This is a genomic window from Ectopseudomonas composti (assembly GCF_001567565.1).
GTDB classification, from domain to species: Bacteria; Pseudomonadota; Gammaproteobacteria; order Pseudomonadales; family Pseudomonadaceae; genus Aquipseudomonas; species Aquipseudomonas composti_A.
The window spans coordinates 112,858-226,735 of the sequence record NZ_LSSW01000028.1; the positions used below are offsets into that span (position 1 = coordinate 112,858).

Genomic DNA, 113,878 nt, shown 5'->3' on the forward strand with positions numbered 1-113,878 from the left:
CCTCGACCAGTTGCCACAGTCGCTGCCAGTTGGTCTGGTAGACCCCAAGTACCACCATGCGGCTTACGCCGAGCGCGCGGCTGCGCGCGAGCACTGCGTCGCGATCAGCATCGAATTCGGGGAAATCGAGGTGGGTGTGGGTGTCGATCAGGCGCATCGGTCGGCTCACGGATGGGGGTTCAGGTTCGGCTATTTTCGTCTTTCCCGCCAGCATGAGGGAGCGTTGGCCGATCTTTTCAGTCGTATGGCTATGGAGGCGTTTCACTCGGGTAGTGAAATAAGGAGGTCGCTGGGTGCGCCATGTACGCAAGCTGTTGAGCCTGTTGTTCGCCGTGTTTCTGCTGATGGTGGCCGCGTCGCTGCTGTTTCTGCAGTTGTTCGACTGGAACCGCGCGCGGCCGTTGATCAACGAGCAGGTTTCTGCCGCCCTGAATCGGCCGTTCGCCATCGAGGGCGATCTGCGTGTGGTCTGGCAGCGAGAGGCCGGCGAGGAGGGCTTGAGCGCCTGGTTGCCTTGGCCGCATTTCGCCGCCGAGCACTTGCGCTTGGGGAATCCCGATTGGGCGCAGGGCGAGACCTTCGTCAGCCTCGAAAGCGTGCGCTTTCACCTGTCTCCGCTGCCACTGCTGTGGAAGACGGTGAGCATCCCCGCTATCGAACTCGGCGCACCGGTCGCTGATCTGCAGCGGCTGGCCGATGGTCGCGCCAACTGGGTGTTCGATCTGGGCGAGGAACAGTCGGCCGATACGGCTGAGCCCAGCCCCTGGACGCTGGATATCGGCACCATCGCTTTCGACAAGGGGCAGGTGAAGCTCGATGACGCGCTCAGCGACACCCGCCTGCAGGCGCTTATCGAGCCACTGGGCAAGCCGATTGCTTTTGCCGATATCGTCGGCAAAAGCACGGCCGAGCGCCTGGCGCAGAGCAATGCCAGCGCCCAGGATTATGCGTTCGCCTGGCAAGCCAAGGGCCGCTTGCGTGGTCAAGCACTGACCGGCAGCGGCAAGGTCGGTGGCCTGCTCGCGTTGCACGATGCCGCGCAACCCTTCCCCTTACAGGCCGATCTGCGCATTGGCGCGACCCGTATCGTGCTGGCCGGCAGTCTGACCGATCCACAGAACCTGGGCGCTCTGGATCTGCGCTTGCGCCTGTCCGGTGCCAGCCTCGGGCACTTGTATCCGCTGACCGGTGTAACGCTGCCGGAGACGCCGCCCTACAGCACCGATGGCCGTTTGCAGGCCGACTTGCACAATGCCGACGGGGCGATCTTTCGCTACCTCGGCTTCAACGGCCAGATCGGCGCCAGCGATATCCATGGCGACCTGACATTCGTGGCGCGTCAGCCGCGACCGAAGCTGTCTGGCCAACTGACCTCCAACCAGCTGCTGTTCAGTGATCTGGCGCCGCTGATCGGCGCCGACTCCGGCGAGGACAAGCGCGAGCGTGGTGAGCAGGACGTGCAGCCGGCGAACAAGGCGTTGCCCGTTGCGCAGTTTCGTACCGACCGCTGGCGTGCGATGGACGCCGATGTGCGCTTTGTCGGCAAGCGCATCGTGCATGGCGAGCAGTTACCGATCACCGACCTCGATACCCATGTGCTGCTCAACGACGGCGCGTTGAGCCTGGAGCCGCTGCGCTTCGGCATGGCCGGTGGTGTGCTCGATGCGCAGATCCGCCTCAATGGCGCGACCACGCCGTTGCAGGGGCAGATGCATGCGCGCGCGCGTGAACTCAAGCTCAAGCAACTGTTTCCCACCTTCGCCCCGATGCAGACCAGCTTCGGTGAGCTCAACGGCGATGCGCGTGTCAGTGGGCGTGGCAACTCGGTGGCCGCGTTACTCGGCAGCGCCGATGGCGAGCTGAAGATGTTGATCAACGATGGTGCGGTCAGTCGCGGGCTGATGGAAATCGCCGGGCTGAACGTCGGCAACTATCTGGTGGGCAAGCTGTTCGGCGACGAGGACGTGAAGATTCACTGCGCGGCAGCGGACCTCGGTATCAAGCAGGGGCTGATGAGCACGCGACTGTTCGTCATCGATACCGACAATGCGGTGATCAAGGTCGACGGCAGCGCCAACTTCGCCAGCGAGCAACTGGACTTCACCGTCACGCCGTCGACCAAGGGCTTTCGTATCTTTTCCCTGCGCTCGCCGCTGTATGTGCGCGGCACGTTCAAGCAGCCGTCGCCGGGGGTACAGGCCTCGCCGCTGGTGCTGCGTGGTGTCGGCCTGGTGGCGCTGGGCGTCGCGGTGGCTCCGGCGGCCGGCTTGCTGGCGCTGGTGGCGCCCAGTGCTGGCGACGAGCCGAGCCAGTGCGCGCCATTGCTGCAGAAAATCCAGGGCGGCTAGGGAGGTTCAGGTACGAGCCTTGAAGCTGCGGTCTATGGCCTCGATGCCGGGTTGATAGTCGTTGAGTTCTACTGCGCGCAGTGCCCAGGCCAATACGCGCTCAGCGATGCGTTCGTGCTGCTGGCTCATGGCATTGACTCGCAGCGGCAGATAATCCAGCAGCTGGGTATCGCCGAAGGTGGCCAGGCGCACTGCCGGCCATTGCTCACGATCCTGTTCACGCAGGGCGTCGAGCACCCCTTCGAGCAGCACGTAGGCGGTGGTCAACAAGGCATCGGGCGGGCCGGCCTGCTCCAGCAGCGCTTGCATCTGCCGATAGCCGCAGGCGCGGCTGAACAGCTCGCCGTGGTAAACGCTGATGCGCCCGTCGAAGCCAGCCAGCGCGGCATGGAAGCCTCGCTCGCGCGCCTGGCTGATGACCAGCTCCGCACGCGCGCCGAGCAGGGCGATATGCCGAGGCTTGGGCGTCAGCAGGCTTTCGGTCAGGGTGCGCCCGGCCTGTTCGTCGTCGCTGACCACCGAGCGGATGTGTACGGGTGAAAGCGCCCGGTCCACGGCTATCACCGGCAGACCGGCAGCGACGATGGCGGGGTACAGCGGGTCATCGGCCGGCAGGCAACTGGCGACGATCAGCGCCTCGCAGCGGCGTGAGCGGAACAGTTCGAGCAACTGGCGCTCGGTGCCCGGATCATCATCGGAGCTGGCGATCAGCAACTGGTAGCCGGCGGCGCGGGCCTTCTGTTCGAGCAGTTTGGCCAGGCGCGCATAACTCGGGTTTTCCAGGTCTGGCAGGATGAAACCCAGGCAGCGACTTTGCCCGCGGCGCAGGCTGGCGGCCTGCTGGTCAGGGAGATAGCCATGCTCCTCGACCACTGCCAGCACTCTGGCCACGGTCGCAGGGCTGATACGCCGCCGTTCGGCCTGACCGTTGATCACGTAGCTGGCGGTGGTCACCGAGACCTGAGCCAGGCGGGCGATGTCACTGAGTTTCACGGGCGCAGCACCATGCAGGGAAAAGGGTTCGAGCGGGCGAACGCGGCGAGTCTACACCGACTCGACGACGACCGGGCTTCAAGGATTACCCATTATCGGATAAGGTGCCAACACTTGGTGAAACGTTTCAGCATTCCATTTCATCAGCTAGTCTAGAACCTGTATCAAGCCCTGCGAGGCAGAGCCGGGCAAGGCGAAAACGCGCCGTCTACCCGTGGTAAATGCCTGCTGCGTGACTCGCGTTGTTCGCCCTTCGAGCCGCCTGTCAACGCAGCATCAGCGAAGCGCAGCGGGGCATTGATCATGCTCTGAGCCAAAAACAATAAGTCGGAGATATTCATATGCTCGAACTTGATGCCAGCCAAATTCAGATGGGCCAGGCGGCGGCGACCAAGGGCGAAGCCCTGGCCATGCTCGGCGATGCACTGGCGCGTAGCGGTCTGGCTACTCCGGCTTACCTCGAAGGCCTGCAGGCACGCGAGGCGCAGGGCTCGACTTTTCTCGGCCAGGGCATCGCCATTCCCCATGGCACGCCGCAGACCCGCGACCAGGTGCTGCGCACCGGTGTCAGTCTCATCCAGTTCCCCGCGGGCGTGGACTGGGGCAACGGTCAGCAGGTCTACCTGGCCATCGCTATCGCCGCCCAGTCCGACGAACACCTGCACCTGTTGCAGCTGCTGACCCGCGCCCTGGGCGAGGGGGATCTGAGCCAGGCGCTGCGTGAGGCCCGCGAGCCGGCGCAGATACTCGAGTTGCTGCAGGGCGCTCCGCAGGCGCTGGCGCTGGACGGCCAACTGGTGGCGCTGGCGCAGCCTGCCGAAGACTTCGACGAATTGCTCTGGCAGGGCGCACGGCTGCTGCGTCAGGCCGGTTGCGCGCGTAGCGGTTTCGCCCTCGGGCTGGCGCGTGGCGAGCCGCTGCCGTTGGGCGATGGCCTGTGGTGGCTGCACAGCGAGGCCAGCGTCGAGCGACCCGGCCTGGCTTTCGTCACGCCGGCGCAGCCGCTGACTTTTCGCGGTGAGGCGCTGCGTGGTCTGTTCTGTCTGGCCAGCCAGGGCGAGGCGCATCGCCAGGCCCTGGAGCGTCTGTGCGATGTGCTGATCGGCGGTCGCGCGGCGGCATTCAGTGAAGCCAGCGATAGCCGCCAGGTGATCGAGGCGTTGGGCGGCGAGGTAGCGCCGGACTGGCCCAGCCTCAGCGTGCCGCTGCTCAATGCCCATGGTCTGCATGCACGTCCGGCCAAGGCGCTGAGCGAGCTGGCGCAGGGTTTCGCGGGTGACATTCGCGTGCGCTTGCTGGGCGATACGGGCGCAGGGGTGTCGGCCAAGAGCCTCAGCCGCCTGCTGGCGCTGGGTGCACGACGTGGCCAGATGCTTGAGTTCAGTGCCGAAGCGGCGATTGCCGACAGCGCCCTGCCGGCCATTCGCGCGGCTATGGAAAGTGGCCTGGGTGAGGCGGTCGAGCCGCTGAGCGATGCCCTGCCTGAAGTCGCTGCGCAGCTTGAACCTTTAGAGGCGGTTGCCCCGGTCGCCGGCAGTCGCTTGCTGGCGGTCGGCGCCTCGCCCGGCATTGCCATCGGTCCGGTGCTGGTGCGCACGCCGCCGACCTTTGATTTCACCGAGCAGGGGCAGGGCGTCGAGCAGGAGCGCGCGCGCCTGGATTCCGCCCTGGCGGTCGTCGCTGCACAGATCCAGCGCCTGGTGGATGGCGCCGGTGTGGCGAGCATTCGCGAAATCTTCAGCGCCCACCTGGCCATGCTCGATGATCCGGCGCTGCGCGAAGACGTCGACGCCCGTCTGCACAAGGGCGCGAGCGCCGAAGCGGCCTGGCAGGTCGAAGTCGAGGCGGCGGCCAAGCGCCAGGAAGCCTTGCATGACCCGCTGCTGGCAGAGCGCGCGGCCGACCTGCGTGATATCGGCAACCGCGTGCTGGCGCACCTCTGTGGCGTAGAGCTACCCAGCGAGCCGAACGAACCTTACATCCTGGTCATGGCCGAGGTCGTGCCGTCGGACGTCGCCAGCCTCGACCGTCAGCGCGTCGCCGGCATTCTGACCGCCCGCGGTGGCGCCACCGCGCACAGTGCGATCATCGCCCGGGCCCTGGGCATTCCCGCTGTGGTCGGTGCCGGCGATGCTGTGCTGGCGCTGGCTCAGGGCACGCCGCTGCTGCTCGATGGCGACAGCGGCCTGTTGCGCATCGCACCGGATGCAGAGGAACGTGATCGGGCGTTGCAAGAGCGCGAGGCTGCGCAGCAACGCCGGGAGCGGGCTCATGTAGCACGTTTTGACAGCGCGCAGACCCGGGACGGTGTGCGCGTCGAAGTCGCTGCCAATATCGGCGCCAGCGGCGAAACTGCTTATGCGGTGGAGCTGGGCGCGGAGGCGGTAGGCCTGCTGCGCACCGAGCTGGTGTTCATGGAGCATGCCCAGGCGCCGGATCACGCTGCGCAGGAACGCGAGTACCGGCGCGTGCTCGATGCGCTGGCCGGGCGGCCGCTGGTGGTGCGCACGCTGGATGTCGGGGGGGACAAACCCCTGCCGTACTGGCCAATGCCGGCCGAGGAGAATCCTTTCCTCGGCGTGCGTGGCATTCGCCTGAGCCTGCAGCGCCCGGAGATTCTGGAAACCCAGCTGCGCGCCTTGCTTGCCTCGGCCGATGGTCGTCCGCTGCGGATCATGTTCCCCATGGTCGGCTCTGTGGAGGAATGGCGCGCGGCGCGTGACATGGTGCAGCGCCTGCGTGAAGAGATCGAGGTGCGCGATCTGCAGATCGGCATCATGATCGAAGTGCCCTCGGCCGCGCTGCTGGCGCCGGTGCTGGCGCGCGAGGTGGACTTCTTCAGCATCGGCACCAATGACCTGACTCAGTACTGCCTGGCCATCGACCGTGGCCATCCGCAGCTGTCGGCGCAGGCCGATGGCCTGCACCCGGCGGTGCTGCGCCTGATCGAGATGACCGTGACCGCTGCCCATGCGCAGGGCAAGTGGGTCGGTGTCTGCGGCGAGCTGGCCAGCGATCGTCTGGCCGTGCCGCTGCTGGTTGGCCTGGGTGTGGACGAGTTGAGCGTGACGCCGCGTTCGATTGCCCTGGTCAAGGCCTGCGTGCGCGAGCTGGACAGCCGCCAGGCGCGAGCCCTGGCCGACCGCGCCCTGACCCTGGACAGTGCCAGCGCCGTGCGCGCGCTGGTGGCGGAGATGCACTGATGGCCCGAATCCTGACCCTGACCCTGAATCCGGCGCTGGACCTGACCCTGCGTCTCGACCGCCTGCAGCCCGGCGCGATCAACCGCTGTCATGAGCTGCGCAGCCACGCCGCCGGCAAGGGCCTGAACGTCGCTCAGGTGCTGGCCGACCTTGGCCACAGCCTGAGCGTCGGTGGCTTTCTCGGGCGCGACAATGCCGCGCCGTTCGAGAGCCTGATGCACAGGCGCGGTTTTCACGACCTGTTCGTTCGCGTACCGGGCGAGACGCGCAGCAACGTCAAGCTGGCCGAGGCCGATGGCTGCGTCACCGATCTCAACGGCCCCGGCCCGCAGGTCGAAGCCGAGCACCTGCAGCGTCTGGAGGAGACGTTGCAGCCGCTGCTCGCCGGGCATGATCTGGTGGTGGTCGCTGGCAGCCTGCCGCGCGGCGTCACCCCGCAGTGGTTCGCCGCTCTGTTGCGCCGCATCAAGGCCAGTGGCGTGCCGCTGGCGGTCGACAGCAGTGGGGCGGCCCTGCAGGCGGCGCTAGGCGTCGCGCCCTGGCTGATCAAACCCAACGAGCAAGAGCTGGCCGAGGTCTGCGGCAGAGACTTGGCCGCTGCCGTACAGACGTTGCGCACCCAGGGGATCGAGCACGTGCTGCTGTCGCGCGGTGCGGAGGGCGTCGACTGGCATGGCCCGGACATCGCCCTGCGCGCCGTACCGCCGCGTGTCGAGGTCGCCAGCACGGTCGGTGCCGGTGACTCGCTGCTGGCGGCCAGCCTGCATGGCCTGCTCGAAGGCTGGCCGGCCGAGCGCACGCTGCGCCTGGCCACGGCGGTGGCGGCGCAGGCGGTCACCCAGATCGGTTTCGGTATCCATGATCGCGAGCAGTTGGCCCGTCTTGAGGCGGCCGTGCAACTGCAGCGTCTAGAACAATAAGAGGCACCCACCATGAAGTTGCTGATCGTCACTGCCTGCCCCAATGGTCAGGTCACCAGCGTGCTGTGTTCGCGCCTGCTACAGGCTGCCGCCGAGCGTCTGGGCTGGCAAACCCGTGTCGAGGTGCATGATGCCCGCGCGATTGGCTCGCCGCTGAGCGAAGCCGAAATCGCCGCTGCCGATTGGGTGCTGGTGGTCAAGACCGGTGAGCTGCCGCTAGGCCGCTTTGCCGGCAAGCGCCTGCTGCAGGCCTCGCCTGCCGAGGCGCTGGCTGACCCGCAGCGTTTCTTGCGCGACGCCGCCGAGCGTGCTCAGCCTTATGGCGAAGGCAGTGAGGCTGCGCCTGGCGGCCGCCGCCGGCTGGTCGCGGTCACCGCTTGCCCGACTGGCGTAGCGCATACCTTCATGGCCGCCGAGGCGTTGCAGCAGGCGGCGCAGCGGGTGGGCATCGAGCTGCAGGTGGAAACCCGCGGTTCGGTCGGTGCGCGCAATCTGCTCGACGATGCCGCCATCGCCGCTGCCGATGCCGTGCTGCTGGCCACCGATATCGAGGTCGATACCAGCCGCTTCGCCGGCAAGAAGATCTACCGCTGCGGTACCGGTGTGGCGCTCAAACAGCCGCAGCAGGCGCTCGAACGGGCGTTGAGCGAGGCACGCCCTCTGAGCGAAGCAGCGCCCGCCGAAGGCAAGTCCGCCGCCAGCAGCGGCGAGAAGACCGGCCCCTACAAGCACCTGCTCACTGGTGTTTCCTACATGCTGCCGATGGTGGTGGCGGGCGGTCTGCTGATCGCGTTGTCCTTCGTGTTCGGTATCGAGGCGTTCAAGCAGGAGGGCACCTTCGCCGCCGCGCTGATGCAGATCGGTGGTGACGCCGCGTTCAAGCTGATGGTGCCGGTGCTGGCCGGTTATATCGCCTATTCCATCGCGGATCGCCCGGGCCTGGCGCCGGGGATGATCGGCGGGATGCTCGCCAGCTCGCTGGGGGCCGGTTTCATCGGTGGCATCGTCGCCGGTTTCATCGCCGGCTATTCGGCCAAGGCCATTGCCCGCTGGGTGCGCTTGCCGGAGAGCCTGGAGGCGCTCAAGCCGATTCTGATCATCCCGCTGCTGGCCAGCCTGATCACCGGCCTGGCGATGATCTATATCGTCGGCAGTCCCGTGGCTGATGTGTTGCAGTCGCTCACCCAGTTTCTCGACAGCATAGGCAGCACCAACGCCATTCTGCTCGGTGCGTTGCTCGGCGGCATGATGTGTGTGGATCTCGGCGGGCCGATCAACAAGGCGGCCTATGCCTTTTCGGTCGGCCTGCTGGCCTCGAGCAGTTACGCGCCGATGGCCGCGACCATGGCCGGCGGCATGGTGCCGCCGATCGCCATGGCCATCGCCACCGTGCTGGCGCGGCGCAAGTTCGCCCAGAGCGAGCGCCAGGCCGGCAAGGCTGCCGGGGTGCTGGGGTTGTGCTTCATTTCCGAAGGTGCGATTCCCTTCGCCGCGAAAGACCCGCTGCGGGTGATCCCGGCCAGCATCGCCGGTGGCGCGTTGACCGGTGCGCTATCGATGTACTTCGGCTGCAAGCTGATGGCGCCGCACGGCGGTCTGTTCGTGCTGCTGATCCCCAACGCCATCAATCACGCGCTCCTGTACCTGCTGGCCATCGTTGCCGGTAGCCTGCTTACTGGCGTGCTCTATGCGCTGATCAAGCAGCCCGAGGCGCAGCCGATGACGGTCGAGGCGCGATAGGCGCACGGCGCTGCGCCTCGGTTACACTGAGGCGAACAGCGCCTGGGTAGTAGGAGTCTGTTGGCTGATCCACGTGCCGATGTGCAGGGCGGGATCATCGCCGGCTTCGTGGCGCAGTCGCCCTCACAAAGAAAGGATCTTTTGTAGATGACTCAAGCTCTTGCCCATCGCTGGCGCTTCTTCCGTGCCGGCGGCTTCGATCAGGTGCAACTGGAAACGCCTGCCGATCTCGCCGCCCTGCGCGGCCTGGACCAGAAGCTCTGGGCCAGCCTGGCCTGCCCGGTGAACAACCTGGAACTGGATCGGCGCATGCTGCAATACATCGATCTGAACAAGGATGGTCGTATCCGTGCCCCGGAAATTCTCGACGTGGTGGACTGGACGCTGGCGCGCCTGCGCGATCCCGCCGTGCTGTTCCAGGCCGGGCCGCTGCAATTGTCGTCGCTCACCGACGATGCCGTCGGCGCGCACCTGCGGCTGGCTGCACAGCGCCTGCTGGGCGTGATCGGACGGCCCGATGGCGACAGCCTGACGCCCAGCGACACCGCCGAGCTGGCCAAGCTGTTCCCACCAAACCAGGCCAATGGTGACGGCCTGGTGCCGGCGACCCTGACCGAGGATGCCGAGCTCAAGTCCGCTATCGCCGACATCATTGCCTGCCTGGGCGCGCAGACCGACCGAAGCGGCGAGCCGGCCATCGGCGTCGAGCAGATCGGCGCCTTCTTCGATCAGGCGCGCCAGCTGCATGCCTGGCATGCACGGGCTGCCGAGCAGGGGCTCGATGTCTTCGGTGAGGGGACCGTGGCAGCGGTCGAGGCGCTGAGCGCGGTGCGCGCCAAGATCGACGATTACTTCACGCGCGTGGCCATGGCTGAATTCGACTCGCGCGCCGCAGCCCTGATGAACGCCAAGGAAGAGGAACTGGTGCGCCTGGCAGCGCTCTCGCTGGCCGATGCCAGCGAGGTGGCCGACCTGCCGCTGGCGGTGGTGCAGCATGGCGATGAGTTGCCGCTGCACAAGGGCCTCAACCCGGCCTGGCAACACGCCATCGGCGAGTTCCGTCAGCGTGTGGTGATGCCGGTCTACGGGGAGCTGGACTGCCTGTCGCATGAGCAGTGGCAGCACCTGGTGGCGCTGTGCAGTAACTACCTGGCCTGGCGCGCCGAGACGCCCAACGTGGCGATTGCCGACGTGCTGCAGCGCGGGCGTATCCTCGAACTGGTGGAGCAGGGCGCCGAGGCGCGCCTGCTGGCGTTGGTCGAAGAGGACAAGACCGTCGCCGAAGCGGCGGACGGGCTGGTCGAGCTGGACAAGCTGATTCGTCTGCGTCACGGCCTGGTCACGCTGCTGCGCAACTTCGTGTCCTTTCAGTCCTTCTATTCGCGTCACGAGAAGGCCGTGTTCCAGGCTGGCGTGTTGTATATCGATGGCAAGAGCTGCGAGCTGGTGGTGGAGGTCGACAACGTCGAGGCCCACGCCAAGGTGGCGGCGGCCAGCGATTGCTTCCTGCTCTACTGCGCCTGTACCCGCCGTGGCGAGCCGGTACGCGGCAAGGAAACCCTGAACATCGTGGTGGCCGTGACCGCTGGCAACGAGGGCGACCTGCAGGCCGGTCGCCATGGCCTGTTCTATGACCGCGACGGCAACGACTGGGATGCCACCGTGGTCAAGGTGGTACAGAACGCGGTCAGCATCCGCGAGGCGTTCTGGTCGCCGTATCGGCGCATTTCCAAGCTGGTGTCCGACCAGGTGCAGAAGCTTGCGGCCAGCCGTGACGCCGACATGGTCAGCAAGACCGCGGCCAAGGTCGGTGAAACCGGCGCGGCGCCTGCGGCTACCCCGACACCTGCATTCGACATCGCCAAGTTCGCCGGTATTTTCGCGGCCATCGGTCTGGCGGTCGGTGCCCTGGGTACGGCGTTGGCGGCGGTGATTACCGGGATTCTCTCGCTGGCCTGGTGGCAGGTTCCGCTGCTGCTGCTCGGCGTGCTGCTGGCCATCTCCGGGCCGGCCATGCTGCTGGCCTGGTTCAAGCTGCGGCGCCGCAGCCTGGGACCGATCCTCGACGGTAACGGCTGGGCGGTGAATGCCCAGGCGCGCATCAGCATTCCCTTCGGCACCGCGCTCACGCAGATGGCGGAATTGCCCGAGGGCAGCGACCGCGCGCTGCGTGATCCCTATGCCAACAAGCCGGTGCTGTGGCCTTGGCTGCTGGCGTTGCTGCTGGCCCTGGGGCTGGGCTACTACGCCTGGAGCAATGGTGTGTTCAACCCGCAGCCAGAAGTGCCGGCCGAGGCGGCGGCGCCTGTTCAGGACGCTGCCGGTTAGGGGGTATGGCCGGGCGTTGGGCCCTTGTAGGAGTGGTTGGGCGGCATTGCGCTTCAGCCACGAGCAGCTTTCGCGGCTGAAGCCGCTCCTACGGGTTGGAAGCCATTTGCGTATTGGCGGGTTTCACCCGCCCTACGGTCTCTCTCAGCCAGCCAATAGCTCCGCGACCCAGCGGGGCAACTGTTCGGTGGCCAGGCCATAGCGTTTCTCGGCGAACAGCGAGTGGCCCTGGCTCGGCTCCAGATTGATCTCCAGCGTATGCGCCCCGGCCCTGCGCGCCTGCTCGACGAACCCCGCTGCCGGGTAGACATGGCCCGAGGTACCGATGCTGACGAACAGCTCGCACTGCTCCAGCGCGTCATAAATACGCTCCATGTAATAGGGCATCTCGCCGAACCAGACGATATCCGGACGCAGGGTACCGACCAGCCCGCAGCAGGCGCACGCCTGGCTGACTGGCATGTCCTCAAGCAGCGAAAAGCGCTGCTGGCTGTTGCTGCACAGCATCGATTGCAGCTCGCCGTGCATATGCAGCAGGCGCCTGGAACCAGCACGCTCGTGCAGATTGTCGACGTTCTGCGTGACCAGCAGGAACTCCCCCTGCCAGCTAGCCTCCAGCTCGGCCAGGGCTCGGTGCCCGGCATTCGGCGTGATGGCCGGATCGCGCAACTGAGCGCGGCGCATATCGTAGAAACGCTGCACCAGCGCCGGGTCGCGCGCGAAGCCTTCGGGCGTGGCGACTTCCTCGATGCGGTGGTCTTCCCAGAGCCCATCAGCGGCACGAAAGGTACGGATGCCGCTTTCGGCGGAGATGCCTGCGCCGGTAAGAATGACGATATTGGGGTGGGGCATCATGGTTCCGAGGCAGGTCGCCATTCAGTGCAGAGGTTCAGCAGGGTTTGCCGTTGGTACGGGTGTCGGTCGGCTGCACGCACACCTGCTCGACAATAGACTGCAGCTGAGGGCTCTTGTCACGAATGCTGCTGGTGAAACTGCCGATGAAACGTTCGGCTGAAGCAGCATCGTCAAAACGACGCGCCCCATTGAGGCTGCCCGTATAAGAGCCGTTACTGGACGCGTAGCAATGCCGGTAGCCTTCGCATTGCAGTGCAACGACCCATACCGTCGAGTTGACCAGTACTCCAGCCTGAGCGATGCCTGCGCTGAAAAGCAGGCAGAAAAGAGCGGTACGCATATCGAGAACTCCTGTAGTCGAGAGTGCGAGATTAGCCGTTGGCGGGTATTTCGGCTATCGGGCACTGACTCCGGAGTTCGTTTTCTCTGCTACCTGAGGCGGGAGTACCTGTCGACTCGATAATTGCTGGCTGCATCTGTCCGGTGTAGTGCGCTATGCCCGTTCGCTCATCGCCGCCAGGGCCACCGAGGCGGCCGCGGTGCGGGTTTCCACGCCGAGCTTCACGTACACATGTTCCAGGTGCTTGTTTACCGTGCGTGGACTGAGGCCGAGAATGTCGCCGATATCGCGGTTGGTCTTGCCGCAGGCCACCCAGCGCAGTACCTGCACTTCGCGCTCGGTGAGCTGGAAGCGTGCTGACAGCCTGGCATGCGCCGGGGCATCGTCGAGGCTCAGGCTGATCGGCTTCGAGGCCGCGCGTGCAGACTGGAGCGTGCGCGCGGTACGCAGGTGCGAGGCGACCCTGGCGAGCACTTCGTCGGGATTGATCGGTTTGGTCACATAGTCGATACCACCGGCCGCGAAGCCCTGCACCACGTGCTCACTGTCGGTCAGGGCGGTCATGAACAGCACCGGGATGTCGGTGCTGCTCGGCTCGGCCTTGATCCGCCGGCAGGTCTCGAAACCATCCAGCCCGGGCATCATCGCGTCGAGCAGGATCAGGTCGGGCCTCCGCCGCTGGATACGTCCCAGCGCGCTGCTGCCGTCCAGCGCCACCAGCACCATGTAGCCGGCATCGTCGAGGGCGTCGGAGAGCAGGGCGAGGTTGTCCGGCGTGTCGTCGACGATGAGGATGATGCCGCGTTCGCTCGGCAGGCCGCTTGGCCTGCCCGACTCAGTCTTGTGGAGCGGCGCATTCATGTTCGGCCTCCTTCAGTTGGCGGTTGAGTTCGTCGAGCTGGAAGTTCTTTACCAACAGGCGCAGGGCGGCGGTGAAGCCGGCGCAGGCTGGATCGCGCTGGTCGATGTCATCCAGGCGTTGCTGAAGACCGCGCATGTAGCCGAGCGCGCCCAACTCGCGCAGCGCCTGCAGGTCGTCGTTGCCCGGCAAGGTCATGGCCATCGGCGGTGGCGACTGCTCCTGAGTACGGCGCAGCCAGGTCAGGTCGAGCTGGTGCTGGATGCGTTCGAGTAGCTGCGGGGTGTACACCGGTTTGGCCAGGTAGTCGTCGCAGTCGGCGGCGACGCTGCGTTCGCGGTCGTCGGTAAAGGCGTTGGCGGAGATCACGATGATCGGTGCCTGGCACTGTGTGTTGCGGCGAATCAGGCGGCTGGTTTCCCAGCCGTCCATCTGCGGCATGGACAGGTCCATCAGGATCAATGCCGGGTTGTGCAGCGCTACCTGGCGAATCGCCTCCTGGCCGCTGGCCGCCTGGATCACCTCGAAACCCAGCGGTTCGAGCATGCCGGTCAGCACGCGGCGATGTTCGAGGTGATCGTCCACCACCAGGATCAGGCGGCGCTCACCCTGGTAACCGATGATGTCGTGTTCGACGTGCACCACCGCCTGCGGCACGCGCACTTCGGAGAGGAACAGACGCACCTGGAAACAGGTGCCCTGGCCGGGGTCGCTGTGCACCGAGAGCTCGCCGCCCATCAGCGCAGTGAGCATGCGGGTGATGGTCAGGCCGAGGCCGACACCGTTGTCCTGACGCATCAGGTCGCCGCGTTCGAAGGGCTGGAAGATGCGCTCGATCTGCTCCGGGGCGATGCCGATGCCGGTATCGATGATCTCGAAGGTGGCGGTTTCGCGCATGTAGCCGACGCGCAAACGCACCTCGCCACGCTCGGTGAAGCGCACCGCGTTGCCCAGCAGGTTGATCAGGATCTGCCTGACGCGTTTCTCGTCGCCACGCACCACTGCCGGCATGCGGCCGATGCATTCGAGACGAAAGCGCAGGCCTTTCTCGGCCGCCTGCGGGGTGAACATGCGTTCGAGCTGGTCGATGAACTCCGGGAAGGGAATTTCCGCCAGTTCCAGATGCAGCTTGCCGGCTTCGATCTTGGCCACGTCGAGCAGACCATCGATCAGCGACAGTAGGTGCGAACCGCTACGCAGGATGGTGGCCAGGGCATCTTTGTGCTGACTCGGCATGGCGGCGTCACGCTGCAGGATCTGGGTGTAGCCGAGGATGCTGTTGAGCGGTGTGCGCAGCTCGTGGGACAGGCCGGTGACGTAGCGGCTCTTCGCTGCATTGGCCGCTTCGGCGGCCTCCTTGGCTTGCTGCAACGCTTCGTCGGTCTTGCGGTGGGCTTCGATCTCTTGCATCAGCAGCAGGGTCTGTCGATCCGATTCTTCTTGCGCCACGCGCCGGCTTTCGCGGGTCAGCACCAGCCACCAGGCGAGCATGGCGGCAAACAGCGAGAGGGTCAGGAAGGCCTTGAGAAAAGCCTGATAGAGCGTCTGGCGGACTTCCGGCTCCTGCGTCAGCAGGCTTAGCGATACCTGGCTGTAGATCAGCGCCAGGGCGCCGAACAGCATCAGCACCAGCAGGCTCAGCAGGCCCAGGTACTGCGCCAGACGGCTGTGCAGGCGCGGGATGGAGACCCGCGGGAACAGCCAGCCGATGAAGTCGTCGAGCTGATCGCTCAGGCGTGCACGCGGCTTGCAACGATCCTCACAGCGCGCGTCGAGCGAGCAACACAGCGAGCAGATCGGTGCGCCGTAGGCCGGGCAGTGCGCGGTGTCCGGCTCCTCGAAACGGTTGTTGCACAGGCAGCACTGCACTTGCCCGGCCTCGGTGTGCGGGTAGAGCAGGTGTGGCTGGCGTTCGCGAGCGATGTAGTAGCGCCCGCCGGTCAGCCAGGCCAGCAGCGGTGCCAGCAGGAAGGCCGAGATCAGCGCCACGGCCGGGGAGGCCGCTTGTGCCAGGTCGCCGAACAGGCCGCCATGGGCGAGCACCGAAAGCAGCGAGGCGATCAGCATGGCGCCGACGCCCACCGGGTTGATGTCGTAGAGGTGCGCGCGCTTGAACTCGATGTACTTCGGCGACAGGCCCAGCGGCTTGTTGATGACCAGGTCGGCCACCAGTGCGCCGATCCAGGCGATGGCGATATTGGCGTAAAGACCGAGCACTTCCTCGATCGCCTCGAACACCCCCAGCTCCATCAGCATCAGGGCGATGGCCACGTTGAACACCAGCCACACCACGCGCCCCGGATGGCTGTGGGTGATGCGGGCGAAGAAATTCGACCAGGCCAGCGAGCCGGCGTAGGCGTTGGTGACGTTGATCTTCACCTGACTGACGATGACGAACAGCACCATGGCTGCCAGCGCCCACTGCGGCGAGGCGAACACGTAGTTGAAGGCCACCAGGTACATCTGCGTCGGCTCGGCGGCGCGCTCAATGGGAATTTCGTGTTGCAGGGCAAGGAACGCGAGGAAGGCGCCGGCGAGCATCTTCAGCGCGCCGGGAATGATCCAGCCGGGCCCGGCAAGCAGCAGCGCCGTCCACCAACGCACGCGGTTGGCGCGGTTCTTTTCCGGCAGGAAGCGCAGGTAGTCGACCTGCTCGCCGATCTGCGTGATCAGGGCCAGGGCCACGGTGCAGGCGGCGCCGAAGTGCAGCAGGTTGAAACTGCCTGGCTCGCCCTCGCGGCCGGCGAAGCTGGTCCAGTCCGACAGCGCCTCGGGGTTCTTGGCGATGACGAAGACGTAGGGCAGCACCAGCAGGAACAGCCACACGGGTTGTGTCCACATCTGCAGACGGTTGATCAGGGTGATGCCGTAGGCCACCAGCGGAATGATGATGATCGAGCAGATCACATAGGCCAGGGCCAGCGGGATGTTGAAATAGAGCTCCAGGGCCAGCGCCATGATCGCCGCTTCGAGGGCGAAGAACAGGAAGGTGAAACTGGCGTAGATCAGCGAGGTGATGGTCGAGCCGATGTAGCCGAAGCCGGCGCCACGGGTCAGCAGGTCCATGTCCAGGCCAGAGCGGGCCGCGTAGTAGCTGATCGGCAGCCCGGTGAGGAAGATCACCAGGCTGACCGCGAGGATCGCCCACAGGGTGTTGGTGAAACCATAGGATAGCGCCAGAGCGCCGCCGATGGCTTCCAGGGCGAGGAACGACACAGCGCCGAGCGCGGTGTTGGCGATACGCAGCTCCGACCATTTGCGGAACGACCTGGGCGTGAAGCGCAGGGCGTAATCCTCCATGGTCTCGTCGGCGACCCAGGCGTTGTAGTCGCGGCGGATCTTGATGATGCGCTGGGGGCCGGTTGGCTGCACGGGCGGATCCTGGTCGGGGGCGAGTTGTCGGGGCGGCTTCGGCGCGAAGCATTTTCGCGGCTGCTGCCGCTCCTACGGCAGATATCAGCAACTTCCATGCCCTGACTCAGCGAGGCCTCTGGCGCGCGCGTGAGCTTCTGTCTGCCTGGTTTTTCTGCGCCCAGCTTGCACCAGGCTGGCGCAGGCTGCTGTACGTCAGATGACGTATGCCGTTACGTCATGCTGCGTATACCCCGCTTGCCGGGGCGAACGCATCCTTGCTGCGAAGCCGGCGTGGTTCGGCACGAATAACCAGCACAGGAGCACGACCATGGACTCTCAACCGATTCGACTTCTTCCTCGCCGGCTGGCGGTAGGGGCGGCAGCGCTCTCGCTGCTGGCCGCCAGCCTGTTCAGCCACGTGGCCAGCGCCGAGGTCAACAGCACCGGCCTGGCGGTGACCGACACTGAGGTGACGGTCGGTATCCTGCATTCGGCCACCGGCACCATGGCGATTTCCGAAACCGGGTCGATCCAGGCCGAGCGTCTGGCCATCGAGCAGATCAACGCCAGTGGCGGCGTGCTCGGCCGGCAGATCAAGGTCATTCAGGAAGATGGGGCTTCCGACTGGCCGACCTTCGCCGAGAAGGCACGCAAGCTGCTGGTCGGCGACAAGGTCGCGACCGTGTTCGGCTGCTGGACTTCGGCCTCGCGCAAGGCGGTGCTGCCGGTGTTCGAGAAGGAAAACGGCCTGCTCTACTACCCGACCTTCTACGAAGGCCTGGAGCAGTCGAAGAACGTCATCTACACCGGCCAGGAGGCCACTCAGCAGATCCTTGCCGGTCTGGACTGGGTGGCCAAGGAGAAGGGCGCCAAGACCTTCTACCTGCTGGGCTCGGACTACATCTGGCCGCGTACCTCGATGAAGATCGCGCGCAAGCACATCGAGAACGTGCTCGGCGGCAAGGTGGTCGGCGAAGAGTACTACCCGCTGGGCAACACCCAGTTCGGCTCGCTGATCAACAAGATCAAGTTGCGCAAGCCTGACGTGGTGTTCGCTGCCGTGGTCGGTGGCTCCAACGTCGCCTTCTACAAGCAGATGAAGGCCGCCGGTGTCACTGCCGACAAGCAGACCCTGCTGACCCTGTCGGTCACCGAAGACGAGCTGCTGGGTATCGGTGGCGAGAACATGGCCGGCTTCTACGCCTCGATGAAGTACTTCCAGAGCCTGGACAACCCGAACAACGCCGCCTTCGTCGAAGCCTTCAAGGCCAAGTACGGCAAGGACGCGGTGATCGGTGACGTGACCCAGGCCGCCTACCTCGGCCCGTGGCTGTGGAAGGCCGCCGTGGAGAAAGCCGGCAGCTTCGACATCGACAAGGTGGTTGCCGCTTCCCCGGGCATCGAGCTGGACACCGCGCCGGAAGGCTACGTCAAGGTGCACGACAACCATCACCTGTGGAGCAAGACTCGCATCGGTGAAGTGCAGAAGGACGGCCAGTTCAAGGTGGTCTACGAGTCCGACCTGATCGAGCCGAATCCCTTCCCGGAAGGCTACCAGTAACACCTGTGCATGGCTTGCCGGCGATCGCTGGATCGTCGGCAAGCCGGCTCCTACAAGGCCTTCTCTTCTCTATTGGAGACCATCAACATGGAATGGCTATCGGAATTCGGCGCCATCGCGGCCATGCAGGGGTTCAACGGCTTGTCCGTGTTCTGTGTTCTCCTGCTGATGGCGCTGGGGCTGGCGATCATCTTCGGGCAGATGGGCGTGATCAACATGGCCCATGGCGAGTTTCTCACCATCGGTGCCTACACCACCTTCGTGGTGTCCTCGCTGACCTCCAGCTATGCACCGGCCTTCGGGCCTTACTACTTCTTCCTCGCGATCATCCTCTCGTTCTTCATCGCCGGCGCCATCGGCTGGCTGGTGGAGTGGGCGATGATCAGCAAGCTCTACCAGCGTCCGCTGGACACCCTGCTGGCGACATGGGGCCTGTCTCTGGTGATGCAGCAGGGCTTTCGCTCGATCTTCGGTGCGCGCGAAGTCAGCGCCACGCTGCCGGAGTGGCTGATGGGCTCCTGGAACCCGACCGAGGCCATCGACATTCCGCGTAACGGCCTGTTCGTCATGGGCCTGACCCTGCTGCTCACCGTGCTGCTGTTTATCATGCTCTACCGCTCGCGCTGGGGCCTGCAGGTGCGCGCCACCATGCAGAACCGGGTGATGGCGCGTTCCGTGGGCATCAACACCAAGCGCGTCGACCGTATGACCTTCGCCCTCGGCTGCGGTGTCGCCGGCGTCGCTGGCGCGGCTTTCACCACCATCGGCTCGACCGGGCCGACCGCAGGTTCGCTGTACATCGTCGACACCTTCCTGGTGGTGGTCTTCGGCGGTGCGTCCAGCCTGCTCGGCACCATCGCTTCGGCGTTCAGCATCGCCCAGGCGCAATCGCTGCTGGAGTTCTTCACCAGCGGTTCGATGGCCAAGGTGCTGACCCTGTCCGCCGTGGTGCTGATCCTGATGCTGCGCCCGCAGGGGTTGTTCTCCATCAAGGTGCGCAAATGAACAGTCACTTTCAACCTACTGCGCGCTCCATCTGCGGCGGCGCGCGGTGCTCATTTGCTCGACGTACTGTGTGTACGCCTTCGTCGCTGCGCTCCGGGCTTCTTGCAGCTGGAGCTGCTCACTACGGTTCGAAGCGACTTTTTGTCTGCACGGAGGGCTTCTGATGAATCCGACACTCGACAAACTGCTCGGCGGCAAGCAGGGCGCCATCGGCCTGGCCTTGCTCGCCACGCTGATCCTGGTGGTGTTTCCGCTGGCGCTTGATGCCTTTCGCCTGAATATGGTGGGCAAGTACCTGACGTACGCCTTCGTCGCCGTTGGTCTGGTGCTGTGCTGGGGTTACGGCGGCATCCTCAGCCTTGGCCAGGGCATCTTCTTCGGCCTCGGTGGCTACTGCATGGCGATGTTCTTAAAGCTCGAGGCATCCGACCCGGAAAGCACCAAGATCCAGTCCACCCCTGGTATTCCGGATTTCATGGACTGGAACCAGATCACCGAACTGCCGCTGCTCTGGGAGCCCTTCCACAGCCTGAGCTTCACCCTGATCGCCGTGGTGGCGGTGCCGGTGCTGCTGGCGCTGGTGATCGGCCTGGCGATGTTCAAGCGGCGCGTGGGCGACGTGTACTTTTCCATCGTCACCCAGGCCATCGCGCTGATTCTCACCGTGCTGATCATCGGCCAGCAGGGCTTGACCGGTGGGGTCAACGGCATCACCGACCTGCGTACGCTCAAGGGTTGGGACATCCGCAGCGACGAGGCTCGGCTGATCCTCTATTTCGTCAGCGCGGCATTGCTCATCGGCTGCATTCTCATCGCCCGTTTCATCATCGCCTCCAAGCTTGGCCGCCTGCTGCTGGCGATGCGCGACAAGGAAGAGCGGGTGCGTTTCTCCGGCTACGACGTGGCCAGCTTCAAGATCTTCGTGTTCTGCGTGGGCGCGGCATTCGCCGGTATCGGCGGGGCGATGTTCACCCTGCAGGTGGGCTTCATGTCGCCAAGCTTCGTCGGCATCGTGCCGTCGATCGAAATGGTCATCTTCGCCGCCGTCGGTGGGCGTCTGTCACTGCTCGGTGCGGTGTACGGCGCGCTGCTGGTCAATTTCGGCAAGACCTACTTCTCCGAGAGTTTCCCCGAACTGTGGCTGTACCTGATGGGCGGGTTGTTCATCGTCGTGGTGATGTACTTCCCCAATGGCCTTGCCGGCCTGTGGGACAGCCACGGCAAGCGCTGGCTGGCGCGCGTGCAGCGCAAGCCGCAGGCGTCGATTGCCGCTGCGCCGCCTGTGCCCCTTGCGAGCACGCCAAGCAAACGTCCTGCCCCTGAACTGGAGACTACGCGATGAACAGCCCAGCAGGCTTTCAGGCCGCCAAGCCGGTACTGGCCATCGAAGGGCTTACCGTGTCCTTCGACGGCTTCAAGGCGGTCAACGATCTCAACCTCTACGTCGACCGCAACGAAGTGCATGTGGTGATCGGCCCCAATGGGGCCGGCAAGACCACGGTGCTCGACCTGATCTGCGGCAAGACCCGCGCCACCGCCGGCAGCATCGATTTCGACGGCCGTGAGCTGACCAAGATGCGCGAGTACGACATCGTCCGCGCCGGCGTCGGGCGCAAGTTCCAGAACCCGTCGATCTACGAAAACCTGACGGTCTTCGAGAACCTGGAGATGTCCTACCCGGCCGGACGCAAGGTGTTCGGCGCGCTGTTCTTCAAGCGCACGCAAGAGGTGATCGAACGGGTCGAGCAGGTGGCGCAGGAGATCATGCTCGGCGATCACCTGCACCGGCAGGCGGATCTGCTCTCGCACGGGCAGAAGCAGTGGCTGGAGATCGGCATGCTGCTGATGCAGGACCCGCAGTTGCTGATGCTCGACGAGCCGGTGGCCGGCATGAGCGTCAGCGAGCGGGTGGCCACCGCCGAACTGCTCAATCGCATCAGCCAGGGCCGTTCGGTGCTGGTCATCGAGCACGACATGGAGTTCGTCAAGAGCATCGCCCACCGCGTCACCGTGCTGCACCAGGGTAAGGTGCTGGCCGAAGGCAGCATGGAGGCGGTGCAGAGCAATCCCAAGGTCATCGAAGTGTACCTGGGGCATTGATCCGGGTCGGTCGTTTCTGTAGCCCGGGTGAAATCCGGGACTCGCTCAGCAAGGAGCCATCTATGTTCCAGATCAGCAACCTCGCCTCCGGCTACGGCCAGAGCCAGATACTTCACGAGCTCAACCTCGACGTGGCGAAGAAGGAAATCGTCGCAGTGATGGGCCGCAATGGCATGGGCAAGACCACCCTGTTCAAGAGTCTGATGGGCGTCCTGCCGCAATGGGGCGGGCAGATCCGCATCGATGGCAAGGACGTGTCGCAGCTGGAAACCCATCAGCGAGTGGAGAGCGGCATCGCCTATGTGCCCCAGGGGCGGATGATCTTTTCGCACATGACCGTGCTGGAAAATATCCAGACCGGCCTGCCGGCCTCCGCTGGTGGCAAGGTGCCGGATGACCTCTATGCGCTGTTCCCGGTGCTGCACGAGATGCGCCACCGCAAGGGCGGCAATCTTTCCGGTGGCCAGCAGCAACAGTTGGCCATCGCCCGCGCGCTGGCCACCAACCCCAAGGTGCTGCTGCTCGACGAGCCGACCGAGGGCATCCAGCCGTCGATCATCAAGGACATCGCCCGCAGCCTGAAGGAGATCCGCAACATGCGCGACCTGACCATCGTCGTCTCCGAGCAGGTGCTGTCGTTCACCATGGAAATCGCTGACCGCTTTCTGGTCATCGAGAAGGGCAAGTTCGTGGTCGAGGAAACTCGCGACAAGGTCGACGAGGCGAGCATCAGTCGTTATCTGTCGGTGTAGGTTTCTGCGTAGTCGACGTAGGAGCGGCTTCAGCCGCGAATCCCTCGCCATTCGCGGCTGAAGCGGAATGCCGCCCAGCCGCTCCTACGAAGATGCAAGCGCTTGGTTTTACGCTTTACGGTCGGTGTGTTCTCCATGCACCGGCCGCTTTTTCGCGTCCGCGAAAAATGCCTGCAGGCCGCATGAATCCTGCAATGCGGGCATACGTCATCCAACGTATTGGCCGATTTCTCTGCGCATTCGAGACTGGCTCCGTACCCCGGCACAGGCCGGCATTCCTCACAGGTCTTATGGAGCTCAGTCATGACCGATACCCTGATCAAGGTCGACCTCAACCAGGCTGCTACCGATAACGAACAGGTGCACAACCGCTGGCACCCGGACATTCCCATGGCCTGCTGGGTCAACCCGGGCGATGACTTCATTCTCGAGACCTACGACTGGACCGGCGGTGCGATCAAGAACGACGACGACGCCAGCGACGTGCGCGACGTCGACCTGTCCACCGTGCATTACCTGTCCGGCCCGGTGGGCGTGAAAGGCGCTCAGCCGGGCGACCTGCTGATCGTCGAGCTGCTCGATATCGGCGCCAAGCAGGACATGCTCTGGGGCTTCAACGGCTTCTTCTCGAAAAACAACGGCGGCGGTTTTCTCACCGACCATTTCCCTTCGGCGCAGAAGTCGATCTGGGACTTCGAAGGCATGTTCACCAAGAGCCGGCACATTCCCGGCGTGCGCTTCGCCGGTCTGATCCACCCCGGCCTGATCGGCTGCCTGCCGGATCACAAGATGCTCGCCGAGTGGAACAAGCGCGAGCAGGCGCTGATCGACACCAACCCGACCCGCGTACCGCCGCTGGCCAACCCGCCGTTCGCCAGCACCGCGCACATGGGCAAGATGCAGGGCGAGGCGCGCGACCTGGCGGCTGCCACCGGCGCGCGTACCGTGCCGCCGCGTGAGCATGGCGGCAACTGCGACATCAAGGATCTGTCGCGCGGTTCGAAGATCTTCTTCCCGGTCTACGTCGATGGCGCCGGCCTGTCGGTCGGCGACCTGCACTTCAGCCAGGGCGACGGCGAGATCACCTTCTGCGGCGCCATCGAGATGGCCGGCTGGGTGCACATGAAGGTCGAGCTGATCAAGGGCGGCATGGCCAAGTACGGCATCAAGAACCCGATCTTCAAGCCCAGCCCGATCGTGCCCACCTACAACAACTACCTGATCTTCGAAGGCATCTCGGTCGACGACGACGGCAAGCAGCACTACCTGGACGTCAACCTGGCCTACAAGCAGGCGTGCCTCAACGCCATCAACTACCTGACCAAGTTCGGCTACTCGCCGGCCCAGGGCTACTCGCTGCTCGGCTCGGCGCCGGTGCAGGGGCATATCAGCGGCGTGGTCGATATCCCCAACGCCTGCGCCACGCTGTGGCTGCCGACCGACATCTTCGAGTTCGACATCAACCCCAGCGCCAGCGGCCCGACCAAGTTCCTCGACGGCAGCATCGACCTGCCCATCGCCTACGACAAGTGAGCTACCCGCCTGTGGGAGGGGCTTCAGCCGCGACAATCGCCGCTAAAGCGCCTCCCACAATGCGCCGTCGTCCTATCTTTTGCGAGGAACCAGTCATGCCCATCTACGAATACGACTGCCCGAGTTGCGGCGACTTCAGCGTGTTGCGGCCAATGGCCGAGCGCGACGTGGCCTGCGCCTGCCCGCACTGCGACAGCCTCAGTGAACGAGTGATCCTCAGCGCGCCGGGGCTGACCAGTATGGCCGGCAGCCAGCGCCGCGCCCATGAAACCAACGAACGCAGCGCCCACGCGCCGCAGAGCCTCGAAGAGTACAAGGCCAACCGCAAGCACCCGGCCGGTTGCAGTTGCTGCGGCCCGAGCAAACCGGTGGCGCGCACCAAGGCCAACCCCCACGGCCTCAAGGCCAGCCCATCGACACGGCCGTGGATGATCAGCCACTGAGGCTGTTTCTTGGGGCCCCGCCTGCGCGGGGGGACGCGGGTTGTCACCGTCATTCCCGCGCAGGCGGGAACCCAGTTCGCAGAACGTTCCGTAGGAGCGGCTGGGCGGCATTCCGCTTCAGCCGCGATAACCAGCGACACATAGAGCATTTCGCGGCTGAAGCCGCTCCCACAAACAAGCAGTCAACCGGAGGGTTTTCAGCCATGCGCCACGGCGATATTTCCAGCAGCCCTGATACCGTTGGTGTTGCTGTCGTCAACTACAAGATGCCGCGCCTGCACAGCAAGGCCGAAGTGCTCGACAACGCGCGCAAGATCGCCGAGATGATCAAGGGCATGAAGCTCGGCCTGCCCGGTATGGACCTGGTGGTGTTCCCCGAGTACAGCACCATGGGCATCATGTACGACAAGGACGAGATGATGGCCACCGCCGCCACCATCCCTGGCGAGGAAACCGCGATCTTCTCCGCCGCCTGCCGCGAGGCCAAGACCTGGGGCATCTTCTCGCTCACCGGCGAGCGTCACGAGGAACACCCGCACAAGGCACCGTACAACACCCTCATCCTGATCAACGACCAGGGCGAGATCGTCCAGCGCTACCGCAAGTGCATCCCCTGGTGTCCCATCGAGGGCTGGTATCCGGGTGACCGCACCTACGTGTCCGAAGGCCCCAAGGGCATGAAGATCAGCCTGATCATCTGCGACGACGGCAACTACCCGGAAATCTGGCGTGACTGCGCGATGAAGGGCGCCGAGCTGATCGTGCGCTGTCAGGGCTACATGTACCCGGCCAAGGATCAGCAGGTGCTGATGGCCAAGACCATGGCCTGGGCCAACAACTGCTACGTGGCGGTGGCCAATGCCACCGGTTTCGACGGCGTATACAGCTACTTCGGCCACTCGGCGCTGATCGGTTTCGACGGCCGCACCCTGGGCGAATGTGGCGAGGAAGAAATGGGCATCCAGTACGCCCAGCTGTCGGTGTCGCAGATTCGTGATGCACGGGCCAACGACCAGTCGCAAAACCACCTGTTCAAGCTGCTCCATCGCGGCTACACCGGCGTCTACAACTCCGGTGATGGCGACAAGGGCGTGGCTGATTGCCCGTTCGAGTTCTACCGCACCTGGGTGCTGGATGCGCAGAAGGCCCAGGAAGACGTGGAGAAACTCACCCGCTCGACCATCGGCGTGGCTGACTGTCCAGTCGGTGAGTTGCCGCATCCTGGCAAGGAACGCACCGCCGGATGAATACGGTGGGAGGGGCTTTAGCCGCGACTGTCTCTTTCGCGGCTAAAGCCCCTCCCACGTAATTTCAGCAACCCCGTCATCAAATCGAGGCGGTCTATGCCCTTCGCCAACGACCTGATCGACAGCAACCGCGAGCGCCTTGAGCAGCAGGGCGTTGCCCGGCTGCAATCACGCTTCCTCTTCGAGCCCGTTACCGTGATGGCCTTGCTGCGTTCGCGCATCGTCGGCCAGGACGTGGTGCTGGCGCAGGTCGAGGCCATGCTCAAGGTGGTCAAGGCCGATATCGGCGAGCGCGAGCGGCCATTGGCGGTCAACCTGTTCATGGGCCCGACCGGTGTCGGCAAGACCGAGATCGTGCGCCTGCTGGCGCAGGCCATTCATGGCCGCGCCGACGCCCTGTGCCGCATCGACATGCACACCCTGGCCCAGGAGCACTACGCCGCGGCCCTGACCGGTGCGCCGCCTGGTTACGTTGGCAGCAAGGAGGGCACCACGCTGTTCGATGCCGAGGCCATCGCCGGCAGTTTCGGGCGGCCCGGTATCGTCTTGTTCGACGAACTGGAAAAAGCCAGCCCCGAAGTGCTGCGCAGCCTGCTCGGAATTCTCGAGCATGGCCGTCTGACCTTGACGGCTGGCAGCCGCACCCTGGATTTCCGCAATAGCCTGATCTTCATGACCAGCAATGTTGGCGCGCAGCAGGCGCAGCGCTATCGCCAGCGTTTCGCCCATGGCTGGCGACGTTGGCTGGGGCTGGCGCCGAAGGGCGAGGCAGCGCTGTTGGAGCAGGTGCTGCACGAGCGTTTCGAGCCGGAATGGCTCAACCGTATCGACCGCATCCTGGTGTTCGAGCGTGTCGACGAACAATGGCTCGAAGCGCTGCTGGACATCGAACTGGATAAGCTCAACCAGCGCCTGGGGCTCCAGGGCCGCTCGCTACATGTGGAGCAGAGTGCCCGCACCTGGCTGTGTCGCGAGCACGATGTCCGCTTCGGTGCGCGCGCCCTGACACGTCGCATCCGCACCGAGCTGGAGCCGGCCATTGCCGAACGGCTGTTGGCGCAACCGGCTCTGGTTCGGTTGTCCTGCACGGTGAAAGAGGCTCGCCTGTTGATCAATTAGCCACCGGTCAGCCTGCGTGCTTCAGAAGAGTCCGCTAGCGACCGCCAGTATGCGAGCCTGCAATTTCCGCCTTGTGCGCAGCGTCGCTGAACTCTCTGCTTAACTTTGCATCCACAGATCATGGCCCTGTTCTGGACGGGGCATTGGATCGGGGAGCGAGCAATGAGCGAGAACAACAAGGCGCAGCCCCTGCGTATCACACTGACGGCCTGGGTGGCTGCCGCTCTGGGCGCGCTGCTGGCGGTTGGCGGGGCATACCTGCTGTGGCTGGGCGGGTCCTGGTACTACCTGCTGGCTGGGTTGGGTTTGCTGCTGGTGGGCGTACTGATTCATCGTCGTCTGCGTGCGGCATTGTGGCTATATGCCCTGGTATTGATGGCCAGTCTGGCCTGGACGATCTACGAGGTGCGCTTCGACTGGTGGCAGATAGCGCCGCGCATCGACCTGTGGTGTGTGTTCGGCCTGTGGCTGTTGCTGCCTTTCGTCAATCGGCATATCGGCACGCGTGGTCAGTGGCGCGATGGTGCCAGCGGGCTGCTGGCGCTAGGTTTGCTGCTCGGCGCGGCGATGGCTGGTTATTCGCTGACGCAGGACTATCACCGCCTACCCGGTAGTTTCGATGCCGAGCGCAGGGCGGCAAGCGAGGCGAAAGCGGCCGATGAGTGGCCCGCCTATGGTGGCGCACGGCGCGGCGAGCGTTACGCCGCCGCGCAGCAGATCGACGCGCAGAACGTGGGGCGTTTGAAAAAGGCCTGGGAATTTCATACCGGCGACTTGCCGGGCGCAGGCGACCCCGGCGAGCTGACCAATCAGGTAACGCCACTGAAGATTGGCGACAACCTGTTCATCTGCACCCCGCACAGCATCGCCATCGCCGTGGATGCCGACACCGGCCAGGAACGCTGGCGCTTCGATCCGAAGATCAATCGCGACGCCGAGTATTACCAGCACATGACCTGCCGGGGCCTGGCCTATCACGACGCCACGGCCTACACCCGGCCGTCGTCGCCGGGCGATGTGGCGGCGCTAGCTGCCGAGGGCGAGCCACGCTGTACCCGGCGCCTGTTCCTGCCAACCGCCGACGCCACCCTGTATGCCCTGGATCTGTACGACGGCAAGCCCTGCGAGGATTTCGGCGCGGGCGGCAAGGTCGACCTCAAGGTCGGCCTGGGCGACGGCGCGCTGGGCGTGTACCTGCCCACTTCGCCGCCGGTGGTCACCGAGCATCTGCTGATCATCGGCGGCGCGGTGACTGACAACGGCTCGGTGGATTCACCTGGCGGCGTGATCCGCGCCTACGACGTCAACAGCGGCAAGCTGGTGTGGAACTTCGACCCCGGCCGCCCGGATGCCACCGAACCGCTGCCGGCCGGTGAAACCTACGTGCGCAGTACGCCGAACTCCTGGACCATCGCCACGGCGGACGAAGCGCTGGGCCTGGTCTACATCCCCATGGGCAACCAGACGCCCGACCAGTGGGCGGTGCAGCGCAGCCCCGAAGCCGAACGCTTCACTGCAGCGCTGGTGGCGCTCGACCTGGCCACCGGCAAGGTGCGCTGGGAGTTGCGCACGGTCAATCATGATCTCTGGGATCGCGACCTGCCGTCGCAGCCGACGCTGGTGGAGATCGACGGCCCCGACGGGCCGGTGCCGGCGCTTATCCAGCCGACCAAGCGTGGCGATCTCTACGTGCTCGACCGGCGTACCGGCAAACCCATCGTGCCAGTCACTGAACATCCCGTGCCGCAGGGCACGGTGGAGGGTGATTTCACCGCGCCGACCCAGCCGGCATCAGCACTCAGCTACGCCCCGCAGGAACCGCTGCGCGAGCGCGACATGTGGGGCGGCACGCCATTCGATCAACTGGCCTGCCGCATCCAGTTCCACCGCCTGCGTTACGAGGGCGACTTCACGCCACCATCGGAGCAGGGCTCGCTGATCTATCCGGGCAACGTCGGGGTGTTCAACTGGCCGTCGGTGGCGGTCGACCCGCAGCGGCAGATCCTCTTTGGCGCACCCAACTACCTGGCGTTCGTCTCGCGCCTGGTCAAGCGTGAGGACGGGCAGGACGTTCGCCATGGTGGCGGCGAAACCGGTCTGCAACCCAATCGCGGTGCGCCTTACATGGTCAGCCTGAAGCCGTTCCTGTCACTCCTCGGCCTGCCATGCCAGGCGCCGCCATGGGGCTACGTGACCGCGGTGGATCTGCGCAGCATGGAGAAGGTCTGGCAGCACAAGAACGGCACCAGCCGTGACAGCGCGCCGCTGGGCATCCCCCTGAGCGTCGGCGTGCCGAACCTTGGCGGCCCATTGGTCACTGCCAGCGGCCTGGGCTTTCTCAGCGGCACCCTGGATTACTACCTGCGCGCCTACGATCTGCGCACCGGCGAAGAGCTGTGGAAAGACCGCCTGCCAGCCGGTGGCCAGGCCACGCCGATCAGCTACGTGTCGGGCAAGACCGGCAAGCAGTACGTGGTGGTGATGGCCGGCGGCCACGGCTCGTTCGGCACGCGCATGGGCGACTCGCTGGTGGCCTGGACGCTGGAGGACGATGCGCCCGAGTGAGTCTCGCGGCGCATCGAGCGAGTTTCCCCTGGCCCGCCTCGCCTGTGGCGGGCCTACTTCTTTAGTACTGGATATGGCTCCTCGACCCGGCGCTGAGTAATACTGCGCTCGCATGCTCAGGTGGGTGCAACGCCTGCCGATAATCTGTGCAGTTCGAATCTCCGGAGAGTGAACGTGAACGTCAGTATTACGCGTTTGATGTGGGGTAGTGCGCTTTTCATTCTGGTGACGATGCTGGGTCTGGCGACCTGGATATCGCTGGAAATCGATCAGGTGGAATTGGGGGAGGGGCGTGCTGCGCAGCTGAGCGAGGCGCGTGAAGCAACCCAGGAGCTGCGCTACCACCTGGCCCAGGTGCAGCAGTTCTACACCGATGCCAGCCTCACCCAGGAGAACGAGCCTGCCGCCGAGGCGGCGCAGCATTACCGTGAGGCGAAGGCGCTGGTCGAAGATTTGCGTGCACTGTTGCCGGCCTATGCCGACCAGCTTGTCGCACTCAACGAACCGGTGGATCGCCTCGACGAAACCGGCCGCCGGATGTTTCAGGCCTACAGCCAGCAGGGCAAGCAGGCAGGGGACGTGGTGATGGAGGCCTTCGACGCACAATCGGCTGCGGTGATTGCTCGCTTCAACGAACTGCAGCAGCCACTTAGCAAGGAGTTCGCCGAGGTTCGTACCCGCAATGCCTCCCTGCTGGATGAGCTACACCTGGTGACCCTGGTCGCACTGGTGGCCATTGGGCTGGTGGTCTTCGCCGCTCTGCTGCTGATCAATCGTCGCGTGCTGCCGCCGATCCGCCGGCTCAATCATTCGATGCAGGATCTGGCGTCCGGCTCCGGTGATCTGACGCGTGAGATCAATCGCGAGGCCCAGGACGAGATTGGCGCGGTGGTCGACGCCTTCAATCTGTTCAGTCGTAACCTGCGTCAGCAGATCGCCAGCGTCGGTGAGGTGGCCGGTACCCTGGAGCATTCTTCCGGGCAGTTGATCAGCGACGCCCAGGCCTCCGAGCGCAGTGCTGGCGTACTGCGTGAAGAGATCGATCAGGTGGTCACCGCTGTGCACCAGATGTCAGTGACCGTGCAGGGCGTGGCCGAGCACGCGCGTGGCAGCTCGGAGCAGACCGCCGAGGCCGACCGCGAAGTGCGTTCGGCGCTCAAGGTGATCGACAGCACCATCAATGACATCCGCCAACTGGCCGGTGAGGTGGGCAGTGCGGCGCGGGTGATCAGCGAACTGGAGACCCATACCCAGGAAATCGGCGGCGTGCTGGAGGTGATTCGCACCATCGCCGAACAGACCAACCTGCTGGCGCTCAATGCCGCCATCGAGGCCGCACGGGCGGGCGAGCAGGGGCGTGGATTCGCCGTGGTAGCTGACGAGGTACGGACCCTGGCCAGCCGCACGCAGGCGTCCACCGCCGAGATCGACAGCATGATCCAGCGCTTGCAGGGCGCCTCGCGTCAGGCCGTGGATGTCATGCATGCCAGTCAGCAGCATGCCGAGAAGGGTGTGGCGCAGGCCGAAACGGCCGGCAAGACACTGGGCAGCATCGGTGGGTTGGTCGAGGCCGTTTCCCGTAGCAGCCAGCAGATTGCCGAAGCCGCGCGTGAGCAGTCGCAGGTCAGCGACGAGATCAATCAGCGCGTGGCCAACCTGGGTGAGGAGGCCGCGCGCAGCGTGAGCCTGGCGGAAAACACCCTGCAGCGTGGGCGCCATGCCGGTGAGAACTCGCAACGTCTGCACGGTATCGTCGGGCGCTTCCGTTACTAGTCGCGCAGGCGAACTTGCGGCGAAATGAACAACGGCCCGCGAAGCGGGCCGTTTTCTTGATCAGTGGTGTTCGCGGGTGGCGCGGAATTTCACGTCCGGCCAGCGCTCTTCCATCAGACTCAGGTTGACGCGGGTCGGGGCCAGGTAGGTGAGGTGACCGCCGCCGTCCACGGCGAGGTTCTCATAGGCCTTGTCCTTGAACTCCTTGAGCTTCTTCTCGTCGCTGCACTCGATCCAGCGCGCCGACCAGACGTTGATCGCCTCATAGGCGCACTCGACCTTGTATTCCTCTTTCAGGCGGCTGGCGACCACGTCGAACTGCAGCACACCGACCGCGCCCAAGATGATGTCGTTGTTGCGCTCGGGGAAGAACACCTGGGTAGCGCCTTCCTCGGCCAGCTCCTGCAGGCCCTGGCGCAGCTGCTTGGATTTCAGCGGGTCTTTCAGGCGCACGCGGCGGAACAGTTCCGGGGCGAAGTGCGGAATACCGGTGAAGCCGAGGTTCTCGCCTTCGGTGAAGGTGTCGCCGATCTGGATGGTGCCGTGGTTGTGCAGGCCGATGATGTCGCCGGCGTAGGCTTCTTCCAGATGCTCACGCTCGCTGGAGAAGAAGGTCAGCGCATCGCCGACGCGCACGTCCTTGCCTAGGCGCGCGTGGCGCATTTTCATGCCCTGGGTGTACTTGCCCGAGCAGATGCGCATGAAGGCGATGCGGTCGCGGTGTTTCGGGTCCATGTTCGCCTGGATCTTGAACACGAAGCCGGAGAACTTTTCCTCGGTCGGCTCCACGCTGCGCTCGTTGGCCGCGCGCGGCAGCGGGCGCGGTGCCCAGTCGACCACGGCGTCGAGTACGTGGTCGACGCCGAAGTTGCCCAGTGCGGTGCCGAAGAATACCGGGGTCATCTCGCCCTTGAGGAAGGCGTCGGGCTCGAACTCGTGGCAGGCGCCCTGCACCAGCTCCAGCTCCTCGACGAAGCGCTCGTACATGTCGCCCAGGTGGTTGCGCGCCTCGTCGGAGTCCAGCTTCTGGATGATCTTGGCTTCGGTGCGCTCGTGGCCGTGGCCCGGGGTGTAGACGATGATGTAGTCGCCGGTCAGGTGGTAGACACCCTTGAAGTCGCGGTAGCAGCCGATCGGCCAGGTGATCGGCGCGGCCTTGATCCTCAGCACCGCCTCGATCTCGTCGAGCAGCTCGATGGGGTCGCGGATGTCGCGGTCGAGCTTGTTGATGAAGCTGACGATGGGCGTGTCGCGCAGGCGGCACACGTCCATCAGGGCGATGGTACGCGGCTCGACGCCCTTACCGCCGTCGAGCACCATCAGCGCGCTGTCCACGGCGGTGAGGGTGCGGTAGGTATCTTCGGAGAAGTCTTCGTGGCCGGGGGTGTCGAGCAGGTTGACGATGTGCTCGCGGTAGGGGAACTGCATCACCGAGGTGGTGATGGAGATGCCGCGCTGCTTTTCCATCTCCATCCAGTCGGAGGTGGCATGGCGGTCGGACTTGCGCGACTTCACGGTGCCGGCCACTTCGATGGCCTTGCCCATCAGCAGCAGCTTCTCGGTGATGGTGGTCTTACCGGCGTCCGGGTGAGAAATGATGGCGAACGTGCGGCGCTTGGCGACTTCGGCGGCCTGGGTGGTCATGGTGGAGAGGTCCTGTCGACGATGAGTCGAGCTGTCGAAAAAAGCCGCGATTATACCGGCAAAACGCGGCGCAGCGGTGGCCGCCTGGCACTCGCCTCAGGGCATTGCGGCAGCCAGTGCCGTTCGGTCATCGTCATCACCAAGTTCGGCCGCACGCTGGTGATAGGCGAAGCCCAGAGCGTCAAAGCCTGGCAGTGCCAGTACGCGGGCGCGCGCGGCGCGCAGGAAGTTCAGGTTGCCGCCGGCCAGCGCCTGTTGCAGCCAGTGCCGCGCTTCCTCTGCTTTACCCAGTTCAAGCAGGCGTAAGGCGTAGCTGAACTGGCCGCGAAAGTCCCCGGCCTGCGCCGAGCGCTGGAACCAGGTCAGTGCCGCTTCGCGATCCGGCGCGGTGAGCACGCCTTCGTCGAGGTAGCGGCCGAGCAGGTTCATCGATTTGGCGTGTCCCTGTTGTGCTGCGCGCTGGTACAGGGTGAAGGCGGCGCTGTGGTTCTGCGTGATGCCACGCCCGGTGGCGAGCAGGTTGGCCAGGTTATACATGCCCCAGTCCAGCCCCAGCCCGGCGGCACGTTGGTAGTAGCCGAGGGCGGCGGACAGATCGGCGTTGCAGCCCCAGCCGTGTTCCAGGCAGCGGCCGAGCATGTTCAGCGCCATGGCGTGGCCCTGCCGCGCGGCTATACCGAACCAGGTGACGGCCAGTTTGGCATCGCGGGCGATGCCGTGACCTTCCAGCAGGATCTGCCCGAGCATCGTTTGCGCTTCCGCCTCGCCACGGGCGGCAGCGGCGAGCAGCAGGCCGGCGGTGGCACGCGGGTTGTCCGCGCTCACACGTCCACCCAGCGACGCAGCAGGTTGTGGTAGGTGCCGGTGAGCTGGATCAGCGAGGGGTGATCGGGCACGTCGCGTGTCAGGGTCTGGATCGCCACGTCCATCTCGAACAGCAGTGCGCGCTGGCTGTCTTCGCGCACCAGGCTCTGCGTCCAGAAGAACGACGCCAGGCGCATGCCGCGCGTTACTGGCTGCACGCGGTGCAGGCTGGTGGCCGGGTAGAGCAGGAGGTCGCCAGCCGGCAGCTTGATTTCGCGGGTGCCGTAGGTGTCCTGGATCACCAGCTCGCCGCCGTCGTAGTCCTCCGGTTCGTTGAAGAACAGGGTGGAGGACAGGTCAGTGCGTACCCGCTCGCCGGTTTCACGCACGGCGCGCACGGCATTGTCGATGTGATAACCGAAGGTATCGCCGGTGCGGTAGCAGTTGAACAGCGGCGGGAAGATCTTGCGCGGCAGGGCCGCTGACATGAACAGGGCGTTTTGCTGCAGGCGCTGCACGATGGCTTCGCGCAGTTCTACCGCCAGCGGATTGTCATCGGCCAGTTGCAGGTTGTGTTTGGCCTTGGCCGATTGGTAGCCGGCGGTGGCCTTGCCGTCCATCCATTCGGTGCCTTCAAGGGCCTGGCGGATGTTGAGGACTTCGTCGCGGGTGAAAATCTGGGGAATATGCAAAATCATGAGGTGATCCAGGCGGTATCAGGGGGGCATTTTCGCTTTATGAGTCGTTTTTCTCGGCGCTGGAACGAAGGCTTCTGATGTGTTTGCGAAATTGTTTGCTAATTATTCGCATTTGTATTGAAAAATACAATTTGTTGCAAATAAGATTCGCCCGCCTTTTCACGTGAGCACACGTCAATGCATAAAAACGAGTCAACACTGCCCGCTGCACAGCCACAAAAATCGCTACTGGTTTCCGCTATCGGACTCGCCATCGTCTCTCATGGCAGTGCCGTGGTCGCTGCCGAAGCGGACACGAAGAAGACCTCGCAAATCGAATTGGAGAGTGTGTCGGTCACGGGGACTGTCGAAGCCGACGACTACCAGCCCGATGCCCCGGCGTCGCCGAAGTACACCGAGCCGCTGCGCGACATCCCGCAGACCATCACGGTGGTGCCGAAGCAGGTCATGGAGGATCAGAACCTGCTGACCATGCGCGACATTCTCAGCACCGTACCGGGCATCACCTTCGGCGCGGGTGAGGGCGGTGGCGGTTATGGTGACAGCATCAACCTGCGCGGCTTCTCGGCCAGCAACGACATCCAGGTCGATGGTGTGCGTGACAGTGCTCAGTACAGCCGTACCGACCCGTTCAACCTGGAGCAGGTGGAAGTGGTCAATGGCGCCAGCTCGGTGTATTCCGGCGGCGGTTCGGTGGGCGGCACCATCAACCTGGTGACCAAGAGCCCGCAATTGCGTGACTTCAACACCGTCAGTGCCGGTGTCGGCACCGACAGCTACAAGCGCATCACCCTCGACAGCAATCACACGCTCAACGACACCACGGCGTTTCGTCTCAACCTGATGGCCCACGGTAACGATGCGCCGGGCCGCGATCATGAAGACTACGAACGCTGGGGCATCGCCCCTTCGATCGCCTTCGGTCTGGGCACGGCGACCCGTGTGACCGCTGCGTTCGAGCACCAGGAAGACGACAACCTGCCGCAATTCGGCGTGCCGATCTACGATGGCAAGATCATGCAGGGCGCGGATTGGGACAACTACTACGGCTATCGCAACGTCAACAAGCAGGAAATCACCACCGATGCCTTCAGCCTCAAGCTGGAGCATGACTTCAACGACGCGCTGTCACTGCGCAACTTCAGCCGCGTGGCGCGCGTGCGTCAGGAAACCTGGGTGTCCGGTCCGGAAGGGGCGTCGACTGCCTGTCTGGCCAGTGGCACACGCCCGGACGGCAGCGCCTGTACGGGGGGGCTGACCCCTGGCTTCTTTCAGCCCAGCGGCGGTTCGCTGGGTAATGCTCGCGATACCGAGAACCGAATCTTCACCAACCAGACCGACCTGACCAGCCGCTTTGCCACAGGCTTCATCGATCACACGCTGGTCACCGGTTTGGCCTTCAGTCGCGAAGAATACGAGGCCGATACCGGTAACTGGCGCTATGACGCCAGCGGCACGCTGGTCACGCCGCCGCCGGTGAGCATCAGCAATCCGGATTCGCATTGGAATGGCCCGGTCAACCTCCGCAAGACCGCACAGATCGATGGCGAGCTGAACAACCGTGCCGTGTACGCCTTCGACACCCTCAAGTTCAACGAGCAATGGGAACTCAACGGCGGTGTGCGCTATGAGCGCAACGAGGGCAGCTCGGCGACCGACACCATCGATGCTGCTACCGGCGCTGTGACTCGCGGTGGTCGATATCACAACAGTGACGACCTGGTGTCGTATCGTCTTGGCCTGGTATACAAACCTGCCGAGAACGGCAGCATCTATGTGGCCTACGGCAACAGCCAGACCGCCTCACAGGCTACGGTCAACGGCAGTTGCTTCAGCGCTGGGCGCCGCGGTGGCGCGAGCAGTAACAACTGCGATGCCGACCCGGAAAAATCCGTCAGCTACGAGGTCGGCACCAAATGGGATCTGCTCGATGAGCGCCTGTCGCTGACCGCGGCAGTGTTTCGCAATGATCGCACCAACTACAAGGTGGCCAGTAACGACCCGAGCAACCTCTCCGGCGAGCAGGCGCTCGATGGTCAGGCCCGTGTCGATGGCGTAGCGCTGGGAGCGATGGGGGCGATCACCGACCGCTGGAAGGTATTCGCCAACTACACCTATCTGCATACTGAAGTGCTGCAGGGCGTGAGCGACTACACCCGCCAGACCACCGGCGTCGATGCGCAGAAGGGCAAGCCGTTGACCTTCACGCCCAAGCATGCGGCAAGCATCTGGACCACTTATGACCTGCCCTACAACCTGCAGGTCGGTTACGGCCTTACTACCCAGAGCAAACAGTACCTGGCTAGCGCCGATGGCGCTCCGACCGCTTCAGGCTACACCGTGCACCGGGCAATGCTGGGCTACAAGGTCAACCGCAATCTGGACCTGCGCCTGAACGTCAACAACCTGTTCGACAAGCAGTACCTGACCCGCATCCGTAACAATGGCTGGGCTACGCCGGGCGATGGTCGCGCGGCGATTTTGACTGCCAACTACAGCTTCTGATGCTGTGAAGCCGGTCCCTGGTGCGGTTTTTCCGTGCCGGGGACTTTCTGCGTCTGGGGGTGGGTAAATTCGATGTAAAGCCTATTCATTGAAAACCTATCTCAAATAGAATCGCATCTCGTTTGCCGGGGTGGCATTCTCAATCGTGATGCAAGAGTGATCGTCGTGTTCAAGAAAATCATCTTCCAGCTGCACTGGTTCTTCGGCATCACTGCCGGCCTGGTGCTGGCCATCATGGGCATCACCGGCGCCCTGTACAGCTTCGAGGGCGAGATCACCCGGGCGCTCAACGCTGAGCGCTGGCAGATTCAGCCAAGCGAGCAGGGGCACTTGCCTCCGGCCGAACTGGCTGCGCGGATCGAAGCGGCCACCGCTGACCGCGTCACCAGCCTGTGGGTCGATGTCCGGCATGACGGCCCCGGCACGGCCTTCCTGTCGCCACTGCCGGGTGAGCGACGCGGCCCGCGTATCATCTTCGACCCCTACACCGGTGAGGTGCTGGCCAAGCCCGTGGGCCAGGACTTCTTCCGCCTGATCCTGAATCTGCACCGCTTTCTCACCATGGGTGAGGTGGGTAAGCAGATCACAGCCTTCAGTACCCTGGCGCTGATCTTCTTCTGCCTGTCCGGGCTGTATCTGCGTTGGCCACGCCAGGCGTTGAACTGGCGTACCTGGCTGAGCCTGGACTGGAAGAAGAAAGGCCGCAGCTTCAACTGGGACCTGCATGCCGTCGCCGGCACCTGGGCGCTGCTGTTCTACCTCTGCGCCGGGCTCACCGGCCTCTATTGGTCCTATGACTGGTACCGTGAAGGGCTGACACACCTGCTCGCCGACAAGCCGCCGCAGCAGCGCTCGGCAGGCCGTGGTGCTCACAAGGTGTCCAGTGGCTCGGTGCCCGAGGTCGACTACGAGGCCATGTGGCAGGGCATTCGCCAGGCGACCGGGGCGCATCTGGTGGCCTGGAACCTGCGCCTGCCGGCGGCAGCCGGAGAGCCGGCGACGGTCTTCTATATGCTTGATGACGCCGAGCATCCGCGCGCCCTCAGTCAGTTCCAGATCGATCCGCAGAGTGGCGCAGTCAGCGGCCACGAGCGCTATGCCGAGCAAAGCCTCAAGGCGCAGTTGCTGATCAGCGTGTATTCGCTGCATACGGGGGAGTACTTCGGCATGCCGGGGCGCATCCTGATGATGATTGCCAGCGGCGCCATGCCGCTGTTTTTCATCACGGGTTGGCTGCTGTACCTGGACCGCCGACGCAAGAAGCGTGCGGCGCAGGCGGCACGTGGCACGCTGACGGCTGACGATTCGGGCGACGGCTGGCTGGTAGGCTTCGCCAGCCAGAGCGGCTTCGCCGAGCAACTGGCCTGGCAGAGCGCCGGGCAGTTGCAGGCGGCCGGCATCCCAGTGCGGGTCGAACCACTCTCGCGCCTCGATAGCGACAGCCTGCGCCAGACGCAGAAGGCGCTGTTCGTGGTCAGCACCTTTGGTGATGGCGAGGCGCCGGATACCGCGCAGGGCTTCGAACGCAAGGTGCTTGGCAGCTCGCTGCCGCTGGGGCAACTGAGTTATGCGGTGCTGGCCCTGGGTGACCGGCAGTATCAGCATTTTTGCGGTTTCGCCCGGCGCATCAACGATTGGCTGGGGCTGCAGGGCGCCCAGCGGCTGTTCGACAGCGTCGAGGTCGACGGTGCCGACGAGGCCGCGCTGCAGCGCTGGCAACAGCATTTGAGCGACCTCACCGGCGCCGCGCCGATGCGCTTCGAGCAAGCGCCGTGGCAGAACTGGACGCTGGTCGAGCGCCGTCTGCTCAACCCTGGCAGCCAGGGTGCAGCGGTGTTCTTCATCGGTCTGACGCCACCGGCGCAGAGATCCTGGCAAGCCGGTGACATCCTCGAGATGCGTCCGCGCCACGCGCCAGCGCGGGTGTTGGGCTGGCTGCAGCACTGCGGCTTGGATGGGCGCGAGTCGGTGATGCTGGATGGCCGGTCGATCAGCCTCGAGGAGGCGCTGGCCGAACGGCAACTGCCGGACAGTTTCGCGCACCTGGTGGGCTTGCACGCTCAGGCGTTGGTCGATGCGCTGGTGCCGTTGGGCACGCGGGAATACTCCATCGCCTCGGTCGCGGCTGATGGCGTGCTGGAGCTGATCGTGCGCCAGGCCGAGCAGGCCGACGGCAGCCTCGGCCTGGGCTCCGGCTGGTTGACCGAGTACCTGCCTCTTGGTGGGCAACTGCTGGCGCGGGTGCGGCGCAACAGCGGCTTCCACCTGCCGGACGATGACCGCCCGCTGATCCTGATTGGCAATGGCACCGGTCTGGCCGGGCTGCGCTCGCTGTGGCGGGCACGCGCGCTGGCGGGGCAGGGACGCAACTGGCTGCTGTTCGGCGAGCGCAACCGCGCGCAGGACTTCTTCTGTGGCGAGGAGTTGGAGGCGGCGCTGAGCAGGGGCGAGCTGCAGCATCTGGATCTGGCGTTCTCCCGCGACCAGGCCGAGAAGCGCTATGTGCAGGGGCTGCTGCGCGAGCAAGCCGAGCGCCTGCGCGCCTGGCTGAACGAAGGTGCGGCGATTTACGTCTGCGGCAGCCTGCAGGGCATGGCTGGCGGCGTCGATGCGGCGTTGCGCGAGCTGCTCGGCGACGAGGCGCTGCAGGCGCTGGTCGAAGAGGGGCGTTATCGCCGTGACGTGTACTGAAACGCGGGGCGTTCTCGCGCTTGAAATGGCCCTGAAACACGGCTGCGTCAAACTGTCTGAAAGCCCCGCCTGTTCAGCATTTCAGGACGTTTTGTGTGATATCCGGAACGAGATGAAATTAGGGTCAATTTCCGGTTGATCTGAGGGGCGCATGGTCTTAAAGTCCGCGCCCGAACGTCCATGCTGGAAACGATCCATCCGGCTCAAGTACTGACGACGAGAGATCGCTGGTGGCCCACCGCGATCAGTGATGCTCGGCGACATGCCTTGGGAAGTAGGCGAACCAAAGTGGGGAAACTGTCAGACGTTCAGGCTTGTGCTTTGCGCGGCCACCCCCGACACGTAGCGGAACCTGTCAGGCGTTTCGCTGCCCGAATTCATGTGTTCCTGGTTTTGCCATTGGAGTCCCCAGCATGTCGATCAAGGTCGAAGACTACTACGCACCCGCCACTTTCCAGCGCATGAAGGCATTCGCCGATCAGCACGAGACACCCTTCGTGGTGATCGACCGGCAGATCATCGCCGACGCCTACGATCAACTGGGCAACTGCTTCCCGTTCGCCAAGATCTATTACGCGGTCAAGGCCAACCCTGCCACCGAGATCATCGAGCTGCTGCGCGACAAGGGCTCGAGTTTCGACATCGCCTCGATCTATGAGCTGGACAAGGTCATGGCCACTGGCGTTGGCCCGGAGCGCATCAGCTACGGCAACACCATCAAGAAATCCCGCGATATTCGCTATTTCTTCGACAAGGGCGTGCGCCTGTTCGCCACCGACTCCGAAGCCGACCTGCGTAACATCGCCAAGGCCGCACCGGGTTCGAAGATCTACGTGCGCATCCTCACCGAAGGCTCCACCAGCGCCGACTGGCCGCTGAGCCGCAAGTTCGGTTGCCAGCCGGACATGGCCCTGGACCTGCTGATCCTGGCCAAGCAACTGGGCCTGGTGCCGTACGGCATCTCCTTCCACGTCGGTTCGCAGCAGCGTGACATCGACGTCTGGGACGCCGCCATCGCCAAGGTCAAGGTGATCTTCGAGCGCCTCAAGGAAGAAGACGGCATCACCCTGCAGATGATCAACATGGGTGGAGGCTTCCCGGCCAACTACATCCAGCGCACCAACGACCTGGAAACCTACGCCGAGGAAATCACCCGCTTCCTCAAGGAAGACTTCGGTGACGACTTGCCGGAAATCATCCTCGAGCCGGGTCGTTCGCTGATCGCCAACGCCGGCGTTCTGGTCTCGGAAGTGGTGCTGGTGGCGCGCAAGTCGCGTACCGCCGTGGAGCGCTGGGTCTACGCTGACGTGGGCAAGTTCAGCGGCCTGATCGAAACCATGGACGAGGCCATCAAGTTCCCCATCTGGACCGAGAAGAAGGGCGAGATGGAAGAAGTGGTGATCGCCGGCCCGACCTGTGACAGCGCCGACATCATGTACGAGAACTACAAGTACGGCCTGCCGCTGAACCTGGCCAGCGGTGACCGCCTGTACTGGCTGTCCACCGGTGCCTACACCACCAGCTACAGCGCGGTGGAGTTCAATGGTTTCCCGCCGCTGAAGTCCTACTACCTGTAAGGCAACCGAAGGGAGGCCAGGTTGCAATATGCCTCCTGGCGCCCTGCGCAGCGCCCGTAAAGCAAAACGCCAGCCCTTGGGCTGGCGTTTTGCTTTGTTCAGCTGTGCTCAGAACTCGATCACTGCCGACAGCCAAAGGCGGCGACCTTCTTCCATTACGCCAGTGGTGGACTGGGTGCTCTGGATGTAATCCGTACCGTAGGCCGTGCCATTGGCCGCACCACTATTGGCATAAGTGGTATAGGCCTTGCCCTTGACGAAGTCCTTGTCGAGCAAGTTGTAGATTGCCGCGTTGAGCGTCACGTTTTCCGAGGCTTTGAACGAGCCGCCCAGGTGGAACAGAGTGTAGGCCTTGGTGTTCTTGCCCAGAGTGTCGTAGATCGACTGGTTGGTGGAGTAGCTGCCGTTGGCGTTGGCCAGGTTCTCGTACTTGGAGGTAAAACGGGCACGTTCTCCACGGTACTCGCTCTTCAGCCAAAGGTTGAGGCGAGCGGTGCTCTGCCAGGCGAGCTTGGCATTGGCCAGATGTTCAGGTGTGTTGGTCAGCGGCTGACCCTTGTTCTCCCCGCTTTTCTGCTCGCTATCGGTATAGGTGTAGTTTGCGCTCACCGTCCAGGCTGGGGCGAAGTTCCAGCTCGCGGCGAGTTCCAGGCCCTGGGTCACGGCTTCGTCGATGTTGATCTGCTGGGCGCAGGTGCCGCCAGTGTTGCCAGCGCATAGCGGGTCGGCAACTGGGTCGCCGGTGGCGATCTTGTCCTTGAATTTGTTATGGAACAGGGTGGCGTTGGCGTTAAGGCCGGACAGGCTGTCGAAGTACACACCGAATTCGGTACTGGTGGTGGTTTCGGGTTCTAGATCCGGGTTGCCGATGGTGATGATGGTGCCCTGGCCGGTGACACCATTGATGCCGCTGTGCAGTTCGTTCAGATCTGGTGTACGGTAGCCACGGCTGACGCCGCCTTTGAGCGTCCAGTTTTCGGTGGTGTTCCATACCAGATAAGCGCGGGGGCTGACGTGGCCGCCGAAGGCTTCGTGGTCGTCATAACGAGCACCCAGCGTCAGAGCCAAATCATCACGCAGACGCCATTCATCTTCGGCGAAGAGTGCCCAGGTTTTCTGCTCGAAATCGTCTAGTGCGATGCCGTCCGTCATTTCGGCTTTCCACCACTGACCGCCGAGCATGGCAATGTGCGATTGGCCTATGGGGGCCACGAGTTTTGTGTCGAAAACCAGATTGGTGGTTTCCAGATTTCGGTCGTCACCGATGAGTGTGCCCGGGATTCCGGAGCTGTTGCCGATAACGTTGCCTGGAATGGTGCGGCCTATGGTTTCGGTACGGTTATGCATCAGGCTGGAATCCAGGGTGCCGAAGCCCAGGCGTGCGCTGTGGGTCAGGGCGACCTGCTCGCGCTCGAAGCGTAGCTCGTCGCTATAACCGTTGGCGGTGGTGGCGTTGGCAGTGCAGTTGCGGTTCAAGCCATCCAGGCTGCCGAGTTGGCACTCGTCGTTGTTGTACTTCTGGCGGCTGCGCTCGATATCCAGGCCGAAATCGTGATCCTCGTGAGGCGTAAGAGTTAGACGTGCCCCTAGATTGTTGGTACCGCCATCGACTGGAGACGGGCCTCGTTTGCTAACGTCCGCACCGTTTCCGTAACTCAGATCGGACTCTTCCCGATTGAACAGGCTGCCCCTTACCTGTAAGCCGAGCAGGTCGCCTATCAGCGGGCCGCTGGCATAGACGCTGGTGCTGCGGGTATCGCCGAAATCGCGGTGTTCCTGGTAGGTGTAATCCTGGGTCAAAGAGCCGGTCCACTCTTTGCCGACTTTACGGGTGATGATGTTGATCACGCCGCCCATGGCATCCGAACCATAAAGGGTCGACATCGGCCCACGAATCACTTCGATACGCTCGATGGCCGACATCGGTGGCATGAAACTGGTGGATGTTTCGTTGAAGCCGTTGGGGGTGACGTTGCCTGCCGTGTTCTGGCGACGGCCGTCGATCAGAATCAGGGTGTACTGGCTGGGCATGCCGCGGATGCTGATATTCAGGCCGCCGGTTTTGCCGGTGCCCTGGCCGATGTCGATGCCTTCTACATCACCCAGGGCCTGCGCCAGATTGTTGTAGCGTTTCTGCTGCAGTTCTTCGCGGCTGATCACGCTGATGCTGGCCGGGGCTTCGGTGATCTTCTGCTCGAAGCCGGACGCACTGACGACCACGTCACCCAAGGTGATGGGCTCGTTGGCCTGAACGCCAAAACTGGCGGCCAAGGCAATGGCGCTGGCCAAGGCAGTACGGGAATTGAGGGGGGACATCGATCTACTCCTGGCGGTAAAAGGGTGCAGTCGTAACGAGTGCAAACGGCCGGGATGATAGTGATTTGCATATAAGGTTCAATTGCGAATGATATGTATGCCCATGCGCTTCGGCTGCAGAGCCCGTGGTGGCTGGGCTGCAGGTAGGTGTAAATTTTGTAAATACGAGCAATTCTCGAGTGGCCCCAGGGCTTTACGCAGCCTTTCCAGGCGCTCTAATCTGCAGATATGAACCGTATTCTTCTCAACTGCGACATGGGTGAAGGCTTCGGCGCCTGGCGCATGGGTGACGACCGACTGGCCATGCCGCTGATCGATCAGGCCAACCTGGCGTGCGGCTTCCATGCCGGGGATCCGCTGATCATGGCGCGTGGCGTCGAGCTGGCGGTGATGCACGGGGTGAGTGTTGGCGCGCATCCGTCCTACCCGGATCTGCAAGGCTTCGGTCGGCGTCATCTGCAGTGTTCGCCCGAGGAGGTCCGGGCACTGGTGCTCTACCAGCTCGGTGCGCTGGATGCCTTCTGCCGGGCCGCCGGTTGTCAGCTGGCTTACGTCAAGCCGCATGGCGCTCTGTACAACGATCTGGTGCGTGACGATGCGCTGCTGATGGCGGTGCTCGATGCCTGTGCCAGTTACCGCAAGGGCCTGCCGCTGATGGTCTTGGCGCTGGCCGACAATGGTCGTGAGCTGCGCTTGGCTGACGAAGCCGATGTGCCGCTGATGTTCGAGGCGTTCGCCGACCGCGCCTATCTGTCAGATGGTCAATTGGCACCACGCCGGCTCAGCGGCGCGGTGCACCAGGATGCCGAGCGCATCCTCGATCAGGCCCTGGCCATTGCTCAGGGCGAGTCTTTTGCCGACATCGATGGCAAGCCGCTGCGGCTGCGGGCTGACAGCCTGTGCGTGCATGGCGACAACCCCGAGTCGCTGGCGGTGCTGCGCCGTTTGCGCGCCAGGTTGGACGCGCTCTGAGCGATCAGCTGGGTTGCCAGTTCAGCGTCAGTTGCTGCTGCCAGGCAAAGCGCTCGAAGTGACTGCCGACGACGCCCTCCAGGCGTTGTAGGTCCTCGCTGTTGGCGCTCTCGACCAGCAGGCGCAAACCCTGATTTTCTGCTGTCAGGGTCGCCTGGCCGGTGCCGAACTCGATACGGCCCTGATGTTCATCGAAGCTGACCGGAATCTTGTGGGCGAAGTGCTTGCACAGGCGGCTGATGTAGCGCGCCGGAGTGTCGGTTGTGACGAAAGCACAGCTGCTGAATGGGCTCATGAAAAATCCTCTGGGTTATTGGCGTGGGCAGCGGCCGCGATGTTCAGTACGCCACGGTGAAGCGCTGGCGGATATGCTGCGGCCGCTCGGCTTCGTCGATCAGCGCCACGGCCAGGTCGGCGACCGAGATGCTGCCCGGTTCGTCGCCATTCATCAGCAGCTCGTCCTGACCCAGGCGGAACTTGCCTGTGCGTGGCCCCGGAACGAGCAGGGCGGCTGGCGAGAGAAAGGTCCACTCCAGCCCGGGTTCTTCACGCAGCATGTTCAGCGCCTGACGCGCGCCCTCGGCGCCTTCCTTGTACTCGGCGGGAAAGTCCGGGGTGTCGATCAGTTGCACGCCGGGTGCGACGTACAGACTGCCGGCACCGCCCACTACCAGCAGGCGTCTGACACCTGCCTGCTTGCTGGCCGCGATGATCGAGCGGCTACCAGCGATGAACTGCTCACGAATGTCCGCCACACCCCAGCCGGGGTTGAAGGCGCTGATCACCGCGTCGTGGTCGTGCAGCTGTCGGGCCAGCGCCGCGCTGTCGTGAACGTCGGCCGCAACGGCGCTGAGCTGCGCATGCGCGCTCAGCTTGTGTGGGTGGCGCACCAGGGGGGTGACCTGATGACCACGGTTCAGGGCCTCTTGCAGTAGCGGGGCGCCGACATAACCAGTGGCGCCGATCAGTGCGATCTTCATTGGGGAAATCTCGAATAGTGATGGTGAACACATGATCGCTGCTGGATAAACGCGGGAAAAAGTGGCCTGATGCACTTGGATAATTAAGCAGGGCTTGATAATGGAGCAGCTCAAACACATGGCGCTGTTCGCCACCGTGGTGGAAAAGGGCAGCATGGTGGCCGCTGCCGAAGCCCTGGGGATGAGCGCCTCTGCGGTCAGCCAGCAGATCCGCCGGCTGGAGGAGGCCACTGGCGTCACGTTGCTGCATCGCACCACGCGCAAGCTGGCGCTGACCGAGGCCGGTGCAAGCTTCTACGACAGCTGCCGGCAGATCGTCGAACTGGCGCAGCGAGCCGAGCAGCGCCTGGCCGAGCAGCGCGATGCCCCGGTCGGAGAGCTGCGTGTCGCCGCGCCGGTCGGCTTTTCCGGGCCACTGCTGTGCGAAGCGCTGTCGCCCTTGCTCAGTGCGCATCCGGGGCTGAGCCTGAGCCTGTTCTTTCACGATGAGCCGATCGACCTGGTCGAGTCGCGCATCGACCTGGCCGTGCGTGTCGGCCGCCAGGAGGATTCCAGCCTGGTGGCCCGTTACGTGACCGACTGGCGCATGATCCTGTGCGCGGCGCCGGCCTATCTGGCTCGTGTCGGTGTGCCGGTCGAACCGCAGCAGTTGCTCAGGCTCGACTGGATCGGCCTGCATCTGGAGCGCAACCAGCACCTGACATTGACTGGCCCCGGCGCAGTGCAGCAGCGTCTGCGGCTGGAGACGCGCATCAGCTGCAACAACATTCTGGCTGCGCGCCAGTTCACCCTCGCCGGCATGGGCGTGTCATTGCAGCCCGAACCGGAAATCCGTGACCTGCTGGCCCGTGGCGAACTGCTGCCGCTGCTAGCGGATTGGCAACTCGAATCCATCGGCCTGTATATCGTTACGCCCCGGCGCGATGCGCAACCGGCCAAGGTGCGCTACGCCATGGAGGCGCTCAGGCGTCATCTGGTCAGTGCATGAACATCAACAGTCGGCATCCGCCTCTGGCTATGCGAGGATGGGGCTGTAATCAATTTCTCCGCCAGAAAGGACCCGTGATCCACACCGATGAAGACGCCCAAACGTATTGAGCCCCTGGTCGAGGACGGCCTGGTGGATGAGGTGCTGCGGCCGCTGATGAGCGGCAAGGAAGCAGCGGTCTATGTGGTGCGGTGTGGCGACGAGCTGCGCTGCGCCAAGGTCTACAAGGAAGCGAATAAGCGCAGCTTCCGCCAGGCATCGGAATATCAGGAAGGCCGTAAGGTTCGTGGCAGCCGTCAGGCTCGGGCCATGGCCAAGGGCAGCAGGTACGGGCGCAAGGAGCAGGAACAAGCCTGGCAGAACGCCGAAGTCGCCGCGTTGTTTCGTCTGGCCAATGCCGGCGTGCGGGTCCCCAAACCCTACGACTTTCTCGATGGCGTGCTGCTCATGGAACTGGTCGGCGACGGCGAGGGCGACGTTGCGCCCAGGCTCAATGACGTCGACCTGCACCCGGACGACGCGCGTGAGTTCCATGCCTTCATGATCCAGGAAATCGTCAAGATGCTCTGCGCCGGCCTGGTGCACGGCGACCTGTCGGAGTTCAACGTGCTGCTCGGCCCTGAAGGTCCGGTGATCATCGATCTGCCGCAAGCCGTGGATGCGGCGGCCAACAACCATGCTTTCAGCATGCTCGAGCGCGATGTGCGCAACATGGCCGAATATTTCGGCCAGTTCGCCCCCGAGTTGAGATACACCAAGTACGCCAAGGAAATGTGGGCGCTGTTTGAGGCCGGCAAGCTACAGCCCGACACGGCGTTGACCGGCGAGTTCGCCGACGTCGAGGACGCTGCCGATATCGACGCGGTGATGCGCGAGATCAAGGCTGCCCTGGCCGAGGAAGCGAAGAAGCAGGCCCTGCTCAACGCCGAAGACGAACCCAAGGACGCCGAACCGATCCCGCCTTGGATGCGCTGAAAGGGCTCCACTGCGTAGGGTGCGCCGCGTGTACCTGGCTTTGTGGGGCACAGGGGCGCTCAAATGCCCCGGATTGCATCCAGGCTACGCAGTGCCTTCGTTGTGATGCGAGCACTTCGTAGCGCCACAGCCTACGCCCTGCTCGATGCCTTTGAGGATCGGGCAATCTGGCCGGTCGTTGCCTTGGCAGCTGGTCGCCAGCTCGACCAGCGTGTCGCGTAGCGCACTCATCTCGGCGATCTTGCGTTCCAGCTGCGCGATATGCCCTTCGGCCAGCGCCTTCACATCGGCACTGGCGCGCTGCTTGTCCTGCCACAGGGCCAGCAGCTTGCCGACTTCCTCCAGCGAGAAACCCAGGTCCCGCGCGCGCTTGATGAAGGCCAGGCGGTGCAGGTCGCTCGCGCTGTACTGTCGGTAGCCACTCTCCGAGCGCCCGGCATGGGGCAGCAGATCGATGGCCTCGTAGTAGCGAATCATCTTGGCGCTGAGGCCGGTGTGCTTGGCGGCTTGGCCGATGTTCATCGCATTTGATCTCCCCTCGGCTTCCAGCGACTGAGCAGCAGCGCGTTGCTCACCACGCTGACGCTGGACAAGGCCATGGCGGCGCCGGCGAACATCGGGTTGAGCAGGCCGGCGGCGGCCAGCGGGATGCCGATCAGGTTGTAGATGAAGGCCCAGAACAGGTTCTGGCGGATCTTGGCGTAGGTACGCCGGCTGATGTCCAGCGCCGCTGGTACCAGGCGCGGATCACCGCGCATCAGGGTGATGCCGGCGGCATGCATGGCCGCATCGGTACCGCCGCCCATGGCGATGCCAACGTCGGCAGCCGCCAGGGCCGGCGCATCGTTGATGCCATCGCCGACCATGGCCACGGTGCCCTGTTGACGCAGCTCGCCGATCAGGCGTGCCTTGTCCGCTGGCAGCACCTGGGCGTGTGGCTCGTCGATGCCGAGTACGCTGGCGACCGCCGCGACGCTGCCCTGGTTGTCGCCACTGATCAGGTGGCTGGTGATGCCCTGTTCGCGCAGTTCGGCGATGGCTTGGGCGGCGCCGTCCTTGAGCTGGTCACCGAAGGCCAGCAGGCCAAGCAGGCGCGGCGCGCTGGTGGTCTCGATCAGCCAGGACAGGGTGCGGCCTTCTGCTTCCCAGGCCTGTGCCGATTCGGCCAATGCCCCAGCCTGCAGATGGTTTTCTTCCAGAAGGCGGCTGCTGCCCAGTTGCAGGCTGCGGCCTTCGACCTCGCCGGCGATGCCGCGCCCTGTCAGCGCACGGCTGTCGCTCAGCGCTGGCAGGCTGATGCGCTGCTCGCCACAGCGCTCCAGCACGGCCTTGGCCAGCGGGTGTTCGCTGCCCTGTTGCAGGCTGCCGGCCAGGCGCAACAGTTCCGCCTCGCTGGCATCGCCCAGGCCGATATGGACGATGCGCGGCCTGCCTTCGGTGAGGGTGCCGGTCTTGTCGAAGGCAACGTGCTGCACGGCGTGCGCCACTTCCAGCGCTTCGGCGTCCTTGATCAGGATGCCGTGGCGCGCGGCGACACCGGTGCCGGCCATGATTGCGGTCGGCGTGGCCAGGCCCAAGGCGCAGGGGCAGGCGATCACCAGTACCGCCACGGCATTGAGCAGAGCGCTTTCCACTGGCGCGCCCAGGGCCAGCCAGCCCAGTAGCGTGGCCAGGGCGATCAGCAGCACGGCGGGGACGAACACCTGGCTGACCTTGTCCACCAGTTTCTGGATCGGCGCCTTGGCTGCCTGGGCGTCCTCCACCAGGCGGATGATCCGTGACAGCACGGTTTCCGCACCGAGGGCGGTAGCCTCCACCAGCAGGCGGCCTTCGCCGTTGATGGCTCCGGCCGTGACCTTGTCGCCCACTTGCTTGGCCACTGGCAGGCTCTCGCCGCTGATCAGCGCTTCGTCGGCATGGCTACTGCCTTCCACCACCTGACCGTCGACCGGGAAGCGCTCTCCCGGCTTGACCAGAACGCGATCGCCCAGCGCCAGTGAGTCGATCTCGACGCGCTCCTCGCGCCCCTCCACCAGGCGCACCGCATGATCTGGGCGCAGCGCCTGCAAGGCGCGAATGGCGCTGGCGGTCTGGCGCTTGGCGCGGCTCTCCAGGTACTTGCCGAGCAGGATCAGGCTGATGACCACCGCTGAGGCCTCGAAATACAGGTGCGGCATCTGTCCGGCCGGTGTCACGGCCCACTGGTAGAGGCTCAGGCCGTAGCCGGCGCTGGTGCCGATGGCCACCAGTTGATCCATGTTGCCGGCACGAGCCTTCAGCGCTTGCCAGGCGGCGCGATAGAAGCGTGCGCCGAAGATAAACTGCACCGGTGTGGCGAGCAGGAACTGCGCCCAGGCGGGCAGCATCCAGTGCAGGCCGAAGGGCGCGAGCAGCATCGGCAGCACCAGCGGCAGGGTCAGGGCGATGGCGGCCAGCAGGGTCAGGCGTTCACGTTGCAAGCGGCGCTGCGCCAGGTCTGTGGTTGGGTGTTCGTCCAGCAGGCTGGCCTTGTAGCCGGCGGCGTCCACGGCCTTCAGCGCCTGTTGCGGGTCGAAGCCGGCGAGCACCTGCAGGCGCGCCTTTTCGTCGGCGAGGTTGACGGCGATGTGGCTGACGCCCGGCAGTTTCCCCAGCGCACGCTCGATGCGGCCGACGCAGCTGGCGCAGGTCATGCCTTCGATGGCGAGCTCCAGGGGCTGGCTGGGTACGCTGTACCCCGCAGATTCGATGGCGGTGATCAGTTGCGGCAGGCTGCCACCGGGCGCTTCGATACGCGCCTGCTCGTTGGCCAGGTTGACGCTGGCGTTGCTTACCTGCGGCAACTTGCGCAGCGCGCGCTCGACACGGCCAGCGCAACTGGCGCAGGTCATGCCCTGGATCGGCAGGTCGAAGGTCGTCATGGTTGCGCTCCCTGTGACAGGCCGTTGAAAAACCCAGGCGAGGCACTCTGACAGAGCTCGCACGCAAGGCCGTCTTTAACGCAGCAATGCCAACGCAGGTAGTTCTTCAACGGACTGGTAACGTTGTGGCTACAGGATCAACCTTGCCCCCATGGCAAGGTCAAGCCTTCAGTTCAGCGTCGGCGCGACATGCAGTCGCAGGCCATCGCTGCCCATGGCGATGCGGTAGCGGCGCACCTCACCAGCCCGCAGTTCCAGCGCCTGGCCGGCGAGCTGGTTGATGCCGTCCTGGCAGGAGCCGGTACCGGTCAGGCCAAGGCGCAGCGAAACCCTGCCAGGCGGCAGGTTGAAGGACACCGACTGGCCCTGGTGCAGGCGGGCGGCCATCTGATCATGCAAATACAGCGCGACTTCGCAGGTGGTGGCCACTTCGAGGCGTTCGCGCGAGACGATCAGCACCGCGTAGCCTTCGCCCTGGCTCGTCGCGGGTAATGGTGCCAGCGGTTCGGCCTGGGCCAGAGGCGCCATCAGCAGGACAAGGGTGGAGCAGAGCAGGCGCATGGCGAAGGGCCTCGTACACAAACGCGGTGAATGACATGGGGCAAAGGCTTGACCTTGCCATCGTGGCAAGGTCGAGACTACACCCATCGACCACTGATTCAAGGAGTCAGCAATGCAGCAATTCAAGGTTAGCGGAATGTCGTGCGGTCATTGCTCGCGGGCCATCACTCAGGCAATCCAGGCGCTGGAGCAGGCCGCCAGGGTCGAGGTCGACCTCGCCGCCGGCCTGGTGCGTGTCGATGCCCAGCTGGATGCCGCGCAGATTCAGGCGGCGATTCGCGAAGAGGGTTACGAGGTGGTGCCTGCGTAGCGTCGCGGGCAGCGCTGCATCAGTCAGGGAAACTGTTGAGAACCACCTCGGCATCCATGCAGTCGTCTACGCCTGCTACGGCCACTGCCGCAGTAGGCCGCGGAAGCAGCTGTCGATCATCGCCGGGGTGTCGGTCTGGGCGTCGAACAGGTTGGGATCGCGCAGCCAGTCGCTGAACAGGCCGACGATCAGCGCGTGCAGCGTGCGCGAGGCCAGGCGTGGAGTGATGTCGGGCTGCAGGTGCGGTTGTACCGCTGGCAGGGCGAACTGTTGTTCGCACAGGGCGATGAACTGATTGACGAAGGTTTCGTGGCGTTCCTCGGCTTCACGCAGGTCTTCGGTGAACTCGCAGCGGCGCAGCAGCACGGTGAGGATGCGCCGGCGCTGTTCGTCCAGCACCAGGTTGGCCATGGCCTCTATGCACAGGTCGCGCAGCAATTGCAGCGATGACAGGCCATCGACCGCCGCCAGCTGTTCGGCCAGTGGCTCGAGCGGCAGACGTACCTGGTTGAGCATTTCATGGAACAGATGGGCCTTGTTCTGGAAGTGCCAATAGACTGCACCGCGCGTGACCCCGGCATGCCGGGCGATATGCTCGAGGCTGGTATGGGCGACTCCGCGCTCGAGAAACAGGTGTTCGGCGGCGGCGAGGATGGCGCAGCGGGTTTTCTCCGCATCTTCTTTGGTTCTACGCATGGCGATCCGGTTTTTGGAACTAGGCTCAGAGGGTGCCGAGTGTACCGATTTTGCCCTGCCTGCTGGTGGCGTGCTGCGTCATGCCGATGCTCCCGTTGCTGGTGAAGTCGGCGGCGCAGCGGGCTCGCTGCAGTGCAAGTCGAGGATGAGCAGCAAGCGCATTGGGCCAGCAGGGGCGTGGTTCGACACCCCGCGCTTTCGTATGCGACCCGGTCGGTGAGATGATTAGCCGGCTAACAATAGTCCGGACTATTCATGAACCTGCGAACGCTGCTGATTCTGGGCGCGCTGTGCGCCTTTGGCCCGCTGGCCATCGATTTCTATCTACCGAGTTTCCCTACCCTGGCCCAGCAGTTCGGCACCGATGTCGAACATATCCAGCTATCGCTGGCCGCCTACTTCGTTGGTATCGCCATCGGCCAGCTGTTCTATGGGCCGTTGGCGGACCGTTTCGGCCGGCGACTGCCGCTGCTGGTCGGGGTGACGTTGTTCACCCTGGCGTCGCTGGCCTGCGCCCTGGCACCTAGCCTGGAGTGGCTGGTGACGGCGCGTTTCGTCCAGGCCTTGGGTGGCTGCGCCGGAATGGTGATTACCCGCGCGGTGGTGCGTGACCTGTGCGATCCGCTGGCCTCGGCCAAGGTGTTCTCGCAACTGGTGCTGGTGATGGGCCTGGCGCCGATCCTCGCGCCGCTGGGGGGCGGCTTGCTGCTCAACACCCTGGGCTGGCCGTGGATCTTCCATAGCCTGGCGCTCTTCGCCGGGCTGTGTCTGCTGGCCGTGCTGGCGTGGCTGCCGGAAACGCGCCCGCAGCATCTGCCACCGGCGCCGCTGAGCGGTGCCTTCGGTCAATACCGCGCGCTGCTGTGCAACGCCCCGTTCATGGGCTACAGCCTGGCCGGCGGCGTGGCAATGGCCGGCATGTTCGCCTACATCGCCGGCTCGCCGTTCGTCTTTATCGAGTTGTACGGCGTGCCGGCCGAGCACTATGGCTGGTTGTTCGGCAGCAATGCGGCGGGTTTCGTGATCATGGCGCAGGTCAACGCGCGCCTGGTGCGCAGCGGCGGGCCGGCGCTGTGGCTGCGGCGTGTGGCGCTGGTGTACGTGGTCAGTGGGCTGTGCCTGCTGCTGTTGGCTCTGTGGCAGCCGGCGCAGTTGTGGCCGCTGTTGATTCCACTGTTCATCTGCGTGGCCAGCCTGGGTTGCGTGCTGCCCAATGCCACCGCCTGTGCCATGGCCGGGCAAGGGCGGCACGCTGGCAGCGCGTCCGGTTTGCTGGGCAGCATGCAGTTCAGCGTGGCCGCTGGCGCGTCGGCGCTGGTGGCCTTTCTGCATGACGGTTCGGCCGTGCCCATGGCGTTGGTGATCGCTCTGTGCGGCGCTGGAGCCTGCGGCTTCGCCTGGTGGAGCAAGCGCTTCGTGGTCTGATCAGGCGTTACAGGCGCGCTGCCTTGAAGGTGTCGCAACGCGCCGGCTGGCCGCTCTCGAAACCGGTGCTGAACCAGCGTACGCGCTGCTGCGAGGTGCCATGGGTGAAGGCGTCCGGCACCACCTGGCCTCGCGCCTGTTTCTGCAGGCGGTCATCGCCGATGGCGCTGGCCGCATTCAGCGCCTCTTCCAGGTCGCCTGCTTCCAGCCAGTCGTGTCGGCGCTGTGCGTGATGCGCCCAGACCCCGGCCAGGCAATCGGCCTGCAGTTCCTGACGCACCAACAGGCCGCCATCGCCCTCGACCCGCTCGCCGCGCTGGCGCGCCGCGTTGACCTTGGCGGAGACGCCGAGCAGGGTCTGCACGTGATGGCCAACCTCATGGGCGATCACGTAGGCCTGGGCGAAGTCGCCAGCTGCGGAAAAACGCTGCTCCATCTCGCGGAAAAACGCCATGTCCAGATACACCCGCTGGTCACCTGGGCAGTAGAAGGGGCCGACCGCCGAACTGGCGAAACCGCAGGCGGAATTGACGCCGCCGGAGAACAGCACCAGTTGCGGATCGCGATACTGCTGGCCAGCCTGCTGGAACAGTTCGCGCCAGGTGTCTTCGGTGTCGCCGAGGATGGCGCGGACGAACTCGCTCTGTTGATCATTGGCCGGCGGAGCGCTTTGTGTCTGGGCGACCTGCGGCTGGGTGGCCTGGCCGGCAATCTGGCCAAGAATCTGCAACGGATCCTGGCCCATCAGCAGGCCGACGATGACGATAATCGCCACGCCGCCGAGGCTCAGGCCACCGCCGAGTCGCCTGCCGGAGCGGCCGCGCGCATCCACCACGTTGTCACTGCGTCTACCGCGTTGCCAGCGCATGGTCGTACTCCCAGGTTGGTTGTCGCCGCAGTGTAGCCGCGTTGGTGTCGACTCAGTTGGCCGGATAGTCGCTCAGCAGCTGATCCTGGCGTTCACGATCCAGGCCGATGATCTGATAGGCGTCGACACGATCGCCATATTCCATGCCCGGCGAGCCCATGGGCATGCCGGGTACGGCGGCGCCGATCAGGTCCGCACGTTGACGCAGTTTGAGAATGTCGGCGGCCGGCACATGGCCTTCGACAAACTTGCCGTCGATCACGCCGGTATGACAGGAGGCCAGGCGTGGCGGCACGCCGAGGCGCTGCTTGACCGCACTCATGTTGGCCTCGACATGGTCGTTGACGGTGAAACCGTTGTCCTGCAGGTGGCTGATCCAGGCCTTGCAGCAGCCGCAGTTGGCATCGCGATGCACGTCGATGGTCAGCGGCTCGCTGGCGTGAGCCAGGCCGGTAAGGAGGCAGAGGGCGAGCAGGGAACGACGCATGGCAGGACTCCAGGTGAACGAACGCCCAGCATAGCGCCGGCGCATGCGCTGCCCAAGTGATTGCGACTATGCGTCGCGACAGACGGCGCCTATGCTGGCAGACAGTCGATCATTGCCTGGTAGTCGCCAATGCTGTTTGCCCGAATCGTCCTGCTGATCCAGATCGCTGTCCTGCTCGTGCTGGGGCTGGCCTACTTCATTCGGCCCGAGGAAATGGCCAGCTTCAGTGGTGCGCTGCTGATGGGCAACGCGGCGGTAACCGAGGTGCGCGCCTATTACGGTGGTTTGCAACTGGGTCTGGCGGCTTACCTGGCGATGGCGCTGTTACGCATGGATCTGCTGCGGCCGGCGCTGCTTCTGCTGGTGCTGCTATACAGCGTGCTGGCCCTGGCGCGCGTTGCCGGGTTGTGGCTTGACGGCGGCGCGCAGCAGACCTTCAACCTTTATGCGCTGCTGCTCGAAGTGGTGTCGGCCGCTCTGGCCTGGTGGGCGTTGCGCGGGCTTGCACGCTAGCAGCGCATTCCCCTCCGGCTGTGTAGCCCGGATGCAATCCGGGGACGGTCTTGCGCATTGCCCCGGATCGCATCCGGGCTACGGGATGTGACTCAGCGCCGTTCCAGCAATACACCCGCTTCCATGTGATGGGTGTAGGGAAACTGGTCGAACAGCGCGCTGCGCGTCACCTTGTGGGTGTCGTTGAGCTGGGCGATGTTGGCGGCCAGGGTCTCCGGGTTGCAGGAGATGTACAGGATGCGCTGGAAACGCCGGGTCAGCTCGCAGGTGTCCGGGTCCATGCCGGCGCGCGGCGGGTCGACGAAGACGCTACCGAACTCGTAGCTCTTCAGGTCGACGCCGGCCAGGCGGCGGAACGGCCGCACTTCGTTCAGCGCCTGGGTCAGCTCTTCGGCGGACAGGCGCACCAGCTCGACGTTGTCCACGCCGTTGTCAGCCAGGTTGGCCAGGGCGGCGTTCACCGAGGTCTTGCTGATCTCGGTCGCCAGCGCCTTGCGCACGCGGGTGGCCAGCGGCAGGGTGAAGTTGCCGTTGCCGCAGTACAGCTCCAGCAGGTCGTCGTCACGTTCGCCGAGCACGTCATAGGCCCAGCCAAGCATCTTCTCGCACACCCGGCCATTGGGCTGGGTGAAGGCGCCTTCGGGCTGGCGATAGCGGAAGCTGCGACCGGCTACGGTCAGTTTCTCTTCCACGTAGTCGCGACCGATCACCAGGCGCTGGCCACGGGAGCGGCCGACCAGGCTGACGTTGAGCTCGGCTGCCAGTTTCTCCGCCTCGGCCTGCCAAGCCTCGTCCAGCGGGCGGTGGTAGGCCAGGGTGATCAGCGCATCGCCGGCCAGGGTAGTGAGAAACTCCACCTGGAACAGCTTGAATGACAGCGCTTCGCTGGCCTGCCAGGCGGCGCGCAGGCGTGGCATCAGCTCGTTGATACGCAGGCTGGCGATGGGGAAGTCGTCGAGCAGGATCGGCGTGTGCTTGTCGCCTGGGGCGAACATCGCGTAGTGGCGCTGGCCGTCTTCACGCCACAGGCGGAACTCGGCGCGCATGCGGTAGTGCTCGCGCGGCGAGTCGAACACCTCAGGCTCTGGGGCGGCGAAGGGCGCCAGCAGTTCGACCAGGCGGGCCTTCTTCTCGGCGAGTTGGGCGTCGTAGGTGGCGGGGTCGAATGTGGGGCGGCTCATCGGTCACTCATGGGGCAGGAAAGCGGGGGCGCCATTGTAGCGGAGGCGATGGCCGCGTGCCTTGGGTCGCTCGTCGATATGGGCGGATGGTGATCATGTAGGGCGGATGACGCTTTGTTCATCCACCGTTTTGTGGCCGCAGAGAAGGTATCGGTGGACATGAAAAACGATGTCCACCCTAGGCCTCGAGATACCCGGTGATCAGGTGAAGTAAGCCAGCTTGACGATGAACAGGGCGGAGAGCACCCACATCGCCGGGTTCAGTTCGCGCCAGCGGCCAGCCAGTACCTTGACTGCAGTCCAGGCTATGAAGCCGAAGGCGATGCCGTTGGCGATGGAGAAGGTCAGCGGCATGGCCAGCGCCGCGACGACCACTGGGGCGGCGACGGTCAGGTCGTCCCAGTCGATCTGCGCCAGGCTGCTCATCATCAGTACCGCGACGAACAGCAGCGCCGGTGCGGTGGCGTAGGCCGGTACCGAGCCAGCCAGCGGAGCGAAGAACAGGCTGAGCAGAAACAGCGCCGCGACCACGCAGGCGGTCAGGCCGGTACGCCCGCCAGCACTGATGCCGGCAGCCGATTCGATGTAGCTGGTGGTGGTGCTGGTGCCCAGCGCGGCGCCAGCCATGGTTGCGGTGCTGTCGGCCATCAGGGCGCGGCCCAGGCGGGGCATCTTGCCGTCCTTGTCCAGCAGATCGGCCTTCTGCGCCACGCCCACCAGGGTGCCGGAGGTGTCGAACAGGTCGACGAAGAGGAAAGCGAAGATCACGCTGACCAGGCCGATATCCAGCGCCCCGGCGATATCCAGTTGCAGCAGGGTCGGCATCAGCGATGGCGGCATGGAGATCACGCCCGGCAGCTCGGACAGACCGAGGGCGATGGACAGGCCGGTGACCAGCAGGATGCCGATCATCACCGCGCCAGTGATCTTGCGGTAGGCCAGTGCCGCGATGACGAAGAAGCCCAGGCACGCCAGCAGGGCGCCCCCTTTGCTCAGGTCGCCGAGGCCGACCAGGGTGGCCGGGTTATCGACCACGATGCCGGCGTTCTTCAGGGCGATGATCGCCAGGAACAGGCCGATACCGGCAGCGATACCGGCGCGCAGGGCCAGCGGGATGCTGTTGATGATCCATTCGCGGATCTTGAAGATCGACAGCAGGAAGAAGATCGCACCGGAGAGGAACACTGCACCCAGCGCGGTCTGCCAGCTGTAGCCCATGGTCATGACCACGGTGTAGGTGAAGAAGGCATTGAGGCCCATGCCCGGCGCCAGAGCGATCGGGTAGTTGGCCAGCAGGCCCATCACCAACGAGCCGATGGCGGCGGCCAGGCAGGTGGCGACGAACACCGCGCCGTGGTCCATGCCGGTCTCGGCCAGCATGTTGGGGTTGACGAAGAGGATGTAGGCCATGGTCAGGAAGGTGGTGATCCCGGCCAGTATCTCGGTGCGCACCGTGGTGTGGTGGGCTTTGAGTTGGAACAGTCTTTCCAGCATGGTGGCTCCCCCGAGGCGCGAGCGCGCCGAAATTGGTCTGCAGAAAGCAAAGCACATTCGTCCGTACAGGCCGGAAAATTGCCCCGGTTTCGCAAAAGCCGCGCATCATACCAGCAAGGTTTTGCCGGGTGAATTTACCGTCTGCCGTGTCTTTTTATGACCGGGTGGACAGTTTCATTTTCTGCCTCAAGGAGTTCCGAAATGAGTAAGCGAGCACTGATCACCGTCGCCGATGGCGTAGAGGATCTGGAGTGCGTGACCCTGATCGACGTGCTGCGCCGCGCCGATATCGAAGTGCTGGTGGCCAGTATCGAAGAACGGCGGATGATCACCTGTGCCCGTGGCACCCGGCTGACCGCCGATGCCATGCTGGTGGACGTGCTGGCGCAGGATTTCGACCTGATCGTGCTGCCCGGTGGCATGCCGGGTGCCCAGCATTTGGCTGACTTCGAACCGCTGGCCGAGCGGGTACGCAAGCAGGCCAAAGCGGGCGAGCTGTTCGCCGCGATCTGCGCCGCCCCCGCGCTGGCCTTGCAGCAGTACGGCGTGCTCAGACAGCGACGGATGACCTGCTACCCGGCGTTCAGCGACCGGCTGAGCGGCTGCACCTTCGTCGATGAGGCCGTGGTGGTCGATGGCAACTGCATCACCAGCCAGGGCCCGGGAACGGCGTTGGCCTTTGCCCTGACCCTGGTGGAGCAGCTGGTTGGGCGCGGCACGCGTACCGAGGTGGCCAAGGCGATGCTGGTGTAAAGAGCGCGGCCTGACTCTGTGGCCCGGATGAAATCCGGGGCACAGGTCATAGTGTTGCCTCAGATTGCATCCGGGCTATGTCTCCTGGCTTTCTTGCTCCAGCAGCCTGCGCTTGCGCTGCAGCCCCCAGCGGTAGCCGCTGAGACTGCCATCGCTGGCCACCACGCGGTGGCACGGCAATAGCAGGCCGATGGCGTTGCTGGCGCAGGCACGAGCGATTGCCCGCGGGTGACTGTGCAACTGGCCGGCGAGATCGGCATAGCTGCGTGTCTCGCCGCTGGGAATGTTCTGCAGCGCCTGCCAGACGCGTTGTTGAAAGGCCGTGCCGCGAATGTCCAGGGGCAGATGGGCGGCGCGCTGCGGTTCCTGCAATTGCGCCAGTACCTGCTGCAGCCAGTTGCGCAGCCCGCACTCATCCTCCTCTAGTTGGGCGGCGCCGAAGCGCTGTTGCAGCTCATCACGCAGGGCTTGCGGGTGATCGCCGAAGAGCAGGGCACAAACCCCCTTGTCGCTGGTGGCCAGCAGCATCTGCCCGAGCGGGCAGGCGGCGATGCTGTAGCGCAGGTGCTCGCCAGCACCGCGCTGGCGGCGCTGCGCCGGGCTCACGGCCTGGGTTTTTTCATAGAGTGCGCGGGTACCAGAGTAGCCCGCAGCCAGGGCTGCATCGAGCACGTTATCTGCCTGTGGCAACTGGGCATCCAGGCGTTGGCGGCGTTGCGCCGCCGCCCAGGCATTGGGCGTCATCCCGGTGCGCGTCTTGAACGCGCGGGCCAGGTGCGACGGCGATAAACCGATGCGTGCCGCCAGCTGCGGCAGCGTCAGGCGCTGTTCGCCGCGCAGCAGCTCACAGGCTGCGGTGACCAGCGCGTCCAGTTGCTGCGCGGGGCTCTGCCCCTGTGGCGAGCAGCGTTTGCATGGGCGAAAGCCGGCTGCCTCGGCACTCGCGGCGTCGGCATGAAAACTGACGTTATCGCGCCTTGGCCGCCGCGCGGGGCAGTTTGGCCGACAATAGATGCCGGTGCTGCGCACGGCGAAGACGAAGCGTCCGTCGAACGCCTCATCGCGTTCGCAGACAGCCTGCCAGCAGCGGTCCTGGTCGAGCATGGCACAGCCCTTGTGGTAGCGATCGTGCTGACGATTGTCGGCGGTGAGCATTGCGCTGCCAATCCGCATTGCACTTTCAAACCCTTGCCGAGGTCATTTGTATGTCGGCCTGGGCGCGAATGCGGACCAGCGCCTTTAATGATGACTAGGCAGGTGCCGAGGGAGGTCGCCATGCGCGGGATGCTCGATAGGCCGGAGCAGGAGCTGATTCTGGTGGTGGACGATGTACTGGAGGTGCGCGAGCGCATCGGCGCGCTGTTGGTTGGTCACTACCAGGTGCGCCTGGTAGCCGGCGACGAGGCGTTGGCAGCTGCTCGCGAGGTGCCGCAGCCTGACCTGATACTGCTCGGCTGGCAGGATGACTATGCACTCTGTCGCCAGTTCAAGCATGAAGCGCAGACCCGACATATCCCGCTGATTCTGGTGACCGCCAAGCGCGATGCCATCGACGAACAGATGGGCTTCGATCTCGGCGCCGCCGACTACATCACCAAACCGATCAGCCCTCCCATTGTGCTCGCCCGCGTGCGCGCGCAATTGCAGCTCAAGGCCGCAACCGATTACCTGCGCGACAAGAGCGAGTACCTCGAACTCGAGGTCAAGCGGCGCACCCGCGATATCCAGCGGTTGCAGGACGTCACCATCGAGGCCATGGCCAGCGTTGCCGTCATGCGTGACAACCCGAGCAGCCGGCGTCTGCAGCGCATCGAACGCTACATGAACTGTCTCGCCGCCGCACTGGGGCGGCAGCAGCCAGCGTTATCTGAGTACCTGAGCGAAGAGCGCATTGCCCAGCTGGGCAAGTCGGCCATGCTGCACGTGATCGACCGCCTGACCTTGCCGGATCGTGTGTTGCTCAGCCATGGCGAGCCGGACGAAAACGATCTGCGTCTGCTGAGCGAGGGGGTGATCGCCGGGCGCGATGCGCTCGAACGTGCCGAGCGCAAGCTGGGCAGCATCACCGACTTCCTGTCCGACGCCAAGGATATCGTCTATGGCCAGCACGAGCGCTGGGACGGTAAGGGCTACCCTCAGGGGCTGGTCGGCGAGCAGATTCCCCTGTCGGCGCGCCTGATGGCGCTGGTGGGGCATTTCGAGGAACTGACCTGCCTGCATCCTTACTTGCCGCTTATCAGCCCCGCTCAGGCGGTGGCGAGGATCAGCGCTGCCAGTGGCACTCGGTTCGATCCGCTGGTGGTACTGGCGTTCGTCGAGGCGACGCCCGAGTTCCTGCGTATCGCCGAAACCCTGGCCGATGACGCCGCGGCAGTGGGTGTCGAGCTGCAGCGGCTGGAGGATTCGCTGGCCGAGAACATAGAACTGACCCTGCCGCCGACATCATGACAGGGCGCCGGCCGGTGGCCGCTGCGCCCTGCGCAGCGCGAGGTGACGGATAAGCCGCTACCTACGCACTGATCCGCTCCACATGGTGGCAGGCCACCTGCCGCGCATCGATCAATCTCAGCTGCGGGCGCTCGCCACGGCAGCGCTCGTCGGCATATGGGCAGCGCTTGTGAAAGGCGCAGCCCGACGGCGGATCCAGGGGGTTGGGCAGCTCGCCGCTGATCTTCACCCGCGGCTTGTCCGGATCGGGATGGATCGCTGGCGTCGCCGATAGCAGTGCACGGGTGTAAGGATGCAGCGGACGACTGTAGAGCGCTTCGGCCGGGCCGATCTCTGCCGGGCGGCCGAGGTACATCACCAGCACGTCGTCGGCGACGTGGCGCACCACCGAGAGATTGTGCGAGATGAACACGTAGCCGGTGTCGAACTGCTCCTGCAGATCCATGAACAGGTTGAGCACCTGCGCCTGGATCGACACGTCCAGCGCCGAGGTCGGCTCGTCCGCTACCAGTACCTTGGGTTGCAGCATCATGGCGCGGGCCAGGGCGATGCGCTGGCGCTGGCCGCCGGAGAACATGTGCGGGTAGCGCTGGTAATGCTCGGGGCGCAGGCCCACCTGCTGCATCATCGCCTGCACTTTCTCGCGGCGTTCGCTGCGTGACAGGTCGGTGTTGATCAGCAGTGGCTCGGCCAACTGGTCGCCGATCTTCTGTCGCGGGTTGAGCGAAGCGTAGGGATTCTGAAACACCATCTGCACGTCGCGGCGCAGTTGCCGGCGTTCGCTATTGCTGGCGCCGGCCACTTCGCGACCGGCGATCTGCAGGGAACCTGCGCTGGGCTCTTCGATCAGGGTCAGGGCGCGGGCCAGGGTGGACTTGCCGCAGCCGGACTCGCCGACCACCGCCAGGGTCCGGCCGGCCTGCAGGTTGAAGGACACACCATTGAGTGCCTGCACCGTGGCCGCCGGTTTGAACAGGCCGCGCGAAACGCTGTAGTGACGGGTCAGCTCATGGGCTTCGAGTACGGTACTCATCAGGCCACCTCCAGGGGGAAGAAGCAGCGCGCCGCGCCACGCTCATGTGGTTCCAGGGTTGGGCGCTGCTGGTGGCAACGCTCCTGCACGTAAGGGCAGCGCGGTGACAGCAGGCAGCCCAGCGGGCGGTCGTAACGACCGGGCACGATGCCGGGCAGGGTGGAAAGGCGGCTGGCGCCTGCGCTGTGCTCCGGAATGGCCTTGAGCAGTGCTTCGGTGTAAGGGTGGCTGGGGGCGTCGAACAGGGTCGGGATGCTCCCGAGTTCCACCGCCTGCCCGGCATACATCACGCACACACGCTGGGCGGTTTCGGCGACCACGGCCAGGTCATGGGTGATCAGCACCAGGGCCATGCCCTCATCGCGCTGCAGGTTCAGTAGCAGCTCCATGATCTGCGCCTGGATGGTTACGTCCAGAGCGGTGGTCGGTTCGTCGGCGATCAGCAGCTTGGGTTCGGCGGCAATCGCCATGGCGATCGCTACGCGCTGGCTCATGCCCCCGGAAAGCTGGTGTGGATAGGCGTTCAGGCGGCTGGCGGCGCCGGGAATTTCCACCCGTTCCAGCAGCTCCAGCGCACGTGCGCGCGCCGCCTTGCCTTTCAGGCCGAGATGCTGACGGAGTACTTCCTCGATCTGAAAACCCACGGTGTAGCTGGGGTTGAGCGCGGTCATCGGGTCCTGGAAGACCATCGCCAGGTCCTTGCCGACGATGTGTCGGCGCTGACGGCCCTTCAGGCGCAGCATGTCGGTGCCGTCGAACTGCATGCAGTCGGCATGGACGATGCCGGGGGCGTCGATCAGGCCCATCAGCGCCATCATGGTCACCGACTTGCCCGAGCCCGATTCGCCGACGATGGCCAGCACTTCGCCCTTGTCCACGCTGAGGTCGAGGCCATCGACCACCGGCATGGATGAGCCGAAGCGTACCGAAAGATTACGGATATTCAGCAGGCTCATGGGCGTGCCTCCTGTCGTACTTTCATGGTGGATGAAAAGAGCGTCATCCACCCTATGGAGTGGCGGGGTGTTGGCATCGCAGCAGACTCAAGGGGCGCCGTGCGCGCCGAGAATGCTGCGGATTGCATCCGGACTATGCGGTTACTCATTCCGGGTTCCTCACTGCGCATTCTTGAGTTTCGGATCGAGGGCGTCACGCAGGCCGTCGCCCATCAGGTTGATCGCCAGCACGCTGAGCAGAATCGCCAGGCCCGGCAGGCTCACCACCCACCAGGCGCGCTCGATGTAGTCGCGTGCCGAGGCCAGCATGGTGCCCCATTCGGGTGTCGGCGGTTGCACGCCGAGGCCGAGAAAGCCCAGCGCGGCGGCGTCGAGAATCGCCGAGGAGAAGCTCAGGGTGGCCTGCACGATCAGCGGCGCCATGCAGTTGGGCAGCACGGTGACGAACATCAGCCGGGGCAGGCTGGCGCCGGCCAGTTTCGCAGCGGTGACGTAGTCGCGGTTCAGCTCGCCCATCACCGCGGCACGGGTCAGGCGCACGTAAGACGGCAGCGAGACGATGGCGATGGCGAAGATGGTGTTGATCAGCCCTGGGCCGAGGATGGCGACGATGGCTACCGCCAGCAGCAGCGACGGTAGGGCCAGCATCACGTCCATCAGGCGCATGACGCTGGGGCCGAGCAGGCGCGGGAAGAAACCGGCGACCAGGCCCAGAAGAATGCCGGGGATCAGCGACATCAGCACCGAGGCCAGGCCGATCAGCAGCGACAGGCGCGCGCCGTGGATCAGGCGCGAGAGCAGGTCGCGGCCCAGTTCATCGGTGCCGAGCAGGAACTGCCACTGGCCACCTTCGAGCCAGACGGGCGGGGTGAGGAGGAAGTCGCGGTACTGCTCGCTGGGATTGTGCGGTGCGATCCAGGGCGCGAACAGCGCGCAGAACACCAGCAGGATCATGAACGCCAGGCCGCCGAGGGCGCCGTTATTTTGCGCGAAGGCCTGCCAGAACTCTTTGAGCGGCGACGGGTAGAGCAGGCTCTGGTCGAGTGAGGTTGCAGTGCTCATGGGCGCACCTCGGTTAGGGTGGGCGACGCTGCAGCCATCGACTGAGGTGCTGTCACGGTGGATGAAAAGAGCGTCATCCACCCTACGTGATCGTTGTGGTTATGCATGGCGCCTTCCTTACTTCTGATGACGAATGCGTGGATTGGCCAGGCCATAGAGGATGTCCACGATGAAGTTGACCAGGATCACCAGGCAGGCGATCAGCAGGATGCCGTTCTGCACCACCGGGTAGTCGCGCGCGCCGATGGCCTCGATCAGCCATTTGCCGATGCCCGGCCAGGAGAAGATGGTTTCGGTCAGTACCGCACCGGCGAGCAGGGCGCCGACCTGCAGGCCGAACACCGTCAGCACCGGGATCAGTGCGTTGCGCAGGCCATGCACGAAGACTACCCGTGCTGGCGACAGGCCCTTGGCCCGCGCCGTGCGGATGTAGTCCTCGCGCAGCACTTCGAGCATGGCCGAGCGGGTCATTCGCGCAATCACCGCCAGCGGAATGGTGCCAAGCACGATGGCCGGCAGGATCAGGTGACGCAGGGCGTCGACGAAGGCGCCTTGCTCATCGCTGAGCAGGGTGTCGATCAGCATGAAACCGGTGACCGGCGGGATGTCGTAGAGCAGGTCGATACGTCCGGACACCGGCGTCCAGCCCAGCCCCACCGAGAAGAACATGATCAGCAGCAGGCCCCACCAGAAGATCGGCATCGAATAGCCGGTGAGGGCAATGCTCATTACACCATGGTCGAGCAGTGAGCCACGTTTGAGCGCCGCGACCACGCCGGCGATCAGCCCCAGGGTGCCGGCGAACAGTAGCGCGGCCAGGGCCAGCTCGACGGTGGCCGGGAACAGGGTGAGAAACTCCTTCCACACGCTCTCGCGCGAGCGCAGCGATTCGCCCAGGTTGCCTTGGGCAAGTTGGCCGATGTAGTCGAAGTATTGCGCATACAGCGGCTTGTTCAGGCCCAGGCGCTCCATGGCCTCGGCGTGCATTTGCGGGTCGACGCGGCGCTCACCCATCATCACTTCCACCGGGTCGCCGGGGATCAGGCGGATCAGCGCGAAGGTCAGCAAGGTGACGCCGAAGAAGGTGGGGATCAAAAGCCCCAGGCGTCTGGCGATGAATGACAGCATCAGGCGGTTTTACTCCATGACGGTATGTAGTCACCGGACTGCATGGTCCGGTGTTGTTTTGGATAGTGCGTAGCCCGGATGCAATCCGGGGCATTCGCGCAGTGGCAGGTGCGTTGTGGGAGGCGCTTCAGCGGCGACAGGTTCGCGGCTAAAGCCCCTCCCACAAAAGCTTGGCGCGGACGGCTCATGGCAGCTTCACCCGGGTGAAGTTGTTCGAGCCCAGCGGGCTGAGCACGAAGCCTTCGACGCCCTGGCGCAGTGCGACGAACTGCTTCGGGTGAGCCAGGGCGATCCACGGCGCCTGCTCATGGAAGATCGCCAGGGCCTGGCGGTACAAGGCGGCCCGCTTGCTCTGCTCGGGCTCGCGGCGGGCCTGGGTGATCAGCTCATCGAAGGCCTTGTCGCACCAGCCCGCCTGGTTCTCGCCGCTTTCGGCGGCGGCGCAGGACAGGTTCGGGGTGAGGAAGTTGTCCGGGTCGCCGTTGTCGCCGGCCCAGCCCATGAACACCAGGTCGTGCTCGCCATTCTTGGCGCGCTTGATCAGCTCACCCCATTCGAACACGCGGATGTCGCTGTGAATGCCGATGGCGGCAAGGTCGGCCTGCAGCATCTGCGCGCCGATCCCCGGGTTGGGATTGGTCGGCCCGCCGCCGGGACGGGTCCAGATCGACAGCTTGAAGCCGTCGGCATGGCCAGCCTCGGCCAGCAACTGGCGTGCGCGTTCGGGGTCATGCGGCCAATCTTTCAGCGTTGCGTCGTGGCCCCACAGGGTGGCCGGGTAGGGCGCCACGGCTGGCGTGGCATTGCCTTCACCGAACTGCGCACGAATGTAGGCAGCCTTGTCGAACGCCAGGTTCAATGCCTGGCGCACGCGCACGTCGTCCAGCGGTGGATGGCGGGTGTTGATGCCGATATAGGCGGTCAGCAGCGAATCCAGTTCCAGCACCTGCAGCCTGGGGTCGGCCTTGAGCGCCGGGATGTCCACGGGGCGCGGGAACAGGGTGATCTGGCAGTCGCCTGCCTTGAGCCGTTGCTGGCGCACGTTGGGTTCGGGGGTGATGGCCAGCACCAGGCGCTTGATCGCCGGGGCGCCGTTCCAGTAATCGGGGTTGCCGCGAAAACGCACCTGGGCGTCCTTGGCATAACGCTCGAAGATGAATGGGCCGGTACCAATGGGCTCGTTGTTGAGCCGCTCCGGTGCGCCTGCAGCTAGCAGGTGAGCGGCGTATTCGGCCGAATAGATGGAGGCAAAACCCATGGCCAGGTTGGCCAGGAAGGGCGCCTCCGGGTGTTTGAGGACGAAGCGCACGTGCTGGTCGTCGAGCTTTTCCACGCGCTCGATCAGTTGCGCCAGGCCCATCGCCTCGGCATAGGGGAAGCCGCGCAGCGACAGCCTGTGCCAGGGGTGAGCCGGGTCGAGCTGGCGCTGGAAACTCCACAGCACATCGTCGGCGTTGAACTCGCGAGTGGGGGTGAAACTCCCGTTGCTGTGGAATTTCACCCCTTGGCGCAGGGTAAAGGTGTACGTCAGGCCGTCATCGCTGATGTCCCAGCTCTGCGCCAGGGCGGGCACGACCTGCGTGCTGCCGGGGGCGAAGTCCACCAGACGCTCGAACAGGGTTTCGGCGCTGGCATCGGCCGTGGTCGCCGCCGTGTACTGGACGATATCGAAACCTTCCGGGCTGGCTTCGGTGCACACCACCAGGCTGTCGCTGGCCGCCAGCACATGGCCGGTAAATAGCGCGGCCAGCACCAGGCTGGCACGCACATAATGCAGAGTTTGCATGGGAACTCCTCAAGACGGCGCCCTTGCGGGCGCCGCCTGCATCACTTGCCGATGCTCACACCATAGAAGGAGTTCAGAGCGAACGGGCTGATGCGGAAGTCGTGCACTTCCTTGCGCATCGGCTGGTACACGGTGGAGTGTGCCAGCGGGGTGATCGGTACCTCACGCTTGAGGATCACCTGCGCCTGCTTGTACAGCTCGGTGCGCTCGGCCACGTCGGTGGTGCGCTTGGCGGCCTTGACCAGCTTGTCGTAGTCCTCGAAGCACCACTTGGAGAAGTTGTTGCCGTCGACCGCATCGCAGCCATACAGGGTGCCCAGCCAGTTGTCCGGGTCACCGTTGTCGCCGCTCCAGCCGATCAGCATGGCGTCGTGTTCGCCGGCCTTGGCACGCTTGAGGTACTCGCCCCACTCGTAGCTGACGATACGCGCCTTGATGCCGATCTTGGCCCAGTCGGCCTGCAGCATCTCGGCGATCTGCTTGGCGTTGGGGTTGTACGGGCGCTGCACCGGCATGGCCCACAGGGTGATCTCGGTGCCTTCCTTGACGCCGGCCTGCTTGAGCAGGGCCTTGGCTTTCTCCGGGTCGAAGGCGGGGTCCTTGATGTCCTCGTTGTACGACCATTGGGTCGGCGGCATGCCATTGACGGCCAACTGCCCGGCATTCTGGTACACGGCGTTGAGGATCGCCTGCTTGTTCACCGCCATGTCCAGCGCCTGGCGCACTTCCAGCTTGTCGAACGGCGGGTGGGTGACGTTGTAGGCGATGTAGCCGACGTTGAAGCCCGCCTGCTCGGGCATCTGCAGGTTGGGATCCTTCTGCAGCGACTCGATGTCCGCCGGGCGCGGGAACAGGGTGACGTGGCATTCGCCGGCCTTGAGCTTCTGCATGCGCACGGAGGAGTCGGTGTTGATGGCGAAGATCAGGTTGTCGATCTTCACGTCATCGGGCTTCCAGTAGTCCTTGTTGCCCTTGTAGCGGATCACCGCATCCTTCTGGTAACGGCTGAACACGAAGGGGCCGGTGCCGATGGGCTTCTGGTTGATGTCGGCGGCCTTGCCGGCCTTGAGCAACTGGTCGGCGTACTCGGCGGACTGGATCGAGGCGAAGCTCATCGCCAGGTTCTGCACGAACGCGGCGTCGACCTGGTTGAGGGTAAAGCGCACCGTCATGTCATCGAGCTTTTCCAGCTTGGCAATGTTGCTGTCCATGCCCATGTCGGTGAAGTAGGGGAACTCGGTGGGGTAGGCCTTGCGGAACGGGTGGTCCTTGTCGAGCATCCGCTCGAAGGTGAACAGCACGTCGTCGGCGTCGAATTCGCGGCTGGGCTTGAAGTATTCGGTGGTGTGGAACTTCACTCCGGGACGCAGCTTGAAGGTGTAGACCAGGCCGTCATCGGAGACCGTCCAGCTTTCGGCCAGGCCAGGCTCGACCTTGGTGCCGCCGCGCTCGAACTGGGTCAGACGATTGAAAACGGTTTCCGCTGCTGCGTCGAAATCGGTACCGGTGGTGTACAGGCCCGGGTCGAAACCGGCGGGGCTGCCCTCGGAGCAGAACACCAGATTGGCGGCGCTGGCGAGGGGGGCGCTGGCGATCAGCCCAGCAGTGAGCAAAGCCTGGATAATGGCGTTCTTGCGCATCATGACCTCATCGTTGTTGTGTTTTTTGTCGAGGAGCCCCTTATGGGGGCCTCTTTCCAAGCTATGCAGGGCATGTGCCTGAGGCAAGTGCGTTGTCGCTGGAAACAGGGTTAGCGCTACAGTGCTATAAGCGGCTGTCGCATTTCTGAAAATTTGCGGGGAAAAGATGGCGAAACGCCGTTATCTGTTGATAACGGCGTTGCTTCGTTGCGGGGCAGGCGTCAGGGCATCTGCACTTCGATGACGCCATCGGCGCTGACGGTCACCTGGCTGGTGCCGGCTTCTATTTGTGGCGTGGGGGCCGAATCCATCATCGCCATGCCCTTGGCCTCGAAGTTGCGCATGGCCATCGGCGGTTGGAAACCACCGGTGTTGAGGCTCAGGCTGACCAACTTGTAGTCCTTGCCACCGAGCGCTTCGGTGGCCAGCTGGGCGCGTGCCTTGAAGGCATTCACGGCGTCCTTGAGCATGGCGTCTTCGCGCGTCTTGCGGGTGTCGGTGGCGATGCTGAAGTCCATGCCGCCGATCTTCATCTTCTGCAGCAGCTCACCGGTCAGCGAGGACAGGCGCGCAAAGTCGGCGCTTTCCAGGCGTACCTCGGCACGCTCGCGCCAGGCGGTGATCTTCTGGCCCTTGTCGTCATAGACCGGATAGCTGTGGCGGCTGCCCAGTTTCACCGAGACGCCGCGCACCTTGCGCACCTGTTCCAGGGTCTGGTTCAGGGTGTTGGTGATTTCCGCCGCCAGTTTGGCCGGGTCGCCATTTTGCGACTCGGTGTAGAGGGTGACGTGCATCAGGTCATGAGCGACCTCCTGGTTTACTTCCGCGCGCAGGGAAATCTGGTTGTAGCGCGCGTCGTCGGCCAGCAGTCCGGTGCTGGCCAGGCTAGCGATGGTCAGGGCGAGGGCGGAGGCGATACGAGGCATGGTGAGCATGTGCAGTTCCTTTTTCAGTGGCCTTGATGGCCGTTTCCCGAGGTTAGACGAAGGCAGGTGACCATTCGGGTTAAACCCGGTTCAAAAATTTCACCGGCGGTTGTTCAGGCCATCAAAGGTGTGCGTCCGGTTGCCGCAGCGGCGTAAGGCCGCGACAGCCTTGGTTATACTCGCCGCCATCAACTGGAGTCGCCATGCTCGAACCCGTGCAGTTACTTTCCGCCAGTCGCCAGAATCTGTGGCGCCTGACGCTTATCCGCATTCTGGTGCTGGCTGCTCAGGCCGGCTCGGTCGGGCTCGCCTACAAGTCGGGCGTGCTGCCGCTGCCCTGGTTGCAACTGTCGGTGACCCTCGGCGTGTCGCTTCTGCTGTGCCTGGGCACGGCGCTGCGCCTGCGTGGCCCCTGGCCGGTCACCGAGGTCGAATATGCCGTGCAGCTGGGTTGCGACCTGATCGTCCACAGCGTGCTGCTGTACTACTCGGGCGGTTCGACCAACCCCTTCGTGTCCTATTACCTGGTGCCGCTGACGATCGCCGCAGCGACGCTGCCCTGGATGTTCACCATCGTGCTCTCCGGCCTGGCGCTGGCAGGCTATACCCTGCTGCTGGTGTGGACCCATCCGCTGGAGTTGCCGGCGGCGCGCGAGAGCCTGCTGGTCTACGGCATGTGGCTGAGCTTTGCCCTGTCCGCTGCGCTGATTACCTTCTTCGTGGCCAAGATGGCTGAGGAGTTGCGTCGTCAGGATGAGCTACGGGCCGAGCGCCGTGAGGAGAGCCTGCGCGACCAGCAGCTGTTGGCTGTGGCCACTCAGGCCGCTGGCGCCGCCCATGAACTGGGTACGCCCCTTGGCACCATGAGTGTGCTGCTCAAGGAACTGCGCCAGGAGTACCGCGAAAAGCCGGCCCTGCAGGACGATCTGGCCCTGCTGCAGGAGCAGGTGAAACTGTGCAAGTTCACCCTGCAGCAACTGGTGCGCGCCGCCGAAAACGACCGACGCCAGGCGGTGATCGAGCAGTCCTGCGTCGAATGGCTGGAAACCACCCTCAATCGCTGGCACCTGATGCGCCCCGAGGCCAGCTATCGCTACCAGTGCCTGGGGCGCGGCACTGCGCCGCGTATCATGCCGCCGGCCGATCTCACCCAGGCGCTGCTGAACCTGCTCAACAACGCCGCCGATGCCTGCCCGGACAAGCTCGACATCCGGCTGGACTGGGATCACCAGTGGCTGCGTTTGAGCATCCGCGATCATGGTGCCGGCGTGCCGCTGGCCATCGCCGAGCAGCTGGGCCGCCCGTTCTTCACCACCAAGGGCAAGGGTTTCGGCCTGGGGCTGTTCCTCAGCCAGGCCAGCGTGACGCGTGCCGGTGGCACGGTTAAGTTGTATAACCATGAAGAGGGCGGCACCCTCACCGAATTGAAGTTGCCGCGTGCCTATGGCGTGGCCTGATTAGGAAAACCCAGCATGAGCGAAGAACCCCTGTTCGAAGGCGAAGAGCAGCCCCACCTGCTGCTGGTGGACGATGACAGCACTTTTACCCGGGTCATGGCGCGTGCCATGAGTCGCCGCGGCCTGCGCGTGTCCACCGCGTCCAGCGCGGAAGAAGGCCTCGCCTTGGCCAAGGACGACTTGCCGGATTACGCCGTGGTCGATTTGAAGATGGAAGGTGATTCCGGCCTGGTGCTGCTGCCCAAACTGCTGGAGCTGGACGCCGAGATGCGCGTGGTGATCCTGACCGGATACTCCAGCATCGCTACCGCCGTCGAGGCGATCAAGCGAGGCGCGGCCAACTACCTGTGCAAGCCGGCTGACGCCGATGACGTGCTGACCGCATTGCTCTCCGAACATGCTGACCTCGACAGCCTGGTGCCAGAGAACCCGATGTCGGTTGATCGCCTGCAGTGGGAGCATATTCAGCGCGTGCTGGCCGAACATGAGGGCAACATCTCTGCGACGGCCCGCGCTCTGGGCATGCACCGCCGTACCCTGCAGCGCAAGCTGCAGAAGCGTCCAGTTCGCCGCTGAATCTCTGCGCGGGGCTTTGCCGCAGTTGACAGAAGCCCCGCACTTGACCAGCCTGCTTTGCCCGTAGCCGGGAAATGCTTAGCCAGCTAACATAGGTCGTCAGACAACCTGCTGGTGTCGCCATGTTCGCCGTCGCTGCACAAACCCTCGCCATCACCGCGCCCGTGTTCGCCATGCTGTTTCTCGGCGTGGCACTCAAACGTGTGCGCTGGATCGATACGCCCTTCATCGATACCGCATCGAGCCTGGTGTTTCGCGGCACCATGCCCACCCTGCTGTTTCTTGGCGTGGTCAAGGCCGACCTGGATTCGGCCATGCAGCCGCAGCTGCTCAGCTACTTCTTTCTGGCCACCGTGGCTTCGTTCTTCGTCGCCTGGGCCTGGGCGATCTGGCGTGTGCCGTTCGAAGATCGCGGCATCTACACCCAGGGCGCCTTCCGCGGCAACAACGGCATCGTCGGTCTGGCTCTGGCCACCAGCCTGTACGGCGACTACGGTCTGTCGGTCGGCTCGTTGCTAGCCGCCCTGGTGATCCTTTGCTACAACGCGCTCTCGGCTGTGGTGCTGGCCATCTACAGCCCGGGGGTGAAGCCTGGTGCCAAAGCCATCGCGCGCAGCATCGTGACCAACCCGATGATCATTGGCGTGCTGCTGGCGGTTCCGGTTGCCTACTGGAAAATCCCGCTGCCGCAGTGGTTTCTCACCTCGGCTGAGTACTTCGCACAGATGACGCTGCCGCTGGCACTGATCTGCATCGGTGGGACGCTGAGCCTGGCGTCGCTGCGGCGCAGCAGCGGCACGGCGATCGGCTCGGGCATGATGAAAATGATCTGGTTGCCGCTGCTGAGCACCTCTGGCGCCTGGCTATTGGGCTTTCGCGGTGCGGATCTGGCGATCCTGTTTCTGTACTTCGCCAGCCCGACCGCGGCAGCCAGCTTCGTCATGGCCCGCGCGGTGGGGGCCAACCATGAGCTGGCGGCGGCGATCATCGTCATCACCACCCTGGCGGCCGTGGTCACCACCAACATCGGCCTGCTGTTGCTGCAATGGGGCGGCTGGATCTAGGACCGCCGCCCCAGGCCTCATTGGTTCTGGCTCTGATACTCGTCGATCACTTCCTGGGCTACGCGGAAGGCCTGCATGCACGCCGGTGCACCGGCGTACACCGCGCAGTGCAGCAGGGTTTCGCGGATTTCCTCGACGGTGCAGCCATTGTTCAGGGCCCCGCGCACATGGCCTTTGAGTTCATGCGGGCACTTGAGGGCCGTCAGCGCCGCCAGGGTAATCAGGCTGCGGGTCGCGCGCGGCAAGCCGTCGCGCGTCCACACGCCGCCCCAGGCATGCTCGTTGATGAAGGCCTGCATTGGCTGGCTGAATTCGGGGGCTTCGTTCAGGGCGCGGTCGACGAATGCCTCGCCCATCACCTCACGGCGTACCTGCAAGCCGCTGTCGTGGTTATCGCTCATGTTCAGGCCTCCTGGCCGTGTTGTTTGCGCCAGGCGCGCACGCCGATGATCACCAGAGTGATGGCGGTCAGTGGCAGGGCGTAGCCGATCATTGCATCACCGAAGCTCTGCGCCAGCGGGCGGCCAGTGCTGAACAGCACCAGATAGAGGGTGTAGGCCACGTAGTAGGCGAGAAACAGCAGGCCTTCCCAGCGATTGATGCGGTAGCCGCTGAAGAAGATCGGCAGGCAGGCCACGGCCACGGCAATCATCACCGGGAAGTCGAAGGCCAGCGCATTGGCCGCTACCGGGATGACGGTTGGCGATACCAGCGAAGCCAGGCCCAGCACGCAGAGCAGGTTGAAGATGTTGCTGCCGACGATATTGCCGACGGCGATATCGCGCTCACCCTTGAAGGCCGCGATGATCGAGGTGGCCAACTCCGGCAGCGAGGTGCCGATGGCGATGACGGTCAGGCCGATAACCAGCTCCGACAGACCCAGCGCACGCGCCAGTTGCACAGCGCCTTCGACCAGAAAGTTGGAGCCCGCCACCAGCAGGACCAGACCGGCGATGACCAGGCCCAGGTTGATCGCCCAGGCGTAGGGCTTGGGTTGCTCGTCGAGGCCGAATTCCTTGGCGAACTCGTCATCGTCACCCCCCTTGTCCTTACGCGAGCTGTAGATCAGGAAACCGGTGTAGCTCAGTACGCCGGCGAACAGCAGGGCACCATCGAGGCGGCTCAAGGCGCCATCCGAGGCCAGTGCATAAACCACCAGGCTGGCGCCGATCATGATCGGCACGTCGAGGCGGATCAGCTGGCGCGAGACGATCAGTGGCGCGACCAGGGCGGTCACGCCGAGGATCAGCAGGACGTTGGCGATGTTGCTGCCGATGACGTTACCGATGGCCAGGTCGCCACTGCCGTTGAACGCCGATTGCACGCTGACTGCGGTTTCCGGCGCGCTGGTGCCGAAGGCCACGACGGTCAGGCCGATTACCAGAGGTGGAATGCCGAACTGTGCGGCCAGTTTGGCGGCACCGCGCACCAGCACTTCGGCGCCGGCGACCAGCAGCACCAGGCCGGCGATCAGGTAGACATAGGTCATCAGGGTCATTGCAGGGTAGCTCCAGAAAAAGTGCGGCTAGTGTAGCGATGGCATTCCTGCCTGCCAGGGGCGTCGGAAAGATTTTGTTGCCAATTGTTCCTCAGTCCAGCGCCTCGACTCGAACCGGCACGACACCTGCGCGCAGCATGTCCAGGCGCACGGCGGCGGCGCGCGAGACGTCGATGACGCGGCCGCGCACGAAGGGGCCGCGATCGTTGATGCGCAGCACCACACTGCGGTCATTGCTCAGGTTGGTCACCCGCACCCGCGTACCGAAGGGCAGGGTGCGATGCGCGGCGGTCAGCGCGTTCTGATCGAAACGCTCGCCGCTGGCGGTGCGCTTGCCGTGGTGCGCCTGGCCGTAATAGGAGGCCTTGCCGGTCTCGCTGCCGCCGCCACCGCCGAAGGTGGAGCAGCCACCGAGCAGGGCGAGCGCGCCGAACAGAGCAAACACCGGCAGCCCGGAGGCAATTCGGGGCGTTGCAGATTCGCGGATTGCATCCAGGCTACGGCTAATCATCGCGGGTTCTCCAGATAGAAAGACGCCGGGCAAGCCCGGCGTCGTTTCGTTGGCTCGAGGTTTCAGCCTTCGAGCTTCTTCTTCAGCAGTTCGTTCACTTGCCCCGGGTTGGCCTTGCCCTTGGAGGCTTTCATGGCCTGGCCGACGAAGAAGCCGAACATCTTGCCGCGCTTGGCTTCATCACTGGCGCGGTACTGTTCGACCTGCTCGGCGTTGGCGGCCAGCACTTCGTCGAGCATCTTCTCGATGGCACCGGAGTCGGTGACCTGCTTGAGGCCCTTGTTCTCGATGATCTCGTCGGCGCTGGCACCTTCACCGGCAGCCAGGGCTTCGAAGACCATCTTGGCGATCTTGCCGCTGATGGTGTTGTCCTTGATGCGCAGGATCATGCCGCCCAGTTGCTCGGCAGACACTGGCGACTGGTCGATCTCCAGGTTGTCCTTGTTGAGCAGGCTGGACAGCTCGCCCATCACCCAGTTGGCCGCCAGTTTGGCGTCGCCACACACGGCATTGACTGCCTCGAAGTAGTCGGCCAGTTCACGGCTGGCGCTGAGCACACTGGCGTCGTAGGTGGACAGGCCGAACTGGCTCTCGAAGCGCTCGCGCTTCTGCGGCGGCAGCTCGGGCAGGCCAGCGCGCAACTCGTCGAGGAAGCTGCGCTCGATCACCACCGGCAGCAGATCAGGGCAGGGGAAGTAACGGTAGTCGTTGGCTTCTTCCTTGCTGCGCATGGAGCGCGTCTGATCCTTGTTCGGATCGTACAGGCGGGTTTCCTGCACCACCTTGCCGCCGTCCTCGATCAGCTCGATCTGGCGCTGCACTTCATGGTTGATGGCTTTTTCGATGAAACGGAACGAGTTGACGTTCTTGATCTCGGCGCGCGTGCCAAACTCGGCCTGGCCTTTCGGGCGTACCGAGACGTTGCAGTCGCAACGCAGCGAGCCTTCGGCCATGTTGCCGTCGCAGATGCCCAGGTAGCGGACAAGCGCGTGGATCGCCTTCACATAGGCCACGGCTTCCTTGGCCGAACGGATGTCCGGCTCGGAAACGATTTCCAGCAGGGGCGTGCCGGCGCGGTTCAGGTCGATGCCGCTCATGCCCTGGAAGTCTTCGTGCAGGCTCTTGCCCGCGTCTTCTTCCAGGTGCGCACGGGTGATGCCGATGCGCTTGACGGTGCCGTCTTCCAGGGTGATGTCGAGGAAGCCCTTGCCGACGATGGGGTGATCCATCTGGCTGGTCTGGTAGCCCTTGGGCAGGTCCGGGTAGAAGTAGTTCTTGCGCGCGAAGACGTTACGCTCGGCGATCTCGGCATCGATGGCCAGGCCGAACTGGCAGGCCATGCGCACGGCTTCGGCGTTGAGCACCGGCAGGGTGCCGGGCATGCCGAGGTCGACCAGGCTGGCCTGGGTGTTGGGCTCGGCGCCGAAGGTGGTGGCGCTGGCCGAGAAAATCTTCGATTGGGTGCTGAGCTGAGCGTGAATCTCGAGCCCGATGACGGTTTCCCATTGCATGTTTAGTGTTCCTCGATCCTGTATGGCATGGGCAAGCCCTCTCCCGGCGCTACGCGCCACCCTCTCCCATGAATGGGAGAGGGGAAAAGGCCGCATGGCTGCGCCATGGCCTAGAAGCCGCTCGGTGCTTGTTTGTGCCAGTCGCTGACCTGCTGGTACTGGTGCGCGACGTTGAGCAGACGACCTTCCTGGAAGTAGTTGCCGAGCAACTGCACGCCCACCGGCAGGCCATCGACGAAGCCGGCCGGCATCGACAGGCCGGGGATGCCGGCCAGGTTGGCGGTGATGGTGTAGATGTCTTCCAGGTAGGCGGATACCGGGTCGGCGTTCTTCTCGCCGAGTTTCCAGGCCAGGTTCGGCGTGGTCGGGCCGAGGATCACGTCGACGTCCTTGAAGGCGGCGACGAAGTCGTTCTTGATCAGCCGGCGGATCTGCTGGGCCTTGATGTAGTAGGCATCGTAATAACCAGCCGACAGCGCGTAGGTGCCGACCATGATGCGGCGCTTGACCTCGGCACCGAAGCCTTCGCCACGCGAGCGCTTGTACAGGTCCTGCAGGTCTTTCGGGTTCTCGCAGCGGTAACCGAAGCGCACGCCGTCGAAACGCGACAGGTTGGAGCTGGCCTCGGCCGGCGCGATTACGTAGTAGGCCGGGATCGCATGCTGCATGTTCGGCAGCGAGATGTCTTTGACGGTGGCGCCGAGCTTTTTCAGCTCCTCGACCACGGCCATGATTTTCTCGCCGATGCGTGCATCGAGGCCGGCGCCGAAGTATTCCTTGGGCAGGCCGATGCGCAGGCCGGCCAGCGGCTGGGCCAGTGCCGCCAGGTAGTCATCGACCGGCTGGTCGACGCTGGTCGAGTCCTTGGCGTCGAAGCCGGCCATGGCGCCGAGCAGCAGGGCGCAGTCCTCGGCGGTACGGGCCAGCGGGCCGCCCTGATCGAGACTGGAAGCGTAGGCGATCATGCCCCAACGCGAGACGCGGCCGTAGGTGGGCTTGATGCCGGTGAGGTTGGTCAGCGCCGCCGGTTGGCGAATCGAGCCGCCGGTGTCGGTGCCGGTGGCAGCTGGCAGCAGGCGCGCGGCCACGGCAGCAGCGGAGCCGCCCGAGGAACCGCCAGGTACGCGAGTCAGATCCCAGGGGTTCTTCACCGGGCCGTAGTGGCTGGACTCGTTGGCCGAACCCATGGCGAACTCGTCCATGTTCAGCTTGCCGAGGCTGACGGTGCCGGCGCTCTTGAGCTTGTCGACCACGGTGGCGTCGTAGGGCGCCTTGAAGCCGGTGAGGATCTTCGAGCCGCAGCTGGTCAGCACGCCCTGGGTGCAGAACAGGTCCTTGTGGGCGATCGGTGCGCCGAGCAGCGGGCTGCTTTCGCCAGCGGCGCGGCGCGCGTCGGCGGCCTTGGCCTGCTCCAGGGCCTGCTCGGCGGTGACGGTGATGAAGCTGTTGAGCTGCGGGTCGAGCTGTTCGATGCGGCTCAGCAGACTCTGGGTCAGCTCGGCAGATGAGAATTGCTTGTCGGCGAGTGCGCGGGCGATCTCGGCCAGGGTCATGTGATGCATGGCGGAAGGCTTTCCTTACTCGATGACTTTGGGAACCAGGTACAGGCCGCTTTCGACGGCCGGGGCGATGGCCTGATAGGCATCGCGCTGGTTGCTCTCGTTGACCACGTCGGCGCGCAGGCGCTGGGTCGCTTCCAGCGGGTGAGCCAGGGGCTCGATGCCCTGGGTGTCGACGGCCTGCATCTGGTCGATCAGGCCGAGGATGTTGTTCAGGGTCTCGGTGGTTTGCGGAATATCGCCTTCGTTCAGACCCAGGCGGGCCAGGTGGGCGATTTTTTCCACCTCGGAGCGTTCAAGCGCCATCGGGGGTTCTCCAGTGGAAGTGTGACAGAGAGGGCATGGGTGAGCGGCTGCAGGGAACGGATGTCGCGAGCCAGCGGTCAAAGGCCGCGATGTGCAGCTACAAGGCCCGGAAAAACAGGCAATCTACCATATTGCCGCCTTGCTCAAAATCCCTGCCGTTGTTAGAGTTTGCCGCACTTTTTACCTGCGCGTTTTCCGCGCCTGGCCTTCACCCACGCGTTGCCTAGGGTCCCTTCCGAATGTTCAAGAAACTGCGTGGCATGTTTTCCAGCGATCTGTCGATCGACCTGGGCACTGCCAATACCCTTATTTATGTGCGCGAGCGCGGTATCGTCCTGAATGAGCCGTCCGTGGTCGCCATCCGTACCCACGGTAACCAGAAAAGTGTCGTGGCCGTAGGTACCGAAGCCAAACGCATGCTCGGTCGTACGCCTGGCAACATCTCCGCCATTCGCCCGATGAAGGACGGCGTGATCGCCGACTTCAGCGTCTGCGAGAAGATGCTGCAGTACTTCATCAACAAGGTTCACGAGAACAGCTTCCTGCAGCCGTCGCCGCGCGTGCTGATCTGCGTGCCGTGCAAATCGACCCAGGTTGAACGTCGCGCCATTCGCGAATCCGCACTGGGCGCCGGCGCCCGTGAAGTGTTCCTGATCGAAGAGCCAATGGCTGCCGCCATCGGTGCCGGCCTGCCGGTCGAAGAAGCCCGCGGTTCGATGGTCGTCGATATCGGTGGTGGTACCACCGAAATCGCGCTGATCTCCCTGAATGGCGTGGTCTATGCCGAATCCGTCCGCGTCGGCGGCGACCGCTTCGACGAAGCCATCATCACCTACGTGCGCCGCAACTATGGTTCGCTGATCGGTGAAGGCACCGCCGAGCGTATCAAGCAGGAAATCGGCACCGCCTACCCGGGCGGCGAGATTCGCGAAGTCGACGTGCGTGGCCGCAACCTGGCCGAGGGCGTACCGCGCAGCTTCACCCTGAACTCCAACGAAGTGCTCGAAGCGCTGCAGGAATCCCTGGCGACCATCGTCCAGGCGGTCAAAAGCGCTCTGGAGCAGTCGCCGCCCGAGCTGGCCTCGGACATCGCCGAGCGCGGCCTGGTGCTGACCGGTGGTGGTGCACTGCTGCGTGACCTGGACAAGCTGCTGAGCCAGGAAACCGGTCTGCCGGTGATCGTCGCCGAAGACCCGCTGACCTGTGTTGCCCGTGGCGGCGGCAAGGCCCTGGAAATGATGGATCGCCACGCCATGGACCTGCTCTCCACCGAGTAAGGTTGACCTCGCTTGCCTGCCGTGCCGCCTCCGGGCGGCACGCGCATATTCGAGCATTGCAGTACACTCGGCCCAACCTTCGCCTTACCGGTTCGCCTTTCGCATGAATTCGCGTGCTTTTCGCCCCTGTGGCGCACGAGGAGCAGACCATTAAGCCGCTCTTCGCCAAAGGTCCCTCGCTGGGCATTCGTCTGCTGGTATTCACCGTGTTGTCGGTGGTGCTGATGGTGGTCGACGCCCGCTTCGAGACGCTCAAGCCGATGCGCAGCCAGATGGGGCTGGTGCTCACGCCCTTCTATTGGCTGGCGGATGTGCCTGTGCGCTTGTGGGACGGTGCGACCCAGCAGATCTCGTCGCGCAACGAGCTGATGGCCGAGAACGAGAAACTCAAGGCCGAAGCCCTGTTGTTGCAGCGTCGCCTGCAGAAGCTGGCGGCGCTGACCGAGCAGAACGTGCGCTTGCGTGAGCTGCTCAACTCCGCCGCGCTGGTGGACGACGAAGTGCTGGTCGGCGAGCTGATCGGCGTCGACCCGAACCCCTATACCCACCGCATTCTGATCGACAAGGGTGAGAAGGACGGCGTGTTCCTCGGTCAGCCAGTGCTCGATGCCCGTGGCCTGATGGGGCAGGTGGTCGAGATCATGCCCTACACCTCGCGCGTGCTACTGCTCACCGACACCACCCACAGCATTCCGGTGCAGGTCAATCGCAACGGCCTGCGTGCCATCGCCGTGGGTACCGGTAATCCGGAGCGCCTGGAGCTGCGTCATGTGGCCGATACCGCTGATATCAAGGAAGGCGACCTGCTGGTCAGCTCCGGCATGGGCCAGCGCTTCCCGGCGGGCTACCCGGTGGCCACGGTCAAGGAAGTGATTCACGACTCCGGCCAGCCCTTCGCCATCGTTCGTGCCGTACCCACCGCCGCCCTCAATCGCAGCCGTTACCTGTTGCTGGTGTTCTCCGACCGGCGCACCCCGGAGCAGCGTGCCAATGACTCCGCCGAGGCCCAGGAAGCGGCTGATCGCGAAGCCGAGCAGGCGCGTGCGAATGCTGAGCAGGTGCCGGCGCAGAATGAGGCGCCGAGCGCGGACGCCCCCGCACAGGAGACGAACTGATGGTTGGCGTACAGCCCCGGAACGGCTGGGTGGTCTGGCTGAGCCTGGCGCTCGGCCTGTTGCTCAGTGTTTCGCCGCTGCCTGAGTTCATGCAGGTCGGCCGCCCGCTATGGGTTGCCTTGATCCTCACCTATTGGGTGCTGGCGCTGCCGCACCGTGTCGGCATGACCACCGCCTGGATTCTGGGCCTGGCGCAGGACGTGCTGTTTGGTACGTTGCTGGGGCAGAATGCCCTGATCCTCACCCTGATCACCTTTCTGGTGCTAAGCCTGCATCAGCGCCTGCGCATGTTCCCCATGTGGCAGCAGAGCATGGTACTGATGGTGGTATTCGGCCTGGCTCAGCTGGTGCAGCTGTGGCTCAATGCGCTGACCGGCAGTCGTCCGCCGACCCTGGCATTCATCCTGCCGGCGTTGGTCAGTGCCTTGCTCTGGCCGTGGATCTGCACCTTCCTGCGCGCGCTTCACCGTCGCCTCAACGTCAACTGAGAACGGCCACGCTTGACGCTTGGCCGGGACTCGTCCGATAGGGAGAATACTCATGGCCACGCTTTTCCTGGCCTCCGCTTCGCCCCGTCGCCGTGAGCTTCTGGCCCAGATCGCTGTGCCCTGTGTCACGCAAATCGCCGCCATAGACGAAACCCCGTTGCCAGGCGAGCAGCCGGCCGCTTATGTAGAGCGTCTGGCGCGCGGCAAGGCGCACGCCGGCTTGGCGGCGCTGTCGGATAGTACGGATGCCGTGGTGTTGGGCGCCGATACCGCCGTGGTGCTAGACGGCCAGATTCTTGGTAAACCGCTCGATTTCGAGGATTTTCGCCGCATGCTGGCCGGCCTTTCCGGTCGCAGCCATCAGGTGATGACGGCGGTGGCGCTGGTCAGCCGCCAGGCCGAGGCTGCGCAGGTGGTGTGCAGCGATGTGACGTTTCGCCATCTGAGCGAGGCGGAAGTTCGCGCGTACTGGGCCAGCGGAGAACCCTGCGACAAGGCGGGCGGTTATGGTATTCAGGGGTTGGCGGCGGTGTTCGTCAGCCGTATCGAGGGCAGCTATTCGGCCGTGGTCGGTCTGCCCTTGTGCGAAACGGCGCAGATGCTGGGTGACTTCGGCATTGCCTGTTGGCAGTCGAACGCCGCGCCATAAATTGAAATGGCCGCCGAGGGCGGGCAGCGAATCCATCAGGACGGATGCATGAGCGAAGAGATTCTGATCAATATCACGCCGATGGAATCGCGTGTGGCAGTGGTGGAAAACGGCGTCCTGCAGGAAGTGCATGTGGAGCGCACGCAGAAGCGCGGTATCGTCGGCAACATCTACAAAGGCAAGGTGGTACGCGTACTGCCAGGCATGCAGGCGGCATTCGTCGACATTGGCCTGGAACGCGCGGCGTTCATCCATGCCTCGGAAATCTCCAGCCGTGAGGGCGCGGCGGTCGAGCCGATCAGCGCCCTGGTCCACGAAGGGCAGAGCCTGGTGGTGCAGGTCACCAAGGACCCCATCGGCAGCAAGGGCGCGCGCCTGACCACGCAGTTGTCCATCCCCTCGCGGTATCTGGTGTACATGCCGCGCACCAGTCACGTCGGCATATCGCTGAAGATCGAAGATGAAGCCGAGCGTGAGCGCCTCAAACAGGTGGTGGCCGATTGCGTCGCCACCGAGGGCATCGAAGAGGCGGGTGGCTTCATCTTGCGCACGGCGGCCGAGGGCGCTGGTGCCGACGAGATCCTGATCGATATCCGCTACCTGCGTCGCCTCTGGGACCAGATCGGCGCGCAGATCCAGAATGCCAAGGCGCCGACGGTGATCTACGAGGATCTGTCCCTGGCGCTGCGGACCCTGCGTGACCTGGTCAGCCCGCGCACCGAGAAGATTCGCGTGGACTCGCGGGAAACCTTCCAGAAGATCACCCAGTTCGTCGCCGAATTGATGCCGGAGATTGCCGACCGCCTGGAGCATTACCCGGGCGAACGGCCGATTTTCGACCTGTACGGCGTCGAGGACGAAATCCAGCGCGCCCTGGAGCGCAAGGTGCCGCTCAAGTCCGGCGGCTACCTGGTGGTCGACCCGGCCGAGGCGATGAGCACCATCGACGTCAATACCGGTGCCTTCGTCGGCCATCGCACCCTCGAGGAAACCATCTTCAAGACCAATCTTGAAGCGGCCACGGCCATCGCCCGGCAACTGCGCCTGCGCAACCTGGGCGGCATCATCATCATTGACTTCATCGACATGGAAGACGAAGAGCACCAGCGCCAGGTGCTGCGTACCCTGGAGAAGCAGCTCGAACGTGACCATGCCAAGACCAACATCATCGGCATCACCGAACTGGGCCTGGTGCAGATGACCCGCAAGCGCACGCGCGAAAGCCTCGAACAGATTCTCTGCGAGCCCTGCAGCGCTTGTCAGGGGCGCGGCAAGCTGAAGACGCCGGAAACCACCTGCTACGAAATCTTCCGCGAAATTCTGCGTGAAGCCCGTGCCTATCAGGCGGAAAGCTATCGTGTGTTGGCCAACCAGAAGGTGGTCGATCGCCTGCTCGACGAAGAGTCGGGCAACGTCGCCGATCTGGAAGCCTTCATCGGACGTACCATCAAATTCCAGGTGGAAACCATGTATTCCCAGGAACAGTACGACGTGGTGCTGCTCTGAGCACGGTCAGCAATGAGGTGAACGTCCTGGCGCGCCTGTTCTCGGTGCTGCTGCGCTGGGGGCTGGGTCTTTGCGCCGCGATGCTGGTGCTGGCCGCGTTGTATGTCAGTCTCGGCCGCGAGCTGGTGCCGCTGGTGGCGGAATATCGGCTCGAACTGGAAGACCGCGCCAGCGCGCAGCTGGGCATGCCGGTGCGCATCGGTCGTCTCGAAGGGCGCTGGCAGGGATTTGCCCCGGTGCTGGTGGCCCATGACGTACGCCTGGGCAAGGAGGGTGAAGGCCTGAGCCTGGAGCGTGTGCAACTGGTGCCGGATGTCGGTGCCAGTCTGCTGGCACGCCAGCCGCGTATCGCCCGCCTGCAGTTCGATGGTTTGCAACTGAACGTGCGGCAGAGCGCCGAGGGTGCCTGGCAGTTGCAGGGTTTACCGCAGCGCAGTGGCCCGGAGCTGGACGTTGGGCGTCTGCTCGAGCAGCTGCAGATGGTGCATCGCATCAGCCTGCTCGATAGCCGTGTGGTGGTGCAGCCCTACGATCAGGAGCCGTTGCTGCTCAGTTACGTCAACTTCAGCCTGCGCTATGGCAATAACAGTCAGCGCCTCGACGGTCGCCTGCTCCTGCCTGATGGTCAACCGGTCGCCCTGCGCCTGCGCACACGCATGCAACCCGAGACCTGGCGCGAGGCGAAGTCCGAGCTCTATCTGAGCCTGCCGCAAAGCGACTGGGCGGCCTGGCTGCCGAAATCGCTGCTTGGTGACTGGCAGGTACAGCGTCTGCAGGCCGGTGGCGAGCTTTGGCTGCAAGGCCACGGCCTGTTCCTGGACAAGGGCGCCCTGCGTCTGCACGCGCCCGAGTTGGTCGGTGGGCAGGCCAAGCAAAAGGTAGTGACGCTCAAGGACCTGGCCTTCAATGCCTTTTTCGCTCAGGACAAGCAGGGCGTGCGGGCGCAGATCGACTCCCTGGCCCTGACCCATGGTGAGCAGCGCATCGGTGAAGTGCACCTGAACCTGAAGCAGAATGACGTGGGCGACGCTGACGAGCGCTGGGCGCTGAGCACCGACCGCCTCGACCTCGCGGCCTGGGCACCGCTGGTCAAGGCGCTGGTGCCGATGCCCGAGAATGCCCGGGAGGTTCTTGTCGCCCTGGCGCCGCAAGGGGCGGTGAACAACCTGCTGCTCGATTACTACCCGCAGCGTGAAGGCGCCGAACGCCTGCAGTTCGCTGCCAACCTGGACAAGGTAGGCGTCCAGGCCTACCACGGTGCGCCGGCTGCCGAGAATGTCAGTGGCAGTGTGTCGGGCAACCTGTTTCAGGGCGAGCTGCGGCTGAACAGCGAGAATTTTGCTCTGCATCTGGATCAACTGTTCCCTAAACCCTGGCGCTACCGCCATGCCCAGGCGCGCTTGAGCTGGGACTGGAGCGAAACCGGCCTGACGTTGTACAGCCCCTACATGCGTGTAGAGGGTGAGGAGGGGCAAGTCGCTGGTGACATGCTGATCCGCCTGCTGCGCGACCCTGAAGCCGAGGATTACATGGACCTGCGCGTCGGCATGCGCGACGGCGATGCGTCCTACACCGAGAAGTATCTGCCGAGCCGCGCGCCCGGCATGAGCGCTGAACTCGATCACTGGCTGAAGACGGCGATCCGCGCGGGGCACGTCGAAGAAGGCTATTTCCAGTACCAGGGCTCACTGCACAAGGGGGCAGCACTGGGCGCTCGTAGCATCAGCCTGTTCTTCAAGGTCAAGGATGCCGAGCTGGCCTTCCAGCCAGGCTGGCCTGCGCTACGTGAGGGCGTGGGTGAGGTGTTGATCGAGGACGACGCGGTGCGCGTGCGCTTGCAGAGCGGCCGCTTGCAGGAAAGCCAGGTCAGTGACGTCGTGGCCAATATTCCTCTGCTGCACGACGGCAAACCGCCACGCCTACACCTCGACGGCAAGGTGCAGAGCAGTCTGGGCGATGCCATCAAGCTGCTGCAGGAGGCGCCACTGGGCACTTCGGAGATATTTGCCGGTTGGCAGGGCGAGGGGCCTCTGACCGGTCGCCTGCAACTGGATATTCCGTTGCACAAGGGAGACAAACCCGGTGTCGTGGTGGACTTCGCCACCGAAGGTGCCAGCCTCAAGCTGGCCAACCCCGATCTGCAGTTGCGTAAGGTGCAGGGGGCATTTCGCTTCGACAGCGCCGCCGGGCTGAGCGCGCCGGACGTTCGCGGCGAGGTCTTCGGCCGCCAGGTGCGCGGCAAGATCAGCGCCGAGGGTGCACGCGGCCAGGCGCGTACACTGTTCGATCTGCGTGGACAGGTTCCGGTCGATACCCTCAGCCAGTGGCTGGGTGGGCCGCAGAAACTGCCGGTCAGCGGGTTGCTTCCCTATCGTCTGCGTCTGACGCTCGATGGCGATGACAGCAAGCTGCGCGTCGACTCCGCCTTGCGCGGCGTGGCGGTCAACCTGCCGGCCCCCTTTGGCAAGACGGCGGAGCAGGAGCGCGATGCCAGCTGGCGCATGACCCTTTCCGGGCGTGAGCGCCGCTATTGGGCCGATTATGCTGATCTGGCCAGCTTGAGTCTGGCCGCGCCTCCGGGGGCGCTGGCAGATGGCCGTGGCGAATTGTTGCTGGGTGGTGGCGCGGCAGGTTTGCCGCCAGGGCAGGGGCTGCGCGTGCGCGGACACCTGGATGAACTGGACCTGGACGCCTGGAAAAAACTGGCTGCGAATCATCCGGTCAAGGTGGATGCCGACAGCCAGCGCCTGTTCAAGAGCGCCCGCCTGGATATCGGACGCTTTCGCGGTTTCGGTCAGGAGATCGAGCAACTGACGCTTGGCCTGGCGCGTGAAGGGCAGGCCTGGTCCCTGCAACTCGACAGCGAGCTGGCTGCCGGGCGAGTGCTGCTGGCCGATGCTGACTCTGTGCCCATTCGCATCGAACTGCAGCATGTGCGATTGCCAGCGCCCGATCCTGGGGCCGTGAAGGACGAGGAGGCGCCAGACCCGCTGGCCGATTTCGACCCCAGGCAGATTCCTCCGCTGGATATCAGCATCGAGCGCGTACTGCGCGGTGAAAAGCTACTGGGCAGGTGGTCGCTCAAGGTGCGCCCGGAGGAGCAGGGCGTGCGCTTCGATGAGCTCGATCTCGATCTTCAGGGCCTGAAGATCGGTGGCAGTGCCGGTTGGCGTGGTACCCCAGGCCATATGCGCAGCTGGTACAAGGGGCGTCTGCAGGGCAAGAACCTCAGCGATATTCTCAAGGCCTGGGATTTCGCTCCCAGCGTTACCAGTGAAAGTTTCCGGGTGGACGCCGATGGCGACTGGCCGGGCTCGCCTGCCTGGTTTTCGCTCAAGCGCTTTTCCGGCAATCTCGACCCCTCGTTGCGCAAGGGCCAGTTCGTCGAGGTGCAGGGCTCGGCCCAGGCGCTGCGCGTATTCGGCCTGCTCAACTTCAACTCGATCGGTCGCCGCTTGCGTCTGGACTTCTCCGACCTGCTCGACAAGGGGCTCAGTTATGACCGGGTCAAGGGCAACCTGCAGGCCACCAATGGTCTGTTCGTCACTCGCGAGCCGATCACCCTGACCGGGCCTTCGAGCAATCTGGAGCTCAACGGCAATCTGGACATGCGCAACGAGCGCATCGATGCCAAGTTGCTGGTGACCCTGCCGGTGACCAACAACCTGCCGCTGGCAGCGTTGATCGTCGGGGCTCCGGCAATCGGCGGGGCGCTGTTCGTGGTGGACAAGCTGCTCGGTGACAAGGTCGCACGCTTCGCCAGTGTGCAGTACGACGTCAAGGGGTCGCTGCAGGATCCTGAGCTCAGCTTCGACAAGCCTTTCGAAAAACCGCAATGAGGTTACGTCTTGGCGTAGGCTGTTACACCAAGCCGCAAAGAGTGTCGCCATGAATCTCGCTGTAATCCAGATGGTCAGCCAGGATGACGTGCAAGCCAATCTGCGCCTGGCTCGGCGTCTGCTGGAGCGCGCTGCGCAGGGTGGCGCGCGTCTCGCCGTGTTGCCGGAGAACTTCGCGGCCATGGGCCGCCGGGATCTGGCCGCCATCGGCCGTGCCGAAGCCCTGGGCGAAGGGCCGATCCTGCCCTGGTTGAAAAGAGTCGCGCGTGACCTCAGTTTATGGGTAGTGGCCGGTACCTTGCCGCTGCCGCCGGACGATGATGCCGAGGGCAAGCCGCGCGCCTGTTCGCTGTTGATCGACGATCAGGGACAGCGTGCCGCCCGTTACGACAAGCTGCACCTGTTCGATGTCGACGTGGCCGACAACCGTGGCCGTTATCGTGAGTCGGACGACTTTGCCCATGGCCAGCGCATCGTGGTGGCGGATACGCCGGTAGGGCGCCTGGGCCTGAGCGTGTGTTACGACCTGCGCTTCCCCGAGTTGTTCGGTGCACTGCGTGAAGCAGGGGCCGAGCTGATCAGCGTACCGGCCGCGTTCACGGCGATGACTGGCGCCGCCCACTGGCAGGTGCTGACGCGCGCTCGGGCCATCGAAACCCAGTGCTATGTGCTGGCGGCCGGGCAGGGTGGTGAGCACCCGGGGCAGCGCATGACCTTCGGCCATTCGGCGATCATCGACCCCTGGGGCAGCGTCCTGACCGAGCAGGATCAGGGCGAAGCTGCGCTGCTGGCGTCTCGCGATGCCACTGAGCAGGCAGCCATTCGCCAGCGTATGCCGGTGCAGCAGCACCGCCGATTCTTTTTATCGGGCGTAGCACGTCCGATCGTTGTGGAGTGACCATGAATACGATGTTGCAATCCGTCAGCGAGCATCTGCTTGCGCCCGGCAACCTGACCCTCGACAGCCTGAGCTCCGTTCTGGGCGAAGTGGCGGGGCCGGGTATCGATGCCGCCGACCTGTACTTTCAGAGCCAGGTCTCGGAAACCTGGGTGCTGGAGGACGGCATCGTCAAGGAAGGCAGTTTCAACCTCGACCAGGGCGTTGGCGTGCGTGCCCAGTCCGGTGAAAAAACCGGTTTCGCCTACAGCAATGCGATCAGCCTCGATGCGCTGACGCAAGCCGCTCAGGCCGCGCGTTCGATCTCACGGGCCGGTCAGCAGGGGCGTGTGCAGGCGTTCGTCAGCCCGCAGGTCACTCAGCTGTATGCCGAGGGCAACCCGCTGGATGTCATGAGCCGCGCCGAGAAGGTCGAGCTGCTGCAGCGCGTCGATCGCGCCACGCGCGCACTGGATCCGCGCATCAAGCAGGTCACCGTGAGTCTGGCCGGTGTCTGGGACCGCATTCTGGTGGCGGCGCATGATGGCAGCCTGAGCGCCGATATCCGTCCGCTGGTGCGCTTCAACGTCAGCGTCATCGTCGAACAGAATGGTCGTCGCGAGCGTGGCGGTCATGGCGGTGGCGGGCGCACCGACTACAGCTATTTCCTCGATGAAGACCGCGCCATGGGCTACGCCCGCGAGGCGCTGCGCCAGGCGCTGGTCAATCTGGAAGCCATCGCGGCTCCGGCTGGCAGCATGCCGGTGGTGATGGGCGCGGGCTGGTCCGGCGTACTCCTGCACGAAGCGGTCGGCCATGGCCTGGAAGGCGACTTCAACCGCAAGGGCAGTTCCGCCTACAGCGGCAAGGTCGGTGAGAAGGTCGCGTCCAGTCTCTGCACCATCGTCGATGACGGCACCCTGGCCGGGCGTCGGGGTTCGCTCAGTGTCGACGACGAAGGCACGCCGACCCAGTGCACCACGCTGATCGAAAACGGCGTGCTCAGGGGCTACATGCAGGACAAGCTCAACGCGCGCCTGATGGGCGTGGCCGCCACCGGCAACGGTCGTCGTGAGTCCTATGCGCACTTGCCGATGCCGCGTATGACCAACACCTACATGCTGGCCGGTGAGAGCGACCCGGAGGAAATCATTCGTTCGGTGAAGAAGGGCATCTACTGCGCCAATCTCGGCGGCGGCCAGGTGGATATCACCAGCGGCAAGTTCGTCTTCTCCACCAGCGAGGCGTACCTGATCGAGGACGGCAAGATCACCGCCCCGGTCAAGGGGGCGACCCTGATCGGCAACGGGCCGGAGGCCATGAGCCGGGTGTCCATGGTCGGCAACGACCTGGCGCTGGACAGTGGTGTCGGCACGTGCGGCAAGGATGGTCAGTCGGTGCCTGTGGGCGTCGGTCAGCCGACGCTGAAGATCGACGCGATCACCGTCGGCGGCACCGGTGCCTGATGCACTGCTGAATCAGCGCAGGCCGCGCTGGATCTCGTCGAGCTCGCGGATGTACTTGAACACCTTGCGCGCCGCGGCTGGTGGCTTGTTGCGTGCGGCCTCATGCTGGGCATGACGGACCAGCCCGCGCAGATGCTGTACGTCGGCTTCGGGGTAGAGTTCGACGAAGCTCTCCAGCGCGCTGTCGCCTTCGGCGATCAGACGGTCGCGCCAGCGCTCGAGGGCATGAAAGCGCTCGTTGTACTCGCGGGTGGAGCTGTCCACCTGGTCGAGCATGGCGATGATCGCTTCGACATCCTGTTCACGCATCAGCTTGCCGATGAACTGGATGTGGCGTTTGCGCGCGGCATTGGCGGTATGTTTCGGCGCATCGGCGAGGGCGCGGCGTAGGGCATCGGTCAGCGGCATCTTGGCCAGCAGATCCGCCTTGAGCGTGGTCAGTCGCTCGCCAAGCTCCTGCAGGGCATGCAGTTCGCGTTTGACCTGGGATTTGCTCTTCTCCAGGGAGAAGTCGTCGTAGGAATCAGACATGGGGTGGGTCCAGAGGGAAACGCCGCCATGATAGCAGTAACCGTGACTGCCGGCCTGTGGGCGGGCAGTCGAGAGCAGGCCTTGAGTGTGCGAATGCTGGGCCTGCGCCAAGAGAATCGGGAGTGGTTATGAGTGAAGTAGAACGCATCGGGCCGCAGGCCTTGCCGGCACTGCAGGAGCAAGTTGAGGCCATTCTCGCCGAGGCCAAGCGCCAGGGCGCCAGTGCCTGTGAAGTGGCCGTCTCGGCCGGCCAGGGGCTGTCCACCACGGTGCGCCAGCGTGAGGTGGAAACCGTCGAGTTCAATCGTGATCAGGGTTTTGGTATCACGCTCTACGTCGGTCAGCGTAAGGGCTCGGCCAGTACCTCGGCCACTGGCGCCGAGGCCATTCGCGAAACCGTGGCCGCGGCCCTGGCGATTGCCAAGCATGCGTCCGAGGACGAGTGCGCCGGCCTGGCTGACGCGGCGCTGATGGCGCGCGAGTTGCCCGAGCTGGATCTCTATCACCCTTGGTCAATCACTCCAGAGCAGGCCGTCGAGCAGGCGCTGGTGTGCGAGGCGGCGGCCTTCGCTGCCGATCCGCGGATCAAGAACGCCGATGGCACCAGTCTCAATACCCATCAGGGCTGCCGTGTGTATGGCAACAGCCACGGCTTCATCGGCGGTTATGCCAGCACCCGGCACAGCCTGAGCTGCGTGATGATCGCCGAGGGCGAGGGGCAGATGCAGCGCGACTACTGGTACGACGTCAATCGCCAGGGCGAGCTGCTCGCAGGTGCTGAAGGTATCGGCCAGCGCGCCGCCGAGCGTGCGGTCAGTCGCCTCGGGGCGCGTCCGGTGCCGACCTGCGAAGTCCCCGTGCTGTTCGCCGCCGAGCTGGCCGGCGGCCTGTTCAGTCACCTGCTGGCGGCGATCTCTGGCGGTAACCTGTACCGTCAGTCCTCGTTCCTTGAGGGGGCGCTCGGTCAGCGTCTGTTCCCCGAATGGTTGAGCCTCGACGAACGTCCGCATCTGCCGCGCGCACTGGGCAGTGCGACCTTCGATGGTGACGGCCTGGCCACATACGCCAAGCCGTTCGTGGAGAAGGGGGAGCTGGTCTCCTATGTGCTCGGCACTTATTCCGGCCGTAAGCTGGGCCTGCCGAGCACGGCCAACTCCGGCGGCGTGCACAACCTGTTCGTCACCCATGGCGATGAGGACCAGCAGGCGCTGATTCGGCGCATGGGGCGCGGTTTGCTGGTCACCGAGTTGATGGGGCAGGGGCTGAACCTGGTGACCGGTGATTACTCGCGCGGCGCGGCGGGCTTCTGGGTCGAGAACGGTGAGATCCAGTTCCCGGTGCAGGAAGTCACCATCGCCGGCAATCTGCGCGACATGTTCCGTCAGATCGTCGCGGTCGGTCGTGACCTCGAGCGCCGCGGCAATATCTGCACTGGCTCGGTGCTGATCGAGAAGATGACCGTCGCCGGCAGTTGAGCACGGTAGAAACGGCAGAAACGACAAGGCCACCCGCGGGTGGCCTTGTCGTTTGTCGGGAGGGCTTACTCGCCTTCGTCGAAGTAGTTTTCGATCAGCTCGACCAAGGCGTTCATCGCCTGATCGTCCTGTTCTCCTTCGGTCGCCAGGTGCACATTGGTGCCCTTGCCGGCAGCCAGCATCATCACCGCCATGATGCTCTTGCCGTCGACCAGGCTTTCGGCGCTGCGCCCGATGCGTACCTGGCACGGGTAAGTGCTCGCCACACCGACGAATTTCGCTGCAGCGCGGGCATGCAGACCGAGTTTGTTGATGATGGTGATTTCACGTGCTGGCATCGCGGCAAGGGTTCCTTAGCTGAGGTCGCGGTGACGCACCTGGACGTTCTTCAGCGAATGTTTGAGCGCCTGGCTGAGGCGGTTGGCCAGGTAAACCGAGCGGTGGTGGCCGCCGGTGCAGCCAACTGCAACGGTGACGTAGGCGCGGTTGCTGGCGGCAAAACGTGGCAGCCATTTCTCCAGATAGGCGAGGATGTCCTGATACATTTCCTCGACCTCCGGCTGCGCAGCCAGATAGTCGATCACCGGTTGGTCCTGGCCCGAGTAATCACGCAGCTCCGGCTTCCAGTAGGGGTTGGGCAGGCAGCGTGCATCGAAGACCAGATCGGCATCCACCGGCATGCCACGTTTGAAGCCGAAAGACTCGACGAGAAAGGCGGTGCCGGTCTGAGTCTGGCCTAGCAGGCGTAGCTTGAGTGTGTCGCGCAGTTGATAGAGATTCAGGCGGGTGGTGTCTATCTTGAGGTCTGCACGATCAGTGATCGGCGCCAGAAGCTGGCTCTCATACGCGATGGCTTCTGCGAGCGAGCGATTGTCGTTGGTCAGCGGATGACGCCTGCGCGTCTCCGAAAAACGCTTGAGCAGCGTCTCGTCTTCGGCATCCAGATAAAGCACGTCGCAACGGATATTGCGTTTGCGCACTTCATCGAGCAATTCAGGGAAGCGCTTGAGCTGACTCAGCAGATTGCGCGCATCGATGGAGACGGCAACCTGCGGCAGCAGCATGTCGCTGTGCGGCAGGAAACGCTCGGCCAGGTCCGGCAACAGGCCGGCCGGCAGGTTGTCGATGCAATAGAAGCCGTTGTCCTCAAGTACATCGAGGGCGGTGCTCTTGCCCGAGCCCGAGCGACCGCTGACGATGATCAGGCGCATGTTCAGTGACCGTTCTGAATGTCCACGACAACCTGGTAGAGATCTTCGCCGCTGCTGGCATGGCGTAGACGTTCACGTACATCCTGGCGGTCGAGCATGCTGGCGATCTGGCGCAGGAGCTCCAGGTGCGCATCGGTTGCTGCCTCCGGTACCAGGAGTACGAACAGCAGGTCGACAGGTGCGCCGTCGATGGCGTCGAAGTCGACGGCAGTTTCCAGGTGCAATACAGCGCTGATCGGTGCACTGCAGCCGGCCAGGCGGCAGTGCGGAATGGCGATGCCGTTGCCGAAGCCGGTGGAACCGAGCTTCTCGCGGGCGATAAGGCTTTCGAAGATGTCCTGGGCATCCAGGTCGGGCAGGTCGCGCGCAACCAGATTGGCGATCTGTTCGAGCACGCGCTTCTTACTGCCGCCCGGCACGTTCACCAGGGAACGGCCGGGGGTCAGGATATTTTCAAGTCGGATCATGGATGGGGAATGTTAGCGGGCCGTGGCGCCTTGCAGGCGTTCGAGCTGCTTTTCCTTGTGCTTGATAAGTTGACGGTCGAGTTTGTCGGCCAAGAGGTCGATGGCAGCGTACATATCCTGATGTTCGGCGTTGGCGACGACTTCGCCGCCGGCGACATGCAGGGTGGCTTCGATCTTCTGCTTGAGTTTTTCGACCTCCATGGTCACCTGTACGTTGGTGATCTTGTCGAAGTGGCGTTCCAGTCGGCCGAGTTTCTCGCCGATATAGTCACGCAGGGCGTCGGTCACATCCAGCTGATGTCCACTGATGTTGACTTGCATACCGCTTTCTCCTTGTTGCCTTGTGTAAGAGACGGGTCTGGTTCGACCCGCCACCGGAACACTTTGGCCTGAAGGCTCGAGGCCTTCAGTCGATCTGGCCTACATCAGTCGCTTGCGCTCACTGGAGGGCGCTATGCCGAGGGACTCACGATACTTGGCGACTGTCCGACGGGCGACTTGGATGCCTTGTGCCTCCAGTAAACCAGCGATCTTGCTGTCGCTCAACGGCTTTTTCGCGTTTTCTGCTGCAACCAGTTTTTTGATGATCGCGCGGATGGCGGTGGACGAGCATTCACCGCCTTCGGAGGTGCTGACGTGGCTGGAGAAGAAGTATTTCAGCTCGTAAATGCCGCGCGGCGTGTGCATGAACTTTTGCGTGGTGACGCGCGAGATGGTCGACTCGTGCATGCCTACCGCTTCGGCGATGTCGTGCAGCACCAGAGGCTTCATCGCCTCGTCGCCGTAGTCGAGGAAGCCGCGTTGATGTTCGACGATCTGCGTCGCCACCTTCATCAGCGTTTCGTTGCGGCTTTGCAGGCTCTTGATGAACCAGCGCGCTTCCTGCAACTGATTGCGCATGAAGGTGTTGTCGGCACTGGAGTCCGCACGTTTGACGAAGCCGGCATACTGCGGGTTGACCCTCAGGCGCGGCATGGCTTCCTGGTTGAGCTCGACCAGCCAGCGGTCGTTGTGCTTGCGCACGATCACGTCGGGTACGACGTATTCCGGTTCGCTGGATTCGATCTGTGAGCCCGGGCGCGGATTCAGACGCTGGATCAGGTCGATGACCTGGCGCAGCTCGTCTTCCTTGAGTTTGGTGCGCCGCATCAGCTGGGCGTAGTCGCGGCTGCCGAGCAGCTCCAGGTAGTCGCCCACCACGCGCTGGGTTTCGTTCAGCCAGGGGGTGTTGGCTGGCAGCTGGCGCAGTTGCAGCAGCAGACACTCGCGCAAATCACGGGCACCGATGCCGGCCGGCTCGAACTGCTGAATGCGGTGCAGCACCACTTCCACTTCGTCCTGCTCGATGTCCAGTTCGGGGTCGAAAGACTCGGTCACTTCCTCGAGGGTTTCTTCGAGGTAGCCATCGTTGTTGATGCAGTCGATCAGGGTGGCGGCGATCAGGCGATCCTTGTCCGACATGGGCGCAAGGTTCAGTTGCCAGAGCAGATGGCTGTGCAGGCTCTCGCCAGTCGAGGTGCGGGTGGTGAAGTCCCACTCGTCATCGTCGTTGCTTGGCAGGCTGCTGGCGCTGGTCTGGTAGACGTCCTCCCAGGCGGTATCCACGGGGAGCTCGTTGGGAATGCGTTCGCCCCACTCGCCTTCCTCGAGGTTGTCGACCGTCGGGGTGGTTTCCTGGTAAGTCTCTTCCTTGCTCGGCGCGGGGGCGGCGCTTTCGGCGCCATCGGCCATCGGGTCGCTGTTGTCGAAGTCGTCGCCATCTTCCTGGCGTTCGAGCATGGGATTGGATTCCAGTGCCTCCTGGATCTCCTGCTGCAGGTCCAGGGTCGACAGTTGGAGGAGGCGGATAGCCTGTTGCAGCTGCGGGGTCATCGTCAGCTGCTGGCCCATCTTGAGGACTAGCGATGGTTTCATTGCAGACCTTAATTTACTGGCGAGTTACGCCTTCCACATCAGGGCGCCGAAGCGCCGCCAGGAAGCAAATTATATGCCTGAATTTCTTGTTTTTGCCTAGGGGTTGCAATATTTCTGTAGCGAAATAACAGGCGACCTACAGGCGGAATTCATGGCCAAGGTATACCTCTTTCACCGTCTGGTTGGCGAGGATGGTCTCGGCGTCACCTTCTGCGATCAGTTGCCCGTCGTTGACGATGTAGGCGGTTTCACAGATGTCCAGGGTTTCACGCACGTTGTGATCGGTGATCAGGATGCCGATGCCCTTGGTCTTGAGGTGATGGATGATCTGCTTGATGTCGCCAACCGAGATCGGGTCGACGCCGGCGAAAGGTTCGTCGAGCAGGATGAACTTGGGGTTGGTCGCCAGGGCGCGGGCAATCTCCACGCGGCGTCGCTCGCCACCGGACAGGCTCATGCCGAGGCTGTCGGCGATATGGTGGATATGGAATTCCTGCAGCAGGTTTTCCAGCTCCGCCTGGCGTCCGGCACGGTCCAGATCCTTGCGCGTTTCGAGGATGGCCATGATGTTGTCCGACACCGACAGCTTGCGGAAGATCGAGGCTTCCTGCGGCAGGTAGCCGATGCCGGCGCGCGCGCGACCGTGCATGGGCTGGTGGCTGACGTCCAGGTCGTCGATCAGTACACGTCCCTGATCGGCGCGCACCAGGCCGACGATCATGTAGAAGCAGGTGGTCTTGCCGGCGCCGTTGGGACCGAGCAGGCCGACGATCTGGCCGCTTTCGATACTCAGGCTGACGTCACGCACGACCTGGCGGCTCTTGTAGCTTTTCGCCAGATGTTGGGCTTTGAGAGTGGCCATTACTGCTGTTGATCCGCGGGTTTGTTCTTCGGTTGGATGATCATGTCGATACGCGGGCGCGGTGTGCTGACATTGCCACCTGTGGCGCGACCTGCGTTGACGATCTGGCGGCGGGTGTCATAGACGATCTTCTCGCCTTCGAAGGTGTTGCCTTCCTGAATCACCTTGGCCTGGTCGATCAGCACGATACGCTCGTTGCTGGCGAAGTACTGGATGGTCTTGCCGTAGGCCTTGACGATGTCCTTGTCCACGGCAGGTTTCTGCTCGTAGTAGGCCAGGTTGCCGACCGAGGTGAAGACATCGATATCGCCGCTGCTGGTCTGAGTGATGGTCACGGTATCGCCCGTGATCTTCAGAGTGCCCTGGGTGATGACTACATCACCGCGGTAGACGGCTACACCTTGCTTGTCATCCAGTTCTGCACTGTCGGCCTGGATGCGGATCGGTTGATCGCGATCCGATGGCAGTGCCCAGGCAGCCGCGCTTCCCAATGCGGCGCCGAGGCTGAGAATCAGGGGGAGGGTATTAACGAACCTCATGCTGGCCTCTTACGTTGGACTGCAGGAGCATCCTGCCGTCATTCAAGTACGCTTTCATTCCTTGTGCCGTGGTCACCCCGTTGGCCGCGACGATTCTAACGGCTTGCTCGGTCTGCGCATATTCCTTGTCGGGAATAACGGTCATGCGGCTGCTGGTGATGATAGTTGGACGGTTCTTGGCATCGGTGCGGGCGATGCGCACGTCGTCGATCAGTTCTACCTCGACGCCGCCAGGGGAGACTTCGGCACGCTGGCTGGTGACCTTCCATGGCAGCTCGGTGCCGCGATAGAGGTCCAGCTTGGGGGTGTCGATCAGGGTGATGTCGGTGCTCTTGACGTGCTCGAGCTTGTCCGCGGTCATGCGGTAATGCAGTTTGCCGTCATCCTGAAACTGCACGGTACGCGCGCCGACAGCGTAGAAGTCGACGACATTGTCATTGCTGGCCTGCTGGGTCTGGCGGCCGCTGTCCGGTGCGAGGTTCCAGTAGCCCAGCGCAGCCACTACGACTGCAATCAGGGCAAAGATCAGGGTGTTGAGAAATTTACGCAGCATGCTGTTCTCTACAGATAGGCGGCTTGGGCCGCATCCAGTGTGCCTTGGGCACGCATGATCAGTTCGCAGAACTCCCGTGCCGCGCCGTCACCGCCGCGCGCCTGGGTTACGCCATGCGCGTGCTGGCGGACGAATCCGTCGGCGCTGGCGACGGCCATGCCCAGTCCGACGCGACGAATGACCGGAAGGTCCGGCAGGTCGTCACCGAGGTAGGCGACCTGCTCATAGCTTAGGCCGAGTTCGGCGAGCAGGCCGTCGAGTACCACGAGTTTGTCTTCGCGGCCCTGAAACAGGTGCTGGATGCCGAGGTTGTTGGCGCGACGCTCGACGACCGGCGTCTTGCGTCCGCTGATGATGGCCGTGCGCACGCCCGAATTGATCAACATCTTGATGCCGTGGCCGTCGAGCGTATTGAAAGTCTTGAATTCGCTGCCGTCTTCGAGGAAGTAAAGGCGGCCATCGGTAAGCACGCCATCGACGTCGAAAATCGCCAGTTTTACGGCGCTAGCGCGTTGCAGCAGGTCGTTCATCACATCACTCCTGCGCGCAGCAGGTCGCCGAGGTTGAACGCGCCGACCGGGCGATCATCTCCGTCGACCACCACCAGCGCGCTGATCTTGTTGTCTTCCATGATCTTCAAGGCTTCCGCGGCGAGCATTTCGGCGCGTACGGTCTTGCCATGCAGCGTCATCACTTCGTCGATCTGGGCGTGGCGTACGTCGATGCCTTTGTCCAGTGCGCGGCGCAGGTCACCGTCGGTGAATATCCCGGCCAGATGCCCGTTGTTCTCTATTACCGTTGTCATGCCTAGGCCCTTCTGGGTCATTTCCAGTAGCGCGTCGCGCAGGCTGGTGCCGCGTGTGACCTGGGGCAGGCTTTCGCCGCTGTGCATCACGTTCTCGACCTTGAGCAGCAGGCGGCGGCCCAGCGCGCCACCGGGATGGGAGAAGGCGAAGTCTTCGGCGGTGAAGCCGCGCGCTTCGAGCAGGGCGATGGCCAGGGCATCGCCGAGCACCAGGCTGGCAGTGGTCGAAGAGGTCGGGGCCAGGTTCAACGGGCAGGCTTCCTGGGATACGCGTGCATCGAGGTTGACCTCCGCAGCCTTGGCCAGCGTCGACTCGGGGTTGCCGGTCATGCTGATCAGGCGAATGCCCAGGCGTTTGATCAGTGGCAGCAGCGTGACGATCTCGGCGGTGGTGCCGGAGTTGGACAGGGCCAGGACAATGTCATCCTGGGTGATCATGCCCATGTCGCCATGGCTGGCCTCGGCCGGATGTACGAAGAATGCCGTGGTGCCGGTGCTGGCCAGGGTGGCGGCAATCTTGTTGCCGATATGTCCGGACTTGCCCATGCCGACCACCACGACGCGCCCCTTGCAGCCGAGAATCAGCTCGCAGGCCTTGATGAAATCGGCATCGATGCGGGGCAAGAGCTCCTGCACCGCTTCGAGTTCGAGGCGGATCGTGCGCTGTGCGGAGTCAATCAGGTCGCGGGTCTGGTTCATGCTGGGCGGGGCTGTCGGGCCAAAAGACGAGGATTATAAACGTAAAAGGTCCCCGCGCTCACCCTCGCTGCAACGAGGCACTGTCGAAACTGTCGCAAGTCTGAACGCCGCGCCGCGGTGCTATTGGGCGGCAAGTGTGGCAAATGCTATAGTTCGCGGCCATTTTGGCTCCCTCTGGCTGGCGCGTGTCCTCGCTTCTGGAGGCGGCGTCTGCCAGGAGGGCCTGATTTTCAAGGAGTTCAGATGAGCGCCGAGCACGAGTACGCGATCGAGTTGCAGAGCGTCAGCTTTCAGCGTGGCGCGCGGTCGATTTTCGACAAGGTCGACATCCGCATTCCGCGCGGCAAGGTGACCGGCATCATGGGGCCATCCGGTTGTGGCAAGACGACCTTGCTGCGCCTGATCGCTGCCGAGTTGCGTCCGGCACAGGGCAAGGTCCTGGTCAACGGGGTCAACCTGCCAGAGCTGTCGCGTGACGCGCTGTTCGACATGCGCAAGCAGATGGGCGTGCTGTTTCAGAGTGGAGCGCTGTTCACCGATCTCGATGTGTTCGAGAACGTCGCGTTTCCCTTGCGGGTGCACACCCAACTGCCTGAAGAAATGATTCGTGACATTGTCCTGCTCAAGCTGCAGGCAGTGGGCTTGCGTGGCGCCATCGAGCTGATGCCCGATGAGCTGTCCGGTGGCATGAAGCGCCGTGTGGCGCTTGCGCGCGCCATCGCCCTGGATCCCCAGATACTGCTGTACGACGAGCCATTCGTGGGTCAGGACCCCATTGCCATGGGAGTTCTGGTGCGACTGATCCGTCTGCTCAACGATGCGCTGGGTATTACCAGTGTGCTGGTGTCTCATGACCTGGCGGAAACCGCCAGCATCGCCGACTACCTCTATGTCGTCGGCGACGCGCAAGTGCTGGGGCAGGGCACGCCGGCGGAGTTGATGGAGTCGGATAATCCGCGCATTCGCCAGTTCATGAAAGGCATTCCGGATGGACCGGTGCCTTTCCATTTTCCAGCGCCGGACTACCGCGAAGATCTGTTGGGGAGAGGTTGATGCGCAGAATTTCACCGCTCGAACGGCTGCGCCTGTTCGGTCGTGCGGGTATCGATGTGGTAGCAACCCTGGGCCGCTCCGTGCTGTTCCTGCTGGGCGCGCTGTTCGGGCGCAGCCGCGCCGGCAAGCCTATGCAACTGCTGATCAAGCAATTGTTCGCCGTCGGGGTCATGTCGCTGGCGATCATCGTCGTGTCCGGCGTCTTTATTGGCATGGTGCTGGCGCTGCAGGGCTACAACATCCTGGTCAGCTACGGCTCCGAGCAGGCGGTCGGGCAGATGGTCGCGCTGACCCTGTTGCGTGAGCTGGGGCCGGTGGTGACCGCTCTGTTGTTCGCGGGGCGCGCCGGCTCTGCGCTGACGGCCGAGATCGGCAACATGAAGTCCACCGAGCAGCTGTCCAGTCTGGAAATGATTGGCGTCGACCCGCTCAAGTACATCGTCGCGCCACGCTTGTGGGCGGGTTTCATTTCGATGCCGCTGCTGTCGATGATCTTCTGCGTGGTCGGTATCTGGGGTGGCGCCATGGTCGCGGTCGACTGGCTGGGTGTCTACGAGGGCTCGTTCTGGGCCAATATGCAGAACAGTGTTTCCTTTCACGACGATGTGCTCAACGGGGTGATCAAGAGCGTCGTCTTCGCCTTCGTGGTGACCTGGATCGCCGTGTTCCAGGGCTATGACTGCGAGCCCACGTCCGAAGGCATCAGTCGTGCGACCACCCGCACCGTGGTGTATGCCTCGCTGGCCGTGCTCGGCCTGGATTTCATTCTGACCGCTTTGATGTTTGGAGACTTCTGATGCAAAACCGCACGCTGGAGATTGGTGTCGGCCTGTTTCTCATGGCCGGTGTACTGGCCCTGCTGCTGCTGGCACTGCGGGTCAGTGGCCTGAGCGTCGGCAGCGCTGGCGACACCTACAAGGTCTACGCCTATTTCGACAATATTGCCGGACTCACCGTGCGCTCCAAGGTGACCATGGCCGGGGTGACCATTGGCAAGGTCACGGCCATCGACCTGGATCGCGACAGCTACATGGGGCGGGTGACTCTGGAGCTCGAGGGGGGCGTCAATAACCTGCCTGAAGATTCCACCGCGTCGATCCTGACCGCTGGCTTGCTCGGCGAAAAATACATCGGTATCAGCGTTGGTGGTGACGAGGAGGTGCTCAAGGACGGCAGCACCATCCACGACACGCAGTCCTCGCTGGTGCTGGAAGACCTGATTGGCAAATTCCTGCTCAATTCGGTCAATAAAGATGAAGCCAATTGATGAGGGCTCCTGACATGTTCAAGACCGTGCGTAATTCCCTGTTGGTGTTGCTGGCTGCCATGCCGCTGCTGGCTGTTGCTGCGCCAAGCGCCCATGAAGTGGTGAAGCAGACCACCGATACTCTGCTGGCTGATCTCAAGGCCAACAAGGACCAGTACCGCAGTGATCCCAATGCGTTCTACGATTCGCTCAACGAGATTCTCGGCCCGGTGGTCGATGTCGAGGGCATCGCCCGCGGTGTGATGACGGTTCGTTACTCGCGCCAGGCCTCGCCCGAGCAGATGACGCGCTTCGAGGAGAACTTCAAGCGCAGTTTGATGCAGTTCTATGGCAATGCCCTGCTCGAATACAACAACCAGGACATTCGCGTGCTGCCGGACAGCGGCAGGGCTGAAGGCGAGCGTACGTCGGTCGGCATGGAAATTCGTGACGGCAAAGGCGTGGTTTACCCGTTGTCCTACACCATGGTCTCGATGGATGGCGTGTGGAAGCTGCGTAATGTGGTGATCAACGGCATCAACGTCGGCAAGCTGTTCCGTGACCAGTTCGCTCAGTCGATGCAGAACAATCGCAATGACCTGGACAAGGTCATCGATACCTGGGCCGATACCGTGGCGCGTGCCCGCCAGGCTCGGGGTAATTCGTGAGTCAGGCAAGCATTACCGAGGGTGCCGCTGGGCGATTGCAGCTCAGCGGTGTGCTGGACTACAGCACCGGCCCGCTGCTGCGCGAGCAGGGCGCACGCCTGATCGCGGGCAGCGGCACGAAGTCTCTGACGCTCGACTGCAGCGCGGTGGAAAAGTCCAGCAGCGTTGGTTTGGCGCTGTTGCTGGCGTTCATGCGCGATGCGCGCAAGGCGGGGCGCGAGCTGTCGATCAGTGCGCTGCCTGACGACATGCGCGAAATTGCCCAGGTCAGCGGTCTGCTGGAGTTGTTGCCGCTGCAAGCGTGACGCGCTTCCTGTCGTTCCGTCAGCACCGTCACGGGCGGGGTTCGCAGGCAGGAGGCTTTTTTTGTATGATGGCCGACCCGCGGGCTCAGGTGCCCGAATGCGTCAGTCGAGGTCGAGCATGCAGGCTGCAGAAGTAAAAAGCCTCCTAGAGGAAAAACTCCCGAACACCCAGGTGGAAGTCGAAGGCGAAGGCTGCAACTTCCAGCTCAACCTGATCAGCGACGACTTGGCCGCTCTCAGCCCGGTCAAGCGTCAGCAGCAGATCTATGCCCACCTCAATGCCTGGATCGCCGATGGCAGCATCCACGCCGTGACCATGAAATTCTTCAGCCAGGCCGATTGGGCCGCGCGTTCCTGAGCCTGCGGGCGACGAGATTCCTATGGATAAACTGATCATTACCGGCGGCGCTCGCCTCGATGGCGAAATCCGCATTTCCGGTGCGAAGAACTCTGCTCTGCCGATTCTTGCAGCGACCCTGCTGGGCGACGAGCCTGTCACCATCTGCAACCTGCCGCACCTGCACGACATCACCACCATGATCGAACTGTTCGGTCGCATGGGCATCGAGCCGGTGATCGACGAGAAGCTGGCGGTGGAAGTCGATGCTCGGGCGATCAAGACTCTGATCGCACCCTATGAGCTGGTGAAAACCATGCGCGCCTCGATCCTGGTGCTCGGCCCCATGGTCGCGCGCTTCGGTGAGGCCGAAGTGGCGCTGCCTGGCGGTTGCGCCATCGGTTCGCGTCCGGTCGACCTGCACATCCGTGGCCTCGAGGCCATGGGCGCGATCATCGATGTCGAAGGCGGCTACATCAAGGCCAAGGCGCCGGAAGGCGGCCTGCGCGGTGCGCACTTCTTCTTCGATGTGGTCAGCGTGACCGGCACCGAGAACATCATGATGGCCGCGACCCTGGCCAAGGGCCGCAGCGTGCTGGAAAACGCCGCGCGTGAGCCTGAGGTGGTCGACCTGGCCAACTGCCTGATCGCCATGGGCGCGAAGATCCAGGGCGCTGGTACCGACACCATCATCATCGATGGCGTGGAGCGTCTGCATGGCGCGCGTTTCAACGTCATGCCCGACCGTATCGAAACCGGCACCTACCTGGTCGCCGCCGCCGTCACCGGTGGTCGCGTCAAGGTCAAGGATGCCGATCCTTCGACTCTGGAAGCCGTGCTGGCCAAACTCCAGGAGGCCGGTGCCGAAATCACCACCGGTCCGGACTGGATCGAGCTGGACATGAAGGGTAAGCGTCCGAAGGCGGTCAATCTGCGTACCGCACCCTATCCGGCGTTCCCCACCGACATGCAGGCGCAGTTCATCGCCCTGAACGCGGTGGCCGAAGGTACCGGCACCATCATCGAGACGGTGTTCGAGAACCGCTTCATGCACGTCTACGAGATGCTGCGCATGGGCGCCAACATCCTGGTCGAAGGCAATACCGCCGTCGTCACCGGTGTCGAGGCACTCAAGGGCGCGCCTGTAATGGCCACCGACCTGCGCGCTTCGGCGAGCCTGGTGCTGGCTGCACTGGTGGCCGATGGCGATACGCTGATCGACCGCATCTACCACATCGACCGTGGTTACGAGTGCATCGAAGAAAAGCTGCAGCTGTTGGGCGCCAAGATCCGCCGCGTTCCGGGCTGATCGCCCGCGTCCATTGTCGTAGGGCCGCTCCCTGTCGGAGCGGCCGCTTCCGTTAAAGGAAACCGTTTCATGCTGACCATCGCCCTGTCCAAAGGCCGCATTCTCGATGACACCCTGCCGTTGCTGGCTGCTGCGGGCATCGAGCCGACCGAGAATCCGGACAAGAGCCGCAAGCTGATCATCCCCACCACCCAGGATGACGTGCGCCTGCTGATCGTGCGTGCCACCGATGTGCCGACCTACGTCGAGCATGGCGCAGCCGACCTCGGCGTGGCCGGCAAGGACGTGTTGATGGAGTACGGCGGCCAGGGCATCTACGAGCCGCTGGATCTGCAGATCGCCAAGTGCAAGCTGATGACCGCCGGCAAGGTCGGTGCGCCGGAGCCGAAAGGGCGTCTGCGCGTGGCCACCAAGTTCGTCAACGTCGCCAAGCGTTACTACGCCGAGCAAGGGCGTCAGGTCGACATCATCAAGCTGTACGGCTCGATGGAGCTGGCGCCGTTGGTGGGCCTGGCCGACAAGATCATCGACGTGGTCGACACCGGCAATACCCTGCGTGCCAACGGTCTGGAACCGCAGGAAATGATCGCCACCATCAGCTCGCGGCTGATCGTCAACAAGGCGTCGATGAAGATGCAGCATGCGCGCATCCAGGCCCTGATCGAAACCCTGCGCGGCGCCGTCGAGGCGCGACACCAGGGCTGATTTCTCACCGCGACTTCTGGTCGCGGCAGCCTATCCGTGTCATAGCCAAATTCTCAGGTGCCCGCACGGTGGGCTTGCTACTCTAGCGGCGCCTGAGATTTGCCATTACACGAGGCTTTGCCATGACCGCTCCCATCGCTGTTCGCCGACTCAACGCTGCTGACCAGGACTTCGCCCGACACCTGGATCATCTGCTGAGCTGGGAGAGTGTGTCCGACGATGGCGTCAACCAGCGCGTGCTGGAAATCATCCAGGCCGTGCGCGAGCGCGGCGATGCCGCCCTGGTCGAGTACACCCAGCGTTTCGATGGCCTGGAGGTCGCCTCGATGGCCGACCTGATCCTGCCGCGCGAGCGTCTGGAACTGGCCCTGACCCGCATCAGCGCCGAACAGCGCCAGGCGCTGGAAGTCGCCGCCGAGCGCGTGCGCAGCTACCACGAGAAGCAGAAGCAGGATTCCTGGCGCTACACCGAGGCCGACGGCACGGTGTTGGGGCAGAAGGTCACCCCGCTGGATCGCGCCGGCCTGTACGTGCCGGGCGGCAAGGCATCGTACCCATCTTCGGTGCTGATGAACGCGATTCCGGCCAAGGTCGCCGGTGTGCCGGAAGTGGTGATGGTGGTGCCGACGCCGCGTGGCGAGATCAACGAGATCGTCCTGGCTGCCGCCGCCATCGCCGGTGTCGACCGCGTATTCACCATCGGTGGCGCCCAGGCTGTCGCTGCGCTGGCCTATGGCACCGAGAGCGTGCCGCCGGTGGACAAGATCGTCGGCCCTGGCAACATCTACGTGGCCACAGCCAAACGCCATGTATTCGGCAAGGTCGGCATCGACATGATCGCCGGCCCGTCGGAAATCCTCGTGGTCTGCGACGGCCAGACCGATCCGGACTGGATCGCCATGGACCTGTTTTCCCAGGCCGAGCACGACGAAGATGCCCAGTCGATTCTGGTCAGCCCGGATGCCGACTTCCTTGACCGCGTGGCTGAAAGCATCGCCAAGCTGCTGCCGACCATGGAGCGTGCCGAGATCATTCGCACCTCGCTGGAGGGGCGTGGTGCGCTGATCCAGGTGGCGGACATGGCCCAGGCCATCGAAGTGGCCAACCACATCGCCCCAGAACACCTGGAGCTGTCGGTGGCCGACCCGGAAGCCTGGCTGCCGCAGATTCGTCATGCCGGTGCGATCTTCATGGGGCGCTACACCGCCGAGGCCCTGGGCGACTACGTAGCTGGCCCGAACCATGTGCTGCCCACTTCCGGCACCGCGCGCTTTTCCTCGCCGCTGGGGGTGTATGACTTCCAGAAGCGTTCGTCGATCATCTTCTGCTCGCCGGATGGCGCGTCGGAGCTGGGCAAGAGCGCTTCGGTGCTGGCCCGTGGCGAGTCGCTGACCGCGCACGCACGCAGCGCCGAGTACCGCATCAAGAGCTAGCGCTTATGTAGGGTGGACAACGTTTTGCTTGTCCACTGCTTTGTCTGGTGGACAGCGCTGCGCGGTTTCCACCCTAAGAGAATCCAAGCATTCGAGGAGAGAAGGGCAGATGAGCAAATTCTGGAGCCCCTTCGTCAAGGACCTGGTGCCCTACGTGCCGGGTGAGCAGCCCAAGCTGAGCAAGCTGGTCAAGCTGAACACCAACGAGAACCCCTACGGCCCGTCGCCCAAGGCCATTGCCGCGATGCAGGCCGAGGTCAACGACAACCTGCGCCTGTACCCCGACCCCAACAGCGATCGCCTGAAGCAGGCGGTGGCTGACTATTACGGCGTGCAGACGGCTCAGGTATTCGTCGGCAACGGCTCCGACGAGGTGCTGGCGCACGCTTTCCATGGCCTGTTCCAGCATGACGCGCCGCTGCTGTTCCCGGACATCAGCTACAGCTTCTATCCGGTCTATTGCGGCCTGTACGGCATCGACCACGAGCAGGTGGCGCTGGACGAGCAGTTCCAGATCCGCGTCGAAGACTATGCCCGGCCCAATGGCGGCATCATCTTCCCCAACCCCAATGCGCCGACTGGCTGCCTGCTGCCGCTCGAGGCCATCGAGCGTCTGCTGCTGGGCAGTCCTGACTCGGTGGTGCTGGTGGACGAGGCCTATATCGACTTCGGTGGCCAGACGGCCATTGCTCTGGTCGACAAGTACCCGAACCTGCTGGTGACCCAGACGCTATCCAAGTCGCGCTCGCTGGCGGGGCTGCGTGTCGGCATCGCGGTCGGCCACCCGGATCTGATCGAGGCGCTGGAGCGGATCAAGAACAGCTTCAACTCCTATCCGCTTGATCGCATGGCCATCGCCGGTGCGGCGGCAGCCTTCGAGGATCGTGCCTACTTCGAGCAGACCTGCCAGCAGGTGATCGACAGTCGCGAGGCGGTGGTCGCTGGCCTGCAGGGGCTGGGCTTCGAGGTACTGCCGTCTGCAGCCAACTTCGTCTTCGCCCGTCATCCGGGCAAAGATGCCGCGACCCTGGCTGCAGGCCTGCGTGAGCAGGGGGTGATCGTGCGTCACTTCAAGCAAGCGCGTATCGCCCAGTTCCTGCGCATCACCATCGGTACGCCGGAGCAGAACCAGGCGTTGCTGGACGCTCTGCAGAGCTTGTGACGCTCGCTGCAGGCGCGCACAAAGTCGCGCCTGCAGGGCACGATCAGTGGTGATGGCCCTGGCCGACGAAGGTCAGGGAGGTGAACAGGCCGCGTGTTTCGATATCGGCATCGCCCTTGACCGGCAGATCGACCTCGGCGGCGATGATGTTGAGGCCCTGGTTGCGCACCATCACCTTGGCGCGGCCCTCTGCATCGGTGGTGGCGCTGACCTCGTCCGGCGCACCCCGGTAGTCGCCTACTAGCTTGACCCCAGCCATCGGCTTGCCGTCTACCAGCACGCGCACCGGCAGAGGTTTCCCCGGGCCAACTTCCAGCGGATCGACCTCCGGCACGATCACCATCTTCAGTTGCTTGAGTTCCGGCAGTTTGGCGCCTTCTTCATAGATCGCCAGGCTGTACTTGTAGGTGTGCAGTGATTGCGTGGAGTTCGGCACCTGGCTGCGCCCCTGATTGATCCATTGACCGTCCGGGGTCTTCGACCAGGCGCCATTATCCAGCGCGACGGCCATCACTGCCGGCGGCTTGAGCGGTTGCAGGCGGGCGTGGTCGGCCAGCCGCTCGACGCTCACCGGGATCATCTTGCCGGCCGTGTTATAGGCCCAGGCGCCGCTGATCTTCTTGGCGTCGAAGGCGTTGTCCTCCTCGCCGTGGCCGTAGACCACTTCGATGTTGCCGCGTCGCTCTTCCGTCCACAGCCCATGGGCCAGGGCATAGGGGCTAGCGAACAAACTGGTGAGCAACACGCAGGTACTCAGACGCATGAACAATCTCCTTGAGGACGTGGCACCAATCCCTTGGTGGGCTGGCTGGGTTATATGTAATAACGTTTCATTTGCAATTTCAAGCGAACTGGTAGGAACCAGGTCGCAGGATGTCAGTTGGTGGTAACGGGTGGGCGGATACCGATTTCGGCGGTCAGCTCGAGGGGCTCGCCGTTGCGCATCACTTCGATACGGATCTTGTCGCCGGGCTTGGTGCGCGCCACCTGGTTCATCGAGCGCCGGCCGTCGCTGGCCGCTTCACCGTCGATGCTGAGAATCAGATCGCCTGGCTGCAGGCCGGCTTTCTGCGCCGGGCCATCGCGATAGACGCCAGCGACGACGATGCCGGGCCGGCCATCGAGGCCGAAGGACTCGGCCAGCTCCGGTGTCAGTGGTTGCACCTCGACGCCGAGGTAGCCGCGAATCACCTGGCCGTGCTCGATGATCGCCTGCATCACTTCCATCGCCAGCTTCACCGGGATGGCGAAGCCGATGCCCTGCGAGCCGCCGGACTTGGAGAAGATCGCGGTGTTGATGCCGACCAGGTTGCCGTGGGCATCGACCAGTGCGCCGCCAGAGTTGCCGGGGTTGATCGCGGCATCGGTCTGGATGAAGTCTTCGTAGGTGTTGAGGCCCAGCTGGTTACGCCCGGTGGCGCTGATGATGCCCATGGTCACGGTCTGGCCGACACCGAACGGGTTGCCGATGGCCAGGCTGACATCGCCGATGCGGATTCTGTCGGACTGCCCAAGGGTGATCGCGGGGAGATTGGGCAGATCGATCTTCAATACCGCCAGGTCGGTCTCCGGGTCGCTACCGATTACCCGCGCCAGGGTTTCACGGCCGTCCTTGAGGGCCACGACGATCTGGTCGGCGCCGCTGACCACATGATTGTTGGTCAGCAGGTAGCCTTCGCGGCTCATCAGCACGGCCGAGCCCAGGCTCGACTCCATGCGCTGCTGGCGGGGCAGGTTGTCGCCGAAGAAGCGGCGGAAGGTCGGGTCTTCGAACAGTGGGTGGGCCGGTTTGCTCACCAGCTTGGTGGTGTACAGGTTGGCCACGGCAGGCGAGGCGGTATCGACGGCCTCGGCGTAGGAGACCGGGCCTTCCTGTGCGCGACTGTAGAGCGGTGCCTGCACCAGTTGCACTTCCTGGCGTGGCAAACCGACCCATTGCGGGTAGCGCTGGATCAGCAGGAGTGCGAGCAGCACACCGACCAGCAGGGGCCAACCGAGAAAACGCAGTGCCTGGGGCATCGAGACAATCCTGAGGGTTGCGGGGGCCAAATTCGGCCCTTAAGGTGGCGCATTATAAAGAGGTGCTCGCCAATTAGGCAGCGGCCCGCAACAGCTTGTGAGGAATCTTGATGGCCATTGCCCTGACCACGTTAGTGGAAGAAGCTGACGCCTTTCTTAATGCATCGCGTATCAGCGATTACTGCCCCAATGGCTTGCAGGTCGAGGGACGCCCGCACGTACGCCGCATCGTCAGCGGTGTGACCGCCAGCCAGGCGCTTATCGAGGCCGCGATCGAGGCCGAGGCCGACGTGCTGCTGGTGCATCATGGTTATTTCTGGAAGGGTGAGAATCCCTGCGTCACCGGCATGAAGCAGCGTCGCCTGAAAGCCTTGCTGGCGCATGACATCAGTCTGCTGGCCTACCACCTGCCGCTGGACGTGCATCCCGAGGTGGGCAACAACGTACAGCTCGCCCGGCAGCTGGGCATCGTCGTCGAGGGACCGCTGGAGCCTGACAACCCGCGCACCGTCGGGTTGGTCGGTTCGTTGGCGGAGGCGATGAGTGCTGCCGACTTCGCTCGTCACGTGCAGCAGGTGCTCGGTCGCGAGCCGCTGCTTGTCGAAGGGCAGGGGCTGATTCGCCGGGTTGGCTGGTGCACCGGTGGCGGGCAGGGCTACATCGATCAGGCGGTAGCCGCCGGCGTCGATCTGTACCTGACCGGCGAAGCCTCCGAGCAGACCTTTCACAGCGCTCGCGAAAATGCCCTGAGCTTCATTGCAGCCGGACACCATGCCACGGAGCGCTACGGCGTGCAGGCGCTGGGCGACTATCTGGCGCGTCGCTTTGCCCTCGAACACCTGTTCATCGACTGCCCCAATCCGATCTGAATCGCCCGTACGGGCAGGTATAACGCTAGATCGTTTCGGTCTAAATGGCGTCCTGAGTATAAGCAGACGCTGTGGTAGAGTGCGCGCTCGTCCACGGCCCGCCGGCCCCATAACAGCAAACCGTGAGTAGCCATGCTCGACAAATTGACCCATCTCAAGCAGCTGGAGGCGGAAAGCATCCACATCATTCGTGAAGTGGCCGCCGAATTCGACAACCCGGTGATGCTCTATTCCATCGGCAAGGATTCAGCCGTGATGCTGCATCTGGCTCGCAAGGCATTCTTCCCTGGCAAGCTGCCATTTCCTGTGATGCACGTCGATACTCGCTGGAAGTTCCAGGAGATGTATCGCTTTCGCGAGAAGATGGTCAGCGAAATGGGCCTGGACCTGATCACCCACATCAACCCCGATGGTGTGGCGCAGGACATGAACCCCTTCACCTACGGCAGTGCCAAGCACACCGACGTGATGAAGACCGAAGGCCTCAAGCAGGCGCTGGACAAGTACGGCTTCGATGCCGCCTTCGGTGGTGCGCGTCGCGACGAAGAGAAGTCGCGCGCCAAGGAGCGCGTGTACTCGTTCCGCGACAGCAAGCACCGCTGGGATCCGAAGAACCAGCGTCCCGAGCTGTGGAATGTGTACAACGGCAAGGTCAAGAAAGGCGAATCGATCCGCGTCTTCCCGCTGTCGAACTGGACCGAGCTGGACATCTGGCAGTACATCTATCTGGAGCAGATCCCGATCGTGCCGCTGTACTTCGCCGCCGAGCGCGAGGTGATCGAGAAGAACGGCACGCTGATCATGATCGACGACGAGCGCATCCTCGAGCACCTGTCCGATGAAGAAAAGGCGCGCATCACCAAGAAGATGGTGCGTTTCCGTACCCTCGGCTGCTATCCGCTGACCGGGGCCGTGGAGTCCACTGCCACCACGCTGCCGGAAATCATCCAGGAGATGCTCCTGACCAAGACCAGCGAACGCCAGGGCCGGGTCATCGACCATGACCAGGCTGGTTCGATGGAAGAGAAGAAACGTCAGGGCTATTTCTGAGGATCGCGCACCATGAGTCACCAATCCGATTTGATCAGCCAGGACATTCTCGCGTACCTGGCCCAGCACGAGCGCAAGGAACTGCTGCGCTTTCTCACCTGCGGCAACGTCGATGACGGCAAGAGCACGCTGATCGGCCGTCTGCTGCACGATTCCAAGATGATCTACGAAGATCACCTGGAAGCCATCACCAAGGATTCGAAGAAGGTCGGCACCACCGGCGACGACATCGACCTGGCACTGCTGGTCGACGGCCTGCAGGCTGAGCGCGAGCAGGGCATCACCATCGATGTGGCCTATCGCTACTTCTCCACCGCCAAGCGCAAGTTCATCATCGCCGACACCCCCGGTCATGAGCAGTACACGCGCAACATGGCCACCGGCGCTTCTACCTGCGACCTGGCGATCATTCTGATCGACGCCCGCTATGGCGTGCAGACCCAGACTCGTCGGCACAGCTTCATCGCCTCCTTGCTGGGCATCAAGCACATCGTCGTCGCCGTCAACAAGATGGATCTGAAGGACTTCGATCAGGACGTGTTCGAGCAGATCAAGGCCGACTACCTGGCCTTCGCCGAGAAGATCAACTTGCGCCCGACCACCCTGGAGTTCGTGCCGATGTCGGCGCTCAAGGGCGACAACGTGGTCAACAAGTCCGAGCGCTCGCCGTGGTACACCGGCCAGTCGCTGATGGAGATTCTCGAGACCGTCGAAGTCGCCGGCGACCGCAATTTCGACGACCTGCGCTTCCCGGTGCAGTACGTCAACCGCCCGAACCTGAACTTCCGTGGCTTCGCCGGCACCCTGGCCAGCGGCATCGTGCGCAAGGGCGACGAGGTCATGGCGCTGCCGTCGGGCAAGAGCAGTCGGGTCAAGTCCATCGTCACCTTCGAGGGTGAGCTGGAGCATGCCGGACCGGGCCAGGCCATCACCCTGACCCTGGAAGACGAGATCGACGTGTCGCGCGGCGACATGCTGGTGCATGCCGACAGTCGTCCGCAGGTCACCGATAGCTTCGAGGCCATGCTGGTGTGGATGGGCGAAGAACCGATGCTGCCGGGCAAGAAGTACGACATCAAGCGCGCCACCAGCTACGTGCCGGGTTCGATCCCGAGCATCGTCCATCGCGTTGACGTGAACACCCTGGAACAGGGTGCGGCCAGCGAGCTGAAACTCAACGAGATCGGTCGGGTCAAGGTGGCGCTGGATGCCTCGATTGCCCTGGATGGCTACGAGCACAACCGCACCACCGGCTCCTTCATCGTTGTCGACCGTCTGACCAATGGCACCGTGGGGGCCGGCATGATCATCGCCGACCCAATCAGCAATGGCGGCGGGCAGCATGGTCGTCTGGCGCACGTGTCGACCGAGGAGCGTGCTTCGCGTTTCGGTCAGCAGCCGGCCACCGTGCTGTTCAGCGGCCTGTCCGGTGCAGGCAAGAGCACCCTGGCCTATGCCGTGGAGCGCAAGCTGTTCGACATGGGCCGTGCGGTCTATGTGCTCGATGGCCAGAACCTGCGTCACGACCTGAATAAAGGCCTGCCGCAGGATCGCGCCGGGCGTGCCGAGAACTGGCGCCGCGCCGCGCATGTGGCGCGTCAGTTCAACGAGGCGGGGATGATCGCGCTGGCCGCCTTCGTCGCCCCGGATGCCGAAGGCCGCGAACAGGCCAAAGCGCTGATCGGCAGCGAGCGCGCCTTGACCGTCTACGTCCAGGCCTCGCCGCAGGTCTGTCAGGCGCGTGATCCGCAGGGGCTGTATGCCGCGGCTGGTGACAACATCCCGGGCGAGTCCTTCCCCTACGACGTGCCGCTGGATGCCGATCTGGTGATCGACACCCAGGCGCAGTCGGTCGAGGAGGGCGTCAAGGCGGTGCTGGATCTGCTGCGTAGTCGCGGTGCGATCTGACATTCGCGATGCTGCATGATGAGCCCCGCTTATTAGCGGGGCTTTTTTATTCCCGGCTGCGGGTGGAGCCGACGATCTTTACCTAATAAAAAGGTTCTCCGCATTTTCGCGACGAGGATACGCTTGACGCCGGGCTGGCAATTACGTGTGAGCTTTCGATGACTTGGCACTCTCCATTCACACGCCGCCTGGTCTGATGGGTTTCGCCCCTTACGGGCGAGTCACTTTCTCTTGCTTGCCCAAGAGAAAGTAACCAAAGAGAAGGGCACCCCGACATCCGGCCCCGGCTACGCCGGGGTTCCCTCGTTCCATCACCGCTCCAGGGGCGCGCCACGAAGGGCCATCCCTGGCCCATCGCAGCTCTCGCGACATCCATGTCGCTCAACCCCTTCCACGGTGATTCCACTCGGCCTCCTGAAGGGTATTTGGGCGTCGCCTGCATGATCGCTGCCTAAGAGAAAAAGCAAAAATAGACGCCATCGAGCTTGAGCCTGTGGAAATCTTGCAAGCTCGCGCCCCGGTCCCCTTCAGAAGGCCGAGCAGAGGTGTTGCGTAGGGGAGCGAGCCGCATGGATGCGGCGAGAGGCTTAATAGGCCAGGGACGGCCCATGTAAGCCGGCCACCGGAGCAGCGCCAGAGCGAGGGGAGTTTCGCGTAGCGAAACCCGGATGTCGGGGTGCCCTTCTTTGGCACACCTTTCTTGGGCAAGCAAGAAAGGTGTGGCGCCCGTAAGGGGCGCAACCCAAACGTTCAGCAGACGCGGTAATGGATAGTGCCAAGTCATCGAAAGCTCACACAAACTTGCCAGTCCGGTGTGTCAACCCGCACGTTCTCCAAACTATGCGAGGAAGCATAAAAAAGCCCCGCAATCGCGGGGCTCGGTGTTTCTGGCTAGCGGGTTACTTCTTCAGCCCGTAGCTCTCGTCCAGCATGCCGGGGCCATCGCTTTTCGGCGCATAGTCCTTGGGCATTTCGTGGTTCTTCGGCGGCGTCAGACGCTCGCGCTTTTCGCCAGTTTCGCTGCTGTTCAGGGTGGCCAGCAGGCGCTGACGGGTCAGTTCGTCCAGGGCTAGGCGGTTGGCGCCGTCGGACAGGTGCTCCTGCACGTCCTGATAGCTCTGGGTGAGTTTCTTCACCAGGCTGGCGGTGGTGTTGAAGTGGGTCACCACTTCACTCTGGTAGGCCTCGAAGCGTGCCTGCATTTCATCCATCTGCCGCTGCGTACGGCCCGGTGCAGCATTGGGGGCCAGGCGGGCGAGCACAAAGCCCACGGCGATGCCGACCACCAGGGTCAGGGCGGGTATCAACCAGGCTGTAACGGTCTGTTCCACGAGTCCTTCCTCTCAAAACGGCTTTGCTTTACGTTAGCGGCTTGAGCCTGTGCTGTATACGACCATAGCCTGCTCGGAGTCTACTGCGCGTCGGCGCTGCTGGGTTAAAAACAGGTTCGGAATGCGCATGTACGACAGTACACTTCGCTTTCTCTCCTGTTTTTGCCTTGCATTGCGCGAGCTCTCGAGACGCTGAACAGGTTCATTTGCCACACAGGCAGTTTGCTAGACGAGTCGACCCGTTGCGGGGTCACGGAGTTCAGTGTTGCTCAGTCGCGAAACCCCTCTTTTCATTCAAGGCCCGGTGGGCCAACTCGAATCCCTCCTGCTGGAAGTGCCGGATGCCCGTGGCGTGGCGCTGGTCTGCCACCCC

The 113,878-nt window shown here is 63.9% G+C and carries 101 protein-coding genes (2 of these 101 running past the window's edge); 53 read left to right on the forward strand and 48 right to left on the reverse strand.

Annotated elements, in window-relative coordinates; all coding sequences use genetic code 11:
* Window positions 1-157 carry the start of a TatD family hydrolase gene (locus PCLY_RS15335; protein WP_061240504.1) on the reverse strand. Its footprint begins 623 nt before the window's first position, so 157 of the gene's 780 nt are visible here — the first part of the coding sequence; its start codon is at window positions 155-157; its stop codon lies off the left edge, out of view.
* Window positions 158-293: 136 nt separating this feature from the next.
* Here PCLY_RS15335 and PCLY_RS15340 point away from each other — a divergent pair, with 136 nt between their 5' ends.
* A complete protein-coding gene (locus PCLY_RS15340) occupies window positions 294-2,348 on the forward strand; it encodes an AsmA family protein (protein ID WP_061240505.1) in 2,055 nt (684 codons plus the stop codon).
* 6 nt (window positions 2,349-2,354) lie between these two features.
* Here the strand turns inward: PCLY_RS15340 and cra are convergent, their stop codons facing one another.
* Entirely contained in the window at window positions 2,355-3,341 is a 987-nt protein-coding gene (gene cra, locus PCLY_RS15345) for a catabolite repressor/activator (protein WP_061240506.1), read from the reverse strand.
* A 341-nt stretch (window positions 3,342-3,682) separates the two neighbouring features.
* Here cra and ptsP point away from each other — a divergent pair, with 341 nt between their 5' ends.
* The 4 genes from ptsP (at window position 3,683) to PCLY_RS15365 (ending at window position 11,532) form a co-directional block, all read left to right on the forward strand.
* Window positions 3,683-6,544 carry a phosphoenolpyruvate--protein phosphotransferase gene (gene ptsP, locus PCLY_RS15350; protein WP_061240507.1) on the forward strand — a complete coding sequence of 954 codons (2,862 nt, stop codon included), beginning with the start codon at window positions 3,683-3,685 and terminating at the stop codon, window positions 6,542-6,544.
* Window positions 6,544-7,464, forward strand: coding sequence for a 1-phosphofructokinase (gene pfkB / locus PCLY_RS15355; RefSeq protein WP_061240508.1), 921 nt, complete (start codon window positions 6,544-6,546; stop codon window positions 7,462-7,464). The genes ptsP and pfkB overlap by 1 nt, the downstream gene beginning before the upstream one ends.
* 12 nt (window positions 7,465-7,476) lie before the next feature.
* Window positions 7,477-9,204: a fructose-specific PTS transporter subunit EIIC gene (locus PCLY_RS15360; protein ID WP_061240509.1), complete on the forward strand. Its 1,728-nt coding sequence runs from the start codon at window positions 7,477-7,479 to the stop codon at window positions 9,202-9,204.
* 147 nt (window positions 9,205-9,351) lie between these two features.
* On the forward strand, window positions 9,352-11,532 hold the full coding sequence (locus PCLY_RS15365) for a hypothetical protein (RefSeq protein WP_061240510.1): 2,181 nt from the start codon (window positions 9,352-9,354) through the stop codon (window positions 11,530-11,532).
* A 144-nt stretch (window positions 11,533-11,676) separates the two neighbouring features.
* On the opposite strand, the gene cobB is transcribed toward PCLY_RS15365, so the two are convergent.
* The 4 genes from cobB to PCLY_RS15385 all read right to left on the reverse strand — a co-directional run bounded on the left by cobB (window position 11,677) and on the right by PCLY_RS15385 (window position 16,958).
* A complete protein-coding gene (cobB, locus tag PCLY_RS15370) occupies window positions 11,677-12,384 on the reverse strand; it encodes a Sir2 family NAD+-dependent deacetylase (protein ID WP_061240511.1) in 708 nt (235 codons plus the stop codon).
* Window positions 12,385-12,421: 37 nt separating this feature from the next.
* The gene (locus tag PCLY_RS15375; RefSeq protein WP_061240512.1) at window positions 12,422-12,727 is read right to left on the reverse strand and encodes a hypothetical protein; all 306 of its coding nucleotides are present in this window, start codon (window positions 12,725-12,727) and stop codon (window positions 12,422-12,424) included.
* Between the two features lie 153 nt (window positions 12,728-12,880).
* On the reverse strand, window positions 12,881-13,588 hold the full coding sequence (locus tag PCLY_RS15380; protein ID WP_061240513.1) for a response regulator: 708 nt from the start codon (window positions 13,586-13,588) through the stop codon (window positions 12,881-12,883).
* The gene (locus PCLY_RS15385) at window positions 13,563-16,958 is read right to left on the reverse strand and encodes an ATP-binding protein (protein WP_061240514.1); all 3,396 of its coding nucleotides are present in this window, start codon (window positions 16,956-16,958) and stop codon (window positions 13,563-13,565) included. Before PCLY_RS15385 ends, PCLY_RS15380 begins: the two co-directional genes overlap by 26 nt.
* A gap of 310 nt (window positions 16,959-17,268) precedes the next feature.
* Here PCLY_RS15385 and urtA point away from each other — a divergent pair, with 310 nt between their 5' ends.
* The 11 genes from urtA to PCLY_RS15440 all read left to right on the forward strand — a co-directional run bounded on the left by urtA (window position 17,269) and on the right by PCLY_RS15440 (window position 31,038).
* Window positions 17,269-18,501: an urea ABC transporter substrate-binding protein gene (gene urtA, locus PCLY_RS15390; protein WP_061240515.1), complete on the forward strand. Its 1,233-nt coding sequence runs from the start codon at window positions 17,269-17,271 to the stop codon at window positions 18,499-18,501.
* 87 nt (window positions 18,502-18,588) lie between these two features.
* On the forward strand, window positions 18,589-19,506 hold the full coding sequence (gene urtB / locus PCLY_RS15395) for an urea ABC transporter permease subunit UrtB (protein WP_061240516.1): 918 nt from the start codon (window positions 18,589-18,591) through the stop codon (window positions 19,504-19,506).
* 163 nt (window positions 19,507-19,669) lie between these two features.
* On the forward strand, window positions 19,670-20,848 hold the full coding sequence (urtC, locus tag PCLY_RS15400; protein WP_061240517.1) for an urea ABC transporter permease subunit UrtC: 1,179 nt from the start codon (window positions 19,670-19,672) through the stop codon (window positions 20,846-20,848).
* Entirely contained in the window at window positions 20,845-21,606 is a 762-nt protein-coding gene (gene urtD, locus PCLY_RS15405; RefSeq protein WP_061240518.1) for an urea ABC transporter ATP-binding protein UrtD, read from the forward strand. Before urtC ends, urtD begins: the two co-directional genes overlap by 4 nt.
* Window positions 21,607-21,668: 62 nt before the next feature.
* Window positions 21,669-22,358, forward strand: coding sequence for an urea ABC transporter ATP-binding subunit UrtE (urtE, locus tag PCLY_RS15410; protein WP_061240519.1), 690 nt, complete (start codon window positions 21,669-21,671; stop codon window positions 22,356-22,358).
* Window positions 22,359-22,661: 303 nt separating this feature from the next.
* Window positions 22,662-23,891, forward strand: a complete 1,230-nt coding sequence (fmdA, locus tag PCLY_RS15415) for a formamidase (protein ID WP_061240520.1) — start codon at window positions 22,662-22,664, stop codon at window positions 23,889-23,891.
* 95 nt (window positions 23,892-23,986) lie between these two features.
* The gene (locus tag PCLY_RS15420; protein ID WP_061240521.1) at window positions 23,987-24,334 is read left to right on the forward strand and encodes an FmdB family zinc ribbon protein; all 348 of its coding nucleotides are present in this window, start codon (window positions 23,987-23,989) and stop codon (window positions 24,332-24,334) included.
* Window positions 24,335-24,537: 203 nt separating this feature from the next.
* The gene (locus PCLY_RS15425) at window positions 24,538-25,581 is read left to right on the forward strand and encodes an aliphatic amidase (RefSeq protein WP_061240522.1); all 1,044 of its coding nucleotides are present in this window, start codon (window positions 24,538-24,540) and stop codon (window positions 25,579-25,581) included.
* Window positions 25,582-25,677: 96 nt separating this feature from the next.
* Window positions 25,678-26,700, forward strand: a complete 1,023-nt coding sequence (locus PCLY_RS15430) for an AAA family ATPase (RefSeq protein ID WP_061240523.1) — start codon at window positions 25,678-25,680, stop codon at window positions 26,698-26,700.
* Window positions 26,701-26,862: 162 nt separating this feature from the next.
* A complete protein-coding gene (locus PCLY_RS15435) occupies window positions 26,863-29,265 on the forward strand; it encodes a membrane-bound PQQ-dependent dehydrogenase, glucose/quinate/shikimate family (protein ID WP_061240524.1) in 2,403 nt (800 codons plus the stop codon).
* Window positions 29,266-29,439: 174 nt separating this feature from the next.
* Window positions 29,440-31,038, forward strand: coding sequence for a methyl-accepting chemotaxis protein (locus PCLY_RS15440; RefSeq protein WP_156458610.1), 1,599 nt, complete (start codon window positions 29,440-29,442; stop codon window positions 31,036-31,038).
* A 60-nt stretch (window positions 31,039-31,098) separates the two neighbouring features.
* Here the strand turns inward: PCLY_RS15440 and PCLY_RS15445 are convergent, their stop codons facing one another.
* From PCLY_RS15445 to PCLY_RS15455, 3 genes are all read right to left on the reverse strand, one after another.
* The gene (locus PCLY_RS15445; protein WP_061240526.1) at window positions 31,099-32,682 is read right to left on the reverse strand and encodes a peptide chain release factor 3; all 1,584 of its coding nucleotides are present in this window, start codon (window positions 32,680-32,682) and stop codon (window positions 31,099-31,101) included.
* Window positions 32,683-32,778: 96 nt separating this feature from the next.
* Complete coding sequence (locus tag PCLY_RS15450; protein ID WP_231740169.1) at window positions 32,779-33,507, reverse strand: tetratricopeptide repeat protein; 729 nt, start codon at window positions 33,505-33,507, stop codon at window positions 32,779-32,781.
* Window positions 33,504-34,184, reverse strand: a complete 681-nt coding sequence (locus PCLY_RS15455) for a Fe2+-dependent dioxygenase (protein WP_061240528.1) — start codon at window positions 34,182-34,184, stop codon at window positions 33,504-33,506. Before PCLY_RS15455 ends, PCLY_RS15450 begins: the two co-directional genes overlap by 4 nt.
* Before the next feature lie 177 nt (window positions 34,185-34,361).
* Here PCLY_RS15455 and PCLY_RS15460 point away from each other — a divergent pair, with 177 nt between their 5' ends.
* The 3 genes from PCLY_RS15460 (at window position 34,362) to PCLY_RS15470 (ending at window position 40,957) form a co-directional block, all read left to right on the forward strand.
* Complete coding sequence (locus PCLY_RS15460; RefSeq protein ID WP_061240529.1) at window positions 34,362-36,689, forward strand: TonB-dependent receptor; 2,328 nt, start codon at window positions 34,362-34,364, stop codon at window positions 36,687-36,689.
* Window positions 36,690-36,854: 165 nt separating this feature from the next.
* Complete coding sequence (locus PCLY_RS15465) at window positions 36,855-39,380, forward strand: sulfite reductase flavoprotein subunit alpha (protein WP_061240530.1); 2,526 nt, start codon at window positions 36,855-36,857, stop codon at window positions 39,378-39,380.
* A 413-nt stretch (window positions 39,381-39,793) separates the two neighbouring features.
* Window positions 39,794-40,957 (forward strand): type III PLP-dependent enzyme, encoded by a 1,164-nt coding sequence (locus PCLY_RS15470; RefSeq protein ID WP_061240531.1) that lies wholly within the window; start codon window positions 39,794-39,796, stop codon window positions 40,955-40,957.
* Between the two features lie 108 nt (window positions 40,958-41,065).
* On the opposite strand, the gene PCLY_RS15475 is transcribed toward PCLY_RS15470, so the two are convergent.
* Window positions 41,066-43,273, reverse strand: a complete 2,208-nt coding sequence (locus tag PCLY_RS15475) for a TonB-dependent receptor domain-containing protein (protein WP_061240532.1) — start codon at window positions 43,271-43,273, stop codon at window positions 41,066-41,068.
* A 228-nt stretch (window positions 43,274-43,501) separates the two neighbouring features.
* Here PCLY_RS15475 and PCLY_RS15480 point away from each other — a divergent pair, with 228 nt between their 5' ends.
* Complete coding sequence (locus PCLY_RS15480) at window positions 43,502-44,245, forward strand: 5-oxoprolinase subunit PxpA (protein ID WP_061240533.1); 744 nt, start codon at window positions 43,502-43,504, stop codon at window positions 44,243-44,245.
* Between the two features lie 4 nt (window positions 44,246-44,249).
* On the opposite strand, the gene PCLY_RS15485 is transcribed toward PCLY_RS15480, so the two are convergent.
* Window positions 44,250-44,540 (reverse strand): DUF2218 domain-containing protein, encoded by a 291-nt coding sequence (locus PCLY_RS15485; protein WP_061240534.1) that lies wholly within the window; start codon window positions 44,538-44,540, stop codon window positions 44,250-44,252.
* A 43-nt stretch (window positions 44,541-44,583) separates the two neighbouring features.
* Complete coding sequence (locus PCLY_RS15490; RefSeq protein WP_061240535.1) at window positions 44,584-45,225, reverse strand: NAD(P)-dependent oxidoreductase; 642 nt, start codon at window positions 45,223-45,225, stop codon at window positions 44,584-44,586.
* A gap of 100 nt (window positions 45,226-45,325) precedes the next feature.
* Here PCLY_RS15490 and PCLY_RS15495 point away from each other — a divergent pair, with 100 nt between their 5' ends.
* Window positions 45,326-46,213, forward strand: a complete 888-nt coding sequence (locus tag PCLY_RS15495) for a LysR family transcriptional regulator (RefSeq protein WP_061240536.1) — start codon at window positions 45,326-45,328, stop codon at window positions 46,211-46,213.
* 87 nt (window positions 46,214-46,300) lie between these two features.
* The gene (locus tag PCLY_RS15500) at window positions 46,301-47,188 is read left to right on the forward strand and encodes a PA4780 family RIO1-like protein kinase (protein ID WP_061240537.1); all 888 of its coding nucleotides are present in this window, start codon (window positions 46,301-46,303) and stop codon (window positions 47,186-47,188) included.
* Between the two features lie 84 nt (window positions 47,189-47,272).
* Here PCLY_RS15500 and cueR read toward each other — a convergent pair whose 3' ends face one another.
* The 3 genes from cueR to PCLY_RS15515 form a co-directional block, all read right to left on the reverse strand.
* Window positions 47,273-47,710, reverse strand: coding sequence for a Cu(I)-responsive transcriptional regulator (gene cueR, locus PCLY_RS15505; RefSeq protein WP_061240538.1), 438 nt, complete (start codon window positions 47,708-47,710; stop codon window positions 47,273-47,275).
* Complete coding sequence (locus PCLY_RS15510; protein WP_061240539.1) at window positions 47,707-50,088, reverse strand: heavy metal translocating P-type ATPase; 2,382 nt, start codon at window positions 50,086-50,088, stop codon at window positions 47,707-47,709. The genes cueR and PCLY_RS15510 overlap by 4 nt, the downstream gene beginning before the upstream one ends.
* A gap of 168 nt (window positions 50,089-50,256) precedes the next feature.
* A complete protein-coding gene (locus tag PCLY_RS15515) occupies window positions 50,257-50,649 on the reverse strand; it encodes a hypothetical protein (protein WP_061240540.1) in 393 nt (130 codons plus the stop codon).
* A 112-nt stretch (window positions 50,650-50,761) separates the two neighbouring features.
* Here PCLY_RS15515 and PCLY_RS15520 point away from each other — a divergent pair, with 112 nt between their 5' ends.
* Window positions 50,762-50,959: a heavy-metal-associated domain-containing protein gene (locus PCLY_RS15520; RefSeq protein WP_061240541.1), complete on the forward strand. Its 198-nt coding sequence runs from the start codon at window positions 50,762-50,764 to the stop codon at window positions 50,957-50,959.
* 75 nt (window positions 50,960-51,034) lie between these two features.
* Here the strand turns inward: PCLY_RS15520 and PCLY_RS15525 are convergent, their stop codons facing one another.
* Window positions 51,035-51,655 carry a TetR family transcriptional regulator gene (locus PCLY_RS15525; protein WP_061240542.1) on the reverse strand — a complete coding sequence of 207 codons (621 nt, stop codon included), beginning with the start codon at window positions 51,653-51,655 and terminating at the stop codon, window positions 51,035-51,037.
* A 255-nt stretch (window positions 51,656-51,910) separates the two neighbouring features.
* On the opposite strand from PCLY_RS15525, the gene PCLY_RS15530 reads away from it, so the two are divergent.
* Window positions 51,911-53,080, forward strand: coding sequence for a multidrug effflux MFS transporter (locus PCLY_RS15530; protein ID WP_061240543.1), 1,170 nt, complete (start codon window positions 51,911-51,913; stop codon window positions 53,078-53,080).
* Between the two features lie 7 nt (window positions 53,081-53,087).
* Here the strand turns inward: PCLY_RS15530 and ypfJ are convergent, their stop codons facing one another.
* Window positions 53,088-53,948 carry a KPN_02809 family neutral zinc metallopeptidase gene (ypfJ, locus tag PCLY_RS15535; protein WP_061240544.1) on the reverse strand — a complete coding sequence of 287 codons (861 nt, stop codon included), beginning with the start codon at window positions 53,946-53,948 and terminating at the stop codon, window positions 53,088-53,090.
* Window positions 53,949-54,000: 52 nt separating this feature from the next.
* The gene (locus PCLY_RS15540) at window positions 54,001-54,435 is read right to left on the reverse strand and encodes a DUF411 domain-containing protein (protein WP_061240545.1); all 435 of its coding nucleotides are present in this window, start codon (window positions 54,433-54,435) and stop codon (window positions 54,001-54,003) included.
* A gap of 129 nt (window positions 54,436-54,564) precedes the next feature.
* Between PCLY_RS15540 and PCLY_RS15545 the strand changes: the two genes are divergently transcribed.
* On the forward strand, window positions 54,565-54,948 hold the full coding sequence (locus PCLY_RS15545) for a DUF4345 family protein (RefSeq protein ID WP_061240546.1): 384 nt from the start codon (window positions 54,565-54,567) through the stop codon (window positions 54,946-54,948).
* 92 nt (window positions 54,949-55,040) lie between these two features.
* Here the strand turns inward: PCLY_RS15545 and trmA are convergent, their stop codons facing one another.
* A complete protein-coding gene (gene trmA / locus PCLY_RS15550) occupies window positions 55,041-56,129 on the reverse strand; it encodes a tRNA (uridine(54)-C5)-methyltransferase TrmA (protein WP_061240547.1) in 1,089 nt (362 codons plus the stop codon).
* Window positions 56,130-56,330: 201 nt separating this feature from the next.
* Window positions 56,331-57,623, reverse strand: a complete 1,293-nt coding sequence (locus PCLY_RS15555) for an NCS2 family permease (RefSeq protein ID WP_061240548.1) — start codon at window positions 57,621-57,623, stop codon at window positions 56,331-56,333.
* Between the two features lie 201 nt (window positions 57,624-57,824).
* Between PCLY_RS15555 and PCLY_RS15560 the strand changes: the two genes are divergently transcribed.
* Entirely contained in the window at window positions 57,825-58,376 is a 552-nt protein-coding gene (locus PCLY_RS15560) for a DJ-1 family glyoxalase III (RefSeq protein ID WP_061240549.1), read from the forward strand.
* 75 nt (window positions 58,377-58,451) lie between these two features.
* On the opposite strand, the gene ada is transcribed toward PCLY_RS15560, so the two are convergent.
* Window positions 58,452-59,480, reverse strand: a complete 1,029-nt coding sequence (gene ada / locus PCLY_RS15565) for a bifunctional DNA-binding transcriptional regulator/O6-methylguanine-DNA methyltransferase Ada (RefSeq protein WP_061240702.1) — start codon at window positions 59,478-59,480, stop codon at window positions 58,452-58,454.
* Window positions 59,481-59,651: 171 nt separating this feature from the next.
* Between ada and PCLY_RS15570 the strand changes: the two genes are divergently transcribed.
* The gene (locus PCLY_RS15570; RefSeq protein ID WP_061240550.1) at window positions 59,652-60,824 is read left to right on the forward strand and encodes an HD domain-containing phosphohydrolase; all 1,173 of its coding nucleotides are present in this window, start codon (window positions 59,652-59,654) and stop codon (window positions 60,822-60,824) included.
* A gap of 61 nt (window positions 60,825-60,885) precedes the next feature.
* Here the strand turns inward: PCLY_RS15570 and PCLY_RS15575 are convergent, their stop codons facing one another.
* From PCLY_RS15575 to PCLY_RS15605, 7 genes are all read right to left on the reverse strand, one after another.
* Window positions 60,886-61,857, reverse strand: a complete 972-nt coding sequence (locus PCLY_RS15575) for a peptide ABC transporter ATP-binding protein (RefSeq protein WP_061240551.1) — start codon at window positions 61,855-61,857, stop codon at window positions 60,886-60,888.
* Window positions 61,857-62,813, reverse strand: coding sequence for an ABC transporter ATP-binding protein (locus PCLY_RS15580; RefSeq protein WP_061240552.1), 957 nt, complete (start codon window positions 62,811-62,813; stop codon window positions 61,857-61,859). The genes PCLY_RS15575 and PCLY_RS15580 overlap by 1 nt, the downstream gene beginning before the upstream one ends.
* A gap of 159 nt (window positions 62,814-62,972) precedes the next feature.
* Window positions 62,973-63,875 carry an ABC transporter permease subunit gene (locus tag PCLY_RS15585; RefSeq protein WP_061240553.1) on the reverse strand — a complete coding sequence of 301 codons (903 nt, stop codon included), beginning with the start codon at window positions 63,873-63,875 and terminating at the stop codon, window positions 62,973-62,975.
* A 117-nt stretch (window positions 63,876-63,992) separates the two neighbouring features.
* The gene (locus PCLY_RS15590) at window positions 63,993-65,003 is read right to left on the reverse strand and encodes an ABC transporter permease subunit (RefSeq protein WP_061240554.1); all 1,011 of its coding nucleotides are present in this window, start codon (window positions 65,001-65,003) and stop codon (window positions 63,993-63,995) included.
* 184 nt (window positions 65,004-65,187) lie between these two features.
* Complete coding sequence (locus PCLY_RS15595) at window positions 65,188-66,789, reverse strand: ABC transporter substrate-binding protein (RefSeq protein ID WP_061240555.1); 1,602 nt, start codon at window positions 66,787-66,789, stop codon at window positions 65,188-65,190.
* A 41-nt stretch (window positions 66,790-66,830) separates the two neighbouring features.
* A complete protein-coding gene (locus PCLY_RS15600; RefSeq protein WP_061240703.1) occupies window positions 66,831-68,429 on the reverse strand; it encodes an ABC transporter substrate-binding protein in 1,599 nt (532 codons plus the stop codon).
* A 221-nt stretch (window positions 68,430-68,650) separates the two neighbouring features.
* Window positions 68,651-69,364 (reverse strand): SIMPL domain-containing protein, encoded by a 714-nt coding sequence (locus tag PCLY_RS15605; RefSeq protein WP_061240556.1) that lies wholly within the window; start codon window positions 69,362-69,364, stop codon window positions 68,651-68,653.
* Window positions 69,365-69,558: 194 nt separating this feature from the next.
* Here PCLY_RS15605 and PCLY_RS15610 point away from each other — a divergent pair, with 194 nt between their 5' ends.
* From PCLY_RS15610 to PCLY_RS15620, 3 genes are all read left to right on the forward strand, one after another.
* Window positions 69,559-70,812: an ATP-binding protein gene (locus PCLY_RS15610; RefSeq protein WP_061240557.1), complete on the forward strand. Its 1,254-nt coding sequence runs from the start codon at window positions 69,559-69,561 to the stop codon at window positions 70,810-70,812.
* Window positions 70,813-70,827: 15 nt separating this feature from the next.
* Window positions 70,828-71,388 (forward strand): response regulator transcription factor, encoded by a 561-nt coding sequence (locus tag PCLY_RS15615; protein WP_061240558.1) that lies wholly within the window; start codon window positions 70,828-70,830, stop codon window positions 71,386-71,388.
* 122 nt (window positions 71,389-71,510) lie between these two features.
* The gene (locus PCLY_RS15620) at window positions 71,511-72,452 is read left to right on the forward strand and encodes an AEC family transporter (RefSeq protein WP_061240559.1); all 942 of its coding nucleotides are present in this window, start codon (window positions 71,511-71,513) and stop codon (window positions 72,450-72,452) included.
* Window positions 72,453-72,469: 17 nt separating this feature from the next.
* Here the strand turns inward: PCLY_RS15620 and PCLY_RS15625 are convergent, their stop codons facing one another.
* The 6 genes from PCLY_RS15625 to gatC all read right to left on the reverse strand — a co-directional run bounded on the left by PCLY_RS15625 (window position 72,470) and on the right by gatC (window position 77,837).
* Entirely contained in the window at window positions 72,470-72,853 is a 384-nt protein-coding gene (locus PCLY_RS15625) for a carboxymuconolactone decarboxylase family protein (protein ID WP_061240560.1), read from the reverse strand.
* 2 nt (window positions 72,854-72,855) lie between these two features.
* The gene (locus PCLY_RS15630; RefSeq protein ID WP_061240561.1) at window positions 72,856-73,950 is read right to left on the reverse strand and encodes a calcium/sodium antiporter; all 1,095 of its coding nucleotides are present in this window, start codon (window positions 73,948-73,950) and stop codon (window positions 72,856-72,858) included.
* A gap of 91 nt (window positions 73,951-74,041) precedes the next feature.
* Window positions 74,042-74,461, reverse strand: coding sequence for a septal ring lytic transglycosylase RlpA family protein (locus tag PCLY_RS15635; protein WP_061240562.1), 420 nt, complete (start codon window positions 74,459-74,461; stop codon window positions 74,042-74,044).
* Between the two features lie 62 nt (window positions 74,462-74,523).
* Window positions 74,524-75,972, reverse strand: a complete 1,449-nt coding sequence (gene gatB, locus PCLY_RS15640; RefSeq protein WP_061240563.1) for an Asp-tRNA(Asn)/Glu-tRNA(Gln) amidotransferase subunit GatB — start codon at window positions 75,970-75,972, stop codon at window positions 74,524-74,526.
* A 110-nt stretch (window positions 75,973-76,082) separates the two neighbouring features.
* Entirely contained in the window at window positions 76,083-77,534 is a 1,452-nt protein-coding gene (gatA, locus tag PCLY_RS15645; protein ID WP_061240564.1) for an Asp-tRNA(Asn)/Glu-tRNA(Gln) amidotransferase subunit GatA, read from the reverse strand.
* 15 nt (window positions 77,535-77,549) lie between these two features.
* Window positions 77,550-77,837 carry an Asp-tRNA(Asn)/Glu-tRNA(Gln) amidotransferase subunit GatC gene (gene gatC / locus PCLY_RS15650; protein WP_024306969.1) on the reverse strand — a complete coding sequence of 96 codons (288 nt, stop codon included), beginning with the start codon at window positions 77,835-77,837 and terminating at the stop codon, window positions 77,550-77,552.
* Between the two features lie 239 nt (window positions 77,838-78,076).
* On the opposite strand from gatC, the gene mreB reads away from it, so the two are divergent.
* The 8 genes from mreB (at window position 78,077) to tldD (ending at window position 89,054) form a co-directional block, all read left to right on the forward strand.
* Entirely contained in the window at window positions 78,077-79,114 is a 1,038-nt protein-coding gene (mreB, locus tag PCLY_RS15655; RefSeq protein WP_013714086.1) for a rod shape-determining protein MreB, read from the forward strand.
* Window positions 79,115-79,242: 128 nt separating this feature from the next.
* Window positions 79,243-80,229, forward strand: a complete 987-nt coding sequence (mreC, locus tag PCLY_RS15660; protein ID WP_082768094.1) for a rod shape-determining protein MreC — start codon at window positions 79,243-79,245, stop codon at window positions 80,227-80,229.
* A complete protein-coding gene (gene mreD, locus PCLY_RS15665) occupies window positions 80,229-80,717 on the forward strand; it encodes a rod shape-determining protein MreD (protein WP_061240565.1) in 489 nt (162 codons plus the stop codon). Before mreC ends, mreD begins: the two co-directional genes overlap by 1 nt.
* A gap of 52 nt (window positions 80,718-80,769) precedes the next feature.
* Window positions 80,770-81,366, forward strand: a complete 597-nt coding sequence (locus PCLY_RS15670; protein ID WP_061240566.1) for a Maf family protein — start codon at window positions 80,770-80,772, stop codon at window positions 81,364-81,366.
* Window positions 81,367-81,414: 48 nt separating this feature from the next.
* Window positions 81,415-82,872, forward strand: a complete 1,458-nt coding sequence (gene rng, locus PCLY_RS15675) for a ribonuclease G (RefSeq protein WP_061240567.1) — start codon at window positions 81,415-81,417, stop codon at window positions 82,870-82,872.
* Window positions 82,873-82,889: 17 nt separating this feature from the next.
* A complete protein-coding gene (locus PCLY_RS15680) occupies window positions 82,890-86,711 on the forward strand; it encodes a YhdP family protein (RefSeq protein WP_061240568.1) in 3,822 nt (1,273 codons plus the stop codon).
* A 49-nt stretch (window positions 86,712-86,760) separates the two neighbouring features.
* Complete coding sequence (locus PCLY_RS15685) at window positions 86,761-87,609, forward strand: carbon-nitrogen hydrolase family protein (protein WP_061240569.1); 849 nt, start codon at window positions 86,761-86,763, stop codon at window positions 87,607-87,609.
* Window positions 87,610-87,611: 2 nt separating this feature from the next.
* Window positions 87,612-89,054 (forward strand): metalloprotease TldD, encoded by a 1,443-nt coding sequence (gene tldD, locus PCLY_RS15690; RefSeq protein ID WP_061240570.1) that lies wholly within the window; start codon window positions 87,612-87,614, stop codon window positions 89,052-89,054.
* Between the two features lie 12 nt (window positions 89,055-89,066).
* Here the strand turns inward: tldD and yjgA are convergent, their stop codons facing one another.
* Window positions 89,067-89,585, reverse strand: a complete 519-nt coding sequence (gene yjgA, locus PCLY_RS15695; protein WP_061240571.1) for a ribosome biogenesis factor YjgA — start codon at window positions 89,583-89,585, stop codon at window positions 89,067-89,069.
* A gap of 128 nt (window positions 89,586-89,713) precedes the next feature.
* Here yjgA and pmbA point away from each other — a divergent pair, with 128 nt between their 5' ends.
* Window positions 89,714-91,060, forward strand: a complete 1,347-nt coding sequence (gene pmbA / locus PCLY_RS15700) for a metalloprotease PmbA (RefSeq protein WP_061240572.1) — start codon at window positions 89,714-89,716, stop codon at window positions 91,058-91,060.
* A gap of 65 nt (window positions 91,061-91,125) precedes the next feature.
* On the opposite strand, the gene PCLY_RS15705 is transcribed toward pmbA, so the two are convergent.
* From PCLY_RS15705 to PCLY_RS15750, 10 genes are all read right to left on the reverse strand, one after another.
* On the reverse strand, window positions 91,126-91,398 hold the full coding sequence (locus tag PCLY_RS15705) for an HPr family phosphocarrier protein (protein WP_061240573.1): 273 nt from the start codon (window positions 91,396-91,398) through the stop codon (window positions 91,126-91,128).
* A 15-nt stretch (window positions 91,399-91,413) separates the two neighbouring features.
* A complete protein-coding gene (gene rapZ / locus PCLY_RS15710; RefSeq protein ID WP_061240574.1) occupies window positions 91,414-92,271 on the reverse strand; it encodes an RNase adapter RapZ in 858 nt (285 codons plus the stop codon).
* A gap of 2 nt (window positions 92,272-92,273) precedes the next feature.
* Window positions 92,274-92,738 (reverse strand): PTS IIA-like nitrogen regulatory protein PtsN, encoded by a 465-nt coding sequence (gene ptsN, locus PCLY_RS15715; protein WP_061240575.1) that lies wholly within the window; start codon window positions 92,736-92,738, stop codon window positions 92,274-92,276.
* Between the two features lie 12 nt (window positions 92,739-92,750).
* Window positions 92,751-93,059, reverse strand: a complete 309-nt coding sequence (gene hpf / locus PCLY_RS15720) for a ribosome hibernation-promoting factor, HPF/YfiA family (protein ID WP_003242873.1) — start codon at window positions 93,057-93,059, stop codon at window positions 92,751-92,753.
* A gap of 99 nt (window positions 93,060-93,158) precedes the next feature.
* Entirely contained in the window at window positions 93,159-94,652 is a 1,494-nt protein-coding gene (locus PCLY_RS15725) for an RNA polymerase factor sigma-54 (RefSeq protein ID WP_061240576.1), read from the reverse strand.
* Between the two features lie 136 nt (window positions 94,653-94,788).
* Window positions 94,789-95,514 (reverse strand): LPS export ABC transporter ATP-binding protein, encoded by a 726-nt coding sequence (lptB, locus tag PCLY_RS15730; protein ID WP_061240577.1) that lies wholly within the window; start codon window positions 95,512-95,514, stop codon window positions 94,789-94,791.
* Complete coding sequence (gene lptA / locus PCLY_RS15735) at window positions 95,514-96,053, reverse strand: lipopolysaccharide transport periplasmic protein LptA (protein ID WP_061240578.1); 540 nt, start codon at window positions 96,051-96,053, stop codon at window positions 95,514-95,516. Before lptA ends, lptB begins: the two co-directional genes overlap by 1 nt.
* Entirely contained in the window at window positions 96,040-96,606 is a 567-nt protein-coding gene (lptC, locus tag PCLY_RS15740; RefSeq protein ID WP_061240579.1) for an LPS export ABC transporter periplasmic protein LptC, read from the reverse strand. The genes lptA and lptC overlap by 14 nt, the downstream gene beginning before the upstream one ends.
* Window positions 96,607-96,614: 8 nt before the next feature.
* Window positions 96,615-97,136: a KdsC family phosphatase gene (locus tag PCLY_RS15745; protein ID WP_061240580.1), complete on the reverse strand. Its 522-nt coding sequence runs from the start codon at window positions 97,134-97,136 to the stop codon at window positions 96,615-96,617.
* Window positions 97,136-98,110 carry a KpsF/GutQ family sugar-phosphate isomerase gene (locus tag PCLY_RS15750; RefSeq protein WP_061240581.1) on the reverse strand — a complete coding sequence of 325 codons (975 nt, stop codon included), beginning with the start codon at window positions 98,108-98,110 and terminating at the stop codon, window positions 97,136-97,138. Before PCLY_RS15750 ends, PCLY_RS15745 begins: the two co-directional genes overlap by 1 nt.
* A 243-nt stretch (window positions 98,111-98,353) precedes the next feature.
* On the opposite strand from PCLY_RS15750, the gene PCLY_RS15755 reads away from it, so the two are divergent.
* From PCLY_RS15755 to hisC, 10 genes are all read left to right on the forward strand, one after another.
* Complete coding sequence (locus tag PCLY_RS15755) at window positions 98,354-99,163, forward strand: ATP-binding cassette domain-containing protein (protein WP_061240582.1); 810 nt, start codon at window positions 98,354-98,356, stop codon at window positions 99,161-99,163.
* Window positions 99,163-99,960, forward strand: coding sequence for a lipid asymmetry maintenance ABC transporter permease subunit MlaE (gene mlaE, locus PCLY_RS15760; RefSeq protein WP_061240583.1), 798 nt, complete (start codon window positions 99,163-99,165; stop codon window positions 99,958-99,960). The genes PCLY_RS15755 and mlaE overlap by 1 nt, the downstream gene beginning before the upstream one ends.
* On the forward strand, window positions 99,960-100,430 hold the full coding sequence (mlaD, locus tag PCLY_RS15765) for an outer membrane lipid asymmetry maintenance protein MlaD (RefSeq protein ID WP_061240584.1): 471 nt from the start codon (window positions 99,960-99,962) through the stop codon (window positions 100,428-100,430). The genes mlaE and mlaD overlap by 1 nt, the downstream gene beginning before the upstream one ends.
* Before the next feature lie 14 nt (window positions 100,431-100,444).
* Entirely contained in the window at window positions 100,445-101,077 is a 633-nt protein-coding gene (locus PCLY_RS15770; protein ID WP_061240585.1) for an MlaC/ttg2D family ABC transporter substrate-binding protein, read from the forward strand.
* Window positions 101,074-101,382, forward strand: a complete 309-nt coding sequence (locus tag PCLY_RS15775) for an STAS domain-containing protein (protein ID WP_061240586.1) — start codon at window positions 101,074-101,076, stop codon at window positions 101,380-101,382. The genes PCLY_RS15770 and PCLY_RS15775 overlap by 4 nt, the downstream gene beginning before the upstream one ends.
* A 118-nt stretch (window positions 101,383-101,500) precedes the next feature.
* Complete coding sequence (locus tag PCLY_RS15780; protein ID WP_017678930.1) at window positions 101,501-101,740, forward strand: BolA family protein; 240 nt, start codon at window positions 101,501-101,503, stop codon at window positions 101,738-101,740.
* Window positions 101,741-101,762: 22 nt separating this feature from the next.
* Window positions 101,763-103,028, forward strand: coding sequence for a UDP-N-acetylglucosamine 1-carboxyvinyltransferase (murA, locus tag PCLY_RS15785; RefSeq protein WP_061240587.1), 1,266 nt, complete (start codon window positions 101,763-101,765; stop codon window positions 103,026-103,028).
* A 69-nt stretch (window positions 103,029-103,097) separates the two neighbouring features.
* Window positions 103,098-103,733 carry an ATP phosphoribosyltransferase gene (hisG, locus tag PCLY_RS15790; protein ID WP_061240588.1) on the forward strand — a complete coding sequence of 212 codons (636 nt, stop codon included), beginning with the start codon at window positions 103,098-103,100 and terminating at the stop codon, window positions 103,731-103,733.
* 122 nt (window positions 103,734-103,855) lie between these two features.
* Window positions 103,856-105,166, forward strand: coding sequence for a histidinol dehydrogenase (hisD, locus tag PCLY_RS15795; protein ID WP_061240589.1), 1,311 nt, complete (start codon window positions 103,856-103,858; stop codon window positions 105,164-105,166).
* Window positions 105,167-105,275: 109 nt separating this feature from the next.
* Window positions 105,276-106,328, forward strand: coding sequence for a histidinol-phosphate transaminase (gene hisC, locus PCLY_RS15800; RefSeq protein ID WP_061240590.1), 1,053 nt, complete (start codon window positions 105,276-105,278; stop codon window positions 106,326-106,328).
* Between the two features lie 43 nt (window positions 106,329-106,371).
* Here the strand turns inward: hisC and PCLY_RS15805 are convergent, their stop codons facing one another.
* Both PCLY_RS15805 and algW read right to left on the reverse strand, forming a co-directional pair.
* Window positions 106,372-107,091: a DUF4198 domain-containing protein gene (locus tag PCLY_RS15805; RefSeq protein ID WP_061240591.1), complete on the reverse strand. Its 720-nt coding sequence runs from the start codon at window positions 107,089-107,091 to the stop codon at window positions 106,372-106,374.
* A 113-nt stretch (window positions 107,092-107,204) separates the two neighbouring features.
* Window positions 107,205-108,347 (reverse strand): Do family serine endopeptidase AlgW, encoded by a 1,143-nt coding sequence (gene algW, locus PCLY_RS15810; RefSeq protein WP_061240592.1) that lies wholly within the window; start codon window positions 108,345-108,347, stop codon window positions 107,205-107,207.
* 110 nt (window positions 108,348-108,457) lie between these two features.
* Between algW and PCLY_RS15815 the strand changes: the two genes are divergently transcribed.
* The 3 genes from PCLY_RS15815 to cysN all read left to right on the forward strand — a co-directional run bounded on the left by PCLY_RS15815 (window position 108,458) and on the right by cysN (window position 112,174).
* Complete coding sequence (locus PCLY_RS15815) at window positions 108,458-109,216, forward strand: Nif3-like dinuclear metal center hexameric protein (protein WP_061240593.1); 759 nt, start codon at window positions 108,458-108,460, stop codon at window positions 109,214-109,216.
* Between the two features lie 132 nt (window positions 109,217-109,348).
* Window positions 109,349-110,266, forward strand: coding sequence for a sulfate adenylyltransferase subunit CysD (gene cysD / locus PCLY_RS15820; RefSeq protein ID WP_037000605.1), 918 nt, complete (start codon window positions 109,349-109,351; stop codon window positions 110,264-110,266).
* A gap of 12 nt (window positions 110,267-110,278) precedes the next feature.
* A complete protein-coding gene (gene cysN / locus PCLY_RS15825) occupies window positions 110,279-112,174 on the forward strand; it encodes a sulfate adenylyltransferase subunit CysN (RefSeq protein WP_061240594.1) in 1,896 nt (631 codons plus the stop codon).
* Between the two features lie 899 nt (window positions 112,175-113,073).
* Here the strand turns inward: cysN and PCLY_RS15830 are convergent.
* On the reverse strand, window positions 113,074-113,505 hold the full coding sequence (locus PCLY_RS15830; protein ID WP_061240595.1) for a Z-ring associated ZapG family protein: 432 nt from the start codon (window positions 113,503-113,505) through the stop codon (window positions 113,074-113,076).
* 265 nt (window positions 113,506-113,770) lie between these two features.
* On the opposite strand from PCLY_RS15830, the gene PCLY_RS15835 reads away from it, so the two are divergent.
* Window positions 113,771-113,878 carry the beginning of an alpha/beta hydrolase gene (locus tag PCLY_RS15835; RefSeq protein ID WP_061240596.1) on the forward strand. The gene runs 522 nt beyond the window's last position, so 108 of the gene's 630 nt are visible here — the first part of the coding sequence; it begins with the start codon at window positions 113,771-113,773; the stop codon falls past the right edge of the window.

Bases quoted from the DNA above. Each gene is read 5' to 3' on its own strand.
- ptsP (WP_061240507.1), top strand. From the start codon at position 3,683: ATGCTCGAACTTGATGCCAGCCAAATTCAGATGGGCCAGGCGGCGGCG.
- pfkB (WP_061240508.1), top strand. From the start codon at position 6,544: ATGGCCCGAATCCTGACCCTGACCCTGAATCCGGCGCTGGACCTGACC.
- PCLY_RS15360 (WP_061240509.1), top strand. From the start codon at position 7,477: ATGAAGTTGCTGATCGTCACTGCCTGCCCCAATGGTCAGGTCACCAGC.
- PCLY_RS15365 (WP_061240510.1), top strand. From the start codon at position 9,352: ATGACTCAAGCTCTTGCCCATCGCTGGCGCTTCTTCCGTGCCGGCGGC.
- cobB (WP_061240511.1), bottom strand. From the start codon at position 12,384: ATGCCCCACCCCAATATCGTCATTCTTACCGGCGCAGGCATCTCCGCC.
- PCLY_RS15375 (WP_061240512.1), bottom strand. From the start codon at position 12,727: ATGCGTACCGCTCTTTTCTGCCTGCTTTTCAGCGCAGGCATCGCTCAG.
- PCLY_RS15380 (WP_061240513.1), bottom strand. From the start codon at position 13,588: ATGAATGCGCCGCTCCACAAGACTGAGTCGGGCAGGCCAAGCGGCCTG.
- urtA (WP_061240515.1), top strand. From the start codon at position 17,269: ATGGACTCTCAACCGATTCGACTTCTTCCTCGCCGGCTGGCGGTAGGG.
- urtB (WP_061240516.1), top strand. From the start codon at position 18,589: ATGGAATGGCTATCGGAATTCGGCGCCATCGCGGCCATGCAGGGGTTC.
- urtC (WP_061240517.1), top strand. From the start codon at position 19,670: ATGAATCCGACACTCGACAAACTGCTCGGCGGCAAGCAGGGCGCCATC.
- urtD (WP_061240518.1), top strand. From the start codon at position 20,845: ATGAACAGCCCAGCAGGCTTTCAGGCCGCCAAGCCGGTACTGGCCATC.
- urtE (WP_061240519.1), top strand. From the start codon at position 21,669: ATGTTCCAGATCAGCAACCTCGCCTCCGGCTACGGCCAGAGCCAGATA.
- fmdA (WP_061240520.1), top strand. From the start codon at position 22,662: ATGACCGATACCCTGATCAAGGTCGACCTCAACCAGGCTGCTACCGAT.
- PCLY_RS15420 (WP_061240521.1), top strand. From the start codon at position 23,987: ATGCCCATCTACGAATACGACTGCCCGAGTTGCGGCGACTTCAGCGTG.
- PCLY_RS15425 (WP_061240522.1), top strand. From the start codon at position 24,538: ATGCGCCACGGCGATATTTCCAGCAGCCCTGATACCGTTGGTGTTGCT.
- PCLY_RS15430 (WP_061240523.1), top strand. From the start codon at position 25,678: ATGCCCTTCGCCAACGACCTGATCGACAGCAACCGCGAGCGCCTTGAG.
- PCLY_RS15435 (WP_061240524.1), top strand. From the start codon at position 26,863: ATGAGCGAGAACAACAAGGCGCAGCCCCTGCGTATCACACTGACGGCC.
- PCLY_RS15445 (WP_061240526.1), bottom strand. From the start codon at position 32,682: ATGACCACCCAGGCCGCCGAAGTCGCCAAGCGCCGCACGTTCGCCATC.
- PCLY_RS15455 (WP_061240528.1), bottom strand. From the start codon at position 34,184: ATGATTTTGCATATTCCCCAGATTTTCACCCGCGACGAAGTCCTCAAC.
- PCLY_RS15460 (WP_061240529.1), top strand. From the start codon at position 34,362: ATGCATAAAAACGAGTCAACACTGCCCGCTGCACAGCCACAAAAATCG.
- PCLY_RS15470 (WP_061240531.1), top strand. From the start codon at position 39,794: ATGTCGATCAAGGTCGAAGACTACTACGCACCCGCCACTTTCCAGCGC.
- PCLY_RS15475 (WP_061240532.1), bottom strand. From the start codon at position 43,273: ATGTCCCCCCTCAATTCCCGTACTGCCTTGGCCAGCGCCATTGCCTTG.
- PCLY_RS15480 (WP_061240533.1), top strand. From the start codon at position 43,502: ATGAACCGTATTCTTCTCAACTGCGACATGGGTGAAGGCTTCGGCGCC.
- PCLY_RS15485 (WP_061240534.1), bottom strand. From the start codon at position 44,540: ATGAGCCCATTCAGCAGCTGTGCTTTCGTCACAACCGACACTCCGGCG.
- PCLY_RS15490 (WP_061240535.1), bottom strand. From the start codon at position 45,225: ATGAAGATCGCACTGATCGGCGCCACTGGTTATGTCGGCGCCCCGCTA.
- PCLY_RS15495 (WP_061240536.1), top strand. From the start codon at position 45,326: ATGGAGCAGCTCAAACACATGGCGCTGTTCGCCACCGTGGTGGAAAAG.
- PCLY_RS15500 (WP_061240537.1), top strand. From the start codon at position 46,301: ATGAAGACGCCCAAACGTATTGAGCCCCTGGTCGAGGACGGCCTGGTG.
- cueR (WP_061240538.1), bottom strand. From the start codon at position 47,710: ATGAACATCGGCCAAGCCGCCAAGCACACCGGCCTCAGCGCCAAGATG.
- PCLY_RS15510 (WP_061240539.1), bottom strand. From the start codon at position 50,088: ATGACGACCTTCGACCTGCCGATCCAGGGCATGACCTGCGCCAGTTGC.
- PCLY_RS15515 (WP_061240540.1), bottom strand. From the start codon at position 50,649: ATGCGCCTGCTCTGCTCCACCCTTGTCCTGCTGATGGCGCCTCTGGCC.
- PCLY_RS15520 (WP_061240541.1), top strand. From the start codon at position 50,762: ATGCAGCAATTCAAGGTTAGCGGAATGTCGTGCGGTCATTGCTCGCGG.
- PCLY_RS15525 (WP_061240542.1), bottom strand. From the start codon at position 51,655: ATGCGTAGAACCAAAGAAGATGCGGAGAAAACCCGCTGCGCCATCCTC.
- PCLY_RS15530 (WP_061240543.1), top strand. From the start codon at position 51,911: ATGAACCTGCGAACGCTGCTGATTCTGGGCGCGCTGTGCGCCTTTGGC.
- ypfJ (WP_061240544.1), bottom strand. From the start codon at position 53,948: ATGCGCTGGCAACGCGGTAGACGCAGTGACAACGTGGTGGATGCGCGC.
- PCLY_RS15540 (WP_061240545.1), bottom strand. From the start codon at position 54,435: ATGCGTCGTTCCCTGCTCGCCCTCTGCCTCCTTACCGGCCTGGCTCAC.
- PCLY_RS15545 (WP_061240546.1), top strand. From the start codon at position 54,565: ATGCTGTTTGCCCGAATCGTCCTGCTGATCCAGATCGCTGTCCTGCTC.
- trmA (WP_061240547.1), bottom strand. From the start codon at position 56,129: ATGAGCCGCCCCACATTCGACCCCGCCACCTACGACGCCCAACTCGCC.
- PCLY_RS15555 (WP_061240548.1), bottom strand. From the start codon at position 57,623: ATGCTGGAAAGACTGTTCCAACTCAAAGCCCACCACACCACGGTGCGC.
- PCLY_RS15560 (WP_061240549.1), top strand. From the start codon at position 57,825: ATGAGTAAGCGAGCACTGATCACCGTCGCCGATGGCGTAGAGGATCTG.
- ada (WP_061240702.1), bottom strand. From the start codon at position 59,480: ATGCTCGACCAGGACCGCTGCTGGCAGGCTGTCTGCGAACGCGATGAG.
- PCLY_RS15570 (WP_061240550.1), top strand. From the start codon at position 59,652: ATGCGCGGGATGCTCGATAGGCCGGAGCAGGAGCTGATTCTGGTGGTG.
- PCLY_RS15575 (WP_061240551.1), bottom strand. From the start codon at position 61,857: ATGAGTACCGTACTCGAAGCCCATGAGCTGACCCGTCACTACAGCGTT.
- PCLY_RS15580 (WP_061240552.1), bottom strand. From the start codon at position 62,813: ATGAGCCTGCTGAATATCCGTAATCTTTCGGTACGCTTCGGCTCATCC.
- PCLY_RS15585 (WP_061240553.1), bottom strand. From the start codon at position 63,875: ATGAGCACTGCAACCTCACTCGACCAGAGCCTGCTCTACCCGTCGCCG.
- PCLY_RS15590 (WP_061240554.1), bottom strand. From the start codon at position 65,003: ATGCTGTCATTCATCGCCAGACGCCTGGGGCTTTTGATCCCCACCTTC.
- PCLY_RS15595 (WP_061240555.1), bottom strand. From the start codon at position 66,789: ATGCAAACTCTGCATTATGTGCGTGCCAGCCTGGTGCTGGCCGCGCTA.
- PCLY_RS15600 (WP_061240703.1), bottom strand. From the start codon at position 68,429: ATGCGCAAGAACGCCATTATCCAGGCTTTGCTCACTGCTGGGCTGATC.
- PCLY_RS15605 (WP_061240556.1), bottom strand. From the start codon at position 69,364: ATGCTCACCATGCCTCGTATCGCCTCCGCCCTCGCCCTGACCATCGCT.
- PCLY_RS15610 (WP_061240557.1), top strand. From the start codon at position 69,559: ATGCTCGAACCCGTGCAGTTACTTTCCGCCAGTCGCCAGAATCTGTGG.
- PCLY_RS15615 (WP_061240558.1), top strand. From the start codon at position 70,828: ATGAGCGAAGAACCCCTGTTCGAAGGCGAAGAGCAGCCCCACCTGCTG.
- PCLY_RS15620 (WP_061240559.1), top strand. From the start codon at position 71,511: ATGTTCGCCGTCGCTGCACAAACCCTCGCCATCACCGCGCCCGTGTTC.
- PCLY_RS15625 (WP_061240560.1), bottom strand. From the start codon at position 72,853: ATGAGCGATAACCACGACAGCGGCTTGCAGGTACGCCGTGAGGTGATG.
- PCLY_RS15630 (WP_061240561.1), bottom strand. From the start codon at position 73,950: ATGACCCTGATGACCTATGTCTACCTGATCGCCGGCCTGGTGCTGCTG.
- PCLY_RS15635 (WP_061240562.1), bottom strand. From the start codon at position 74,461: ATGATTAGCCGTAGCCTGGATGCAATCCGCGAATCTGCAACGCCCCGA.
- gatB (WP_061240563.1), bottom strand. From the start codon at position 75,972: ATGCAATGGGAAACCGTCATCGGGCTCGAGATTCACGCTCAGCTCAGC.
- gatA (WP_061240564.1), bottom strand. From the start codon at position 77,534: ATGCATCACATGACCCTGGCCGAGATCGCCCGCGCACTCGCCGACAAG.
- gatC (WP_024306969.1), bottom strand. From the start codon at position 77,837: ATGGCGCTTGAACGCTCCGAGGTGGAAAAAATCGCCCACCTGGCCCGC.
- mreB (WP_013714086.1), top strand. From the start codon at position 78,077: ATGTTCAAGAAACTGCGTGGCATGTTTTCCAGCGATCTGTCGATCGAC.
- mreD (WP_061240565.1), top strand. From the start codon at position 80,229: ATGGTTGGCGTACAGCCCCGGAACGGCTGGGTGGTCTGGCTGAGCCTG.
- PCLY_RS15670 (WP_061240566.1), top strand. From the start codon at position 80,770: ATGGCCACGCTTTTCCTGGCCTCCGCTTCGCCCCGTCGCCGTGAGCTT.
- rng (WP_061240567.1), top strand. From the start codon at position 81,415: ATGAGCGAAGAGATTCTGATCAATATCACGCCGATGGAATCGCGTGTG.
- PCLY_RS15685 (WP_061240569.1), top strand. From the start codon at position 86,761: ATGAATCTCGCTGTAATCCAGATGGTCAGCCAGGATGACGTGCAAGCC.
- tldD (WP_061240570.1), top strand. From the start codon at position 87,612: ATGAATACGATGTTGCAATCCGTCAGCGAGCATCTGCTTGCGCCCGGC.
- yjgA (WP_061240571.1), bottom strand. From the start codon at position 89,585: ATGTCTGATTCCTACGACGACTTCTCCCTGGAGAAGAGCAAATCCCAG.
- pmbA (WP_061240572.1), top strand. From the start codon at position 89,714: ATGAGTGAAGTAGAACGCATCGGGCCGCAGGCCTTGCCGGCACTGCAG.
- PCLY_RS15705 (WP_061240573.1), bottom strand. From the start codon at position 91,398: ATGCCAGCACGTGAAATCACCATCATCAACAAACTCGGTCTGCATGCC.
- rapZ (WP_061240574.1), bottom strand. From the start codon at position 92,271: ATGCGCCTGATCATCGTCAGCGGTCGCTCGGGCTCGGGCAAGAGCACC.
- ptsN (WP_061240575.1), bottom strand. From the start codon at position 92,738: ATGATCCGACTTGAAAATATCCTGACCCCCGGCCGTTCCCTGGTGAAC.
- hpf (WP_003242873.1), bottom strand. From the start codon at position 93,059: ATGCAAGTCAACATCAGTGGACATCAGCTGGATGTGACCGACGCCCTG.
- PCLY_RS15725 (WP_061240576.1), bottom strand. From the start codon at position 94,652: ATGAAACCATCGCTAGTCCTCAAGATGGGCCAGCAGCTGACGATGACC.
- lptB (WP_061240577.1), bottom strand. From the start codon at position 95,514: ATGGCCACTCTCAAAGCCCAACATCTGGCGAAAAGCTACAAGAGCCGC.
- lptA (WP_061240578.1), bottom strand. From the start codon at position 96,053: ATGAGGTTCGTTAATACCCTCCCCCTGATTCTCAGCCTCGGCGCCGCA.
- lptC (WP_061240579.1), bottom strand. From the start codon at position 96,606: ATGCTGCGTAAATTTCTCAACACCCTGATCTTTGCCCTGATTGCAGTC.
- PCLY_RS15745 (WP_061240580.1), bottom strand. From the start codon at position 97,136: ATGAACGACCTGCTGCAACGCGCTAGCGCCGTAAAACTGGCGATTTTC.
- PCLY_RS15750 (WP_061240581.1), bottom strand. From the start codon at position 98,110: ATGAACCAGACCCGCGACCTGATTGACTCCGCACAGCGCACGATCCGC.
- PCLY_RS15755 (WP_061240582.1), top strand. From the start codon at position 98,354: ATGAGCGCCGAGCACGAGTACGCGATCGAGTTGCAGAGCGTCAGCTTT.
- mlaE (WP_061240583.1), top strand. From the start codon at position 99,163: ATGCGCAGAATTTCACCGCTCGAACGGCTGCGCCTGTTCGGTCGTGCG.
- mlaD (WP_061240584.1), top strand. From the start codon at position 99,960: ATGCAAAACCGCACGCTGGAGATTGGTGTCGGCCTGTTTCTCATGGCC.
- PCLY_RS15770 (WP_061240585.1), top strand. From the start codon at position 100,445: ATGTTCAAGACCGTGCGTAATTCCCTGTTGGTGTTGCTGGCTGCCATG.
- PCLY_RS15780 (WP_017678930.1), top strand. From the start codon at position 101,501: ATGCAGGCTGCAGAAGTAAAAAGCCTCCTAGAGGAAAAACTCCCGAAC.
- murA (WP_061240587.1), top strand. From the start codon at position 101,763: ATGGATAAACTGATCATTACCGGCGGCGCTCGCCTCGATGGCGAAATC.
- hisG (WP_061240588.1), top strand. From the start codon at position 103,098: ATGCTGACCATCGCCCTGTCCAAAGGCCGCATTCTCGATGACACCCTG.
- hisD (WP_061240589.1), top strand. From the start codon at position 103,856: ATGACCGCTCCCATCGCTGTTCGCCGACTCAACGCTGCTGACCAGGAC.
- hisC (WP_061240590.1), top strand. From the start codon at position 105,276: ATGAGCAAATTCTGGAGCCCCTTCGTCAAGGACCTGGTGCCCTACGTG.
- PCLY_RS15805 (WP_061240591.1), bottom strand. From the start codon at position 107,091: ATGCGTCTGAGTACCTGCGTGTTGCTCACCAGTTTGTTCGCTAGCCCC.
- algW (WP_061240592.1), bottom strand. From the start codon at position 108,347: ATGCCCCAGGCACTGCGTTTTCTCGGTTGGCCCCTGCTGGTCGGTGTG.
- PCLY_RS15815 (WP_061240593.1), top strand. From the start codon at position 108,458: ATGGCCATTGCCCTGACCACGTTAGTGGAAGAAGCTGACGCCTTTCTT.
- cysD (WP_037000605.1), top strand. From the start codon at position 109,349: ATGCTCGACAAATTGACCCATCTCAAGCAGCTGGAGGCGGAAAGCATC.
- cysN (WP_061240594.1), top strand. From the start codon at position 110,279: ATGAGTCACCAATCCGATTTGATCAGCCAGGACATTCTCGCGTACCTG.